The sequence below is a fragment of the Streptomyces sp. NRRL S-378 genome, from assembly GCF_000720645.1.
In the GTDB taxonomy this organism is placed as follows: domain Bacteria; phylum Actinomycetota; class Actinomycetes; order Streptomycetales; family Streptomycetaceae; genus Streptomyces.
In genome coordinates this window covers 1-109,351 of the sequence record NZ_JOBX01000028.1, presented here as the reverse complement: position 1 = coordinate 109,351, position 109,351 = coordinate 1, and the positions used below count along the sequence as shown (strand labels likewise).

Here is a 109,351-nt window from a genome sequence, read left to right as displayed (position 1 = left end):
GGGCGTCCACCCGGATCTTCTGCGTCAGGTCGCCCTGGGCCACGGCCGTGGTGACCTCGGCGATCGAACGCACCTGCGCGGTCAGGTTGTCGGCCATGACGTTGACCGATTCCGTCAGGTCCTTCCAGGTACCGGAGACGCCCTTGACGTCCGCCTGCCCGCCGAGCCGGCCCTCGGTACCGACCTCGCGGGCCACCCGGGTGACCTCACCGGCGAACCCCGAGAGCTGGTCGACCATCGTGTTGATGGTCTCCTTCAGCTCCAGGATCTCGCCGCGGGCGGTGACGGTGATCTTCTGCGAGAGATCGCCCTTGGCCACGGCCGTCGCGACCTGGGCGATGGAGCGTACCTGCGCGGTGAGGTTTCCGGCCATGAAATTGACCGAATCCGTGAGGTCCAACCAGGCGCCCCCGACCCCCGGCACGTCGGCCTGACCGCCCAGGGTCCCCTCGGTGCCGACCTCGCGGGCGACGCGCGTCACCTCGGAGGTGAACAGCGACAGCTGGTTGACCATCCCGTTGAAGACGGTGGCGATCTCCCCGAGCAGCCCGTCCGCCCCGTCGGGCAGCCGCGTACGGAAGTCCCCGTCCCGGACTGCGGTCAGCCCGGCCAGCAACTGGCGCAGCTCCGATTCACCGATCCCGCCGTCACCCGGCAACGCCGGTACGCCGCCCAGTGGATCCACGCCCACCCGCTCGGCCATCCGTCACCCTCACTCTCGATACCAACCGCGCCGACACGCGGACAGGACAGGCGCCCTGGAACCGGGCATGCCGGAGTGCCCGGCACCGCCGGGATCCGTCCCTGCCACGGCACCGGTCCGGTGAAGGCTAACGCCGCCGGAGGTGCGATGAAGCACGGTCGATCACTCCGGGACGCGGCGCCTCCGGAATCCGGGGAACGGGACCTGCCCGGAAGCCCGGCGGCGTCCGGCCCGAACTCACGTTCCCCGCGCGGTGCTTCGGAACTCCTCGGATGCCGGCGCCCACTCCGGGTAGACGAACCGACAGAGGACGGCACAAACACGGAAAAGGGGTGAGGACATTGGCGGTCAAGGCAGTGGGCTGGGCCCGTTCGTTCCCGATCTCGGACGGCGTCCGGGCCGCGCGGAAGTGGACGTCGGGGCACCTGGCGACCCTGCCGTGGAACGCCTCGGCGGCCGACACCGTGCACTCCGTGCTGCTCTGCGTCTCCGAACTGGTCACCAACGCCCACCTGCACGCCGCGGGCACCGCGCACCTGGTGCTGACCTGGGACGGCCGCTGCCTCCACGTCAGCGTCGCCGACGCCGATCCGCGGCTCCCCCGCGCCCGGACCCCCGAGGGCGACGCGACCGCGACCTCCGGCCGCGGGCTGGGCATCGTCACCGCGCTGGCCGACTCCCTGGACGTCCACGCGTGCCACGGCGGCAAGGCGATCACCGCCTGCTTCCGGCCCGCCGGCGGCCCGGACCCGCACAGGGCGGAACCGCACCAGGCCGACCCGCCCGAGGCCGGCCCGTGCACCGGCTGAGCCGTTCGCCGGCGCAGGCACGCCCTCCTCGGACCCCGGATCACGCCGCGAGGGCGTCCGCGACGCTCGCGTGCAGGGAGAGGACGGTATCGGCGCCCGTCACGGCGAAGAGCCGGCGCAGTTGCTCGCCCGGGGCGGCGATGCGCAGCCCGGTGAGGTGGTGCAGCCGCAGCAGCAGGTTCAGGAACGAGGAGTCCCCGAAGGTGATGGAGCCGGCGTCCAGGACCACCAGCGCGTACCGGCCGGCGGCCGCGGTGAGAGCCGCCTCCAGCGGGTCCAGCGTGTCCTGGTCCAACTCCCCGTAAGCCGCCACCACCCAGCCGTCGCCCGCCGGGTAGCCCTCCCCCACCACACCCGGCTGGTACGCGTCTCCGAATCCGCCCATGTCCGCCTCCACGGATCGCCGTCTGTTCGTCCTCGTCAAGGGAGTATGCCTGCTCACCGCGGTGGTACTGCGCCTCCGGGTCGGGCGGGCACCCCCAGCGGCCGCCCCCTGGGCGCCACGCGGAACGAGCCGTGGAACGGGCCGCGGAGCGAGCTGCGGAAAAAATGGATTCGTATTCGGGTGTGTGGAAACGGAAAGTCGGGGCATGAGCGCGTCGGCAGCCGCAGTCAATCGGGAGGGAGCGGCCAACCATGTCTCGCTCGGCCACCGTTGTAGGCCCCGTTCGTACCACCGACGCGCACGTCCCGGTCCGTGACCGGGAGGACCCGGGAGTACCGGCGAGGGACGAGGACCTTTCACGGGTGGAGAACGCCCGTGAAATGGCGCCCGGCGACGCGCGGGAGTTGTCGCGGCACTTCTTCCGGCGGCTGCAGGCTCTGGAGGAGGGCACGCGCGAGTACCAGTACACGCGCAACACCCTGATCGAGATGAACCTCTCCCTCGTGCAGTTCGCCGCACGGCGGTTCCGGGCCCGCGCGCTCGGCGGCGGCCTCGACATGGACGACATCATCCAGGTGGGGACCATCGGCCTCATCAAGGCGATCGACCGCTACGACCTCGACCGCGAGGTCGAGTTCTCCACGCTCGCCCTGCCGTACATCATCGGCGAGATCAAGCGGTACTTCCGTGACACCACCTGGGCCGTGCACGTACCGCGCCGGCTGCAGGAGCTCCGTACGGAACTCGCCAAGGCCCAGGAGGCGCTGACCGACGTCCTGGGCCGGGCGCCGACGGTCAAGGAGGTCGCCCGGCACCTGGAACTGTCCGAGGACGAGGTCATCGACGGGCTGGTGGCCGCGAACGGCTACACGAGCGGCTCCCTTGACGCGGCGAGCGCCGAGGACGATGCGCCGTCCACCTCGAACCGGACGTCCCGGCCGCTGGCGGAACGCCTGGGCGACGTGGACCCCGCCATGGAACTCTTCGAGGACTTCCACACCCTCGCTCCCCTGCTGGAGCAGCTCGACGAACGCGACCGGCGCATCCTCCAGATGCGCTTCGGGGAGGACCGGACGCAGGCCGAGATCGGCGCCGAGCTGGGCATCTCCCAGATGCAGGTGTCCCGCCTGCTGTCCCGGACCCTCGCACGGCTGCGCACCGGCATGCTGACGGTGTAGGCAGCACACCATGACGCCGAGTACGGGCGCGCCGGCGCCGCTGACCGCCCTGCCGCTGCCAGGCCGCCCCGGTGCGTGCCTGAGCGGCAGCTGCGACCTCGACACCCGGCAGGCCCTGTCCGCCGCCCTCGGCGTCGTGGCCGGAATCCCCGGCCCCGTGGTGCACCTCGATCTGTCCGCCGTCGTCTTCCTCGACCCGACCGCGGTCGCCGCCCTCGTGCAGGCGTCGGCGGACCTCGGCGGGCAGGGGCGGCGCCTGCTGCTCCATGACGCGCCATACTCGCTCCGGAAGGTAGTGGAGATGTTCCCGGACGAGTGCGCCGCGCTGGAGGTCGCAGCATGATCACTGTTCCTGCGCCCACCGGGCCGCGGGCCTTCGTCCACCCTGCCCTCTTCTACCGGGACCTCGCCGAGTACCTGTCGGGGGTGGGCGACTTCGTGCGCGGCGCCGTCGCGGCGGACGAGCCGGTGCTCGTCGCCGTGCCGGGAACTCGCCTGGAGGCCCTGCGCGAGAGCCTCGGTACGGGCGGTGGAACCGGGATCACCTGGACGGACATGACGGAGCTGGGCCGCAATCCCGGCCGGGTCCTGGCCGCCCTCCAGGAGTTCGCCGACCGGCACGCCGGTCGGGCGGCCCGGATCGTCGGCGAATCGATCTGGCCGGGCCGCTCCCCCGCCGAGGTGCTCGAGGCCACCCGCCACGAGGCCCTCGTCAATACCGCCTTCGCCGGCCGGTCCGCCACGGTCCTGTGCCCGTACGACGTGGTCGGTCTGGCGGCCGACGTGGTGAGCGACGCCCGGCGCACCCACCCCACTTCCATCGAGCGGGGTCAGGACCGGCCGAGCCCGGCCTACGCCGACGCCTCGGCGCTCGCGGCGGACCTGGACCGCCCCCTGCCCGAGCCCGTCGGCCCGGTGGCCCGCCTCGCCTACTCCCACGGAGGGCTGGCGGAGGTGCGCGCGTATGCCGAGGAGTGGGCCCGCGGCACCGCCCTGTCCCCGGCCCGGCGGGGCGACCTGATCATGGCGATCAGCGAGGCCGCGGCGAATTCCCTCGCCCACGGCGACGGGAAGGGCGCGCTGCGCCTGTGGACCGTCGGCGGGCCTGCGGCGGAGGACCCGGGGGACGCCGCGGGAGGCCCCGCAGGGGGCGCCGCGGGATGCGCTGCGGGGGCCGTCGCGGGAGTCGTCGCCGAGATCCACGACGGCGGACTCCTCGCCGACCCGCTGGCGGGGCGGCGCCGCCCCTCCCTCACGTCGGCCGACGGCGGCCGCGGGCTGTGGATGATCCACCAGCTCTGCGACCTGGTGGAGGTCCGCGCCACGGAGAGCGGCTTCACGCTGCGGCTGCACGTGGCCACGCGCTGAGAGCGGCCGTCGCCTACAATGTCACGCGCTTGCCAGGGCGGCCACGAGTCGTCGGCGGTGCGTGGGCGGTCCCGTACATCGATCGTGCCCGCGCCGGGCATACGCCTGTGACAGAGACCAGTGTCAACGCGGGGGTGAGAGAGCTCAGTGGAGACCGTCGGAACGGAAACGGGTGATCCTGTGAGTGTCGGCCTTCCCGCCGCGGGGCAGCGCCGCCGGCTCGCCCTGGCGGGCGTCCGCGGCGCCGTGGCCAAAGGCCGCGACTTCACGCGCCAGGCCCTGCGGGACTGGGGCTGGGACGGCACCGAGACCGCCGAGGACACCCTGCTCCTCGTGTCCGAGCTGCTGACCAACGCGTCACTGCACGCGGACGGCTGTCACGAGCTCGTGCTCACGGCCGGGAAGGTACTGCGCATCGAGGTGTGCGACGGCACGACGACGCTCCCCCGCCGCGATCCCGCCCCGCGGCGCGGCGTCCCGGGCGGCCACGGCCTCCACATAGTGGAGCGCCTCTCCGACCGCTGGGGCACGGACGTCCATGAGGACGGGAAGGCCGTCTGGGCCGAGATCGAGGTCGCCCGTCTGGTGTCCGGCCGCCCCACGGGACGGTAGCCGGCTCCGGCCCCGTCGCCGCCCGTAGTGGAGCCGCGTCCACGGGGTATCCGCGGTACATGGATTCCTCTTCGGAACGGCCAGGGCGCTCGCCGCGCCCGATGTGGGGACGGATCGCCGCCGGGCTGGTGGTGGTCGTGGTGCTGATCGTGCTCGTGGAGCGCTTCAGCCTGGGTCCGGGGTTCGGTGGGCTCTTCGGCGAGGACACCCGTGACCGTTCGGGTCCCGCGCTGCTCAAGTCGGTCCAGGACATGGACCGTTACGAGGCCGCCGTCGGCAACTTCCAGGTCGTCGTGGACCTTGAGAAGGACGCGGCCTTCCTGCCGGACGCGATCCGCGGAACCCGCACCCTGTACGTGGGCGCCGGGACGGTCGGCGGCTACGTCGACCTGGGCGGGCTGGACGAACGCAGCGTCACCGTGAACGAGGACCGTACGGAGGCCTCGCTCCGGCTGCCGCACGCGGTGCTCGGCCAGGCGGCCCTCGACCCGAACCGCTCGTACGCCGTGTCGAAGCAGCGGGGTCTCCTGGACCGGATCGGCGATCTCTTCTCCGACAACCCGGCCGGCGAGCAGGCCGTGCAGAAGCTCGCCGCGCAGCACATCGACGAGGCGGCCCGCACCAGCGGCCTCGCCGACCGCGCCGAGAAGAACACCACGTCGATGCTGGAGGGCCTGCTGCGCTCCCTGGGTTTCCGCAAGGTGACGATCACCTACGGCTGAGCGGCCGCGCGGCGCCCAGGTCCGCCACCGCCGCGGGCTGGGGTCCGGACCGGTCCGCTTCGGTCTCGGGACGGTCCGTCCCTGGAGCACCTCGGGCGTCAGCCGTCGGCGTCAGCCGTCGGCGTCAGCCGTCGGCGTCAGCCGTCGGCGTCAGCCGTCGGCGTCAGCCGTCGGCGTCAGCCGTCGGACGCTCGGGCCGCCGCGAGGACGAACGCGTGGCCCGCCGGGTCCGCGTAGCGGCGCAGGGTCGTGCGGTTGTCCGGGCGGGTGCCGTCCTCTTCTGCGGCCACCGGGCGCGCCCCGAGGGCGACGGCCTCGCGTTCGGCCTCGTCGAGGGCGTCCTCCGCCACCAGGATCCGCAGGTGGACCTGCTGGGAGCCCTCCGGCAGCGGCCAGCTCGGCGGTGTGTGCAGCGGATCGCGGCGGACGCCGAGCAGCGCGCCCGCGCTGCCGGTGACGAGGAACAGGTCGCCGTCGTCGGCGGCCGGGCCCGCCGTCGCGCCGAGCAGGTCCGCGTAGAAGCGGGCCAGGGGCTCGGGGTCGGCGCAGTCCAGGACGATCACGCTCGTCTTGAGTACGGTCATGCACCCGCGTGTGCCCTGCGTCGTCGGCCGTACACGCGCCGTGCGGGTAGCGCATGGCGCCCCCGGGGCCGGGTAGCCGCGCCTTGGGGACGTCCGGCCGGACGTCGCCGCCCGCAGCGACACGGAAGGGGTGCGCATGTCGCACGTCGAGGAGTACGTCGAGGTCAACGTTCCGGTACGGACGGCCTACAACCAGTGGACGCAGTTCGAGGAGTTCCCTGCCTTCATGGAGGGGGTGGAGCGCATCGACCAGCGCAGCGACACGCTCACGCACTGGGTGACGAACGTGAACGGGGTACGGCGCGAGTTCGACGCGCAGATCACCGAGCAGCTCCCGGACCGGCGCGTCGCGTGGATGACGGTCGACGGCGAGGCCCGTCAGGCCGGGATCGTGACCTTCCAGCCCATCGACGCGACCACCACCAAGGTGGTCCTGCACATGAACTGGGTGCCCGACGGCCTGGCCGAGGCCGCGGCCGACAAGCTCGGCTTCGTCAAACGGCAGGTCACGGGTGATCTCAAGCGGTTCAAGCTGTTCATCGAATCGCGCGGGGTCGAGACGGGCGCCTGGCGCGGCGAGGTCTGATCACGATGAGCGGCAGCGAGGCGGTGAGCAGAGGCACCCGGGCCGCGTCGCGCGGCGGCACCCTCCGGGAGGTCACGGCGCGCAGCGGGCTGGTGGCGCGCGGGGTGCTGTACGGACTGATCGGCGTGCTGGCCGTACGCGTCGCCTTCGGTGGCGACGGCGGCCGGGAGGCCGACCGGCAGGGTGCCCTCCAGGAGCTCGCGGACAAGCCCTTCGGCTCCGTCCTCATCTGGGCCGTCGGCATCGGCTTCGTGTGCCTGGTGCTGTGGCGGCTGTCGGAGGCCGTGTTCGGCGCGGCCGGACCGGACGGCGACAAGCCCACCAAGCGGCTGGCCTCCGCGGGCCGCTGCGTGTTCTACGCGGTGGCGGCCTTCTCCGTCCTCGTGTTCGCCTCGGGCGGCGGCGGCCGTTCCGGGGACGAGCAGTCCCGCGACATGACGGCGAAGGCCATGGATCTTCCCGCCGGCCAGTGGCTGGTGGGGGCCGTCGGGCTCGGGGTCGCCATCGCCGGCGTGGTCATCGCGGTGCAGGCGGCGCGGTGCCGCTTCCGTGAGCACCTCGCCATGGGCGGGGCCTCCCGGGGGACCCGCAAGGCGGTCGATTTCCTCGGGGTGAGCGGCGGACTGGCCCGCGGGGCGGTGTTCGCGGCGGTCGGCGGCTTCGTCGTGTACGCGGCGCTGCGCTACGACCCGGGGCAGGCCAAGGGGCTCGACGACACCTTGAGGTCGTTCGCCCTCACTCCGGCAGGACCGTGGCTGCTGCTGGCGGTGGCCTTCGGACTGGTGCTCTTCGGGGCGTTCTCCTGGGCGATGGCCCGGTGGCGCGAGGTGTGAGTCGTCCGCTCTTCAAGGGGGTTACCCGCCGAAGCGGAGCCGGCTCCCCGGGCATCTCGGCCAAGTTGTGCGCACGCCCCTGCACGCCCCCCGCAGTGACGTTCCATCTCCCCCGTACGGGGGCAGCCGCCTGGTGCTGTCGGTTCGTACTCCGAGGAGAGCTCACGATGACGAAGGTCCTGGTCCTGCACAACGTCAGCCTGGTCCGGTCCGCACTGGCCGCCCTGCTGAGATCGGAAGGGCCGTTCGAGGTCACGTCCGCGGGCTGGCGGTGCGCGGCACGCCGGGCGGAGTCCTTACGCCCGGACGTGACGGTCGTCGACCTGGACTGTCCGGGGACGACGGCCGTGCTGGCCGACGCCGGTCACGCCGCCGACCGGCAGGTGCTGGCGTCCCCCTCCCCCGTGCTGGTGCTCGCGTCGACCGGCGCACCCGGTTCGCTGCACCGGGCGTTCCGCGCGGAGGCCCGCGGCTACGTCGACAAGGACGGCTCGCCCGGGCGTCTCGTACGGGCGGTGCGGCGGGTGGCCGCGGGGGAACGTTTCATCGACGCCTCGCTGGCTTCCGCCTTCATGGAGGCGGACCCGGTACCGCTGAGCCCGCGGGAGCTCAGCGTGCTGGCCCGGGCCGCGGAGGGCGATTCCATCGCCGAGATCGCCCGGACCCTGCACCTGGCCAGCGGGACGGTGCGCAACTACATGGCCGCGGCGACCCGCAAGACGGGCGCGCGCAACCTCATCGACGCCATCCGGATATCCCGGCGGGAGGGCTGGGTCTGATCCCCGACGCCTCCCGCGGGCGGGGGGACGGGGCCGCGAACGTCCGGTCATCCGTCCGCGGTCCCGTCCCACCTCCCCACCAGGTCGCGGTACAGCGGCGACCTGGTGGGGAGTTCCGCATGGGCGCCGCAGACGGCGCGGGTCCCGTCCAGCACGAGGACCCGGTCGGCGCGGGCCGCGGACGTGACGCGGTGGGCCACGACGACGAGGGTGCCGGGCCGGGCCGCGAGGGCCCGCTCGGCACGCTCCTCGGTACGGGGGTCCATGTGGCAGGTGGCTTCGTCGAGGAGCAGGAGCGGGGCCGGGGAGAGGTAGGCGGCGGCCAGGGCGAGGTGCTGGCACTCACCGCGGGACAGCAGCCGGGGCCGCACCTCGCCGTCCAGGCCGCCCAGCCGCTCCACGAGGTCGTCCAGTCCCAGGGCGGTGACGGCGCGCCGGACCCGGGCGTCTCCGTGCCGGGGGTCGCCCGGGTCCGGGGAGAGGTGGGTGAGGTTCTCCCGCACGGTGCCGGTGAACACGTAGGCCTGCTGCGGCAGGAGGGTCCGGCGCGGGTCCGGTCCTCCGGCGTCCGGTTCCCGCCGGGCGGGGGCGCCCGCGACGAGCACCGTGCCGGCGTCGGGTACGAGCATTCCGGCGAGGAGGGCGGTGAGCGTGGACTTGCCGATGCCGCTCGGACCGACGACGGCGAGGTGTTCCCCCGGCCTCACGACCAGGTCGAGGGCGTCGAGCACGGGCGCCGCCCCGCGGCCGTAGGCGAAGGTGACGCCCCGCATTTCCGCCGCCGCGCCGGCGGGCGGGACGGGGTGCCCGGCAGGCCACGGCTTCGCCCCCGGGTCGCCCGCGACCGGTGGCGCGCGGTCGCAGAACCGCTCCAGGACCACGAGCAGACGGGTTCCTGCCGAACCGAGCGCGGTCATCAGTGAATCGAGGGCCGGCAGCAGGGCCTGCACGAGGTACGTGAGGCCGCCGGCCAGCGTTCCGGCGGTGACGCCGTGTGCGAGCAGCCAGGGCGCCGCGGCGAGCAGCACGACCACCGGCAGCCGGCCGGCCGTACCGAGCGCCAGGGTCCGCAGCGCCGCCCAGTGCGCGAGCCGGCGGGCGAACGTCTCCTGTGCGGCGATCAGCGGTTCGACCCGGCCCCGCGCCGCCGCCTGTCCGCCGCAGGCGACGACGTCGCGCAGCCCCTCCCCCAGCTCGCCCAGGCGGTCCGCGAGGGCCTCGTCGGTGTCCAGGGAGCCGCGCTGCACGGCCGCCATGGGGCGGAGGGTGGCCAGGAAGGCCGCCACGCCGAGCAGCAGGGGCGGCAGCACGAACAGCAGCAGGACCGGGGCCAGGGCCGCCATGCCCGCGAACGCACCCACGGCGGTGAAGACGAACGAACGCACCGTCAGGACCACTCCCGCGAAGGAGTCCCGGGCCATCTCCGTCTGCTGGGTCAGGCGGGACACCGCACCGGCGCCGGGAGCCCGCGCAGGGTCCTTGACCGCGCGGTCCAGCGCCTGGCGCACCGCCCGCCGGACCAGGCCGTCCCGCAGCGGCTCGACGAGGTCGGAGAGGCCGGTGAACACGCCCCGCAGCGCGAACCCGCCGAGGAGCGCTCCGGCCCCGGCGGCGGCCAGCCAGGCCAGGCCGGTGCCGGTACTCCCGGCGAGGAAGCCGTCGTCGAGGGCGCGGGCCACGCCGTAGCCGCCGAGGAAGGTGTGCGCGGACTCGAGGAGCGACCATCCCGCCAGGCGCGCCGACGCGTTCCTGTGGCCGCGCAGGAACCGCCGGCCCTCGGGAGCCACCCGGCGCCAGGCCTCCGCCTCGGTCCCGCCCCCGGTGCGCACATCGGTCCCGGTGCCCGTCATCGTCCTGCCTCCTGCTTCCGCACCGGCGCCCGGGGTTCGTCCGCCCCCGTCGCCCCGACGGCTCCGCCCGCGAACACCTCCCGGTAGTCGGGCTCGCGCCGCCACAGTTCGGCGTGCGTGCCGGCCGCCCGCATCCGCCCGCCCTCCAGCCATACGACGAGGTCGGCGCGGACGGCGGACGAGAGGCGGTGGGCGACCACGATCCGGGTGCCGGGCCGGACCTCCCGGGCGATCGCCCGCTCGACCTCGCGGGCCGTGACGGTGTCGAGGCTGGAGGTCGCGTCGTCGAGCACGAGGAGCCGGCCCGCCCGGCAGAACGCCCGTGCCAGTCCCAGGCGTTGGACCTCACCACCCGACAGCGGCGCCTCGGTGACGCGCGTTCCGTACCCGTCGGGCAGGCGCCGCACGAACGGGTCCGCGCCCGCGGCACGGGCCGCGGCCCGGACCTCCCGCGCCCCGGGACCGGGGGCCGCGCCGAAGCCGATCGCGTCGGCGACCGTGTCGCCGAGCAGGACGGGCCGGTCGAAGGCATGACCCACCTCGCGTCGCAGGGCCTCCGCGGTCAGCTCCCGCAGCGGTACGCCGTCCAGCAGCACCTGCCCGTCGTCGGGGTCGGTGAGCCGCCCGGCCACGGCGGCGAACAGCGTCTTGCCGGCGCCGGACCGGCCCACCACCGCCACCGTGCTCCCTCCCGGGACCACCAGGCTGACGTCCCGCAGGACGGCCGATCCGTCCCGGACGACCGTCACGTCGCGGAACTCCAGGGTGCCGGGGCCGCCTTCGGGCAGCTCGGTCCGGCCGTGGCCGAGCGGGGGCAGGTCCAGGAGGGCGCCGGTGCGCCGGGCCGCGGACCGGCCGCGGACCACGACCGCCAGTGCCCCGGTCACGGCACCGGCCCCGGCCGCGAGGCCCGCGTACCGCAGGACGGCGAGGAGCTCACCGACGCCGATGGCCCCGGCCGCCAGGCGGACGCCGCCGACGGCCAGGACCGCGTACAGGAGCAGCGGCATGAGGGCCGCGGAGCGGGCCGTCGTGCCGCCGTAGACCTGCCACATGCGCCGGCCCTCGGCGCCGAGCTCGGGCAACCGTGCGAGGATCCGGGCGCGTTCCCGGTCGGCGGTCCCGGCTGCGGCGATGGTGCGCGCCCCGGCCAGCGCCTCGACGAGACGTCCGGCGGTCGCGAGCTGCACCTGCTGGTAGCGGGCCACGCTGGTGAGGGTGTCGCGGGTGAAGGCCCGCAGCAGGAGCAGCAGCAACGGCACGCCCAGCAGGAAGGCGAGCGCCGTCCACAGGTCGATGAGGAAGAGCGCGGCCACCGCGCCGAGCGGCGGCAGCAGTGCGGCGACGGCGTGTGCGAGGGCCGCCGGGACCTTCCCCGCCTCGGCGGCGTGCGCGGTCAGCCGGGCGGCGGTCTCGCCGGGCGCGTGGCGGGCCGCGTGGTGCGGGGCGGTCCCGAGCAGCCGGGCCAGACCGAGCCTGCGCAGCCGGGCGGTGGAGCGGCCGTCGACCTCCCCGGTCAGCCGTACGGCGGCGGCGTCCAGAGCCACCTCGGCCGCGATGACCGCGGCGCACAGCCCCGTCCATGCGGGGCCGGACGGGTCCCGGCGCAGCAGCAGGTCCAGGGTGTGGCCGAGGACGGCCGGCTCGGCGAGCGCCGCCGCGGCGGCGGCCACCGTGCAGGCGAGGACCGCTGCGGTGCGCCCGCCACTGTGCCGGGCCGCTGCGACGAGCGCCCGGTCCGCGGCGCGCGCCGGAGCCGGCCCCTGTCCGTGCTCGGGCTCCTGCTCCGGGGCGGCGGGCGCGTCGGGAGGGCTCATCGGCGGATGCCTCCAGTGATGTGGGTCGGGCCCGGGCGGTGAACCGCCCGGGCCCGAGGTGACCTGGTCAGTTACAGGTCGTGATGCTCAGACTGCTGTCCCCGCAGAGGAGCAGGCTGGCCCGGCTGCCGCCGCCCGTCATCGCGACCTCGGCGGTCTCTTCCTTCGGGGTCTCCATCGACTGCAGGTCAAGAAGCGTCATGTCGGATCCTCTTCTCTCGGATGGTGCGGTGGGTCACGGTCCCGGGTGGGACCGGCTGGTGGGCCGCGGCGGCGTCGCGCAGCGGCGGGAGGAACGGCAGGTGGGCGCGCCCGCCGGGCGCGGCGCTGCCGAGGGCGAGGAGAGCGCCGGCCGTGCCCGTGGTGAGGTCCATGGACAGCCGCATCATCTGCTCGCCGGGGAAGGCCAGGTGCCCCTGATACGGCACGGCGTGCCGCGCCAGTGCGTCGATCTGGCGGGCGATGGCGCCGGGCCCGGTGCCGGGTCCGGGCGTGGTGGTCCGGGCCAGGTGGAGGATCATCCCGGCGGCGCCGCGCATCAGTCCGGGCTGGGCGTAGAAGGTGGCCTGCGCGGCCCGTACGATCTCCGGCCGGGCCCGTTCGAAGCGCTCGTCGGGGCCGTGCTCCAGCCAGTCGTCGAGGACCATGCCGATACCGACGCTCCCCTCGCCGAGGTACGGCATGGTGCGCCAGCCCTCGTTGACCTGGAGGGTGCCGTAGGCGCTGGTGGTGCAGCGGTCGAGGTCGCGGTGGAGGGCGTGGGCGGCCTGGATCAGCAGCTCCTTGTCCCCGGTTCGCTCGTAGAGGCGTACGAAGAGCAGGGCGGGCCCGGAGTTCCCGTACAGCAGTCCTGCGCGGGTCGGCCGCCGGTCCGGTTGCGCGAGGAGTTCGGCGCAGCGCAGGGCGGCGGTGTGCAGCTCGCTCCCGCCGCCGGCGGTGCCGAGCGCGTCGAGGGCGAGGCCGATGCCGGCGAGGCCGCCGTACAGGTCGGGGCCCGCGCTCTGCCAGGGCTGGTCGAGCAGCCGGTCGGTGAGGGCGAGGGCGCGCTCCCGGTGTCCGAGCCGGTCCAGGGTCCAGGCCGTGCCGGCGAGGCCGTCGTAGAAGCCGAGCGGGGTTCCGGAGGCCGGATCCGCGGCCCGGTCGAGCAGCCACTCCTCGGCCTCGGGCCAGGGTCCGGCGCCGGTTTCGGCGAGGGCGTGGAGCACCCCGGCGATCCCGTGCCCGAAGCCGATGCCTCCGTGGGCGGTCGCGAACTGGGCGATGTCGCCGGGGACGAAGCGGTCCTCGCGGTGCGGGGTGGCGCTCGCCCGCAGCGCGGCGGCCATCGACGTACGGGCGGCCGGCCATGCCCCGGGCTCGACGGGCAGGTACGGTCCGGCCGGTGCGGGCAGGCGGTGGCCCGGCCGGCCCTCCGGGACGCCGGACAGGATCTCCTCGACGGCCTCGTCGAGGAACCGGCGCGGTACGGGGAACTGCTCGGCGGCGACGGCGGCCAGGTGCGCGGCCTTGGTGCGGTCCATGACCAGCAGGCTGGTCAACGGGAGGAACAGGGCGAGCCGCAGGCAGGCGAGGGCGTAGCGGTCGACGGCGAAGCCGCGCCGCTCGGCCGGGGCGACGAAGGCCGGGTTGGCCACCGTCTGCCGCAGCCCCTCGTCGATGTGCGCGGCGGCCTCGAAGTCCAGCAGGGCGACGGAGGGTTCGCCGGTGTCGTCCTCGGCGACCATGATGTTGAAGAGGTGGAGGTCGTTGAAAACGACCCCGCGGGCGTGGACGGCGTCGACGGCTTCCGTGACCCGCTGGTGGATCTTCAGCGCCCACTCGGTGTAGGCGGCGAGCTCCGCCGGGGCGGGGTCCGCCTCGATCAACGGGTGGCGGCGGGCGAAGTAGGTGTTGAGCGGTTTGCCCTCGAGGTACTGCAGCGCCAGGAAGTGGTGGTCGCCGACGGTGAAGGTGCCGCGGACCGCTGGTACGCAGTCCAGTCCCGCCAGCCGTTCCAGCGCGGCCCGTTCGCGGTGCAGCCGGGTGACGGCGTCGGCTCCGTCGGCGGCCAGGCCGGCGTAGGGCCTGGCTTCCTTGAGGACGACGGGCTCGCCGCTGCGGCTGTCCTCGCCGAGGTAGACGCCGCCACCGTTGGAGAAGTGCAGGGCCCGTTCCACCGTGAAGGGGATGCCGGTCAGGGTGACGGCGGAGCGCGCCTGCAGGTGGGGCCCCAGGAAGGCGGGCGGTTCGAGCCACTCGGGCGGCTGGAACGCCGGTCCGCGCCGGTCCGGTTCGAGCCGGCCGTCGGGGGTCTCGATGGCCGGGACCAGTTCGCCGTTCCGGTCGTAGCAGTGCCGCAGGGTGAAGCTGCCGTAGCGCAGGTGGACCGGTCCGGCCCCCCAGCGGAGGTCGCTGAGGATGTACGGGCCGGGCGCCCCGGCGAGCGCGGTGTCGAGGTCCTGCGCGATGCGGTGGCACTGCCGCTCGTCGGCGGGGTACACGGTGATGAACTTGCCGCTCGCCGCGCGGTCGGCGTACTTGGCGTTGCGCAGGTGGAGCAGGTGGCGGCTCGGGATGAACTTGAAGGCGATGCTCCGCTCGGTGCAGTAGTCGTACACCGTGGTGAGCACGGACTCGGCGTTGTCGAGCGTGGCCGAGACGTGGATCTTCCAGCCCTGCGCGGGCAGTTCGGCGCCCGCGGGGCGCAGGGCGAGCCAGTCGCCGCTGCGGTGCGAGCGCCAGCCCTGCGGGACGGGGGCGAGGGCGGCCGGGTAGCTCTCGCCGGTCCGCCGGTACGGCGCGTCGTAGAACCAGCGGTCGGCGTCGCAGTAGGCGGCGTACCCCTTGTTCACACCTGCTCCCTCGGTCGGTGGCGGACACGACCGTGTCACGCCGGGCTGAGGGGGCGACAGTCACTGCTGTCACCGATGGGGTGTGCAGTACTCACGAGTCACGAAGGACGGCGGTGCCACCAGTGCCTGCGGCGGGGGTGGACTGCGCGGCCCAGCCGCAGGCCGATCAGGAGGTAACCGAGGAGCGCGCCGGTCGTGTTGAGAATGACGTCGTCGATGTCGAAGACGCGTCCGGTGACGAGGGCGCCCTGGATCAGTTCCACCAGGGTCATCAGGCACACGGTCACCGCGGCGACGCGCAGCAGTCCGCGGGCGGGGGGCAGCAGGACGGGCAGGAGCACGCCGAAGGGCACGCCGAGCAGCAGGTTCCCGCCCAGTTGGCGGGCTGCTTCGAGGGTCGACGCGTTCTCCAGGTAGGCCTCGATCGAGCGGCCGGGCTGAAGATTGCTGTGTACGAGGGCCGCCGAGGCGGCGGACGGCTCCAGTGTCAGCCGGGCCAGGACCACGCTGAACAGCACGGTGCCGGCGAAGGCGGCCAGCATGGCCAGGGCCCGCACGGCCGGGTGGGCGGGGTGGGCGGGGCGGGCCGGGTCGCTCGGGCGGGCCGGGCGGCTCTTGGTCCCGGCGGGCTGCCGCACGGCTTCCTGCGGCTCTTCGTCGCGTCGTCGCGCGTAACTCCACGTCATGCGGGCGCGTGTACCCGGCCGACGGACCGGTACGCGGGTGCCTCGCGGGCGCATGGGCGCATGGGCGCGGGCCCGGCAGGGCACGCGCTGGGGGTGACCGACATTCCCCGCACCGCATCATCTCGAGGCGGGCCGCCCGCCGCCGCCACCGCCGAAGACACCGCAGCCACGGCCACCGCCGTCTCCGGGGGGACGGCCCTCGCGGCGCGCACCCGCGCCGAGTTGCGGCGCACGGCCGTCCGCGTCTGGACGGACAACCTGGCCGACCACGCGGCCGCGCTCACCTACTACGCGCTCCTCGCGCTGCTGCCCGCGCTCGTCATCGCCGTGTCCGTCGTGGGGTTGCTGGGCGGCACCCGGCGGGACCGGCTCATCGCCGAGCTGACCGCCTACGCTCCCCCGCAGTCGGCCCAGGTGCTCCGCGAGGCGCTGGGCGGCCTGCCCGAGGGGCATTCGTCGATGTGGGCGCTGCTGCTCGGTGGGGTGGTGAGCGCGCTGTGGTCGGCGTGCAGCTATCTCGCGGTGTTCCGCCGCGCCCTGCACACGATGCACGGGGTGCCGGACACGCGGCGTCCGCTGCGTGCCGCGCACACGCTGGTCGTCCATGCGGGGCTGCTGCTGGTCCTGCTCGTGGTCGGTGCCATGGGGCTGGTCGTGTCCGGGCCGCCGGCCCGGTGGTTCGCCCGGGTCGTAGGTGGCGGCGGCCCGGAGGCCGTGGCGCTGCTGCGCTGGCCCGTGCTGCTGGTGGTCGTGACCCTGCTGGTGCTGGTCCTCTTCCGGACCGGCCCGGCCCAGAGCCGGGGCACGCGGCGGGGCCTGCCGGGCGGTGTACTGGCGGCCCTGCTGTGGCTGGCCGCCTCGGGACTCTTCACGCTGTACACGCAGCTGGACACCTATGGCCGGCTGTACGGGTCTCTGGCCGGGATCGTGGTCTTCGTCGTCTGGCTCTGGTTCGCCAACCTGGCGCTGGTCACCGGCGCCCAGTTCAATGCCGAGCGGGCGCGGGAGCCGGTGGCCGGGCCGCAGGCCTGAGGCCCTGCGGCCCGACCGCCCCGCAGCACTACTTCGTGCGCCGGGCCCGTCGGGCGCGGCGGGCGAGCACGGCCGCGGTCAGCACGCCGGCGGCCGTGGTCAGCGCGGTGCGGTTGGCCCGTGCCAGGGTCGCGGCCCGGCCGGCCCCGGCCCGCACGGAGTCGAACCTGCGGTGCCCGGCGAGCCGTCCGGCTCGGGCGGCGGTGTCCCGTACCCGGATCGCGGTGCGGAGCGCCCCGGCCAGGACGGGATCGGGTGTCTTGTCCTCCACCAGACGCCCGACGTGCACGGCGGTGTCCCGGAGCCGGCCGGTCGCGCGGGTGACGTGCTTGCGCAGCTCCGCCGGGGCGGGGACGGACTTGTCGTTCGCGTGGGGTATCAGCGTCATGGGGCTGCCCTCTCCTGAGAGTCGTAGGCGTCGGGGTGTCTGCTGCGCGGGTACCCGCCAACGGGCCGCTCAAGCGCGCGGCCCCCGGGGAGCCCGGGGACCGGCAGCGCGGGGAGACGGTCCGTCAGCCGGGCGTGCCCGGCAGGATCTCCTTGGCCTTGGCCAGGGCGAAGCCCCATGCCTGGCCGACGGTCGGCTTCGCGGGCACGGCGATCTCGTCGGGGTTGGTCAGGACGTCCAGCAGGACGGGGCCCGGTGTCGCGAACGCCTTGCGCACGCCGTCGTGCAGGCCGTCCGGGTCGGTGACGCGGATGCCCCTGAACCCGAGCGCGGTGGCGACGGCGGCGAAGTCGGGATTGTCGAGGCCGGTGCCGAACTCGGGCAGCCCGGCCTGTTCCTGTTCGAGTTCGACCATGCCCAGACGGCGGTTGTCGAAGACGACGATCTTCACGGGCAGCCGGTACGAGGCGATCGTCATGAGGTCGCCCAGCAGCATGCCCAGACCGCCGTCACCGCACAGGGCGACGACCTGCCGGTCGGGTGCCCACAGCTGCGCCCCGAGGGCCTGCGGCATCGCGTTGGCCATGGACCCGAGGTTGTAGGAGCCGATCAGGCGCCGGCCGCCGCTCATGGTGACGAAGCGGGAGAGCCAGACGGTGGCCATTCCGGTGTCGGAGGTGAAGACGGCGTCGTCGGCGGCGTACGTGTCGACGGCGGCGGCCAGGGCTTCGGGGCGGACGGCGTGGTCGCGGTTGTCCAGGGCCGCCCGCAGCCTGCCGGACGGGCGCCGGTCGTGCGCCGGGTCGGCCAGCCGCTGTTGTCCTTCCCGCCACTTCGCGAACCGGTCGCGGGCATCTACCAGATGGTCCCGGTCGGGCGCCTGGTCCAGCAGCGGCAGCAGGGCGCGCAGCGTCGCGCCCACGTCTCCGGCCAGGCCCACGTCCACGGGCACCCGCCGCCCCAGATGCTCCTCGCGGACGTCGATCTGGACGACCTTGCAGTCCTTCGGGTACCAGTCGCGGTAGGGGAAGTCGGTGCCCAGCATGAGCAGGGCGTCGCCGTGGTCGAGGGCGTGCGCGGCGGCGGGGTTGCCGATCAGGCCGGTCTGGCCGACCTCGTAGGCGTTGTCGCCCTCGAAGCCCTCCTTCGCCTTGAGGGTGAGCACCATGGGCGCGGCGAGCCGCTCCGCGGTGCGGAGCACGTCGCCGCGGGCGTCGCGGGCTCCGCGGCCGACCAGCAGGGTGACGCGCGAGGCGGCGTTCAGGAGCTCGGCGGCCGCTGCGAGGGCCGTGTCGTCCGGGCGGGTGACGGCCCGGCCCAGCGCGAACCGGGCGGGCCGGTCCTCGGCGAGCTCCCGGTCGCCGAGGTCCGCGGGCACGGTCAGCACCGCCACTCCGCCCCGGCCGACGGCCGCGCGGACGGCGGACTCCAGCATGCGGGGCATCTGGTCCGGGGAGGTGACGGTGGCCCGGTAGACGGCCACGTCACGGAAGAGGAGGTCGTTGTCGACTTCCTGGAAGTAGTCGCCCGCCATCTCGGCGAGGGGTACCTGCCCGCAGATCGCGAGCACCGGGGCACGGCTCTTGGCCGCGTCGTACAGCCCGTTGAGGAGGTGTACGGAGCCCGGCCCGACCGTGCCCGCGCACACCCCGAGGACGCCGGAGAGCTGGGACTGGGCGCCGGCGGCGAAGGCGGCGGCCTCCTCGTGCCGGCAGCCGACCCAGTCCAGGCCCTCGGTGGTGCGGATCGCGTCGGTGAGTGGGTTCAGTGCGTCTCCGACGACTCCGAAGACGTGCCGGACACCCAGGTCCTTCAGTGCCTCGACGATGACCTGGGCGACGGTGCGTGCCATGGGACGGTCCTCCGGTGGTGAGGGGGTCAGTGGGCGAAGCGGTCCGGGTCGGCCGCCTCCCAGTCGGATGCCCAGTCGGCGGGTGCGGATGCGAGCAGTTGTCCGGGGGTGAGCCAGGAGTGCAGTTCGGCGTAGGAGCGGACGGTGTGCGGGTCCACGCGCTGGAGCAGCATGTGGGGGCGCAGGCCCCGCGGATCGTCGACCCCCAGCGAGGCCATGATCTGCAGGGCGCTCTTGACCGTGGCCTCCTGGTAGCGCCGTACGCGCTGCGACTTGTCGGGGACGTCGACGGCGCGGGCGCGCCGCTCGTCCTGGGTGGCGACGCCGACGGGGCAGGTGTTGGTGTGGCAGCGCTGGGCCTGGATGCAGCCGACCGCGAACATCATGGCGCGGCCGGCGTTGGTGTAGTCGGCTCCCTGGAGGAGTCGTTTGACGAGGTCGCTGCCGGTGGCGACCTTGCCGCTGGCCCCGATCCGGATCCGGTCGCGCAGTCCCGCGCCCACGAGGGCGTTGTGCACGGTCATCAGTCCCTCGCCGAGCGGCAGGCCGACGTTGTCGACGAACTCCAGCGGTGCCGCGCCCGTACCGCCCTCCGCGCCGTCGACGACGATGAAGTCCGGGGTGCTGCCCTCCTCCAGCATGGCCTTGCAGACGGCGAGGAACTCGCGGCGCGAGCCGAGGCACAGTTTGAAGCCGACGGGTTTGCCGTCGGCGAGCTCGCGCATCCGCGCCAGGAAGCGCACCAGTTCGCGCGGGGTGGAGTACACGCGGTGGTAGGGCGGCGAGATGACGGTCTTCCCCTGCGGGACCCCGCGGACCCGGGCGATCTCCGCGTTGACCTTGGCGGCGGGCAGGACGCCGCCGATGCCCGGCTTCGCGCCCTGACTGATCTTCAGGGATACGCATTTCACCTGCTCGTAGGCGGCCTTTTCGGCGAACTGCCGCTCGTCGAAGTCGCCGTCGGCCGTCCTGCAGCCGAAGTACCCGGTGCCGATCTCCCATATGAGGTCCCCGCCCGGGTGAAGGTGGTACTGCGAGAGGCCGCCCTCGCCGGTGTCGTGGGCGAAGCCGCCGAGCCGGGCGCCCGTGTTGAGTGCGAGTACGGCCTGGGCCGAGAGCGAGCCGAAGCTCATCGCCGACACGTTCAGCAGGGCCATGTCGTAGGGCCGGGTGCAGTCGGGTCCGCCGACGCGGACGCGGGGCGGGGTGGTGCGGACCGGCCGGGGGGCCATGGACGGCGTCAGGTACTCGCTGCCCGGCTGGTACAGGTCGAGCTCGCTGCCGAAGGGCTCCTCCGAGTCGGTGCCCTTGGCGCGTTCGTAGACGAGGTCGCGGGTGTCACGGTCGAAGGGGCGGCCGTCGAAGTTCCGCTCGATGAAGTACTGCTGGAGTTCCGGCCGCAGTTTCTCCAGCGCGAAGCGGAGGTGTCCGAGGACCGGGTAGTTCCGCAGGACGGAGTGCCGCCGCTGGACGACGTCGTGGACCGCCGTCGCCGCGAGCACGAGCAGCGGGGCGGCGGGGGCCCACCACCAGGGGGAGACGAGGAGGGCGGCGGCGCCGGCGGCGGCCGCGAGCAGGCCGTGGACGGCCACCATGAGTAGTTTCAGCACATCGCGCGTGTGTCCCGGAGCCGGTCGGCCATGCGGCCGTACGGCGGTGCTCCCCCGGCCTCGGGGGACACGGCACGGCCGTGGGCCCGAACTCGGGGAGTTCGGGCCCACGGCCTGGAAGCGGTCGGACTCGGGCCGGTCAGAGCGGCGGGAGGCCGAGACGGGTGGTGGCGTAGTAAGTGCCCAGTTCCTGGTGGTAGTCCCGGTCACCGAGGTGCTTCTCCCGGTGGAACTCGGGGGCGTCCTTGATCTGGCCCTTGGTGCGGTCCACGTAGATGGTCCGCTCCTCCGGGTCGATGCTGACGACGGTGCTCGCCGGCAGCAGGACCTCCTTGCCGAAGATCCAGACCCCGGTGTCGACGACCAGGTAGGCGTCACCGACCTCGTCGGAGTGCTTGTCCACCTTGCCGATGCCGCCGTCGGTCGCCTCGACCTTGTAGCCGGTCAGATCGGTGCCGGCCAGGTGGCCCGAGGTCGACTTGTAACTCCACACATGCTCAGTCACGCGGAAACAACTCCTCCGGTGGACGGGGGACGGCGGGTGACCCGGCCGTCCGTCCTTCTTGGTGCGTCGTGCACGGGGTGTTCCGTTCTCCCCGTGAACTCCGCCTGCCCCGCCTCCGGCGCCTCATGCACGGACGGAATGTCTCGGTCCGCGGGCTCCGCCGCGGCCCGTCCGGCCCGGACCCTATGCTGCGGGAATGATCAAGCCGATTGAACTCGTCATATTCGACTGCGACGGCGTGCTCGTCGACACCGAACGCATCGCGACGCGCGTGCAGGTCGCCCTGGGGGCGGAGCTGGGGTGGCCGCTCACCGAGCGCGACGTGATCGACCTGTTCATCGGACGGTCCGACGCCTCCGTGCGGGAGCTGATCGCCGCCCGGCTGGGCGGGACGACGGCCGACGTCTGGGCGAAGCGGTTCGAGCAGCTCCACCGCGAGGCGGTGGACACCGGCCTGACCGCTGTCGAGGGACTCCCCGAGGCACTCGACGCGATCACCCTGCCGACCTGTGTCGCCTCCAGCGGCTCCCACGAGAAGATGCGCCACACCCTGGGCCGCACCGGGCTCCACGACCGCTTCGCAGGCCGCATCTTCAGCGCCACCGAAGTCGCCCGAGGCAAGCCGGCCCCGGACCTGTTCCTGTACGCGGCGCAGCGCATGGGCGTCGATCCGGCGGCCTGCGCGGTGGTCGAGGACAGTCGTCCGGGGGTGGAGGCGGCCCGCGCCGCCGGGATGCGGGCCTTCGGTTTCGGAGGCGGTATGACCCCGCCCGAGCGGCTCGAGGGTCCGGGAACTCATGTGTTCCACGCCATGCGGGATCTGCCCGCTCTGCTCGCGGCGGGGTGACGGCGTCGGGTCGGCCTCCGTCCGGCCACCACGGCCCTTGAGCAGGGCTTCGCGGCCTTTCCTCTAGAGTGCTTCCGGCCCCCTCTTCGCGCCCGCGGCCCGCCCCGCGGCGCGAGCCGAACTGTCCACGGGCCCGACCGAGGAGCAATCGTGACCGACCAGGCGTCCATATCGCTGCAGCAGGAGATCGCCCGGGACCTCCAGGTGAGCGCGTCCTTCGACGCCGGCCAGGAGATCGAGCGCCGCGTGGCCTTCCTCGCCGACCGGCTGCTCTCCACGGGCCTGCGCTCGCTGGTCCTCGGCATCAGCGGCGGTGTGGACTCCACCACCGCGGGCCGGCTGTGCCAGCTCGCGGTCGAGCGGGTGCGCTCGGCCGGGCAGCAGGCGACGTTCTTCGCGATGCGGCTGCCGTACGGCGTCCAGGCCGACGAGTCGGACGCCCAGCTGGCCTTGGAGTTCATCCGGCCCGACCAGGTCCTGACCGTCGACGTGAAGGCGTCGAGCGACGCCGCGCTGGAGGCGGTCCTGGCCGGCGGCACGGTCTTCCGTGACGCGCACCACCAGGACTTCGTGCACGGCAACATCAAGGCCCGCCAGCGCATGATCGCCCAGTACGCGGTGGCGGGCGCGCACGCGGGTCTCGTGGTGGGCACGGACCACGCCGCCGAGGCGGTGTCCGGGTTCTTCACGAAGTTCGGCGACGGTGCGGCCGACGTGGTCCCGCTGACGGGCCTGACCAAGCGCCGGGTCCGGGCCACGGCGGAGGCGCTGGGCGCGCCGTCCGCGCTGATCTGGAAGACCCCGACCGCGGACCTGGAGACGCTGAAGCCGGGTCTGGCCGACGAGGAGGCGCTCGGCGTCACCTACGACGACATCGACGACGTCCTGGAGGGCAAGCCGGTCGACCCGGCCGCGCTCGACATCATCGTCAACCGCTACCGGGCCACCGAGCACAAGCGGCAGCTCCCGATCGCGCCCTGACCGGCCCCCTCCCCGGGCGCCCGTGCCCGCGCCGGTCCGGACGGCGGCCGGAGTCCCGGCCCCGCGCGGGACGGCGGCCGACCGCCCCGCGTGCGCCGCTCAGGCGGAGGTGGACAGGATGGTGTCCTCCGGCCTGCGGGCCGTGGGCCGGGTGCTGCCGGCGACGATCAGCGCGAGTAAGACCGCGGCCGCCTCGCTCTGCAGGATCCGTGCCGCCTGCTTCAGCCGGCCCGGGTCGGGGACGGGGATGGACAGGGCCACGCATTCCGGATTGGGGCCGGCGGTGATCGGCACCGCCGCGCACACCGTGCCGAGGGCGTACTCCTGGAGGTCGAGCAGGGGCGTGTCGGGCGGGCGCTCGTCGAGTTGCCGGAAGAGCACCCGCCGACTGGTGAGGGTGTGCGGGGTGAAGGGCGTGAGCCGGTGGCGGGCCAGGTGGTCCCGCCGGTCGTCGTGGTCCAGCTGGGCCAGCAGTGCCTTGCCCACCGCGGAGGCGTGGGCGGCGACCCGGAAGTCGACCCATTCCTCGACCACGGGCGTGGCCGGACCGTCCGCGTACTGGGTGATGGCGACCTCGCCGTCGGTGTAGCGGGCGACGTAGACGGCGGCTCCGACCGCGTCCCGCACCCAGGCCAGTGTCTCGCGCAGGTGTCCGCGGCCGTCCGCGTCGTCCGTCTCGCCCAGCAGCAGGGCGTGGCCGGCGACGTAGGCGTCCGGTCCGACCGGCGTGGCCAGGCTCGCGCGGACCAGTTGCTCCACGGCCCGGGCCAGGACCAGTTGCGGCAGCTTCGTCTCACGGGCGATCTGTGTCAGGTTCACACCGCTCGAACAGCGATTGACGACCTCCAGGACGCGCAGCGCCTGGTGGACGGATTCCAGCGCCGCCGGGGCCGGGCGTCCCTCGGGGGACGTACGGGCCGCAGGGGTCGGCTGCGGCTGTTTCAGCGCTTCGAGTGACCACCCGTTCGCCTGTTCCGTGAGGTACAGGGGGTTGAGCCGGGCGTTCTGCGCGACGGCCACGGCGACCTGCGGGCCGGGGGTGAAGACCTCCCCGAGGTCGGGGTGCTCCTTGCGGGGGCGCGCCATGAGGGCCTGCCGCAGTCGTGCCGGGAGCCGCAGTGGCGGCCTGGCCTGGCCCGGTCCGCCGGTCAGGGAGGTGAGGTCCTGGGTGGTGATGGGCGGGGACGTCCAGATGACCGAGGCTCCGAGGGCCTCTTCGAGGTCGTGCGGGACCTGCGGCAGGGGCGGCAGGTGCTCATCGGGCGGCAGGGCGTTGGCCTGGCGTTTCCAGTACTGGGCGGTCGCGACCTCGGCGCGCGACAGGTGGTGGAGGTAGAGGCAGCGGGCAGCGGTCTGCGAGCCCGCCCCGGCCGCGTACTGGAACCAGAACTGCGCGCCCTCCGTCCGGTCGGCGAGGTGGAGCAGGCAGCCGAAGAGCAGCGCCGAGTCCACGCCGTGCGGCCAGGAGTCGACGGCCAGGGCGAGTTCGGCGAAGTCCCGGCTCTCCACGAGGCACCAGGTCAGGTCGTCCAGGCCGCGGGCGGCCCGCACGTGGCAGGCCGCGTCGAGCACCAGGTCGTCGGTCGTGGCCGGGTCGGCCGGTCCGCACGCGGGGGCGGCGGGTGCCCCGGAGGTGTCTCCGGGCGGCGCCGAGCGGGCGCGGTCATCGGCGATCCGGCGGGCGATGCGGCGCCGGGCCGCGCCCTCGTCGTATCCGGCGTACTCCTCCGCGAGCACCGTCGCGTCCGCCAGGGACGCGTCCAGTTCACACAGCGGCATGTCGTGGTGGCGTGGCATGTCGCTCACTGGTCCTTCTCCTCTCCGGGGATCCAGTCCACCCCGAGCTTGCGGGACAGGGTTCGGCGTGCGCCGCGGATGTGCGACCGGACGGTGGCGGGCGAGATCCCCATCATCCGGGCGACCGTGTCGCAGTCGTTTCCCAGCAGGAAGGCCAGCAGCACCACGTCGTACTGCCGCTCGGACAGGCCCGCGATCGCCGCGTACAGCCCGAGTTTCGACTCCAGCAGCTCCAGCCGTTCACGTGAGGAGCGGCGCAGCGCCGCGAACCAGGCCGTCTCCACCATGGCCACCTGCCTGCCCAGCACGGCCAGCCTCCGCTCCACGTGTTCGCGCAGCACCGCCCAGGCGAAGCCGTGCAGGCTCGCCTCCTTCAGAGCCTGCCGCCACACCTTGAGCAGGAAGGTGAACACGTCGTCGACGACCTCTTCGGCGTCTTTGGGGTTTCCCAACTGCAGGTGGGCGTAGCGCAGATAGGCTCGATGCTGCTGGGAATGGAAAGCGGTGAACTCCACCGGCAGCACACCGGCGAGCGCACTGGAGACCGCCCGGTCTCCTGATGGGTCGAATTCTCCTTCGTTCATACGCTCCCCCACAGCTGTTCCTCGCCGCCCGTCGGGATGGCGGTGAACCGGCGGGGGCGGGCGCCGGTGGCTGCGGAGCGTCGGCCAGCGGATGGCTCGCCGGCTTCTCTCTCCGACGACCCGGGGCCCGGCAGGCGCACACGCGCCCGGAACACATCGATGGCGACGACGCTCACCACGGTGGTGACCAACAGCGCAAGGGCGACCGTATCGACGGCATTCACGTCGGAGTGAACCTTCCCGGTGGATCGGATGCAGCCGGCTGCCTGCCCCCGCACCAGCAGCCGTGGAGCGACGGCGCTCCCACTCATCACCCCATCGGAAACCGGGCCCGATCGTGCAAGCCGGTCCTCGGAAATCCCGGGAACGAAGCGCATTCGCTTCCTCGCGCGCCCCTGGCCCCCCGCGCACGCCCCCGACCGGCGGGCCGCTCATCGCACCGGTCACGCCGCTGCGGAACTTCAGTAACGTGGTCGGCCCGGGACGGCCCGGCGCGGGGCGCGGGCGTCGTTCGACAGCAGGCGGTCAGGAGGCGGTTGTGCGGGGCGGAACGGTTGCGGTGATCGGCGGGAGCATCGCCGGCTGCGCGGTCGCCGCGGCGGTCGCGCGGGCGGGCGCCGGGCAGGTCGTGGTCCTGGAGCGGACGAACGGCCGGCTGGAGGACCGGGGCGTCGGGCTGTGCGTGCACGACGAGCGGGCCGTCGAACTCCGGGCGAGCGGCGCCCTGCCCGAGGGGATCGCCGCGCATCCGCTCCGGCGGCGCCGCTGGGTGGTCCGCGACGACGCCGAGGGCCCGGGCGGACGGCTGATCTGGCAACAGCCGTTCCCCTTCCACTCCTACCACTGGGGGCTGCTCTGGCGCGGACTGCGGGAGTCCGTGCCCGCCGCGGTGGTCTACCGGCAGGGCGAGGCGGTGACCGCCGTCGAGGCCGCCGGTACCGGTACCTCCGCCGCAGAGGGTGAGGGGGGTGAGCGTGCCCGGGTGCGGCTCACGGGCGGCTCCGTGGAGCGGTACGACCTGGTGGTGGGGGCGGACGGCTACCGCTCAGTGGTGCGCGCGGCGCTGTGCGCCGGCTCCCGGCCGCACTACGCGGGGTACGTGTGCTGGCGCGGGAACGTGGACGCGGCGCGCCTCGACGAACTCGGCGGCCCCGCCGACGCGTTCCCCGAGGCGGTGACCACGGTCTGTTTCCCGGGAGGCACCTGCGTCGTCTACCGCATCCCCGGGCCCGGCGGCCCCCGGGTGAACTGGGTGCTGTACGCCGCTCCGCCGCAGGACGGGCAACTGCGCCTCGACGACCCCACGAGCTTCCCCCCGGGTGCCCTGACTCCCGGGCTCGCGGAACACCTCGACGCATTGCTGGAGCGCGAGTTCCCGCCGTACTGGCGGCGGGCGCTCGCGCTGACGGATCCGGCGGACACCTTCGTCCAGCCCATCTACGACCTGGAGGCCGCCCGCACCGCCGGCGGGCGCCTGCTGCTCGCCGGGGACGCAGCCACCGTCGTGCGCCCGCACAACACGAGCGGAGCCGCCAAAGCCCTCCAGGACGCGACCGCCCTCGCGGACGGCTGGCGCCGCTCGGACTCCTTCGAGGAGCTGCTGGACGGCTACCACCGGGCCCGCGGGGCCGTCGGCCGGGAACTGGTCGCGCTGGCCCGTCGGCTGGGCCGGGCCCAGGTGGAGCGGACCCCGGCCTGGGCGGCCATGGACGGCGACGGGATGGCCGCCTGGTGGCGGGGCCAGCTCGACGGGGCCCCCGGGATCGGGGGCCGCGCGTTGGCCCCGTAGACGGTACCGGCGGTGTCGGCGGTGCCGGGGCTATCCGCCGAGGGTGGTGTTGCCGGTGACCGTGCCGTCCGTGCCGGACACCGTGACGGCGTGCCGGACACCGTCGGGGCCGAGGACCACGGCCAGCCAGGCGCCCCCGCCGCCGTCCTGGGCGACCGCGCGCAGGCTCTCCACCTTCCCGCCCTGCACGGCCGCGGCGGCCTTGTCGGCCGCGTCGCCGATGGACAGGGAGGGCAGCGGCGCGGGTGCCGGGGCGCCCTTGCCGGAACCGTCACGTCGCTCGGACCGGCCCGGGAGCCCGGGGGCGTCGGGGTGGCCGAACCGTTCCCGCACCGCGGGGCCGTCCTCGCCGCCGGGTCCCTTCCGGGCGCGCTCGCCGCCGGGCGCCCCGTGCGGCCCGCCCTCGTGGCCGGGCCCGAAGCGGAACGTGTGCGCACCCCGGTCGGCGCGCACGTGGTGGTCGTGGTGCTCGGCCACGGCGACCACCGTGACCCCGGCGCCCACGACCACCACGGCCGCGCCCGCCGCGACCCATCGGGCACGCCTGCTGCGGGGCACCAGCCGGGACAGCACCACACGCTCGCGCTTGCGGGCACCGGCCTCCGGCGCGTTCTCGGGCAGCTGCTCGGGCGGCGGAACGGATTCAGACATACGGCTACTCCTCCGGGCAGCCGGGCGCGGTGCCCGGCTCGTCCCAGAGCATGCTGAGGGGATGCTGAAGCCCAGCTGAAGCCACCTGAAGACCTCTTCAGCCGGGCGTCGGGTGAGCCTGCGATGCTGTGCGGCATGCGCGTACTGGTGGTGGAGGACGAACGACGGCTCGCCGTGGCCCTGCAACGGGGTCTGCAGTCGGAGGGGTTCTCGGTGGACGTGGCCCACGACGGGCCCCAGGGCCTGTGGATGGCCACCGAGCACGATTACGACCTGATCGTCCTCGACATCATGCTTCCCGGCCTGAACGGCTACCGGGTCTGCGCGAAGCTGCGCGCGGCCGGCAACGAGTCGGGGATCCTGATGCTCACGGCCAAGGACGGCGAGTACGACGAAGCGGAGGCCCTGGACACCGGGGCCGACGACTTCCTGTCCAAGCCGTTCTCCTATCTGGTGCTCGTCGCCCGGCTGCGCGCGCTCGGCCGGCGTACGGGTGGTGGCCGGCGCCCGCAGGTGATGCGGTTCGGCGACCTGCTGATCGATCCGGCCCGGCACACGTGCTCCCGCGGCGGTACGGAGATCCGGCTGACCGCCCGTGAGTTCGCGATACTCGAGTACCTGGGCCGCCGCTCCGGCGAGGTGGTCTCCAAGCGGGACATCCTGGAGCAGGTGTGGGACACCGCCTTCGACGGTGACCCCAACGTCGTCGAGGTCCACGTCAGCGCGGTCCGCCGCAAGGTCGACGCCCCGTTCGGCCGGGCCGCGCTGGAGACCGTACGGGGCGCCGGATACCGGCTGGCGGCCGACGGTGGCTGAATCCGCCGGGCCCTGCCGCCTCCCCGAGCGCGTGGGCGAGCTCCTGCGCAGGCTCCCGGGCGCCGCCCTCGACCGGTGGCCGCTGCTGCGCCGGCTCCGGCCCACCACGGTCCGGGCGCGGGCCACCGTGGGTGCGGGCCTGGTGGTGGCGGCGGCGCTGGCGCTCGCCTCGTTCACCCTGCTCGGACTGCTGGAGGCCAATCTGCTGCGCAACGCGGAGAACGACGCCCGTCGGCAGGCCGAGACCGTGGCGCAGCTCGCCGCCACCGGCAGGCTCGGCCGGGCCCGTCCGCCGGGCCGCGCCGTCGAGTTCGTACAGGTGGTGAGCGCGGACGGGCGGGTCCTGTTCTCCAGCCCGAACCTCATCGGGATGCCCGCCTTCCCGCCGGCCCCGCCCGAGACGCCCGGGACCCGGCTGCACACCTGGCGGGTCCGTCCGGTCGACGGCGATCACCGACAGCGGGTCGTCCAGGTGGTCACGCAGACGCCGGACGGCCCGGCCACCGTCTACGCCGGCGCCTCGCTGCGGGACGCGGACGCGGCCGACGACACCACCACCGCCGCGCTGGTGATCGGCATGCCGCTGCTCCTGGCCACCGTCGTCCTGGTGACCTGGCGGGTGACCGGGCACGCGCTCCGCCCGGTGGAGGCGATCCGCGCCGAGGTCGCCGAGATCTCCGACCGGGACCTGCACCGCCGGGTGCCGGTTCCCGCGACCCGGGACGAGGTCGCCCGGCTCGCCGAGACCATGAACGCCACGCTGGACCGGCTGGAGGCGTCCGGCATCCGCCAGCGGCAGTTCATCGCCGACGCCTCCCACGAACTGCGCAGCCCCATCACCGTCCTGCGCACGCAGTTGGAGGTGGCGCTGGCCGTGCGGGATCCGGAGCTCTGGCCCGAACTGATCGGTGGCGCCCTGGAGGACATCGAGCGGCTGCAGCGCCTCGCGGGGGATCTGCTGTTGCTCGCCCGGATCGACGCCGCCCAGCCCGTGGCGGCCGTGCCGCTGGACCTGGGCGCCCTGGTGCGCGAGGTGCTGGACGCACGGCTCGGCGACCGGGTGCCCGTACGGACGGACCTGGCCGCCGAGGTCGAGGTCACCGCCGGCGCGCTGTGGCTCGGCCGTGTCGTCACCAACCTGGTCGACAACGCCCAGCGGTACGCCCGGGGCGGCGTGGACGTCACGCTGCGGACCACGGGCGGCGGTGCGGCGGCGCGTACCGCCGTGCTGGAGGTCGTCGACGACGGGCCGGGGATCCCCGCGGCCGACCGTGAGCGGGTCTTCGAACGGTTCGCACGGCTCGACGACTCGCGCAGCCGCGACCACGGCGGGGCCGGCCTGGGCCTGGCCATCGCGCGTGACCTGAGTTCGCACCACGGGGGAACCCTGACGGCGGAGGACTGCGCGAGCGGTGCCCGGCTGGTGCTCAGGCTGCCGTTGACGCCACGGGCCTGACGCCACGACGGTCCGGGCCCGGCGGCCCGGGTCCGCGGGCAGGGCTGCACTCGGCGGGCGGTGTCGGCTCAGCGGGTCTGGCGGTGCCGGCCGTGCTTGTGCGGCTGACCGGTCGCCAGCAGTACGAGGGCCAGGCCGAGGGGCAGAAGGAACAGCAGGAGGAAAGTCATGTGGCGCTTGTGCCCGGCCTGCGGCCGCCGACACGGGTGACCACTCGTCCGGCGGCCCGGCGACCGGGCTGCGCTGTCGGGCGGCCGCAGCACGGCGGCGCGGCGCCGTTTTCGCGGGCCGGTTCCTGACCGGGGCCCCGTTCGGACCGCCTTCCAGGGACCCCTATAGTTAGGTAACCCTAACCGGGGTCTGTGAGTGCTCCGCACCCGTCGGGCCCCACCGAGCAGAAACCGGAACCCGTATGAGACCCGAGTCCACCGTCCTCGCCTCCTCGCGCGCCGACGTCCTCACCGAGACCGTCGAGGGATTCGGCACGGTCCGCTTCACGCGGGTCGATCCCGTCGCGGACTCCGCGGTGCTGCACTCGTGGGTCGTCGAGGAGCGCGCGCAGTTCTGGGGCATGAACGGTGCCAGCCGGGAACTGGTCCAGGAGATCTACGAGGACGTGGACCGCCGCGACACCCACCACGCGTTCATGGTGCGGCTGGACGACGAGCCGGTGGCGCTCTTCCAGACCTACCAGCCGTCCGAGGACCGGATCAGCGAGTGCTACACGGTGCAGGAGGGCGACATCGGCGTGCACCTGATGCTGGCTCCGGCGGCCGGCCGGCCCCGGCCCGGGTTCAGCCGGACCCTGATCGGGTCGCTCATCCGGTTCGCCTTCCGCGACCCGGCCGTCCTGCGCGCGGTGGCCGAGCCCGACGCCCGCAACGACAAGGCCGTCGCCCTGATGAACCGGCTCGGCTTCGTCCCGCAGGGGGAGATCACCCTCCCGGAGATCGACCTGCCCGAGGTGTACCTTCCCGCGAAGCGGGCCGTCCTCGCCTTCCTGGACCGCCCCGCCGTCCTCCCGGCCGCCGTGGCGGTCACCCCCTCGTAGGGATGCCGTGCCGATCGGGCCGCGCCGGCAGGTCCGTCCGGTCGGCGCCCGGCCGGGCTCCCGCCGGACGGCGGACCGCTACCCGGCGGGCCACTCTCCGGCGGCCACCACCTGGCCGGCCGTGACCTGAGGGGGGTTGGGGAGCAGGGACGCGAGGCGCTCCCGTACGAAGTCCGCAGCCCTCCTGACCGATTCGTCGGCCCCGGCCCGGTCCTCGTAGACGCTGGTGGACACCATCACGCCGTCCCCGGCGTCGACCCAGTAGTAGGCCACGAATCCCGGGACCCGGCGGAGGAGGGGCACGAACCCCTCGTCCACCAGGCGTCCCGCCTCGGCGGGGTCGGTCACCCCTTCGTAACGCCGGATCACCGCATACATCACTGGCCTCCGCTACTTGTCGAGGAACAGGATCTGGTCGGAGGGGCGGGGCATCCGCAGGATCTTGCCGTCCTCGCTGATCTCGATCAGCCTGTGCAGCCCCGTCTGGGTCTTGCCGTCCGGCAGGAAGCGGTATTCGTCGGCCGCGCCGGCGAGGTAGGCGGAGAAGCCCCCGAGCGAGGTGACGGCCGCGCCGGAGTCCAGGTAGTCCTTCAGCCGGCGGAACAGCTTGGGCAGGATCACCGCGCCCGTGGTGTCGTCCGTGATCGATCCGATGTCGGCGATCAACGCCCCTTCGACGGTCTTGTCCACGGCCCACAGCCCCTTGGGCGGCACCGAACCGCTCGCCCCCCGGGCGGCCTCCCTCAGGACGTCGCGCAGGTGTGCGGGCAGGCCCGGATAGAACATCGGATAGGCCAGACCGTCCTCGAGCAGGCGGTAGTTGACACTCCTCTTCAGCAGGGCCTTGTCGACCGAGATCTCGTAACCGCTGTACACGGGCGGGCGGACGCTGCCGTCGAAGGCGAGGGCGATGCAGCGGCCGTAGGCGTCGGCGCCGCTGGTGAGGATGAAACCCGGCACCTGGACGGGGACGGTGGTGACGGTCTCGTTCTCGTGCCGGTCGATGCTGGTGAATCCGAGGTGTCTCAACAGGGCGTCGGCGGCCTGGCGCCCGAACTTCCTCGGCTGGTGACGCTCATCGCCGTAGCCCGGCCTGCTGTAGTGCGTCTCCAGGGCGTCCACGCCCTCCAGCCGCACCGGGGCGCGGCCGTCCGCCTTGGGCACGACCGGGGCGCGACCACCCACGAGCTTCCAGTCCCCCACGTCGTCCGGGATGAAGGGAAGGGTGTCGCCGTCCGGTTCGGCACCGCCGTCCACCCGGAACGACCCTCTGATCAGCAGCATGGACATCACGACTCCCCGAAGACGATACAGACCGCTACTTTCCGTGGTCGTACATCACTCACAGTAACACGCGGTTGCGGGAAAATGCGGTGCCCCGGCCCCGTCCTCTCCCTAAACTCGCCGTACGCGCTGCCGACAGGGCACTGCGCGCCTCATGCCGAGTCAGAAGAGAAGGGGAGCAGCGCCATGTGCACGTACCGCACCGCCGCCTTCGCTCCCCCGTCCCGGTACGACGTGATCCCGGTGTCTCGTGACGCCCGGTGCCGGCTGCGCGGCCGTCACCGCATGCCCGTGACGCACTTCTAGGTCCCGTCCCCCTCCCCCGCCTCCCGTGGGCCACCGCCTGCCCGGACCCGGTCCGGGCGGGACGGCCTGCCACGGCTGCCGGTCGCGGGCCACGGGGCCCGTCAGGGAATTCGCGCCGCCCTCTTCATCTCTTCACTCGAAAGGCCTCGGGCCATGCGCGCCAACGGACGCCCCCTCACCACCACTTCCCCTTCCCTCACCGCGGTCCGCAACCTGGGCATCCTCGCCCACGTCGACGCCGGCAAGACCACGATCACCGAACGGATCCTGTTCGCGACCGGTGCCATCCACAAGCGCGGCGAGGTGCACCACGGCACGACCGTCACCGACTACGACCCGCAGGAACGCGACCGCGGCATCACCATCTTCGCCGCGGCCGTCAGCTGCGCCTGGGGCGGGCACCACGTGAACCTGATCGACACCCCCGGGCACGTCGACTTCTCCGACGAGGTGGAACGCTCCCTGCGGGTGCTCGACGGAGCCGTCGCCGTCTTCGACGCCGTCGCCGGGGTCGAACCGCAGAGCGAGACGGTGTGGCGGCAGGCCGACCGGCACGGTGTGCCGCGGATCGCGTTCGTCAACAAGCTTGACCGGGCGGGCGCCGACCTCGACACCGCCGTCGCGTCGATCCGCCGGCGCCTGGACGTCATACCCCTGGTGGTCCAGCTGCCCATCGGTCAGGAGGACGACTTCACCGGGGTCGTCGACCTGGTGACCATGCGTGCACTGCGCTGGCGGACCGGCTCCGCCGACTTCGAGTCGGGGCCGGTGCCGGAGCCGCTGCGCGAGGAAGCCGGCCGGCGGCGCCGGCTGCTGGAGGAGGCGGTGGCGGAGCTCCACGCCGAGGCCCTGGAGGAGTTCTGCGCGGATTCGGCGCTGAGCGACGGGACGTTGGCCCGGGCCCTGCGCGAGCTGACGCTGCGTGGGGACGGCGTCGTGGTGCTGTGCGGCTCGGCGTACCGCAACCGCGGGATCGAGCCGCTCCTGGACGCGGTCGTCGCGTACCTGCCGGCGCCCGCCGACATGCCGCCGGTGCGCGGTACGGCCGACGGCGCGGAACAGGAACGCGCCCCCGACCCGGCTGAGCCGTTCACGGCCCTCGCCTTCAAGGTGACGGCCACGGCGACGGGGCGGCTCACGTACCTGCGGGTCTACGCGGGCACCCTGCGCAAGGGCGCGACGGTACTGGACGCGGCCACGGGCCGTACGGAGCGGGTGGGCCGGATCCTGCGGGTCCAGGCCGACCGGCACGAGGACAGGGAGGAAGCGGTGGCCGGTGACATCGTCGCCGTGATCGGGCTCAAGTCCGCCCGGGCGGGCACGACCCTGTGCGCTCCCGGCGCGCCCCTGGTGCTCGAACCGCCCACGGTGGCCGAGCCGGTGGTGTCGGTGACGGTGGAGGCGCGCAGCAACGCCGACACCGGCCGGCTGGCGACGGCGCTCGCGCGGCTGGCTGAGGAGGACCCCTCACTGGTGGTGCGGTCCGACCCGGAGTCGGGTCAGACCGTGCTGTCGGGGCTGGGCGAGCTGCACCTGGAGGTGGCGGTGGAGAAGATCCGCCGCGGCCACGGGGTGGAGGTCGTCGTGGGCCGCCCGCAGGTCTCGTACCGGGAGACCGTCGTGCGCGGGGTGACCGGTCTGGTTCACCGGCACGTCAAACAGGACGGTGGCGCGGGCCAGTTCGCGCACGTCGTGCTGGACGTCGAGCCGCTGGAGGAGCCGGTCTTCGAGTTCCGCTCGACGGTCGTCGGCGGCCGGGTGCCGCAGGAGTACGCGCGCGCCGTGGAGGCCGGATGCCGGGACGCGCTCGTCGCGGGCCCGCTGGGCGGGTACCCGGTGACGGGGCTGCGCGTCACGCTCACCGACGGGGCGACCCACTCCAAGGACTCCTCGGAGATGGCGTTCCGGGCGGCGGGCCGGTTCGGGCTGCGCGAAGCACTGCGGCTCAGCACGGTGGAGCTGCTGGAGCCGGTCGTGGAGGTCACGGTGAACGTCCCGGAGGACGGCGTCGGCGGCGTACTGGGTGATCTCGCGGCCCGCCGCGGCCGGGTCTCGGGCCAGGCCGCCGAGGCCGGTGGCGCGGTGATCACGGCGACCGTGCCGCTGGCCGAGCTGTTCGGGTACGCGTCCCGGCTGCGGGGCCGGACCCAGGGCCGGGGCGTCTTCACCACCAGGCCGGCCGGTCTGGCCCCGGTTCCGGCCTCGGTGGCCGGTGGCCTGCCGGCCCGGTGACCGATGCCCCGCCCCGCCTCCCGGGTCCGGGAGGCGGGGCGCGGGCGCGGGCGGGTCGTGGCGGGCGTGCCGCGTGCACGCCCCGGTGCACCGCCTATGCTGCTGCGGGTGAACAGCTTCGAGCCGGTGCAGGACAATCCGTACCCCGACAGCCACGTCCTCGGCGAGGGTCCGGATCCGCATCCGCTGCTCCTGCCCGTGCTGCCGCTGCTGGGTCGCTGGCACGGCCGCGGCCGGGGCGAGTACCCGACGCTGGAGCAGGACTTCCGCTACGAGCAGGAAGTGACCTTCAGCCATGACGGCCGCCCCTTCCTGCGCTACGAGGCCAGGGCGTGGCTGATCGACGGGACAGGGGCCCCGGTCCGCCCGGCGGCACGCGAGGCGGGGTGGTGGCGGGTGACCCCCGACGCCGCGCTGGAGGTCGTACTCGCCCACCCCACCGGCATCGTGGAGACCTATGTGGGGCGGGTGTCCGGCTCGGAGTTCGAGATCGAGACCAAGGACGTGTCGCTGACCCCGCTGGCGAAGGAGGTCACCGGTACGCGCCGCCGCTACACGGTCACCCCGGAGGGGCAGATGACGGTCGTTCACGACATGGCCGCGGTCGGCCAGCCCCTCCATCACCACCTGACGACGCACCTTCGCCGACGCGCCTGAGGCGGTTCACCCGGCTGCGCGGCACGGGATGCACCCGCTCCGGCACGCGCCGACGCATAGTCGGGGCAGGGCCGGCCCGTGCCGACGTGCCGTGCCGGAGGGAGCGATCGTGGTGGACGTGGGACGGCGCGCCGCGCTGGCGGCGCTGCTCGCCGCAGGACTCGTACCGTGCTCCGGCGCCCGGGCCGCGAACGGCGCTCCCCCGTCCGGTCCGCGCCCGCCGGCGTCGCTGCTCGGCGGTGAGATCCGCCGGCTGCCCACCTCCCGCAGGGTCGTGGCGCTCACCTTCAACGCCGCCTGGGACGAGGCCGGGATCGACACGGTCCTGGCGGAACTGCGGCGGCGGGGGCTCCCCGCCACCTTCTTCCCGACCGGCGCCTTCGCCGACGCGCACCCGGCGGCGGTACGGGCCATCGGCGCCGCGCACGGCCTGGGCAACCACTCGTACGGGCACCCCTACTTCGACGGGCTCAGCACGGCGCAGCGGACGGAGGAGGTACGGCGCGCCGACACGGCGATCCGGACGGCCTCGGGCGCCGTGCCCCTGCCGTTCTTCCGCTTCCCCTACAGCTCCACCACCCGGGACTCCGTGGCCGACGTCAACGACCTGGGTTACGCGGCGATCGAGTTCACCGCGGACACCAACGGCTACCTCGGCCCGCAGGGCGGCATGAGCGCGGAGGCCGCCGCCGAGCGGGCCATCGACGCCCTGATCCCCGGAGCGATCATCCAGATGCACGTCGGCAGCAACGGCGACGGCGTCGTCCTCGACGCCGAAGCCCTCCCCCTGATCGTCGACGCGGCCGAAGCCGAGGGCTACACGATCGTCGACCTCCGCGATTTCCTCGTGCCCCCCAAGGAATGACGACGCGTGGGGCGGCCTGCACTGGCACTGCTGCGGCAACCCCTTGCAAGCCGGTGCCCCGCTCAAGACCGTGATGCAGGCCCTGTCGCCCCCCAGTGCTCGCCCACTCCATCAGGTCGTCCACCGGTTCGATGCCGTACGGCACCAAGGCCGATCACTGCACGATCCGCACCGTGGTCCGACCTCGCAGGGCGAGAAGGGGCTTGACCTCAAGTGCGATTCAGGTTGGAGGCTTCTGTGCATGCCGGCGGCCGTACGGCGGCGCGGTACTTCACACGTTGGGGGAAGTCTCATGTCGAGCAGTGCAGTTCCGGACTCCGGTTCTTCCGTCCAGGCCGCGTCCTCGGCCCGTGGTTCCGGGTTCGGCTGGTGGAAGGTGCTGGTCACCGGCGCGGTCGGCGCGGCCGTGGTCAATCTCATCGTTTTCGCCGTCGCCCGGCAGGCCGGTGCCTCGCTGGTCGTCGTCGACGGCGGTGCGGAGCACCCGATCACGGTCGGGGGTGTCATCGGCTCCTCGGTCGTCCCGTTGGTCGTCGGGCTGGGCGCCGCCCTCCTGTCGGCCTTGTGGAAGCCGGTCTTCCTGCGGATCGCGCAGTACGTGGGCAGCGGGCTGGCGCTGCTGTCGGTCGCCGGGCCGCTGTCGGCGGCCGCCGACGGCGGTACCGTCGCGGCCCTGTCCCTGATGCACATCACCCTGGGTGTGGCGGTCTTCACCACCCTGGAGCTCCACCGCCGCCGCCGGCGTTGAGCGCACCCCGGCCGCGGACCCGCACGACCGTCCGCGGCCGGACGCCGACGGCAGGTCCCGGGAAAACCCGGTGCGCGGTGGGGCGCGGGAGCGCGTAAGGTCTCCCTGTCGATCAGGGGGAAAGGGTGTTCATGCAGGTCAGAAGTAGACGCGGGTTCCTGGGTGCGGCCGCGGCCATCGTCGTGGCGTCGTCCGTCAGTGCCTGCACCGAGCGGGGCCCGCAGGGGGACCACCCGCTCGACGTCTCGGCGGGCGCGGACCTGCCCGCCGCACCGGAGTCGCTGGCACCGGACGGCACCACCATCGTGATCGGCAACCCCTCCGCTCCCCTCTCGGTCCGGATCTACGAGGACCTGAGCTGCCCTGCCTGCGCCGAGTTCGAGCTGGACGGCAACGGGCCCTACCTGAAGCAGGCGGCCCGCAACGGCGCGCTGCAGCTCCAGTTCACCCTGGGGTCCTTCCTCGGCCCGGGGTCGAAGTTCGCCGCGAACGCGCTGCGCGCCGCCGTGGACCACGGCAGGTTCACCGAATACCACGAGCTGCTCTACCGCCACCAGGCGAAGGTGCGCAGGTCGGGCGGCTTCACGCGGGACCGGCTGTTGACCCTGGCGGGGAAGGTCCCGGGCCTGCGCGGCCCGGAGTTCGACGCGGCCGTGCTGGAGACGAAGCACCGGGAGTTCGTGGAGGCCGCAGACGAGGCGCTCGACAAGTCCGAGGTCGAGGGCACCCCGACCATGGCGATCAACGGCGCTCTGGTCCGGACGGACAGCCGTGGCCTCTACGACGACCGCGACCGCCTCTACCGCCGCCTCCGGAAGGCGGCCGCCACGGCGTAGGCCGTCGCGCCGACCACGCGGCGCGCACTGTCCGTTGGGGTCGGTTGCCGTCCGGCTCCGGACCGGATTTCTGACACGGGGATGTGACGGGTGAGCGGGACGGATGTGCTGGCGCGGCGGTTCGAGGAACACCGGCCCCATCTGCGGGCGGTGGCCTACCGGATGCTGGGTTCGCTCAGCGAGGCGGAGGACGCGGTACAGGAGGCGTGGCTCCGGCTGAGCCGTTCCGACGCCGACGCGGTGGAGAACCTGGGCGGCTGGCTGACCACCGTCGTCGGCCGGGTGTGCCTGGACATGCTGCGTTCGCGCACGAGCCGTCGGGAGGATCCGCTGCACGACCAGGACGGGCAGGTCCGGCTGCCCGACCCGATCGTCAGCGGGGCGGACGGCCTCGATCCGGAGCAGGCGTTCCTCCTGGCCGACTCGGTCGGCATCGCCCTGATGGTGGTCCTGGAGACGCTCGCACCCGCCGAGCGCCTCGCTTTCGTCCTGCACGACCTGTTCGCCGTGCCCTTCGACGAGATCGCCCCGGTGCTCGGGCGCAGCACGGCCGCGACGCGGCAGCTCGCGAGCCGTGGCCGCCGCAGGGTTCAGGGCGCCGTCCCCGCTCCGGATCCGGACCGGGCCCGGCTGCGCGCCGTCGCCGACGCGTTCCTCGCCGCCGCGCGCGGCGGGGACTTCGACGCGCTCGTCGCGGTCCTCGACCCCGAGGTCGTGGCACGCTCGGACGGAGGAGCGCTGCGTCCCTCCCTGGTGCGTCGCGGCGCGGCCGAGGTCGCCTCGCAGGCGATCGCCTTCGCCCGCTTCGCCGAGGTCGCGCGTCCTGCGCTGGTCAACGGGCTGCCGGGCGTGGTCGCGCTGGCGGAGGGACGGGCGTTGTCGGTCATGGCCTTCACCGTCCGGGACGACAGGATCGTCGCGCTCGACATCCTCACCGACCCCGAGCGCCTCGCGCGCATCGATCTCAGCGCCGTCGAGGCCTGACCACCCGGCCCCGCCCCGCCGCCCCGTCGGTCCCGCGTGCGGGGCGGCTCCGGCCCGGTCCGGCCTCCGCACCCACACCCCTCGGGGCTCTCGGCGTCGGCCGGTACCCACCAGGTCCTCTGCGCTGCCCGGTGGGCCGTAGGAGTCTCCGCCACGCGACCAGGCGTGCGGTCATCCCCTCGTGCCACCGCGGCACTTGAGGCGGCGCAAACCGGCGGGTTTCGGCAACTGGCGGTCCCCGTGGGGGAGCCGGTGGACAGCGGGGCCCGTTTCTCGGGCGCGGGTCCTCACCCGTCGTAACGAAGGGAATTCAGCAGGTAGTAATTAGGTGAATTCCTGACTGAATTCCCGTCAATAAGCTTCCGCATCATATCTCGATTTGATAACAACCCGCCCGGAAAGGACTGGACCTTTCCCGCGCAACGCGCGTAACTGCCTTGTTCTTATTGCAAGTTGAGTGTTCGTCAAATTATGCCGACAGGTAACGGAATGATTTCTCGATCCGCGCCCCCGTTTGTCCGAATTCTCCGCGGCATTCGTCTGGCAGGCTTCCGCGCACCCCACTAGTACGACAACGATTTGAGGTGCCCATGACAGGACGTCGCAGACGCGCTGCCACCCCCCACCGCCGCAAACCCCGGCGGTTGATACTCGCCACCGCCGCCGTGGCAGCGGGTGCGGTGATCGCCGCGGGCATCGCCTACTCCGGGCTCGGCGACGGTGCCCAGGCCGCCGGATCCGTCGAGGCCGCGGCCTCCGCTCCGGCCGCCGCCCCCGCCCGGGACCAGGAGCCGGAACCCCTTTCCGCCGCGCCGGCCAACGAGAACGCCCGCGGCATGATCTACGACGGCCTGCAGCCCGCCCCCAAGGGCGACCGCTGCGTCGGCGTCTACCGCACCGGGGACGGGCACTGCACCCACGGTCCCGACGCCCCGCCCAAGGGCGTCGACATCACCAAGGACATCCCGCCGGCCGTCAAGGAGACGGCCCCGGCGGCCGATCCGGCCAAGCCCTCCACCGACGACCCGGCCAGCAAGGAAGGCGGCGGGCGTCCTCAGGACGCGCCCGCGGCCGACGCCGCGGGCACCAAGGACGCCGCGCCCCAGCCTGCCGCAGCGGAGGGCGGCCAGGCCGTCGCCGCGGGCCCCGCGGGCCAGACGGTCCAGTGCGACGGTGACGGCAGTACCGGCAACCGCGTTCAGGTCGTGTACGTCCACGCCCCCGGCAAGGACCGTTACTCCGAGTACGTCGCCTCGTTCCGCAAGTGGGCGGCCGACGCCGACCTCATCTACTCGGCGAGCGCCAAGGAGACCGGCGGCGTCCGGCACATCCGCTACGTCACCGCCGCGGACTGCACCCCCACCGTGCTCAACATCGAGCTCCCGGCCAACGCCCTGGCCGAGTTCAGCGCGACCAACAACGCGCTGGCCGCCAAGGGCCTCGACCGCCGCGACCGCAAGTACATGATCTTCGCCGACAGCCAGGTCTACTGCGGCATCGGCACCTTCGCGGGCGACGAGCGTCCCGGCCAGGCGAACCAGAGCAACTTCGGCCCGTCCTACGGGCGCACGGACTCGGGCTGCTGGGGCGGACACACCGCCGCGCACGAGCTCGGCCACAACCTGGGCGCGGTCAACAACAGCGCCCCGAACACCAGCCGCGGCGCGCACTGCACCGACGAGTACGACGTCATGTGCTACTCGGACACCCCGTACTACCCGCAGATGCGCAACATCTGCACCAACCAGGCGTCCGAGAACATCCTGGACTGCAACCACGACGACTACTTCCACACCAGTCCCAAGCCGGGCAGCTACCTGGCCACGCACTGGAACATCGCCGACAACCAGTTCCTGATGAAGACCAAGGGCGGTGGCGGCGGCACGGACCCCGGTCCCAACCCGAATCCGACGCCCACGAAGAAGCCCAGCCCGACGCCGACGAAGCAGCCCACGGGCGGACCGACCGCGACCGCGGCCCAGATCCAGTCCGACTCGGTCGTCGTGAGCTGGCCCAAGGTCGAGGGCACCGCCTGGTACCAGGTGATGCTGAACGGCAAGCACCTGGCCTGGGTCCAGTCGCAGGTGCTGCGCATCTACAACCTCCAGCCCAACACCTCGTACTCGGTGACCGTCTCGGCCCGTGACGCCTCCGGCCGCGACAGCGGGCCCGGCAAGGCCGCGACCTTCCGTACGACCGGCGCGGGCGGCGGGGCCACCACCCCGGGCAGCCGCTACACGCTCGGCAACGGCAGCACCGGCATGGCCGCGGAGGTCTGGGGCGGGCGCACCGCCGACGGCACCGTGCTCGTCGGTGGCCGCGCCAACGGCTACGCCCAGCAGCAGTGGTACTTCGACGACGCCGGCAACGGACAGGTCCGCATCAAGTCCGCGGTCTCCGGCAAGTGCCTCCAGCCGGGCGGCTCCCCCGCCCCGGGCATGTGGGTCTCCCAGCAGCCCTGCGACAAGAACAACGGCGCGCAGGCCTGGAAGCTGACGTCCCGCGGCAGCGCGGTCACCGTCACGGACCCGAGTGGCGGCTTCGCCCTCACCGTCAGCAACCGCCCGTACTACGGGAACTGGCTGCTGGACCTCCAGCGCGCGGACGGCCGCGCGGCGCAGGCCTGGACCCTCCAGAAGTCCGGCTGAGCACTGCCGCCACGCCCGGCGCCCGGGCGCAACCCACGCCCGGGCGCCGGGACCACCCCGTGACGCCGTGATCCCGCCCCGGCGGACGGCCGCCCCGTGCGGCCGTCCGCCGGTTTCCCCTCATCTCGACCGGAGCACCCCGACGATGCGCATAAGAACCGCTCTCTCCGCCACCCTGGCCGCACTCGGTCTCATGTTCCTGCTCCCCGCTGCGGCCCATGCCCACGGAGACACTCTGAAGGTGGTGGTGACCGGACAACGCGCCGGCCACGTCACCACCGACATCACCTGGGAGAACGACGGGGACGCCGTCGACGAGACCGTCGCCGCCACCGTGAACGCGGTCAGCGTCGACGGCTCCCGCACGATGGGCCCCTGGCGCCTGGTCCGCGACCCGGCAGCCGCACCCGCCGGCTGGACCACCGCCGAGGTCCTGCCGCCCGGTACGTGGAAGGTCAGCGTCGAGGTGGGGTTCCCCGCGCTCGGGAAGGGTGAACTCGAAGTCGGTGTACCCGTGGTGGACCCGGCTCCGACCACCGGCGGGGGGACCACCGGCGGTGGCGCCACCTCCACCACCGGCGGCACTCCGGCCGTCTCCGCCCCGACTCCCGACTCCGCCTCCGGTTCCGGTGCCGCCGCGGCGACGGCCGCGGACGCGTCGTCCCCCGCTCCGGCTCCTTCCGGGACGCAGGCGGTGTCCGGCTCCGAGGGCGACGCCGTCTGGTGGACCACGGCGGGTGTCGCGGTGACCGCGCTGGCCGGAGCGGGTGTGGGCCTGCTGCTGCGCCGGCGACGGATGCGCGGCGCGTGCCGCACGTCGTAGCCGGTCGGCAGCGGGTCGGGCCGGGCTGCGCGAGCCCGGCCCGACCGGTGTGCGGCTACCGGGCGGTGGCCCCGCGGCCCGCCGCCGCCACGGTCAGGGCGAGCCGGTCCGCTGCGTGCGGGGCGCGTCCGAGGAAGAGGCTCGGCCCGATGAGATAACTGTTCCAGCGCACCACCGGTGCGGGATTCCACAGCCGGGTCGCGCGGGCCGTGGCCTCGGCCCAGGCGAGGAACTCGTCCAGCCGTCCGATGTAGTCCCAGGTCGAGCGGATGACGGCCAGGTCGAAGCCGCCCCACTGCACGGGGTCGGCGTCCCAGGTCACCGGCTCCGCGGACAGGCCCGCCGCGCCAAGGGCCTCCAGCAGCAGCGGCAGATCGGTGTCCTCGTCGAGTCCGGTGCCGCTCGTCACGACCGCGACCCTTGCCGCACCCAGGTGGTTCTTCCCCGTCCCCTCACCCCCGGCCGCCTCCGGTGCCCGTGCGGGAACCCCGGCGGCGGATCACGCGTCGTAGCGGGCGACGTCGTGCTCATGGTGCGGGACGGGAAGGGTCCGGAACGGATGGGCGGGGCATTGGCGAGGCGGACGGGCGGCGGGACGGCCCGCGGTGGGGCCGGGGGCGGGCTCGGCGGTGCGGGCGGCGGGGTCACCGGCACCGTGCGGCGCGCGGGCCGGTGGCGCGCGGCGACCGGGGCCGGGCGCGGGCGCGTCCTCGCCCCTCTCGCGCTGCTGACCGCCGCCGTGCTGGCGTTCCACTCCGCCGTGCCCAACGCGGTGGGCCGCCTCGGAAGCCTGCTGGAGGCGTTCCTGCCCTGGCTCGGCCTTGCGGTCCCGGTGCTGTTCGTGGCGGCGCTGGCACGCAGGTCGGCCGTCACGCTGGTGTCCCTGCTGCTGCCCCTGGTCACCTGGGTGTGGCTCTTCGGCGGCCTGCTCCTTCCCGCGGAGGGCGGTCCCCACCACCTCACGGTGGTCCAGCACAACGTCAGCGACGAGAACCCGGATCCGGCGGGCACCGCGGCCGCTCTGGCGGCTGCCGCGCCGGAGCTCATCGCCCTGGAGGAGCTGACGCCCCCGGCGCTGCCCGTCTATGCGGCGGCCCTGGCTCCGCGGTATCCGTACTACGCGGTCGAGGGCACGGTCGGTCTCTGGTCGACGTACCCGCTGACGGGCGTACGGCGGCTGGACATCAAGCCCGCGGGCATCGGGGAGGGCTGGAGCCGCGGCCTGCGGGCCGGGGTGACCACGCCGCAGGGCGAGATCGCCGTGTACGTCGCCCACCTGCCCTCGGTGCGCATCCGGCCGTCCGGGTTCGCCTCGCAGCTGCGGGACGAGAGCGCGCTGCTGCTGGGCGCGGCCGTCGCCGCCGAGCCGGTGGACCGGGTGGTCCTGCTCGGAGACCTCAACGGCACCGTGGACGACCGCGGGCTCGCTCCCCTGACCTCGCGGATGGGGGCTCCCCGGCGGGGGTTCGCCCTCAGCTGGCCCGCGTCCTTCCCGGTCTCCCGGATCGACCAGGTCCTGGTGCGTTCGGCGGGCGTCGCCGGGATCCGCACGCTGCCCGCCACCGGCAGCGACCACCTGCCGGTGGTCGCCCGCATCACCTGGGATCCCGCGGCCGGCTCATAGCCGGATCGCGATCTTCCCGCGTACCCGGCCGCTCCTCAGGTGCCGGATGGCGTCGGGCACTTCGGCCAGCGGGTAGGTCCGGTCCACGACCGGGGTGACGGAGCCGGCCTCGATGAGTTCCGTGAGGGCCCGCAGGTCGCTGTGGTGCTGTTCCATGACGGCGAGCGGACGCAGTCGCTGACCGACGAACGGCGACAGCAAGAGGGCGCCCAGCTGGCGTTCGTTGCCGCCGATCCACCGGCCGCCGCCCTCGCCGCCGACGATGACGAGGGTCCCGCGGGCGGTGAGGGCGCGGCGCAGCCGGGACAGCGGCCGGTTGCCCGCGATGTCGAGGACGAGGTCGTAACGGCGGCTGCCGTCGACCGGGTCCTCGCGCGTGTAGTCGACGACCTCGTCGGCTCCGATGGACCGGACCAGGTCGGTCTTGGTGCCGCTGCAGACTCCGGTGACGTGGGCCCCGAAGGCCTTGGCCACCTGCACGGCGTACGTGCCGACGCCGCCGGAGGCGCCCAGTACCAGGACGCTCTGCCCGGCCCGGACCCGGCCGGCGTCGCGCAGGGCCTTGAGGGCGGTGACGGCGGACACGGGCACGGTGGCGGCCTCTTCGAAGCCGAGGTTCGCCGGCTTCGGCGCGAGGGCGTCCTCCTTGGCGCAGGCGTACTCGGCGAACGACCCCTGGCAGCCGCCGTACACCTCGTCGCCGGGCCTGACCCGGGTGACCCCGGGCCCGACGGCCTCCACCTGTCCCGCCAGGTCCATGCCGGGTACCCGCACGCGGGGTGCCCGGAGCCCGAACACGGGGCGCAGGGCGTACGGAAGTCCGGACATGAGGTGCCAGACGCCCTGGTCGACGGCGCCGGCACGGACCCGTACGAGCACCTCGCCGGGGCCCGGGACCGGCCGTTCCAGCTCGTCGAGCCGCAGCACTTCCGGGGGGCCGTAGCGGTCCTGGACGATCGCCTTCATGCGTCTTCTCCCTCGGTGGCGCAGTACTGGAACACGGAATCGAGCGGAACGGCGAACACCCGGGCGATCTCGAAGGCCTTCTCCAGGGAGGGCGAGTAGCGGCCCTGTTCGATGGCGATGACGGTCTGCCGGGTGACGCCGATCCTGCGGGCGAGTTCGGCCTGGGTCATCTCGCCGTTGGCGAAGCGCAGGGTCCGGATCCGGTTGGTGACCCTCGTCGGCCTCACCACGGCTGGAAGCCCGTCCGGTAGGCGAAGATCTTCGCCGTGGAGGCGAGCAGCGCCGAGAGGACGAACGCCAGGTAGACGGCGTTGGCGATCCAGAACCGGTCCGCCCCGGCCATGGCGAGGACGAGTGCGGCCACGGCGCCGACGACGACGAACGACTGGCCGATGTGGTCGCCGAAGTGGTGGATCTCGCGGTCGCGCTGGTCCTTGGTCCTGCCCTCCTCCGGCGAGAGGAGCGCGACGGTGATGTGCAGCAGGACGGAGGCCGCGATGGCCGAGCCGACCGTCCACAGCAGTGCGGCCACGTACGGCTGCCGGGCGATCGGGCCGTCCCCGGACCGCCCGAAGACGACGGCCAGGTACGCCGCGTACGACACGACCGTGACCACGATCATGATCCAGGCGCGTTTCTCCTCGACTGCCACGACCACTCCCCATGTAAAGAAAACCTGACACCCGAAGTGTCAAGCAAGCCGTACACGGTGTCAATGATTCTTTACTCGCCCGTCGATCCGGGGTCTGCGGGATGCGCCGGATCCGCAGGGCCCCCGGGGTCGTCCAGGAGCTCGGGCCCGTTGTTGCGCACGTTGTTGACCGCCGTCGACACGGGGCGCACGTCGAGGCGGCCGCCGCCGGGCGCGGCGAGCAGGGCACGCAGTTCGTCCGCGTCCTGGTGGGACGGGTCGAGCCAGGCCTCGTAGTCGGCGGGGGCGAGCGCCAGCGGCATCCGTGGATGGACGCGGCCGGCCGCGTCGGTCGCCTCGGTGGTGATGATCGTGCAGGTCGCCCACCACGCGGCCGGGTCGTCGCCGTCGGCGACACCGGGGTCGCGCCAGAACTCGTAGAGCCCGGCCATCGCCATCACGGCGCCGTCCTCGGGGCGGATGAAGTACGGCTGCTTGTACGCCTTCGCCCCGGCCGAGGCGGGAACGGCCTGCCACTCGTAGAACCCGTCCGCCGGCAGCAGGCAGCGGCGCTTGGCGAAAGCACGCCGGTACGCGGGCTTCTCGTGCACCGTCTCCACCCGCGCATTGATCATCTTTGCGCCGCCGGACGGGCTCTTCGACCACGACGGCACCAGGCCCCACCGCAGGGGGCGGAGCCGGCGCTCCAGCAGCCCGCTCTCCCGGTCGGCGCGCTCCAGCACCGCCCAGACCGCGTCGGTGGGGGCTACGTTCCAGCTGGGTTCCAGCGCGTCCCCCGGGTCCGGGGGCGCGGCCTGGAAGAGGCCGGAGAGGTCTTCGGGACCGCGGGTGGAGACATATCGGCCGCACATGCCTTCCACCCTGCCATCTGTGGCGCCCTGCCGTCGGCTGCGGCGCGAACCGCGCCGCGCGGGTGGTGGCTACGCCCTACGCGGGCGGCGGACCGGCATCGTCCGGCCGCTGCACCCGGTGGACACGCAGGGCGAGTTGGAGCTCCAGGGCCCGTTCCGGTCGCTGCCAGTCACGGCCCAGCAGGCGGCCTATCCGGTCCAGACGCTGCACCACGGTGTTGACGTGCACGTGGAGGGCCTCGGCGGCCCTGGCCTGGCTCGCGCCCTCGTCGAAGTAGGTCCGGAGGGTGTGGAGGAGTTCGGTGCCGCGCTTCGCGTCGTAGTCGAGCACGGGCCCCAGGTTCCCGCGCACGTAGCCGCCGAGGTCCGTCCGGTCGCCGAGCAGCACACCGAGGAAGCCCAGGTCACCCAGGGCGGCGCCGGATCCCTCCCGGCCCAGCGCGCGCAGGGCGGTCCGGCAGCGCAGGGCTTCGGCGTGGGCCCCGGGGTACCGTCCCGGCGCCGTGACCGGGCCCGCGGAGCCGACCGTGACGGGGCGGGCGAGCGCCTGGCCCAGCTCGCCCGCGAGGCTCGCGGCGCCGGGTCCGGGGTGCTCGGTGGGCAGGACGAGGACCACGTCGTCGTGGTGCAGCCCGGCGAGGCCCTTGCGGGCGTGCGCGATCCGGGCGGCGGCGGACAGGAGCCGCTGCCGGGAAGCGGTGCCGCAGTGCAGGACGAACACCCCGTGCGGGTGGTCCGGGTCCACGCCGGCCCGGCGGGCCCGGGCCGGCAGGCTCGCCGGGTCGGCGGCGCCGGTGAGGAGGTCGCCGAGGAGTTCGCCCCGCACCCGGTCCTCCGTCTCGGCGACCGAGCGGCTCTGGAGCAGCAGCAGGGCCGTGACGACCGCGGCCCGCTCGAAGAGGCGGCGGTCGGCGTCGCCGAGGTCGGGGCGGCCGGTCAGGGCGATGCTGCCGAGCAGTTCGGGGCCCGCGAGGACGGCGCACACCCACATGCCGTCGGCGGGCACGGCGCGTCCTCCCGCCCGGGACGCGGTGACGGCCCGGGCGGGCGGCCGCCCGGAATCGGTGCCGGACCGGGCGAGTTCGGTGCCGTCGGCATCGTGGATCAGGGTGCCGCCCTGCAGGACGGTGCCGATGGCGGTGGCGACGTCGCCGATGCCGGCGCCGCGCAGCACCAGGTCGGTCAGCCGGTCGTGGGCGTCCTCGGCCCGCCGCATGGCGTCGCTGTGCGCCTCGATGGTCCGCGAGGCCTCGTTGAGGTCGACGAGCGCGCTGCGGGTCTCGTCGAGCAGGCGGGCGCTGTCGATGGCGATGGCGGCGTGGTCGGCGAGGGAGGACAGGAGGGCCACCTCGTCGGGGGTGAAGGTGCGGGCGGTGCGGTCCGCCGCGTACAGGACGCCGATCACCCGGTTGCCCAGGCGGAGCGGGACGCCCAGGATGGCCCGTAGCCCCTCCTCCGCGACGGCGCCGTCGATCGTCGCGGTGTGCCGGAAGCGCCGGTCGTCGCGGTAGTCGCCGGTGGAGTAGGGGCGGGCCGTCTTGGCGACCAGACCGCCGAGGCCCTCCCCCATGCCGAGGCGGACCTGCTGGAAGGCGGCGGAGACCGAGCCGTCGGTCACCCGCATGTAGGTGTCGCCCGCGTCGTCGTCGTTGAGGGACAGGTACGTCACGTCCGTGCCGAGGAGCAGCTTGGCGCGGTGGACGATGGCCTTCAGCACGGCGTCCAGGTCCCTGAGCCGGGCCAGGTCCCCGGCGGTGTCGAAGAGCGCGGCCAGTTCGGCCTCGCGGCGGCGGTGCTGGCCGAGCGTGCGGCGGATGCGGAGCGCGACCCGGGTGGCCTCGGCGACCACGGCCGCCTCGGCGTCTTCGAGGTGGGAGCCGCTGGCCGGCGCGGCGGGCGGTGCGAACTGCTCGGCCGGCGCGCCCCGGTCGAGCAGGTCCAGCAGGTGGTGCAGGTGCCGCAGCGCGGTCCAGGACTGCCCGGTGCCGGTGCCGGTTCGAGGGCCCGTTCCGGTGCCGGTGCCGGTACTCGCGGTGTTTCCGGTGGTGGGCATCGGGCGCTCTCCGTCGTGGTGGTGGACTCGGTGGGGCCGGGCCGGGCAGGGCGGCGGGCACTGCCGGGCGCCGGGCCAGGCAGCGCCCACGGTGTCGGCGCCCGGTGTTCCAGTGCCCGGTGCCCGTCTGCGGTTCAGTTGTCGGCCGGCACCGCTTCGTACCCGGTCCCGCGCGGGGTGGGGACCGTGCCGCCTGCCGGGGCGTGTTCGCGGGCCAGGCTACGCCCGCGGGTCTCCTTGGCGACCAGCACGGTCAGCGTGGTGACCGCTGCCGCGGCACCCAGGTAGACCGAGACCGGTATGGAGGAGTCGTAGTCCTTGAGCAGGGCCACGGCGACGATCGGGGCGAGCGCGCCGCCGACGACGGAGGCGAGCTGGGATCCCATCGAGGCACCCGAGTAGCGGACCTCGGTGGCGAACATCTCCGAGATGAAGGCGGCCTGCGGCCCGTACATCGCGCCGTGCAGGAGGAGCCCGACGGTCACGGCGGCCACGATCACCGGGAAGGACCGGGAGTCGAGCAGGGCGAAGAAGGCGAACGCCCAGCCGATCATGCCGACGGAGCCGATGAGGGTGACGGGGCGGCGGCCGATCCGGTCGGAGAGGGCGCCCCACGCCGGGATGGCCGCGAAGTGGACGGCTGAGCCGATCAGGACGGCGTTCAGGCCGTCGCTCTTGGGGAGCCCGAGGTGGCTGGTGACGTAGACGAGGAGGAAGGCGGTGATGACGTAGTACGAGATGTTCTCGCCGAGGCGGGTGCCGATCGCGGTCAGGACGCCGCGCCAGTTCGTACGGAACACCTCCGTCACGGGCGGTTTCGCCCCGACACCGGCGGCGGCCCGCTGCGCGGCCTTGGCCTGCGCCTCCAGGAAGACCGGGGACTCCGACACGGATATCCGGATCCACAGGCCGATCATCACGAGCACGCCCGAGAGCAGGAAGGGGATGCGCCAGCCCCAGGCGAGGAAGGCCTCGTCGGACTGGACGGCGGCGAGGAGCGCCAGTACGCCGGTGGCCAGCAGGTTGCCGCCGGGCGCCCCCGCCTGCGGCCAGGAGGCCCAGAAGCCGCGGTTCCTGTCGTCACCGTGCTCGGAGACGAGCAGCACCGCGCCGCCCCACTCCCCGCCGAGCGCGAACCCCTGGATCAGGCGCAGGAGCGTGAGGAGGACGGGGGCGCCGACGCCGATGCTCGCGTGGGTGGGCAGCAGGCCCATGGCGAAGGTCGCGCCGCCCATGAGGAGGAGGCTGAGGACGAGGAGCCGCTTGCGGCCGATCTTGTCGCCGTAGTGGCCGAAGACGAGACCGCCGAGGGGGCGGGCCGCGAAGCCGATCGCGTAGGTGAGGAAGGCGAGGAGGGTGCCGACCAGCGGTTCGCTCTCGGGAAAGAACAGCTCGTTGAAGACCAGCGCGGCGGCCGAGCCGTAGAGGAAGAAGTCGTACCACTCGATGGTGGTGCCGATCAGGCTCGCTGCGACGATTCTCCGGATGCCGGACGGGGCCGGTGCGGCGGCCGATACGGGGGAGGTCATGTGCACCACTTCCGGGGTCTGCGGGGACGTTCCGTGTGGCCACACCGTAGAAGCCCGCAGGTCGGCGGCGTATGTGGCGGGCACTCACATTCGGGTACCGGCCGGTGTGGGAGTCCACCACGCTCCCGCCGCCGACGCCGGAGGGGTCATGGGCACGGCGTGGCGAGGGCGGAGCACTCCCGGGCTGGGTCATGATCGGCTGCGTGAGGACCTCCGGACGTCTGACCGCCTTCGCCCTCGCGGGCCTGCTCGCCGCACTTCCCGCATGCTCGCAGTCCAGCGGCCGCGGCAGCAGCGGGGCGGGGGCACCGAGGGCCAAGGACAGCGCTCGGACGGAGGCGTCCGGCACGGTGTTCCGGGGCGGGCGTCCCGGTGCCGCAGGCGCCGGTGACCCGTACTTCCCCCAGCTCGGCAACGGCGGCTACGACGTCACCCACTACGCCCTGACCCTGGACTACGACCCCGGCAACGGCCGTCTCAAGGGCACTGCGGAGATCACCGCGAAAGCCACCGCGGACCTGAGCGCCTTCAATCTCGACCTCCTCGGCATGGAGGTGCTGGGTGCCACGGTCGACGGCGGCACGGCGCAGGTCCGCCAGGACGGGCCGGAGCTGACCCTGCAGCCGCGCCATCACCTCAGGAAGGGCGCCGCCTTCCGCAGCGTCGTGCACTACGCGGGCACGCCGGAGTCGATCACCCACGACCACGGGTGGCGCGAGGGCTGGTTGAGGACGGCCAAGGGAGCGGTCGCGTTCGGTGAACCGACGGGCTCGATGTCCTGGTTCCCCGGCAGTCATCACCCCTCGGACAAGGCCTCCTACGACATCACCATCACCGTCCCCAAGGGGGTGCAGGCGATCTCCAACGGGCAGCTTCGCGTCCGGCGCACCAGCGGCGACCGCACCACCTTCCACTGGCACCAGGCCGAGCCCATGGCCAGCCATGTGGCGACGGTGGCCATCGGCAGCTACGACATCAGGACCTCCCGCACCCGATCGGGCGTACCGGTCGTGTCGGCGATGGACACGACCGCGGACATGGACGAGGAGGACGGAGCGGTCCTCGGCCGGTTCCCCGAGATCATGGAATGGGCCGAGAGGAGGTTCGGTCCCTACCCCTTCGCCGCCGCCGGGCTGATCGTCGATCAGGCGGCCGACGTGCCCTACGCCCTGGAGACGCAGACCAGGCCGACCATTCCGGCCGGCATCTTCCACACCACCAACGTGGTGCACGAACTGGCCCACCAGTGGTTCGGCAACTCCGTGACCCCGCGGACCTGGCGGGACATGTGGCTCAACGAGGGTTTCGCGACCTACGCGGAATGGCTTTGGACCGAGGACCACGAGGGGGCCAGCGCCCAGGACCACTTCGACCGGAACCACGCCAAGGCCGCGGACGACGACGAGTGGGATTTCCCGCCCGCCGATCCGCCGAGCGCCTCGGACATCTCCGGCCAGCCGGTGTACGTGCGCGGCGCGATGGTGATCCACAAGATCCGCCAGGCCCTGGGCGACGAGGGCTTCCGCACCCTGGTGCGGGGCTGGACCCTGCGCCACCGGCACGGCCACGCCTCGACGGACGACTTCACCGCGTACGTGGAAGCCGCGGCCGGCCGTGACCTCGACTCGATCTGGGACTCGTGGCTCCACGGCCACGGCAAGCCCGCGTGACGGGGGCGACGCGGTGTCAGGTCCTGATGCGCCGGCGCGCGGTCCCGACGAGGTTCATGTACTTGTCCCAGTCCCAGACGGTCCCGGGGTCGTCGTGCGTGGACAGCGGGACCTCGACGTGGCCCAGGATGTGGTCCCGGTCGACGGGCACGTCGTACTTCGCGCAGATCGTGGCCGTGAGGACGGCGGACGCCTCGTACATCCCGTCGGTGTACACGGGCTGATCGGTCCATCCTTCGTGCTCGATGCCGATGCTCCGGTAGTTGTACCAGACGCTGCCCGAGTGCCAGGCCACGTCGCGCTCGCGCACGCACTGGGCGATGCGGGTGCCGGTTGCGCTGATCATGTAGTGCGCGGACACCCTCTCGGTGTCGTCCCGGAACTTGGCGAACATGACCGGCAGGGTGTCCGTCGTCAGGTGGATGACGACGTATTCGATGGGGTACGCCTCGGGGCGGTCGGAGGCCGTGTAGTTCGACTCGGATGCTTCGACCCAGACGGCGGGGGCGTAGTCCACCGACCGGTCCGGTCGAGGCGCCGCAGGCGGCCCAGCGGCGACGGGGGCCTTGCGTCCGGGGCGCGGCAGTGCAGGTTTCGCCTCCTCCTCGGGTCTCATCAGCTGGGGCAGCCCGACGGCGGCCAGAGCCGTACCCGCCGTGCCGGCGGCACCCCACAACAGCCGTCGACGACTCAGCGGGCTGTCTTCCATGGCCACTCCTCATGAAGTCGAGCAGGCAGGCAGAGGACGACGCGCCGCGCATCCCGCAATCACGATGCGGGGGCGGCACGTCCCGTAATCTGATGCTTCACCAGTGCCCACACCGCGGCAACCGGTCCTCCACCACTCGGCGCACGCCCTCGCGCTGACCAGCCCCGTCCTCGCCGGAGCGCGCTACTCCACGCGCTCGGCGCGTATGAGTCGTTCGAGCTCGCCGACTCGACCGGGTGGTCATGCGATCGCGACGGCGACATCGGCGGTGACATCTCAGGTCGGCCCTCCCTCCCCGGCGCCCCCGGAAACACGTGCCGAGAAATTGACGCAGCAACCACTGCGCACCTCCTCTCAGTCGACTGGGCGCGGCGCGCATGCCCTGTGCCCATACTGAAATGAGGGGAGGAACGGGGAGGGACCGACATCTGACGACGAAGGCTGCCGCCGAGGAGGCGAGCCGCAATGACAGTGGAGCAGTTGTCACACGCTGACAAGGGTTTCCTGGAGCAGATGGAGGATGCCAGTCGGCGCTACGCGAGCCGTACCGGAGAACGCGGCGGCCGCATGGCGGCGCTCGAGCAGCAGGGCATCCTCTACGCCGACACCCCGGAACGGGTCAGCAGCAGGCTGAACCGTCTGGGCGTCGACTGGGCGATGGCCACCGCGATCGAGCGGACACCGGCGGCCGCCACGACCGGGACCAGCCTGGATCTGGACCGCGAGCTGGTCGGCACCGACCTGTTGATGCTTGAACGGTTCATGGGCCGCAACGATCTCATCGGAATCGACTACCTCGAAGGCGGCTTCCTCGCCGCCCGCTCGATCGGCCGGATAACCGTCCGCAGTCCTGGTTCGTCCCACCACGGAACCGGTTTCCTGGTGTCCCCCTCACTGCTGATGACGAACAATCACGTGCTGGGCTCCGCCGAGGAGGCGGCCGCCGGAGTGATCGAGTTCAACTTCCAGGCGGGCCTGGACGGGCAGCCGCTCGTTCCGGTCGTCTTCGCGCTCGATCCGCACCGCTTCTTCGTCACCCACCGTGACCTCGATTTCACCGTGGTGGCCGTCTCAGACCGCTCCCAGGACGGTCAGCCGCTGACGGCTTTCGGGAGACTGCCGCTCAAGGAAGCTCAGGGCAAGGCCGTCATCGGGGAACTCGTCAACATCATCCAGCACCCCAACGGCGAGCCCAAGCAGCTCGCCCTCCGGGACAACCAGATCGTGGACGTGCTGGAGGACTTCGTGCACTACTCGGCCGACACGGCGCGCGGCTCCTCGGGTGCTCCGGTGTTCAACGACCAGTGGGAGGTCGTGGCACTGCACCACGCCGGTGCTCCCCGCAGGGACCACGACGGCAACGTGCTGGCCGTCGACGGAACCCGCTGGCATCCGAGCATGGGAGAACACCGGGTGGACTGGATGGCCAATGAGGGCGTGCGGGTCAGTCGCATCCTCGGCACGATCCAGCAGTTCCCTCTGTCCGGCACCGCCGCCGCGCTCCGCGCGGAGCTGTTCGCGTCCGGCTCCTCCCTGCATCCCGTGGAAGTCTCGCCGCCGACGGTCCCGGCGTTCCTGACGGGTCGGACGAACGGCGCCGCGCCCAGGAACGTGACGGTGGACGGCAGCGGCGGGCACCACGCCACGACAGGATCGGTCAGCTGGAGCGTCCCCCTGCGCATCAGCGTCAGCCTCGACGAGAACACCGGCACCGGCACCGGCACCGGCACCGACGGTCTGCAGCCCCGGGCCGCATCGCCTGCCGTGGTCACGGCGCCGGCCGGGATCGGACGTATCGACGGTCAGTCGCCCGCCGAGCGGGACCTGGCGGCCGCCATGGTCAACCTCGCGGCCTTCAGTGACCGCCCCTACTACGACGAGGCCTCGGACCTGGCCGCACGCGACGCCTACTACGCGGGCATCCATGTCGGGAACCCCACGAGCCTGCGCCTCGCGCTGGCCGAGCACCTGGAGTCCACGCACCAGCGCCGGCCCGCGTACAAACCGATGCGCCTGCTCTACCCATGGGTGGACCTGCACCCCGACGAGAAGCTGCACGGAATCTATTCGGGCAAGGGCTTCACTCCGGAGGAGCTCATGGAGGCCGACGCGGCGGTGGAGGCCGCCCGAATAGGGCGCTGGCAGGAGTTCATGCTCCACGAGAGCGCACCCGGTCCGGAAGCCGTCGAAGCCGAGCTCGACCGCCTGGAGGCGTCGCTGCCCTTCAACTGCGAACACGTCGTGCCCCAGTCATGGTTCGCGAAGAAGGAGCCCATGCGCGGAGACCTGCACCATCTCTTCGCCTGCGAGTCGACGTGCAACAGCTTCCGCGGGAACATCCCCTACTTCGACTTCCCGGACTTCGACGAGGCCGTTCGGCACGACTGCGGGCGCCGGGATCCGGGGAGGTTCGAACCCTCGGAGGGCAAGGGGCCGGTCGCCAGGGCGACGCTCTACTTCCTGCTCCGCTACCCCGGCAGGATCGGCGACGAGGCGCGCGAACTCCAGCGGGCCGGCCTCGAAATGCTGCTGAACTGGCACAGGGACCACCCGGTGGAGGTCTACGAGCAGCACCGCAACGCGGCGATAGCCGAGATGCAGGGCAACCGCAATCCGCTGATAGACCATCCGGAGTGGGCCGAGGAGATCGACTTCGCTGGTGCGTGGACCTGAACGGAGGCGTGGTCTCGGCAGGTGGAAGAACGAGGTGTCCATGGGGGAGGTTGCAGGCGCGCCGGGTATCGTCGCCCCGACGAGGGGGAGACGAGACCGATGACTTCAGGTACGCCCGCCCAGGACGGGCCGGCCCGCACCTTCTCCGTCGGGGGTGAATTCCCGGTGTCCCGGATCGGGTTCGGCGCCATGCGCCTGCCGACCTGGCCCCCTACCGCCAGGGACGAAGCGATCGCGGTGGCCCGGCGCGCCGTCGCCCTGGGGGTCGGTCTGATCGACACCGCGCACCTCTACGGATGGGGTGCGAACGAGGAACTCCTCGCCGAGGCCCTGCACCCGTACCCGGACGGCCTGCTGGTCACCACCAAGGCCGGCGTCGTCCGCACCGGGGGCCCCGAGGGGTGGGCCTATGACGCCGACCCGGCCAGTCTGCGCGTACAGGTCGAGCACGGACTGCGCCGCCTCCGTACGGAACGGATCGGCCTGCTGCAACTGCACCGCATCGACCCGAAGGTGCCCCTCGCCGAGCAGGTGGGCGCGCTCCACGAGCTCCGGCTGGCAGGGAAGATCGGGCACATCGGGCTGTCGGAGGTCAGCGTCGAACAGCTCGCCGAGGCCCGGCGGACGGCCGAGATCGCGAGCGTGCAGAACCGCTACAACCTCATGGACCGGCAGTACGAGCCCGTCCTCGAGGCCTGCGAGGCCGCGGGGATCGCCTTCCTGCCCTGGCGTCCCGTCGCCGCGGCAGCGCCCGGCAGGGCCGTGGAACTCGCCGCTGTCGCCGCCGAACTCGGGGCCACGACACCGCAGCTCCTCCTCGCCTGGCTGCTCACCCGCTCGCCCGTCATGGTGCCGATCCCCGGCACGGCCTCGCTCGCCCACCTCGCGGAGAACGTCGCCGCGACCGGTTTCCGGCTGAGCCGGGCGCAGCTCGACCGTCTCGAAGCCCTGGCCGCGCCCACGGTGGCGTGAGCCTCCCGCCCCCGGCGTGTCGATAGTCTGACCGGGGGCCGGCCTTCGGGCGGTCGGCTCAGGGGAAGAAGCGAGTGGGTGTGGGGGATCAGTTGACGCAGGTGCCGAGGATGCGGCTGGACGAGCTGCTGGACGAGCTCCAGGTACGCATCGACGAGGTGCGCGGCACCCGGGACCGGGTGCACAGCCTGCTGGAGGCCGTCGTGTCGGTGGGGCGGGAACTGGATCTCGCCCAGGTGCTCCGGCGCATCGTGGAGGCGGCCGCTCTGCTGGTGGACGCCGAGTACGGCGCCCTGGGCGTGATCGGCCCCGACGGGCGGACCCTCGCACAGTTCCTGACCGTGGGGCTCAGCGATGAGGAGATCGCGGCCATCGGCCCGCTGCCGGCCGGCCACGGCCTGCTCGGCGAGGTCATCCACCATCCGGAGCCCCTGCGCCTGACCGATCTCGGGGCGCACCCGTCCTCCCACGGTTTTCCGGCCCATCACCCGCCCATGCGCACGTTCCTCGGGGTGCCGATCCGGGTCCGCGACGAGGTGTTCGGCAACCTCTACCTGACCGACAAGCGGGGCGGGGTCGACTTCGACACCGAGGACGAGACGGTGATCTCCACCCTCTCGGTGGCGGCGGGCGTGGCGATCGACAACGCGCGGCTCTACGAGGGGGCGCAGCGTCAGCAGCGATGGCTGCGGGCCAATGCGGAGATCACCGGGAGTCTGCTGTCCGGGAGTTCACGCCCGGAGGTGCTGGAACTCATCGCCCGCCGCGCCCAGGAGATCACCGCGGCACGGCTCGCACACATCGCCGTCCCGGTGGACGGCGTCGACGGTCTGGTCGTGGAGTACGTGGCGGGCACGGACGGAGCCGCGTGCCAGGGCCTCGTCGTCCCCTTCGAGGGGACGCTCTCCGGAGCCGCGCACCGGGCGGGGAGGCCCGTGACGGCATTGCAGGTCTCGGACGACGGGCGCTTCGCGACCGTGGATCCGTCGCAGGGACGGGACGGAGCCGGACGGGACGGAGCCGGACGGAACGGAGCGGGACGGGACGGAGCGGGACGGGACGGAACCGGACCGGCCGTGGCGGTTCCGCTGGGCACCTCGGGCGGGGAGGGCCGGGGCGTACTGCTGCTCTCGCGCTCCGCGGGGGAGCCGGCGTTCGGCGAGGGCGAACTGGAGCCGCTCGTCGCTTTCGCGGGCCAGGCCGCGATCGCTCTGGAACTGGCGGAGCGGCGTCGGGACGCCGAGCAGATAGCGCTGCTGGAGGAACGTGACAGGATCGCCCGCGACCTGCACGATCTGGCCATCCAGCGGCTCTTCGCCACCGGCATGACCCTGCAGAGCGCCGCCCGGCTCGTGGAGCACGAGGGCGCCGCCGAACGGGTCGGCCGGGCGGTCGACGACCTGGACGAGACGATCAAGATCATCCGGTCGACGATCTTCGGGCTCCGCACCAAGGACCGCGAGAGCGGGCCCGGGCTGCGGGCCCGTGCCGCCCGGGCCGTCGGCTACGCCGCCACCTCCCTGGGCCATCCGCCGCGGCTGACCATGGAAGGGCTCCTGGACACCGATGTCCCTCCGCAGATCGCCGACCACGTGGTCGCGGTGCTCGGGGAGCTCCTCAGCAACGCCGCCCGCCACGCGCGGGCGACCCGCGTCGACGTGAACCTCAGGGCCGCGGGGGGCGAGGTCGCGCTGGCCGTGTCGGACAACGGCACGGGCATCCCCGCGGAGGGGCGCAGGAGCGGTCTGCGCAACCTCGACGAGCGGGCACAGGTCGTGGGCGGGAGCTTCACCGTCGAGACTCCCGAGGAGGGCGGCAGCCGGCTCGTGTGGCGGGCACCGCTCCCCCGGAGCGGCTGAGGAAGCCGGTGAGGCGGCGCACTGCGCTGAACGGCACCGTGGCGGCACTGCGCCGAACGGCGCGGCGCGAGCGGCGCGGCGCTGCAGCCGGGCGGCTACGGTGCCGCCTCCAGCCGGAAACCCGTGACGAGATCCGGGCGGATCCGCAGGGTACCGGTCATCGGCTGTCCCACCCAGGGGCGCAGCAGGTCCGCGTACCGGTCGGTCTCCTCGGCGTCGAGCACTGATCGGGCGTAGCCGGTGACGACGACGCTCCACCCGAGGTGGGTGTCCGGGTCGATGGCATCCGCTTCGTACGCCACCACCACGCCCGGGACGTCGGCGGGTGCCGCCAGGGAAGCCAGTGCTCCGCCCTCGTGGATCCGGATGATGATGTCCTCGCCCTCGACGAGGTGGTTCACCGGCCGTACGGCAGGCAGCGCGTGCTGGGTGAAGACGATGCGTCCCAGCGACACGGTGGCGAGGAGCCTCAGGGCCTCGGCCCTGTCGACCTCCCGCATGCGGCGGGCGGACATCGCTCCACCGGTCCGGCCGGCGGGTCGCCGTTCGCCTTCCTGATCCATGATCCGTACCTTCATCCGGCCCCGCTCGGTCCTACGGCATCCGACGTTCCAGCCTCCCTCTCGCTCCACCGGTGGGAACAGGGCCGAACGGACCCCTTCCGTACCCCGTTTCCGGAAGCCCCCGCGATCACGAGACGACGAACTTCAGCTCCCGGTCGGCAGCGAGCACTCGCATCGGTTTGATCACACGGGGCGGTACGTCGCACAGGAGGAGCCGAGTGCCGGCCGCACGACAGTGCCGGTCGAAGCAGGTGAGGAGGTCGACGCCCGCACTGTCGCAGAAGGAGAGCCCGCACAGGTCCAGGACGATGGTGCGGTGGCCGGACCGGGCGCGTTCGCGCAGGCGCGGCCCCACCTGTTCGGCCGTGTGGAAGTCGAGCTCTCCGGCCAGGGCGATTCTCAGACCGTGGTCGTCCCGTGCCACGGTCCTCAGGTCGATCAAGGCGCTCTGCATGACGTCCTCCGCGCTGCGTGCGGCTCTGTGGAGTCGCGCCGTCCCCGTCCTCCCTCAGTTCATCCGCTGCCGCGGCCGCCGGGGAAGGCCCGGCAGTCCTTCCGGACAGGGCCGAAGGTCCCCTTCGCAGGGACCGGTCGGTACCTGCCGCACGGAGCCTCCCCGTCCGATGAGGGCCGATCGGCCCTGTCCGTTCGCCCTGTCCGGCGGGCAGGATGCCGTTGTTCGTGCGTCAAGGGACGAACCCAGGCGAAGGAGTTGCGTCATGACCGGCAGTAGTGCCCCCTCCCCCGCGGCGGAGCCCATCCGGGTCTTCCTTCTCGACGACCACGAGGTCGTGCGCCGGGGCGTGCACGACCTGTTGGACGCCGAGCCCGATCTGACCGTGATCGGAGAGGCGGGCACGGCGGAACAGGCACTGATCCGCATTCCGGCGCTGCGTCCCCAGGTCGCGGTCCTGGACGTACGGCTCCAGGACGGCGACGGAGTGAGCGTGTGCCGTGAGCTGCGCTCCCGGATGCCCGAACTGGCCTGCCTCATGCTCACGTCGTTCGACGACGAGGAAGCCCTCCTGGACGCCGTGATGGCGGGGGCCTCCGGCTACGTCCTGAAACAGATCACCGGCACCGACCTGGTGACCGCCGTGCGGACCGTGGCCTCGGGCCAGTCGATGCTCGACGCCGGGGCGACCAGCCGGCTGATGGCCCGCATGCGGGGGGAGGTGCCCCAGGAGGAGCAGGTCCCGGGGCTTCCCGGCTTCACGGAGCGGGAGAAGGAGATCCTCCTCATGGTCAGCGAGGGGCTCACCAACCGGGAGATCGGCAAGCGGCTCTACCTGGCGGAGAAGACCGTCAAGAACATCATCTCGCGGTTGTTCGTCAAGCTCGGGGTGGAGCGGCGGGTCCAGGCCGCCGTGATCGCCAGCCACGCCCTGACCCCGCCCGGGGGCCGTCACCCCGCTCCCTCCCCGGCCTCGTCCCGGGAATAGGGGCCACCCGGAGGTCGTCGGCGCGTCAGTGGTGCGGGACGACGGCGACGGGGCAGGTCGAGTGGTGCAGGACCGCGTGGGCCACCGATCCGGTACGCGGTCCCAGTGCCGACTCCCGGATCCGGCGGCCGACGACGAGCAGTCGGGCGTCCGACGCGGCGGACAGCAGCACGTGCCCGGCGCTGCCCTGCTGCACCTGCGCGACTACCTCCACCTCGGGATACTTCGCCTTCCACGGCTCCAGTGCCTGCTCCAGCGCGGCCTTCTCGAACGGTTCCAGCCCGCCGAACTGCTCGGCGACCCACATCGACCCGGGGCTGTAGGCGTAGACCGGGGGCAGGCTCCAGGCGCGAACCGCGCGCAGTGGCGCTCTGCGTGCCGCGGCCGCCTCGAAGGCGAAGCGCAGTACGTCGGCGGATTCCTCGGCGCCACCCTGCTGGCCGACGACCACCTCGCCCCCGGCGGCCCCCTCGTCTCCGGCGGCCCCGGGCGTGGCGATGCCGTCCCGGGCGCGCACGGAGACGACGGGGCACTCGGCGGAGGCGATCAGCTGCTGTCCGTAGGAGCCCAGCAGGAAGCCGGCGAGAGCGCTGTGCCCACGCGTGCCGAGCACCAGCATCTCCGCGACCTTGGCGGCGCGCAGCAGGGCCGGCACGGGGACGTCCGGCACCACTTCCGCGGTGAGGGAGAGCCGCGGGTGGCGTCGGGTGAGCTCCGCCCGCGTCCCGTCCACGATCTCCTGGGCACGGCGGGCCTCGACGCCGCGGTCCTGGACGACCGGGACGGCCAGCGGCTGCCACAGCCAGGCGTGGACCACGTGCACGTGCAGGTCGCGGCGTACGGCTTCCTCGGCGGCCCAGCCGGCCGCGGCCCGGCTCTCGGGGGAGCCGTCCACGCCGACGACGAGGGTGCGCTTCATGGTGCTGTCCTCCGTACTGATGCGCGAGGCATCGGGGTCGATGGCCGGAACGGGTGGCGCGGGCCGGGGGAAGGACCGGGCGCCACCGGGATTCACCTTCCCCGGGCCGGGCAGGTGCGCGAAAGGGCCGACGGTCCCTCCCCCAGGGCCGGTCCTCCCCTCCCGGGTCCACCCGGGCGGCGCGCAGGGTGTCGGCATCGGCCCGGTCGCCGGAAGTCCCTCGCCCTCGGCCCCGCCTGCACCCTCGGCCTCACCCTCACCCTCACCCTCAGGAGCGGACATGACCGCGTTGACCACGCATTCCGTCGCGGAGCTGGACGCCCACTGGCGCGCCGCCAACTACCTGGCGGTGGGCCAGATCTACCTCATGGCCAATCCCCTGCTGACCGAACCGCTCAGGCCGGAGCACATCAAACCGCGGCTGCTCGGCCACTGGGGCACCTCCCCGGGCCTGAACCTGGTGCACACCCACCTCAACCGCGTGATCAAGGAGCGTCCGCTGGAGGCCCTGTGCGTCTGGGGTCCGGGGCACGGCGGCCCCGCCGTGCTGGCCAACTCCTGGCTTGAGGGGACGTACAGCGAGTGCTACCCGGACGTTCCGCGCGACGCGGGCGGCATGGCAGCGCTGTTCCGGCAGTTCTCCTTCCCCGGCGGCGTACCCAGCCATGTGGCCCCGGAGACGCCCGGGTCCATCCACGAGGGCGGGGAGCTCGGATATGCCCTCGCCCACGCCTATGGAGCCGCGTTCGACCGGCCCGGCCTGCTGGTCGCCTGCGTCATCGGCGACGGCGAGGCGGAGACCGGGCCGCTGGCCGCGTCCTGGCATGCGAACAAGTTCCTCGACCCGGTCCACGACGGCGCGGTCCTGCCGATCCTGCACCTCAACGGATACAAGATCGCCAACCCGACGGTGCTGGCCCGGATCCCCGAGGCCGAGCTCGATGCGCTGCTGCGCGGCTACGGCCACGAGCCCCTGTACGTCACCGGCAGCGACCCCGCCCAGGTGCACCAGGCCATGGCGCGCGCGATGGACCACGCCCTGGACCGCATCGCCGCCATCCAGCGCGGGGCGCGGGCGGCCGGCACCGGCGCCGGCCGGGAGTACCCCCGCTGGCCGATGATCGTGCTGCGCACCCCGAAGGGCTGGACGGGGCCCGCGAGCGTCGACGGCGACCCGGTCGAAGGCACATGGCGTTCCCACCAGGTCCCGCTCGCCGGGGTGCGCGAGAATCCCGCGCACCTGAAGCAGCTGGAGGACTGGCTGCGCTCGTACCGGCCGGAGGAACTCTTCGACGCCGAGGGCCGCCCGGTGGCCCAGGTCCTGGCCTGTGTCCCGGCGGGCGACCGTCGCCTGGGCGCCGTACCGTACGCGAACGGGGGCCGGCTGGTGCGGCCGCTCCCCCTGCCCGAGCTCGACGCGCACGCCGTCCCGGTCGACAAGCCGGGGCGCACGCTGCACGAACCGACCCGCGTCCTCGGGCACTTCCTCACGCAGGTCATGCGGGACACGGCCGGCCGGAGGGACTTCCGGGTCGTCGGACCGGACGAGACCGCCTCCAACCGGCTGGACGACCTGTACGAGGCCACCGGCAAGGCCTGGCAGGGCATCACGGAGGCCACCGACCGGAACCTCTCGCGCGACGGCCGGGTCATGGAGATCCTCTCCGAACACGTCTGCCAGGGCTGGCTGGAGGGCTACCTCCTCACCGGCCGCCACGGCCTGTTCTCCACGTACGAGGCCTTCGCGCACATCGTCGGCTCCATGGTCGGCCAGCACATCAAGTGGCTGAAGACCTCGCGCGAACTGTCCTGGCGGGCGCCGATCGCCTCCCTCAACTACCTGCTCACCTCACACGTCTGGCGCCAGGACAACAACGGCTTCTCACACCAGGACCCGGGCTTCGTCGACCACGTGCTCAACAAGAGCCCCGAGGTCGTCCGGGTCTATCTGCCGCCGGACGCCAACACCCTCCTCGCGGTGGCCGACCACGCCCTGCGCAGCCGCGACCAGGTGAACGTGGTCGTCGCCGGCAAGCAGCCCTGCTTCGACTGGCTCGGGATCGACGAGGCGCGTACGCACGTGGCGCGCGGCGCCGGCACATGGCAATGGGCCGGCACCGACGACGGCTCCCGCGAGCCCGATGTCGTCCTCGCCTGCGCCGGCGACGTCCCCACCATGGAAGTGCTGGCCGCCGCGGCCCTGCTCCGCGAGCACCTCCCCTCGCTGGCCGTCCGCGTCGTCAACGTCGTCGACATCGCCCGCCTGATGCCCCACGGGGAACACCCGCACGGCATGACGGACCCCGAGTACGACGCCCTGTTCACGACGGACCGGCCGGTGATCTTCGCCTACCACGGCTACCCGTGGCTCGTGCACCGCCTCGCCTACCGACGCAGCGGCCACCCCCGGCTGCACGTGCGCGGGTACAAGGAGTCCGGCACGACCACGACCCCGTTCGACATGGTGGTGCGCAACGACATGGACCGCTACCGACTGGTCATGGACGTCATCGACCGCGTCCCCGGCCTCACGGGCCGCGCCGACTGGCTGCGCCGGTCCATGGCCGACCGGCGCGTCCGCCACCACGCCTGGATCCGCGAACACGGCACGGACCTTCCGGAGGTCGTGAACTGGTCCTGGCCGTACTGATCAGGGCCGTTCAGCGCACGTGGCAGGGGGAGCGGAGTCCGCTCGGCAGGACGGACAGCGCTGTCACAGGTGCTCGAAGCAGCGGGTCCACGACGTCGCCCGGCCCGCGTGCGGGCGCTTCCGACAGCGGTGCCAGGAGCGGCTGTTGTGTCGCGAAGTACTCGCCGATCGTATGGTTCCGGGAGCGGATGCGTCGGTTGTCGTCCTCCTGGTCCCACCGGTCGATCACGGCGTTGAGCTCGGTGAGCGTGACGACGTCGGGAACGCGGTCCAGCGTTCGGCCTCCGCCCGGCGGCGTGAGAGACCCGGCACCTGGGCAACGGCAGCCCTGAGGTTGTCGTAGCGGACCTTCCCGGTCGGCACCCCGACCAGCGCGTTGAGAGCGTGGACGTGGCCCTCGAAGAACGCGCGCTGCCCCGCCGAGGCGAAGACACCAGCGGGACCTGGACGGCCGGATGTCCAAGTCCTGGCGCAAGAAGATCATCGAGGCCAACGTCTGCATGCCGCTCGGATGGCGCGGCTGCGCCCTCGCCTCGGCGATTTCGGGAATGCTGCTCGCGACCTTCCGGAGCGGCGCGAAGAACAACGCGATCCGGCACTTCATGTGGCAGGCGAGCCTGACCTTCTACTTCGGTGCACGAGCGGCCAAGGGCGCAGAAACGCGCATGAATGGTGCCAGACCGGACGCGACACCCACATCGACCAGCACAACAACTCCGTCGCCCGCATCTTTGCCGTGCGGAACTGGTGGGCCATGCTGAGCTGGTACACCTGGGGCGTGGTCTGGGTGAGCCTCTACTTCTTCGCACGCGTCTACTACTACGCCAACGGCGTGCTGCGGAGAAATCAGGAAGGGAACCTTTGATCACCACACAATCCCCGCGCCGCGGACCGTTCGTGGTCCTGGCCGTCATCGTCGGCTGCGTCACCGGGCTCGCTCTGCCGGCCTGCTCGGCGTATCTGCTCTTCTACGGGTCGGAGGGCTCGTGCCAGGAGAGCAAGGCGGTCGAGCGCATGGCCCGGGTCTCTGCCGCGGTGCCAGCCGTCGCAGCCGGCGCCACGCCCGTCGCGGATCGAACCCACGTGGAGTGCATGGACGACAGCGGCGATCCCTGGGTGATGGCGAACAGCGCCTACACCCACGACATGGACGCCAAGTCGCTGGTCGCCCACTACTGGGACACCGCGCGCAAGGAAGGATGGAAAGCGGTCGGCACCCGGGAGCAGGCCCCGGCCCGGTTCCGCAGCGGCTCCGGCATGTGCTTCCACAAGGAGGTGGACGGCGCCCCGGCGCTGCTCCGGGTGGGGGCCGACGGGCCGACGGAGTTCGCCGTGACCATGGAGTCCGCTCTGGACGGATCCACGATCACCTGCTGAACCGCTGAGAGCGCACAGAGGCGCCCGCCTGCGCGGTGCGTGCGCGTGCGGGTGGCGGGGCGCTGCCGAGTCCCCGCTCGACCGGACCCTTTGCCCGATCGTTCCCGCCCACCGCTGCGGGGCAGTCCGGATTCCCAGCGGCCCCGGCCGCACAGCTCCAGGGCCACTGCCGTACGCCCTCGGCGGTCTTCCAGGCCTGCGCCAGGTCTCGAAGCGGAGCCGTGGCGGCCAGGTCGCGCAGATGGTCGCGGGCATCCTGCACGGGGCCGAGGGCCAGCTGGTGTCGTCGGTGAGGACCGCGTCGGCGAACTCGGGGACGTCGCGGATCCCCGACTCCAGCCGAACGATCTCCGCAGGCAAACACCCACCAGACCTGCCGCATCCTGGCCGATACCACGCGCCCCGTCGCGGGGACCGGCCGCGGAAGCCACTGCGCGCCGATGGCCTGGGTACCGTCGCCCTCGCGGATGTTCTGCATGCGGGCGGCCAGCAGCGGCCACTGCCGGGAGCCGACCAGGAGGCCCGCTGCCGTCGTGGCCGAGCTGCTGGGCATGAGTGACGGTGTGCGTCTGGTACCTCCGCAGTGCACGCTGTCGGTACGAGCAGCTAGGGTCGCCCCTGGCCGCCGGGCGTTCGGCCCACCGGCGACGACAGGGGGTACGGACGATGCGTGCGGGCACGCTGCGGTTCCATGACCGTGCGGCAGAACTCGCCGGGCTGGACCTGGAGATATCCAAGGAGGCCGAGGCGGTACTGGACCGCTTCGAGTCAGTGCACGGCCACGCTGTGCCCGCTTCGGTGCGCGAGTGGTTCGCACTGACACAGGGCGCCGCCGTGCTGAGGAAGTTCAGCAACAACGACATGGTGTACGACGCCGAGCAGCTGGGCCGGACAGAGGTCTACTACTGGCCCGAGGACAACGGCGACTGGCCCGACGACGTGGAAGAACAGGAAGAACGGCCCTTCGACCCGGTCGGCTCTCTGGGTCTGCTTCCGTTCATGGTCGAGAACCAGGGCGTGTGGGTGATGGCCGTCCGCCTCGACGGCTCCGAGGACCCACCAGTGGTGATCTCCTTCGACGACGTGACGCCGTCCGCCGTGTGGCAGCCACAGGCCGAGCGTCTTTCGGACCTCGTCCGAGCCCGGATCTGGGACGCGCCGGTCCACCGTCGCGGCAAGCAGCTCACTCTGGCCGGCGGGGGGAAGCCGTCGGCTCTGTTGGAGGTGCTCCGGCAGGACTTCACCCCCGGGCCGCCTACGGTCGACGGCACCCAGCGCCATTCCCGGGACGGCGACCGCCAGCGGGTGCTGCTGGAACGGTGGCGCGGCCAATGGCACGCCACCGTGTGGGCGGCCGACGAGGCCGGGCTGGCCGCGCTGACGGCAGCCGTTGGTCCCACAACGGACTGAGACCGAGTACGTGGGACCGCACGGCTGGCCGGGGTCGGCGCTACGCCCGCATGGCCCCGCCGCACGCGGACCCGGTCGCACCACGAAGCGGAGCTTGCCCAGGCCCCGGATGTCGGGCTGACCCTTGCGGGAGATGACTGGCAAGATCCCGCGTCGGCGTAGCTCTTGGCGGTCGGGGTTGCTGTCGTAGCCCTTGTCGCCCAGGAGTGCGTCGGGGCGTTTGCGGGGTGGCCGACTCGGCCGGCGACCGGTGGGATGCCGTCGACCAGGGCGAGGGTCTGGGTGACGTCGTTGACGTTGGCCGCGGTGGCGATGACATCGAGCGGGATGCCGCGAGGCGGAGGCGGGGAGAACCGAACCCACAATCGTCCGCAACGGAACTATCTGCTACGGTCTCTACTGTCGGCTCGCCCGACCCGCTGAGCGAACTCCCCGCTCCACCCCATTCCAACCAGACCAGCAGAGGTTGATCCCCATGAGCGAGCACACCACCCCGAACGCCGGCCCGGCTCCCCGAGCCCTCACGGACCAGGAGCTCTCCGAGCTGTTGAGCCGGCAGCAGTTCGGCGTACTGGCGAGCGTCAGGAGCACCGGCCACCCGCACCTGTCCACCGTCCTGTACGACTGGAACGCCGAGGAACGCGTACTGCGGGTCTCCTCCACCGCCGACCGCCTCAAGGTCCGCCAGATGCGCCGCGATCCGCATGCCTCACTGCACGTCAGCGGGCCGGACGTCTGGTCGTTCGCCGCCGCCGAGGGCGAGGCGGAGATAGTGGACCCGGCCGATGGCGCGGCCCCCGGCGAGCAGCCGCTGCCCGACCGGCGCGTGACCATCCTGCTCCGCGTCTCTCGCCTCTACGGGACCGCCCTGGACATGCCCGCCCAGGCGTGACGGCCTCGCGCCGGTACCCGGGAGGACAACCCACGGACGCTGGGCTGACAGGCCGTCGGCTCCACCCGGACGTCGCGGAGAAACCGTCCTGCGTCCTGACCCACTGGGTGACGGGTGAGCCTCCGTTGAGCGTCCAGGCCGGGCCGCAACGGAGACCCTCACGGGCGACACCGCGCCTCTGGGGCAGCGCCTCTCCTCCCGGGGGTGCCCGGTGCCGGTGCCTGGTGCCTGGTGCCTGGCGTCCGGGGTGTGCCGGGATACTTCCGGGGTGCTGATGACATGGATCGCCGAGATGGCGGACGGACCGCTGGTGCTGGAGCCGACTGGTCGGCGAGTGGAGTGGGAGACCAACACCTGGTGGTTGGGTGCGACGGACGAGGACAGGCGCGCCTTGTCCGTGTGGGAGGTGGTCGCCGCCTTCGAGCGGACTGTCGAAGGCATCCGGCTCCGCGTCCGCGAGACGGGCTTCGGAGGGGTGGCGACGTTCTACGTCTGGCACGACGAACAGGCCGGGCAGCTCCGGTGTTCAACCGGATCGGTCGCCGCGGACGAGTTGCCCTTCGGTGGGGCGTACGTGCCTACCGACGATCTCGGTGCTGTCATCGAGGGCTTCCTTCGTGACCAGGAACCCGGCTCGGTTGCCTGGTCGGACCTTGAGGCCCAGGACGAACAGTCAGAGCAGACCGCTCCCGAGACGGAGGCCGCGCCTTTCCCTGTATGGGTCCGCAGCGTCGGACCGGTCTCGCACTGACCGGACCCGCCCGCCGACGCGGCCCGGACGCCAGATCCCGCATCGGGGTGCGCATGCCCCGGTCAGGCGGGCTCGCGGCGCTCGGACGCCTTGCGCGTCTTCACTCCGCCGGCGACGAGGGCCAGCCCCAGGACGACGATCCCGAGGTAGGCGGCGGACGGGAGGTCGACGACCTTGTGCAGCCAGCCCCACTCCGTGCCGAAGAAGGTCTGTGACGCGAAGCTGACGACCCCCTGGGCTGCTACGACGTAGCCGATGCTTTCGACGGTGTATCCGATGATGGTTCGCACACCCCAACCCTCTCGTGGCGGCGCCGCGAGATCCTCCTCCGCAGGTCCGAAAACCCCGTAGGCCGAAGGATGCAGTCCGCCCTCCGAGACGACGTGGAATGATCGTCAGATGTCGGGGACCACGGCTTCGCGTCCCTTACCGCCGACGAGCACGTCACGGCCTTCCGTGTCCTCGTCTCGGTGTTCTCCGTCGCCGACACGCGGCGCAGGCTGACGTGCCGCAAGGGCACCTGCGTACACCCGTGGCACAACCTGCCCACGTCGGTCGGCGTACAGCCGCCGTAGCGGCTGTACGCCGACCCGGGTGAGGAAGGCCTGCTCGTCCCGCGCAGTCACTGCTGGCAGCGCCCGAAGGTCACGACGTAGGTTCCGGCCTGGCTCGCGCCGGCCCCGGCGCGGTCGGCCGCACCCGGCTGGGCCCAGGCACCGATCTCCCGCATCGACGGGTCGAGGATCCTCTGGCGGTGGCCCCACGTGCTCACGTTCATCCACCAGTTGACCGCGGCGTTCGGGGTTCCGGAGCCGCCCCAGCCGGTGTACGTGATTTCGGCGAAGCCCCAAGACCTGGGGTTCGGGCAGTAGCCCGCGGCCTTGATCCGGCTCTCCGGCGTCGAACCGGTCTGCGGATTGCGGTGCGAATCCTGGTTCGGTCCCCACCACTTCAGCTGGACGGCGGCGGCCGAGTGCTGCTGCGCCGCCGTCGTCAGCGCCTGGTTCACGGTGAGGGCGGGCAGCCCCCGCTGCGTGCGCTGGGCGTTGATGAGGCAGACCAGCGCGTTCCGGACCGCAGTGTCGTTACTGCTGCTCGGGGCCCGGGCAGCGGCCGCCGTGTCGCAGGCGACGGCCGTCGCCGGTGCTGCCGATACGGGAACCAGCGTGGCCGACAGGACTGCGGCCGCCGCGAGGCTCCGTGCAATTCTGGTGTGTGAAGCGTGCCTGCTCAAGGAGGTCCACCTCCTGCGAACATGAACGGTGGTTTCCAGCGGTTGAGGTGGCGTGTCGCGCACACGTGGTGGAGCGTGGCACAGGCCTCGCTGGGGTCTCCCCTCCAGGCTGCCAGCCGTCGTACCGACCCGCCATCCGGCCCCTGGCCGGCAGGGCCGGGCAGGCGCACGGGCTGACGGACGTACGGCCGCCGCGCCGGTCGGGTGCGGCGGCCCGCATCGCCCTCGGGGGCCGGACCGAGCGGTGGGTGCCGCGGCGTCAGAACGCGTACACGGGGCTGGCGTTCAGGTTCGCGGCCATCACGCACGTGTTGGAGAAGGTGTGCTTCCATGCCACGCGCCGGCCGTGCAGTACGCCGTCCGCGGTGACCGTCACGGGGTCGAAGTACATCGGGCAGGCCAGCGACGGGTCGGGGGCCGACAGCAGGCGGTTGAGTTCACCGTTGGTGGCGTTGAGGGCGTCGCACGCTTCCCGCGGGGCGGGGTGGGTGCCTTCGGCCGTGTAGGCGCAGCTCAGGGTGGCGGCACGCAGGACGGTGTCCGTGGGCGCGCCGGAACCCTGCATGACGGTGAAGACCATCGCGGACGGGCCGTGTGCGCTGGCGGGTTGAGCCTCCGCGAGACCGGTGCTGCCTGCGAGACAGAGCAGGCTGAGGGCGGATACGGCGATGACGTGGTGACGCATGACAGATTTCGCCTTCGATTCAAGGGTTGATTGAGGTTCATGGCTGCGATCTTGCGCTCAACTGAGGTTCAGCCTGGCAGGTCCAAAGGAGCGCCGCCAATGGGCGGTCGATTTACGGACACATCATTCGCATACCGAACCGCCGCCGCCTGACGGTCACGCATTCGCGCAGCTCGTACGGCACATCGCGGGCCCCCGCGCAGCACGAGAGGCGGGGTGTCGGAGCCCTCCGAGGCCCGTACCTCCCTGGTGACGGAGGTGCACGGTGCACCGATGGGCCGTACAGGGTGACGGGATGACTGCGGTCAGGCGGACTTACGGACCTGCGGACCTACAGAGGGGGCGGAGCGGCGTGAAGCCCCGAGGTTGCGGGGCATGACCCCTCGTCGGGCTGCCGGGCCAAATGGAGACAGGGCCCGGCACGGGCCCCCGGACGACCCGGACACCCGAAGGGACGGCGCCTGCCGTCCCCGCCCCGAGGAGACCTCCCATGACCCGTACGCACCTGACCCAGCGCCTCGCCCTTCTCGGCGCCTGCGGAGCCATCGCCGCCGGCGGGGCGCTGCTCCCCTCCACCACCCTCGCCGCACCCGCAACCCCGCAGGTCACGACCGCGCAGACGATCCAGGAGCACCCGGCACACGAAGCGCGACCGAAGGAGGTGGTGAAGACCAGCATCACGATCACTCAGCGCACCCTGAGGGACGGGCGGGTCAAGGTCGTCACGGTCAAGACGATCACCAGGATCACCAAGGACCATCACGGCAAGGTCATCAAGAAGTCGGTCAAGACCATCACAACCGTGAAGATCCGTCCGGCCCCTGACGACGAGTAGGCCGTCGGACCGGAATCGGACAGGCGGTGTTGCCCGGAGCGCACCGCCTGTCCTCCTGCCCTGCCACCGAAAGGCTGCCGGGATGTGCAGGCGTTCGACTCGGCGTGGTGCACCCGGCATTCCCACAGCTCGCGGGACGCGAGCTCGGCGGGCACGGGGGTGTCGGGGTCGTCCGGCGCGTGCACATGGACCACCGCGTGGCACCGGGACCGCACGGTGGCTTCGGCGGCGGACCGGACTCCCGCACCTTGAACGTGTTCAATTCTTCTGGCATGGTGATCACCGGTGGACCGGCGGGGACGACGGGCACGGGATCCGTCTGCCCTTGTGACCGGCTTCCACGAAGAGGGGAAGGGCGCAGTGACGTGATCATCGCCTTGTTCGTGTTCCTGTTCGTCGGTGCGGTCCTGGCCGCCACCCCGGGCGCGGTCCTGGGCTACGCGTTCGTCGCGGTGAGCGGCAGGCTGTCGCGCGGGATCAGGATCGTCCTGCTGCTGCTCCTGGCAGCGGCGTCGGCCTCGACGTGGCTCACCGTGCTGGAGGCCGGCACCGTGTGGCGGCCCGCCGTGGTGATGCTGTCGTTCATCGCGACGCTCGTCTCGGGTGCGACGTTCCTCGAACGTGAGGCCGGCAGGCTGCGCGCGGCCCGGTTCCACACCCGGCCGTGGCCCCACTGGCAGTCACCGGCCGACCCCCACGGCGGTCGGTGAGGGTGAGCTGTCGCGACCCGTGCACCACCTGACGGCGGAGAACCGGGCGGGCTACTGGACGCTCCAGCGCGGCGGGTGGGCCGGATCGGCCGGACAGCCGAAGACGTTCAGTTCGCCCCAGCGCCCGACGGTCACGTTCGTCGGTGTGCCCTCCTTGCGTTCCCTGGCGGACGGCCCGTCCTCGAGCGGGATCCAGCTGCACGTGCCGCCGTCCCACTCGGAGCTGTCCACGGTGAGGACGAGCTTCATGGCCCGGCCGCACGTGGCGCAGTCCATCGGGTACGGGTCGGTCAGGTGCCAGGACGCGAAGCCGCCGATCCGCCAGCCCGGCGGGATGGAGAGGTCGTACTGGTAGCAGGGACGGGCGCCGCGCCGGGGCCCCGGCAGAAGCTCCCAGGCCGTGATGGCGGCCTCCAGTTCCGCGGGGAGCAGGCCCCCGTACTGGTAGGTGGTCACCTGTTCGGGGTGGAGTACGCAGGGCGCGGGCACGTACCCCTCGTAGCCGACCACTTCCGGTTCGGGCTGCTCGGTCAGCGGATCCGTCACCACGTCCGAGCGCTGCCAGCGCAGTTCCACGTGCATGGCCCGGCCGGTCTCACCGTGACGGTCGAAGGGGCACCAGAACAGCTGGAGGAGGTCGCAGCCGTCCGGCCCGGCCGGGAGATCGGGGACGTCCCTGCGATGGAACTGGGCCACGCCGAGGAGGGGGATCGGATCGGTGTCCTCCAACCCCGGCACCTCGTATTCGTCGCGGAGCGCCCTCAGCAGTTCCTGCTTCTCCTCGCCGGCCGGACGGCCGCCCCCGCTCACCCACGACTCGGCGAGGAAGCGCTCCAGCCGGATGTCCTGCGGGCGCCGGCCCCGGTCGCGGGGGTGGGGTTGCGTGCACACGGGCCACGGTGCGTCCGCGGGCCAGAGCAGGGGCCCGCCCACGTGGCTGTCCGTCACGGCCGGGGTGCCCGGCCGCGGATGGAGCCGGGTGGTCGTACCCCTGTGAGCGGCGAGGGCCGGGAAGAGGGCTTCCGGGTCGAACGGACGCGGTGGTGTGGTGCGGGCCATGGCCACGACCCTACGGGCCGGCCGCCGAAGCCCGGCCGAAGCCGGTCCGGAGCCGAACGGCGCGGGCAGCCGACCGCCACCGGTTCGGGCGGCGCCTCGACGAACGCCGGTTCGAGCCGTACGGAGCGGGGCCACCAACGGCCGAAGGTGGTCAACAGGTGCCGACAAAAGATCATGGAGCAGTACCGGACCCTGTACGGGCCGGCCACGCGGAATGGTCCGGCGCGGGGAGGCGTTCTCCAGGACGTACGCGTGTACGCCCCTTTCCGCCCTGGTAGGAGGAGGATGTCGTGGCACTGTCCCGGACCGAGCGTGAGCAGTTCCTCGCCGAACCCCATATCGCCGCCCTCTCCGTGAGCGCTGGCGATGACCGCGCGCCGTTGACGGTACCGATCTGGTACGAGTACTCCCCCGGCGGCGACATCTGGATCATGACCGGCCGGGACTCCCGCAAGGCCGAACTGATCGCTGCCGCCGGGCGGTTCAGCCTGATGGTCGACCGTGTGGAGCCGACGATCCGGTACGTATCGGTCGAGGGCCCGGTGGTCTCGGTCGCGCCGGCCGTGCGCGAGCAACTGGAGTCGATCTCCGCGCGGTACCTGCCGGCCGAGAAGGTGGACGGCTACGTCGAGGACGCGTGGAAGAACCACGGCGAGCAGGTCGTCTTCCACATGCGTCCGACGCGGTGGGTGAGTTCGGACCTCGGGCAGGTGTGATCGGCGATCTCCCACACCATGCTGGCGAGCGATCCTCCCGAGCACACCCGCCAACGGCGGGTGGTGACAACCCTGTGGGCTCCCGGACGCGTCCGGGAGCTGCGCCCCTACCTCGCCCGGGTCGTCGACGACCTCATGGCCGGGTGGCGACCGGTGACACCGGTCGACCTGGTGGCGGACCTGGCCGTACCGCTGCCGGTCACGGTCGTCAGCGAGCTGCTGGGGGTGCCGGAGTCCGACCGCGCCGTGCTCGCCGCCCGGTCCCACGAACTCTTCGAGGCGACCGGCACCGACCGCGTCGACTCCGCGTCACACCGGATCGGTGACTACCTGACCCGCCTGGTCGACACGGCCGGCGACGGGCGGGAGACGGCCCGCTCCGCTCCCTGCTGCGCGACTGCGAGGGGCGCCCTCGACCGGCCCTCCTGACCCCCGGTGGGAGGGGGTGGCGTGCGGCGCCGTCCGGTGGGCCGCGTACCGTCACCGTATGCACGATGATGTGTCCGTCGGCGTCGCCGGCGGTGCGGCGGGGTCCGGAGCCATGGTCTTCGTGTGCGCGGCGTGCGGGGTCGCCCTGACCGGGCCCCTCGAACGGCTGCCCGCGGTTCCCGAGCCTCCGTACTTCCCCTGGTGGGAATCCGACGAGCGGGGCCCCTCGCCGGCGACCGTGCCGTCGGGCCGGTACGCGATCGAGACGGAGCACTACGGTGCGCCCCTGGTCGTCACGGACGTGCCCGGGCCCGCCATGCCGCGCCGCGGGACGATGAGCGACGGGCACGGGCGGTGGCTGGTGTCGCGGGGACCGCGGGGCAACATCGTGATCGATCCGGACGACGCACGCGGGCTGGAACTGCGGCACGCCTCCGCGGCTTGCTGCGGAGCGACTCCGGACGGCGGCATGAACCAGGCGTGCGCCTGCGGAACGCTCGTCGCGACGCTCTGCTCCGACTGCTGTCTGCCCTACGAACTGCACCTCTCGGCCGCCCACGTCCGCGCCGTCCCCGCCGTCCGCCCCGGAGCCGGGGAGGCCGGCCCCGGACCGGCCGGTCAGTAGCGGAACAGCACCCCGCGCCAGGTCCATCCAGCGCCGAGGACCGTGGTGCGCAGGGGATCCCTCACGTCCCGCGTGTCGAAGCGCGGCGTCTCGACCTTGTGCCGGCGGCCGTCGGCACCGCGCCGGAACTCCCACTGCCGGTACACCTTGGAGCCCCCGCGGCCGTACTGCCGACCGGATTCGGGCGAGGGCTCCCACCGCTCCTCCAGGACGAGCACCTCACGCTTGGCGGGCACCAGACGCATGCGGGGCTTGAGCGTCAGCTTTCACCTGCGGGGCCCAGAGTCCGCGACCAGGTCGGCCTTCTCCTTGGGGCGGCCGTGGCGCACATTGAACGGCATGTTCCGGTTGTTCAGCGCGAGGAGCGCCTCGCGGAGTTCCGTCGTGGGCAGGGGTATGACACCGACGCGGGGGTATTCGGTGCCGGTCCACCTGTCCCAGATGCGGCCCATGTCAGACCTCCTCCGTGTCCGTGGACCCGCCCGGGACCAAAGGCCGGCAGCCACTCCGGTTTCCCTTCGATCATGCACAGATCATAGGGCGCACGCAGTCGACGACTTCGAGGCTGGACTCCCCCCCTTCCTCCGCTGTCGGTGGGGCGTGCCAGGATCGGATCATGAACCTCGTCGTGCCGCTCCCGTCGGACCCCAGCCGCTCCGAGGCCTATGCGGACTGGGCCCGTTCGCACGGGCCGGCCGCGCAGGACGCCGCGCGCGGTGTGCTCGCCGACGTCCGTGAACGGATCTCCCTGGCGTACCCGAAGGCCGGCCGCGCCCTGGACCGGTTGACCGGACTCGCCCACCGGCTCCCTGCGGCCCATCTGCCCTGGTACTGGGACACCGTGGCCCACCGGTTCATGTCCTGGGACACGCGTTCCGCCGCACGGGCCTACACGCTCGCCCGCGCGGCGGAACGGGAGCACGACCTGCCCGTGGACACGGCCTGGCGGCGGCAGAACGTCCTGCTCCTCGCCGGGTCCGGCGCCCTCCCGGTCAAGGAGCTGAGCGGACACCAGGCCTGGCTGGCCACCGTGTTGGACCCGGCCGCCGCGCACGAGGAGTACGTACGGGTCCTGGCGGCATGGGCGGCGTCGCCCGGCGAGCTGCCCGCCGACCTGGCCCGCCGCGTCCGCGCCTCGGCGCGCGCCGCGGGCCTCGGCGGCCCGGAAGAGGCCCGGGTGCTGGCCCGTACGCTCGGCGCCGCGCGCGGGAAGGCCCTGCCGGACACCCTGCTCGACGCGGTCGCCGCGCTGCTCGCCGAGCACCCGCAGGACGACGACGTCCTCGCCGCCCTCCTGGACGTCTTCCCCGAGTCGAAGAACGACGCGGCCGCCTGGCTGCGCGTCCTGCTGCGCTCCGGCGCCGCCGGAGCGGTCACCTCCGGCCGGATCACCCCGGAGGGGGGCCTCGCCGCCTGGCTCGGCCACTACACCCGGTCCTACTCGCACTACCGGGTGCCGTACGGAGGCGTGGCCCGGCAGCCCATGCCGGCGGAACTGTTCGACCTGGTGACCCGGTTCGCGCCCCGGCTGCGTGCCGCCGAGACCCCGGTCACGCTGCACGAGGACCGCTGGCGCTGGCCCGGCCTCGACGCGGACCTCCTCGACCTCTGCCTCGCCGAGGGGCTCGCCGTCGTCGATCCGGGGGAGAACATCCGGCTGACTTTCTGGGGCGACGGCTCGCGCCGCGACCTCAAGGCCCTCGCCGCGGACCCGGTGTTCGGGCCGCGGCTGGAGGGCACCGTGCACGCCGGGCTGCGCGGAGGCGGCACCGCCATCACCCGGCTCCCGGAGAATCCGGGCATCGCCGCCGAGGTGCACACCCGCGTCGAGCGGCTGCTCGGGGCCCTGACCGACGGCGGCCTCGCCGCCGCCGACGAGGCCGTGGAGGAACTGGCCGAGCTGCTGGACCGGCCCACGGCCACCGCCCTGGACGGCATCGACGAGGCCCTCGCAGCCCTCGACGTGACCGGACCGCTCGCCCGGGCGCTGCGCGCCGGCCTCCCCGAGGAACTGGGCTGGCCGGCCCTGGAGGAGGCCCTCGCGGCACTTGCGCCCGAGGACGTCGCCGGGGTCACGTGCACCTGGCCGGTCCTGACGGTCTACGGCAGCTCGAAGGCCGTGGCCGTCGCACCCGGCGCCGTCCGCGCCTCCACCGGCTTCACCCTTCCCGAAGACGCGGCCCACCACTGCGTCCATTACGTGGGCGGGCAGTTCCTGGTCAGCTGGTCCACCGACCCCGACCACGCCTTCGCCGGGTCGGCCTTCTGGTCCGACCGCCCCGAGGAGGTCTTCGTACCGGCGCAGAGCTACGGTCTGCGCCCGTACGGCGGCAGCATCCAGGGCGGCCTCGGCTACCAGTTCGAGACCCGGGACGGCGGCGGCCGCCACGACGGGGAGCGCGTCCTGCGCCCCGGCGGCCGTGAGGGCATCGACCACTACGACTTCCAGATGGGCGACGGCACCCACGTGTGGAGCTCCAAGGTCTTCGCGGGCCGCAAGGGCTGGGCCCGGGTGGATCCGGTGACGGGCGAGCGCGCCGCCGAACACACGCTGCCGGCGTTCCACGACGCGGCCGATCTGCCCGAGGGCACGGCCTTCTTCGGTGACCAGCTGACGCTCGCCGCGCTCCCGGCGGACGCCCCGCCGTCTCCCCTGGGCCAGGACGGCGCCCTCACCGGCTGCCGGGTGCTGCACCGCACCCCGTACGCGGGCCCCTCACCGACCGAATTCGTGCTCGAAGGCATCGACGGCCGCCGCGCCCGCTACCGCAGCCGGCGCCCGGGCCGCCGGCCCTGGGGCATCATCCGCCTGCCGCAGGGTGGCGAGGACGCCGTGCTGGCGGGCGAGACGGCCATCCGCTGCCATGCCGCCGAGGACAACTCGCTGCTCTGGGAGGTCCACGGCTTCCCCGCTCCGGACGCGTCGCGGCGGGCCAGGCCGTCGGGCCACAGCGTGGGCCCGTACCCGCCCCCCGCCTTCTGGCACTTCCTCGCACCGCGCGACCCGGCCGCCTCCGAGACGCTGCGCGCGCTCGGGGACGAGACCGTGCGCGCCCTCCTCGACGCGGCCGTGCGGAGGTCCGACCACGGCTCCCTGCGCGACCGTGTCGCCCGGCTGCTGCCCGGGGTGTCCGATGCGAAGGTGGTGGACGGTGTCGTGCGGGCCGCACAGCTCGCGGCCGACGTGCTGCGGCGCCGTGAGGAGCTCTCCCGCCGTGTCGGCATCATGCGGGCGGGCCCCGCGGTCGAACTCCGCTCCCCCGTCCCCGACACGGCGCTCGCCCCTGCGCTGAACGGGCTGCTGCCGCATGTCCGCCCGTACGGGGCCTACGTACCCGGAGCGCACCCCGCGACCCTGACGGCCGTCGCCGCCGAGGGCCGCCATCTGCGCGGCGAGATCGACGACGAGGCGAGACTGCTGGCCCTGCCGGCGACCCCGGCGCCCTGGACCGCGCTGCTGGGCTCCATCGACGCCGTGGCGTGGCGCGCCACCGTCCGCACCACCTCCGAGGAGGACCGCACGGCCCTCGCGGCACTGCTGGAGACGTGGGCGGACCAGCCGTTCGCCGCGCGCGGCGGACGCTGGCGCACGGGCGCCGGGACCGACGGGAACGGCCGTTACGCGGGCGCCCCCTCCGTACGGCCTGCCGCCGACGGGTCTGCGGACGGCGCGGCCGACGGGCGAGCCGACGGCGCGGTCCGCACCGTCGACCGGGACGACGCGGGGCGGCTGCCCGTACTGCTGGCCCTGGTGGCGGAGCGCGGCCCCCTCGCGCTGTCGCCGGAGGCGGTCGAGGTGTTCGTCCGGCGTACGGGTGTGCGGCGGGCGATCGCCACGCTGGTGCTGGGCGGACTGCCGCAGCATGACGACCGCGACGCGCACCTCAAGGCGCTCAGGACTGCGCCGTACAAGGCGAACAAGGCGATGGCCCAGGAGTACGACCGGCTGTGTCAGCGTCTCGGCGACAGCGGCTGCCGGGCCGTGCTCGCCGCGGGTGTCCCGCAGGATCCCGCCGAGTTGTGGGAGCCGGGCGGCATGACCGCGGCCGCCGGGCGGATGGCCGACGCGTGGGCGGGGCTGCTGGGCGCCACCGAGTACATCGACGAGGACCTCATCGCCGCCCTGGAGGCGGATCTGGGGCTGGGGGCCGGCTGGGCCCTCGCCCTGACCGGGGGCCCGGAGGCCGCCGGCCGGTACGTGCCCGGCGCCGCGGGCGTGCTGGTCGGCGCCAACAACGGCGGGCTGGCCCTGCACCACGCCGAGGCCGACGGCAGCGCCGGCCGTCCTGTCTTCGTACAGCATCCGGTGCACGCGGCCCCGGCATCGGCCGTGGCCTGGGCGCTGACCGAACTCCCGGTCGGCGATCCGGCCGCCGTCGGCGCCGCCGCGGTGCACGCCGCGCTGCGGGCCCGGATGGACGACCCGCGCACCTTGATCCCACTCGGCTGGCACTTCGCGCTGGGCCGGGCCGTGCCCGAGGATCCCGCCTTCGGCCCGTACGAGGGCGTCGTGCTGCCCTGTCCGGAGCCCCTGTACCGGGAGGACACCGTGCCTTCCACCGCCCACGACGACGGGGTGTTCGTGGTGTCGGTGCCCGGCAGGGACGTGTTCCTGCGGCCCGCCGCGCTCGCCGACCCGGCCGGGGTCGAGCGGGCCGAACGGCTGTGCGCGGAGCTGGGTCTGTCCGGGTTGCTGGCCGCGGTCCGCCGGATCCAGGTGGTCCGCGGCGAGGGCCCGGACCGGATGCTCGCCCGCGCCGCCGACACTCCGGTCCCGCCGGGCGGATACGAGCTGAACCCGGCCCTGAGCGTCCCGGAGCTGGTGGCCGAGGCGGGGTCGACCCTCGGCGTGGGTGCCGACGCAGCCGCGTTCTACCTGCAGTTGCTGGCGCTGGCCCGGCCCACCGACCAGAACGTGCGCCGCTGGAACGGCTGGAGCCCCGCCCGGCACAAGGCGGCTCAGGCGGAGCTGGTGGCGGCGGGTGCGGTGGAGACCGGACGGCGGGCGCGGGCGGGCCGGACGGCGTTCGTTCCGGGCCCGTGGACCGAGCTCAAGGCGCCGCACCTGCCGCTCGAAACCGCCAAGCTCGCCCCGTACGCGGTCTGCCTCGGCCGGTCGGAGCCGGAGATGCCGTTCCTGCGGCTGCTGTCCCCGGTCCCGCCGCACGAACTGTTCGCGGAGGCCTGGCGCGCGGCCCGCTAGCGGGACCGATGCCCGCCCCCCGGGGGGGCGGGCATCGGTCCCGTTCACGATCCGGGGATCAGCTCCACTTCTGGTAGCTGCCGGAGTTCGACGGACGCGTGTACACGTTCTGGGCGGCGTTGCTGTCCAGGTAGTAGCCGGTCGCGACGTTCTTCAGCCGGTAGACACCGCCGCTGTTGGAGATGACCCACTTCTGGTAGCTGCCACCGTTGCAGGCGTGCGTGTAGACGCTCTGGGCGGCGTTGCTGTCCAGACAGAAGCCCGTTGCCTGGTTCTTGAGGGTGTAGCCGCCGCTGACCGCGGTCACGGTCCACTTCTGGTAGGCACCGGAGTTGCAGCCGTGCGTGTAGACGCTGCGGGCGGCATTGCTGTCCAGGCAGAAGCCGGTGGCGACGTTCTTGAACTGCTCGGTCCCGGGCACGGCCGCCTGCGCCGGCGAAGAGAGGGCCATGACCCCGGCACCGGCGACGACCACGGACGACAAGACGGTGGCAAGAGACTTACGGGTGAACACGTCGGTTCCTTTCGTCTGATGATCGGCAGGCCGTCCCGCCCCGTGTGGTGCGTCGGTGCGGGTGACGGCCTGCACTCAGCATCGCCTTGGGTGCAGATGACAGCTATCCGCTATCGGCGGAGGCGCGAGCACGTTTCCGGATAGCGCGGACCGCGAGGATGGATCAGTCGGATCCGCGTACGGTGCGCAGGGTCTGCGAGGGCGTCTCCCCGTAGGCGGCCCGGTAGTGGCCGGTGAACCTGCCGAGGTGGGTGAAGCCCCACCGCAGCGCCACATCGGTGACGTTGTGCGCCGCCCGGCCGTCGTCCGCGGCCAGCAGGTCGCGCCGTACGAGGCCCAGCCGGACGCCGCGCAGGTACGCCGACGGGGTGGTGTCCAGGTACCGCCGGAACCCTTCTCGCAGACTCCGCACGCTGACACCGGCCGCGCGCGCCATGTCGGCCGCCGATATCGGCTCGTCGGCGTGCTCGGAACAGAAGTCCCTGGCGCGGCGGACCGCACGCGGCACGGCGGCGGTTCCCCGGCCGGCCACCGCCTCGCTCAACGTGTGGGGCTGGACGTCCAGCAGCCCGTTCACCAGCAGTTGCTCGAAGTGGCCCGTGGCCAGGGGCGAACGGGCCGCCAGGCCCGAGTCGGCGAAGTCGGCGAGCTGCCCCACCAACTCCAGCCACCCCTGCACCGGGGCCGCCGTATGGTCCAGGACGGGCTCGAAGGACAACGGCTCGTGCGGCGGCTCGCCCAGCCGGACGGTGAGGGCGTCGTCGACCGCTGCCCTCGGGATGATCAGGATGCGGTTGACCCTGCCCCGGTTCCGGCCCGTCGAGCCCCTCTGCTCCGGTCCCACGGCGCCGAGAGCGGAGAAGAGTCCCTTTCGGTTCATGGCGACGGCACCGGCACCGGCGATCGGGATGTGCACGTCGTAGAAGTCCAGCGGCTCGGCCGACGTGACGGCGGTCTCCGCCCCGTGACCCCGTTCGTACAGCACCACCGATCCTTGATGTACGCAGCGGAAGCGGCCCCCCTTGGCCCCTTGCTTCCGCGCGCCAACCCACGTGTTCTCAACAGAATGTGACATGGTCTCCGGTCCCCCGTCCGATGGCCTGCCGCCCCATCCTGGCATGCGTTCGACGGGGATCCCGGCCGCCGCGGTCCGGCTGGCCGGTAGGCCCCGCACCGCTACCACCGGGGCCGTCAGAGGACGCCTGAGGTGCTCCGGCGGTCGGGGGCCCTGTCGGGCTCCCGTCCGGTTGCGTTCCGGATCGGCGCGAGGCGCGGCAGCGGGGAACGCCGCGAGGACGGCCGGGGCGGACTACGGGGTCGGGCCTCGCCGATGCCGCGTACCCCGCATGGCGCGTGGGGCTCGGCCAGTTCGAGTGGTCGACGGGGATGGCCCGGGCGTCGAGGATCGTGGGGAGCAGGTGGTCCGTGAAGGAGGGGTTGCGCACCCTCGCGGTCCGCTGCCGCCCGGTGCACGGCGAAGGCCCAGCGGACGTGGCCGTTGCCCTGACCGGTGACCCGTTCGAAGGGCTCGGTGGACAAGTACCACCATTCCGCTTCGACTTCCACGACCTCGTCTCCCCGTGCGTCCACGATGGTGGACAGGGCCTCGCCGTCGGCGGTGACGACCTTGCGGCCCTGCAGGAAAAGTCCGGCGGACGCCCGCGCCGGCTGCCGACCGCCGAAGCGGCGCCGGCCGATCCCGCCCGGGTGTCGGCCGGGTGGATGGGTGCGGGCGTTCTGCGCGAGATGGCGACAGCCGCGTAGCCGAGGCCGCGGAGGAAGCCGTCGCCGTGCGGGGGTGTTCGACAGGCCGCCGGGCAGCGCACGCAGGTCGGCCGCACCGCCGGACGGTCTCCCACCGGCGCCGCGGCAGCAGCGGGCGGGCCGTGACCGCGCGGAGGAGTTCGGCGCGGGGTGCGACCCGCGACGGCGCGTTGGGCCACTCCCTGCGCTGCGTGATCAGGTCACGCTCATACCCCGCTCGGGCCACACACCCCGTTCAGTGTGCAGTGCGTTGAGCTTCCGCGAGGTCTTCAGAAACGTGTAGTCGACCTGTTCGTCCTGGACCGTCGAGGTGCAGGACGCCTTGTCCATGGTCAGTCGTCGCTCGACGTGGTCGGGGTCATCACCGAACTCGTATTCCACGCGCTCTTCGGTCTCCGAGATCTTCCGGAAATACACGATCGCGGCCATGCGCCATTCCCTTTCGGAGCCTTCGCGCTTGTCCGGTGGTCCGGAGTGCCCCATGCCAGGCGGTCCCGCCAAACGTCTTCCCGTCATAGCGTCAACGCCCGCCACAGCGCCCACGTTCCCCGGCCCACCCGTTCCGCTCCTTGAGAAGTGCCTGGTTCGGCTGCGGCTTTCACCGTCGTTGCCGCGGCAGCAGCGAGGGGCGCAGCTTGCCGTTATCACGGCACGGGATCCGAGTGGCGGTGCATGCAGAAGCGGCGCAGGTCGGTCCTGGGCGCATCAGTCCGGGCTGCACCCGCTGCTGCCCGGTCTCGGTCCGGGCGGCCTCCCCTTCCCGCCCGCGCCGTCTGACAGGATGCGGAACATGAGCTACTGGGACCCCCTGCCGTCCGTTCGGGCCGCGGAGAGCGGGCCGCTGCCCGCGCCGGACGGCGGCACGTGGCTGCCCTCCCCGAAGTTCCGCGGCCGCTGGCGGAACCCCCGACCCGAGCGCTGGGCGGAGCGCGACTGGCGCAACGTGCCGGGGCCGTTCTACGGGGCCGGAACCGACAACTGCTGGATGGGCCGGCTGATCGCCCCTGCGCACGTGCTCTACGACGACGAGCGGGGCGCCGAGTTCGTCTACCGGCAGCCCCGTGACGCGGCGCAGTCGCTGGCACTGCTGGGCGCGGTCGCGCAGGACCCGATGGTCGGGTACGCCTGCGACGGTGACGACCACTGGACCCCGGAACTCGTTCGCGACTGGTGGAGGGACCGCGGCCGGGTACGGGAGTGGGCCGCGGCCCTGGACCGTACGTGGTCGGTCTCGGACCGGCAGGTGGAACGCGAGGCGGCCGGCGGGGCCCGGGAGTACGTCACGTACATCGACGGAGGCCTCGCGCAGGACCTCCGCCACTACCTCTTCTGGCTGTCCGAAGGCCGCCCGGCCGGCCCCGGCGAATCCCTCCCGGCCCTCACCCCGCCCGGGGCCTGACAAAGGAGCCAGGCCGCAGGGCGCAGGGCAGCGCCGTGGCGTCCCGGGGCACAGGGTCCACCGGTCGTGTCGCAGCGCTCAGCCGGCACACCTGCAGCTGCGGACGGCGTCCGCTGCGATCGCCGCCAGTGCGATCGAGACGGTCGCCCACGTGACGTCGCCCTGCGTGTTACCGGTCGCGATCCATGCGCCGAGGCCCGCGCCGGTGACCGTGCCCAGCCTCGACGTGAGGTGGCTGTCCTTCACCAGCTTGCTCACCGGTGGAACGGGAAGAGTCACCCGCCGCCAGCGAGGAGCGGACTCAGGGGCGTTGGGCGCGGGGACGTCGAGCTGATCGTCGAAGGACATGAGGGTTCCTCTTTCCGCTGGTCGGTGACGGCGCAGGGCCACTGAAGGGGCGCCTGCTGCAACTCCACCAAACTGCGGAACCAGGACCGGTATTCTTGGCCTAAGCGGGACAACCAGGGATTACTGGGGGGTAGTCAATGCCTCGTTCGCGTCCGTTGGATCCATCCAAACCGCTGGAGGCGTTCGCCGCCGACCTGCGCCGACTGCGGGACTCCGCTCCACCGCGGGAGTACAGAACAGGCGTTCCTGAGCCCGGCGAGGGCAGGAAGCCCGAGAGCTTTCAGATGCCCGCGCCCTTCGGTGTCGACCAAGTGGTTGCGAAGTACGGTGTGGGCCGGTCGAGTGTCTACGCCGCGCTCAGTGCCAGGCGTCTTCCGTCCGTCACTGTTCTGCGGGCCATGGTTCTGGCGTGGTCACCCGTGGGTGAGGCGGCGATGTCCGACTGGATGAACAGGCGGCGCGAAGTCGAAGTGGCCCTGGCTACACCATCCTCCTCGCCTGCGGCCGAGACGTCACCTGCTCGAAGCTCGGATGAGGAGGGCGCGCAGCGCGCACGACCGACCGTGCTTCGCCCCCCTCCGGAGACCGCAGCACTGCCCTCACCGGATCCGACGTCGTCCGCGGTCGCCCCAGCCGCCATCACGAACGAGGTCAGAGAGCTCCACCGGGCAGCCGGCAGCCCCTCTGTGCGGGCCATCAGTGCGGCCATTCTCGCCGACCCGCGCAGCGTCGACATCAGTCCGGAGACGGTACGGCGAGTCGTCGCGGGTACGAGTGCGAGACCCGCCAGCGTCTTGTCGGTCGTCAGGGCACTCGCGGACATCGGAGGTCATGACGCTGCTGCGGCCGAGGAGAAGGCGAAGCAGCTCCAGGACCTCGAGGAGCCGTCGGGTGACCAAGGTTCCTCGCAGCGCCCCGCCGTGACGGGAGCGAACGGTGTGGATCTGAGGGGTACCGTCATCTACGGGCTGCAGCTGGCCGGCGGCGACGGGCAGACCATCGATCTGCGCCATGCGGTTCTGCACGACACGGTTGTGTACGCCCGGGACCAGCAGCCAGCAGACGCTCCACATGACCGACAGCCCCGTACAACACGCATCCGTCCACACCAGAGACCAGCAGACGCTCCACATGACCGACAGCCCCGTGGTGGAATTCGATGACCGGACCCGGATGCTCCCTGACGGCCCACGCGCGGAGATCCCCAGGTGACAGAATCCAGGCCCGGCATCGTGGCCGCCTGAACCCGGGGCGACACCACGGTCCGGCGGAGCGGCCCCGCCGGAAAGGTTCAGAAGGGCAGGTCGCACTCCTCGCGCAGCCACCCCTTCACCGACTCCGCCGTCCAGGACCGGTGTCGGCGGGTTGCCCCAGCCCCAGAAGCCCGCGCGGTGGCCCCAGGAGCTGTACGCGGCCGGGGTCGGCGATGGCGTCCGCCGGTACTCCCGTTCACCCGGTTCCGGATCTCGCTGCCGTTGCGGTACCACTTCTGGCGGAGACCGCCGTGGCAGTCCCACATCGCCACCGAACAGGGCGGCGGGGAACTCGGCGAAGACGGCTACGTCTACCTCTACTCGACCGGCTACGGGCGGGGCAACCCGCTCCTGCTGCTGCACCGCAGTGCCTCGACATCCTGGCGGGGCGGCCCGAGATCGGCCAGCTCCTGGTGAGCTGGAGCTGTAACGGCGCGCGGAGCCAGAGCTGGGACTTCTGAACGCTGCCCTGTCCGGTCCGGCACGGCGCATCGGGCGCCGGCCGGGCCGGGCGGCCACCAGACCAGACCTTGCCCGACCTATCGAATTTCGATAGATTTCCATCGCGACTCGATGGGAGGACAGGTCATGGGAAAGCTGGCGGTGCGCGCCCTGTGCGTCGTGCTCGCGGTGGTGTTCGTCGGCACCGTGTTCGTGCAGGCGGCCATGGTGTGGGCGCTGGTCACGCACGAGGTGGAGGGGACGCTCCCACTGACGCCGATGCGCGTGATCGTGATCCTGGGCATGGTGTCGGCGCAGGTGGCGCTGGTGTGCGTAGGGCGGCTGACGGCGATGGTGCGGCGCGGAACCGTGTTCTCCCACGCCGCTTTCCGGTACGTGGACGGCGTGATCGGCTCGATCGTGGCGGCCGCCCTGCTGTGGTTCTCGGTCACGGCCGTCAATGCGCCGGGTCAGCGGGAGGACCCGGGCGTTACGGTGATCATGGGAGGGATCGGCGTCGCCATCCTGGGGGTCGCGCTCATCGTGCTCGTGCTGCGGATGCTGCTCGCCCAGGCCGTCGCTCGCGACGGTGAAGCGGCGCAGATGAGGGCCGAGCTGGACGAGGTGATCTGATGCCCATCGCCGTCGACATCGACGTGATGCTGGCCAGGCGGAAAATGTCCGTGGGTGAGCTCGCGGAACGGGTGGGCATCACGCCCGCCAACCTGGCGGTGCTGAAGAACGGCCGCGCCAAGGCGGTGCGCTTCGCTACGCTCGCGGCGCTCTGCGAGGTCCTCGAATGCCAGCCGGGCGACCTGCTGCGCTGGGAGGCCGAGCACGCCGAGGCGGCCGACCTCTCGGAGCTCTGAGCGCACCGGCGTCGGCGCCTGAGCCCCGGCTGCACACCCGCCGGCTGCGCGCCCGTCGGGTCCGCGCCCGGCCTGCCGCCGCCGGTTTCACCGGCGATGCCGGTTCGGTCGCGCCCGTGAAGGCGCTGCGCCGGGCGGAGCCGGAGGTGAGCCCGCCGGCGGCGGTGGAGCCGCAGAAGGACGCGGTGGACCGTGATGCTTCCCCGGCGGTGCGGCTGGATCGCGTATTCCATCTCGCCTCGCGGTACCCGCGGCCAGCGCCCATGCTGGGAAGCAGGGCACCTTCGGCCTGAGGGCTGTCCTCCCACCGGGCCGAGAGGGCGCCCGAGAGGAGGAAGCCATGCGCATCCGCAGAACGCTGGGCCTCGTCCTGGCCGCAGCGACCCTGGCCGGTGCGGGAGCAGCCGTCGGTACCGCCGGCGCCCAGGCGGCCGCGTCCCCCACCATCACCAGGCAGGAATGCACGGACGCTGGTGGGCAGATCAGGTCCATCCCCTACGGCGGAGACATCTGCACCCTGCCCGACGGAACGAAACAGGAGATCACGTGACGGGGCCCTGCGCCTCGGCGTGACCGCGGTCGCCCGCCGGACACGGCGGCGGCCGCGGGGCCGGCGCGGGGAACGCCGCCCACGGCTCCCCGGCGAGCCGCCACCGACGGGCGACACACCATCAATTTCCGCCACAGCAAGGGGAATCGGCCCTTCACGGGGCTGCGTGAAAGAGGCGCTAGAAACCACCGCCCTCCGAAGTACGCTGACCTGCATGACCGATACCAGCACGAACGACGAACAGGCGTACGTCGATCTGCGTACCCTGACGGACCAGTACATGCAGGCGGTCCGTGCGCGCCTCGCCGAGATCGACTCCCCGCTCACCCGTGAACGCGGCGCCCGGCTGGTCACCGATGAAATGCTCACCGGCGCCAAGGAGGCCAAGCTCATACGCAGTGCCGCCATGGGCGAGTTGAGGCAGGGCCGCACCCTGAAGGAGGTTGCGGAACTGACCGGGCTCTCCGTGCCGCGGGTCGACCAGTTGCTCAGGGCGAAGTGAGCGCGGCCGCGACGGCCTCAGCCGACCGCCCTGCCGACGCCGACGCCCCCGCGGCGGCGTCGGTGAGTAGCGTGCAGGGCGACCGCGGCCATGGCGGTGGCAGTGGCCACGGCGACGGGTCCCGCCGTCTTGAAGCCGTCGCGTGAGCGCCAGGACAGCACCGACCAGCAGGACCGTGCGGACAACAGCGAGCCCAGGCTGAGCCAGGACCCTGCGGAGAGCGCTGAGAGACTGGAGCCGATGGACGCTGCGGAGAGGGCGGAGCCGACCGATCCGACGGACAGCACCGAGCCGACCGATCCGACCGAAAGGACCGATCCGACGGACCCGATGGACAGGATCGAGTCCTTGGAGCAGAGCGAGAGGTAGGACCTGCCGCCGTCCCGGCACCACTGGCTCGCCGCCGCATGCGATGTGGTCACGGCACCCATTCTGTCACGCGGGCCGTCGTCCGCACCGGCTACTCGTCCGCACCGGCTACTCGCCCGAAGGCAGGAGGTCCTGCGCCCTGCGTTCCATCAGCACGGGCAGGTAGGCGCGCACGCGGGCGTACCTGAGCTCCTCGTACGCGGTCTGCACCGAGCTCTGCACCAGGCCGACGTCCACCTGCGGGTGCGACTGCATCAGCCGCTCGGCGACAGCGCGGATGGTCAGTGCGTCCTCTGAATCCGCCAGCACGCGCCTCAGCCTCCCGGTCGCTCACCCTCTCCCCATGTTCGCGGCGAGGCCTTCGGCGGGGAAGTCGATCCTTCCCCCACGGCAGCCCCCTACCGGGGCCCTCCAGCGGCCCTTCCGGGACCGCTCACCGCCCCGTGTCCGGCGAGTCCGCCGTGGCCGCCGCATCCGTTCGGCGGCGAGCGGCCTCGATGTGGCCGAGGTGGCGGTGGGTCCAGTCGCACAGCGCGTCGATCGTCACCCGCAGGGCCTGGCTCGGCTCGGTGAGGGCGTACTCCACCCGTGGCGGCACCACCGGGTACACCGTCCGCTCGATCAGACCGTTGCGCTCCAGCATGCGCAGGTTCTGCGTGAGCATCTTGTGGCTGATGCCCTCGACCTCGTCACGCAGCTCGCTGAAGCGCAGGACCCGCTCCCCCAGGGCCTCGATGATCAGCAGCGCCCATTTGTTGGCGACGTCCGAGAAGATCTCTCGCGCCAGGGAGTCGGCGCGCCGCAGATCCGCGTCGTCCGGCGAGCCGGGGAACTGCTTGGTAACCATTGGGTGCCCCAGTCACTGAAAAGTGCGTTCTTCCACGTCAGCGCTCACTCTCCTACGGTTTCTGAGTAACCGCAAGAGACTCAAGGAGCCACAGCCATGGCCGTCACCCTGATCAACCCCACCGGACTGCCCGAGATCGATGCATACCGGCAGGTCGCCGTTGCGACCGGATCCAAGCTCGTCTTCATCGCCGGACAGGTGTCCTGGGACGCCGAGGGCGTCACGGTCGGCGCGGGCGACCTCGCCGCGCAGGTCGAACAGTGCTACCTGAACGTCGGCATCGCCCTGGCCGGGGCCGGCGCCACCTTCGACGACGTGGCGAAACTGACCGTCCACGTCGTCGACTGGACCCCCGACAAGATGCCCCGGCTCCTGGAGGGGATCGACCGGGCGGCGGCGAAGCTGGGGGTCGGCCCGGTCCCGCCGGCAACGCTGCTGGGCGTGGCGGCCCTGGACGTGCCCGAGCACCTGGTGGAGGTCGAAGCCACTGCGGTCATCGACTGACCGGGGCGCCCGGGCGGCGCGCGGCCGGCCGCCCGGCGCTCCGGCCCGTGGTCCGTGGTCCGGCCCTGGTCAGTCCCCCAGCCGGTGGAGCCAGCCGGCGAGCAACGCTTCGAGCGCCGCGCCTGGCCCTTGGTGGCCGAACGGCCCGGCTTCGCCCACCTGGCGGGCGCGCTGGTCGGGCTGGGCGGGGTGTGTCTCATGCTCCTGGGCGGCACGGACGACATCGGCATGCCCGGCGTCCTGGCGTCGGCCGGGGCGGTGCTGGTGTCGTCGTTCGGTCACATCCTGGCCAAGCGGTGGAACACCACCGGCGCGGCGGCCGACCTCGGTGACGGCGTACTCGCGTCGACCGCCTGGCAGCTCACCGCGGGCGGCCTGCTTCTGCTGCCGGTCGCCGTGGCGGTGGAGGGCGCCCCGCCGCCGGTGTCCCCGTCGGCGTTGCTGGCGTACGGCTACGTGGGCCTGGTCGCCACCGCACTGGCCTTCACGGCCTGGTTCGCCGGGCTCCGCCGCCTGCCCGCCGGCACGGTGGGTCTGATCGGGCTGCTGAATCCGGTCACGGGCGTGCTGCTCGGAACGGTGGTCGCGGGCGAGGTACTGACGGGCCGGCAACTGGGCGGGCTGGCACCCGTACTGGCCGGGGTCGCCTTGGGGCGCCCCGGGCGCACGTCCGGCCCGGGCCACCGGCGTCCGGTCGGTCCGACGCTCCCCGACGAACGGCCGGAGGCGCCGGAGGTACCGGACGATCCGCGCGACCCGGCCGGACCTCCGACGGGTTCACCCGGGGGGTGTTCCGCCGGAGGGCCGCCCCGCGTCAGCTCCGCCGGGTGACCGGATCCGGTACGGCGGCCACGGCGGCCACTGCCGCCTTGCGGGCGTGCAGCACATGCGCGTCCAGCGGCAGGGGGCTGTGGCCGACGAGTTCGAGGCCGGCGTCGGTGAGCAGGCGTGCGTAGTGGTCGGCGCGGCGTTCGCGGCCCCCGACGTTGCAGAGCATGTGCAGGTCCCAGGCGGTGGCCAGCGAGGGGGAACCGTCGGCGGGCAGGAGACGTTCCACCACGAGCAGGTCCGCGTGGGCGGGCATCGCGCGGGCGCAGTGGCGAAGGATCTCGCGGCAGCGGTCGTCGTCCCAGTCGTGCAGGACGCGCGAGAGGACGTAGACGTCGCCGCCGGACGGCACGTCGGCGAAGTCGCCGGCCCGGTAGTCGCAGCGCGCGCCGCAGCCCGCGGCGTCGAGCCGGCGACGGGCGGCTGCGACGGCGTGCGGGCGTTCGAGCAGCGTGCCGCGCAGGCGCGGGTGTGCGGTGAGGATCCGGCCGAGGAGTTCTCCGTTCCCCCCGGCGACGTCGACGACGGTCGCCGGGGCGTGCGCCCGGGCGGCGGCGGTGATGACCGGATGGCCGGGGAGCGGGTGGAACATCCGTGAACTCGCGGCCATGGACTGGTCGAAGAGCGGGCCGAGTTCGGGGTCGCGGGCGAAGTGGTCGAAGTGGCTCTCGCCGAAGAGGTGGTCGAAGGCCGGCTGTCCGGTGCGCACGGCGTGGTCGAGGGCGCCGAAGGAGCGGTAGAAGGGGCCGCCGTACATCAGGGCCAGCGACCGCATCGAACCGGGTGCGTCCGCGCGCAGCAGAGCACCGAGCTCCGTCAGGCGGAATCGTTCCTGCTTGCGGTCCGGCTCCTGGTCCGGCTCCGGGGCCGCCTCCTGATCGGGCTCCGGATCCGGCTCCTGGGCGACGGCGCCGAGCATGGTGAGGTAGCGCAGGAGCGTGGCCAGGCTCCGGGGGTCGGTGCCGGTCAGCCGGGAGAGGTCCTCGGTCCGGTACGCGGTACGCGTGTCCATGACGTCGGGCAGGCCCAGCCGGGCGGAGGCGGCGAGTGCCTGCGTCGTCCAGGCGCCGGTGAGGAGGTGGAGGAGCGTTTCGGCCGGCTGTCGCCCGCCGCGGCGGATCCGGTCGTACGGGTCCTCTGCGCGACCGGGGTGACCGGGGTGGCCCGGGTGGCCCGGGTGGCCCGGGTGGTCGAGATGGGCGGCGAGGGTGTCCCGGTGGTCGCCGCGTGCGTAGAGTTCCAGCCGCCCGTAGTCGCAGGCCGCGTCGGCGGGAAGGGTGAAGTAGAGGACCGTGCCGTCCTCGTGGGGGTTGTAGCCGCCGCCGTCGGGCCTCGCTCCGTGACGGACGAGGATCGCGCACAGGCCGCGCAGGGCCAGCGGCTCCGGGTCCTCGATCTCGAAGGCGAGGTGCGCCTCGTGCTGGTGGGTGCGTTCGTGGGCGGCGATCGGTTCCAGGACCGAGTGCGATGGCACGGTCAGGGCGAACACCTCGACCGCGCGCCGCTGCCCGTGACGGCCGTGCACCTGCGGGCGCAGGATCCGGACGTCGAGCTCCGCGGGGTCGCGCCCGTGGCGCCGGGCGAGGCGTTCCCGGACCACCACGCTGGGGTGGGAGGGGGTGTCGACGGCCAGTCCGCAGAAGGCGAGTTGGGCCCGGAGGCTGTCCGCGTCCGGCGGGAAGAGCAGCAACCCCGCGTGGGCGAACCGGCAGTGCCCGGCCAGCGCCTGCAGGTCCGGGCCACCGAGTCCGGGCAGGAGGAGAGGGAGCAGGGCGGCGCTGTCGTGCTCTCGGACGAACCGCGCCGCCGCGCGCAGGCTGGCGGTGTCGTCAGGAAGCAACGTTTTGTCGGGGAAGGTCGTCGTCATCGTGGGGGGTCCTAGGGCTGGTACGGGGCAGGGCAGGGCGTGTCAGGGCCCAGGCATGGCAGGGCGGAGGGTAGGACGAACAAGGGGTGCTGCGGGGGGGGGCGGTCACACGCCGACGTAGTTCTCGGCGAACCACTCCTGGTGGATGCGCGAGGTGCGCAGCGAATTGAGCCGCGAACGCTGCAGCGCGGCGAGGAAGAACGATCCGGCACCGTGGTCGCGGTCGGATGTCGCGTGCAGCAGGCCGGTCATCCACCCGGTGAACTCCTGCGCACGCCAGATGTGCGCCAGGCATCGGTCCGAGTAGGTGTCGAGTCCCGTGGTGTCCCCCCGGGCGAGGGCGCCGGTCAGGGCTTCCGCCAGGATCTCGGCCTCCAGCACGGCGAGGTTGGCGCCCTTCGCGGCGGCCGGGGCGAGCAGGCTCGCCGCGTCGCCCGCCAGGAAGAGCGAGCCGTGACGCAGCGGTTCGACGACGTCGCAGGTCAGGTCGAAGACCGCGCGTTCCAGGAGTCCGCCCCGGCGCAGCGGCCCGTGGTCCTCGGCACGCATGCGGACGTCGAGTTCGTCCCAGATCCGTTGCTCGGACCAGTGGTCGGCGGGCGTGCCGCGCTGCCACTGCAGGTAGTAGCGGGTGACGTCCCTGGTGCGGGCCATGTGTCCGGCGAAGCCTCGGGCATGGATGGCGTATCCGACGGCGTCGAGGCTCGGCGGGGCTTCGGCGAGCAGGCCGAGCCAGGTCACGCCGTGGTCGTGATGGTGGTGGCGGACGGTGCCCGGTGGCAGTGAGCGGCGGGCCGCCCCGTGCCTGCCGTCACAGCCGGCGACGTAGCGGGCGCTCCACCGGGCGGGGCGGCCGTCGGGCTCGCGCGTCGTGACGTACGGCTGCGCGCCGTCCGCGTCCCGCACGACGACCGCCTCGGCGTGGAAGCGGATGCGGCCGCCGATGTCGAGGTAGTGGGTCAGGAGGTCCGTGACGAGGTTCTGCTGCGGGTAGACGTGGTGGTGTCCGCCGTCGCCGAGGGCCCCGTAGTCGAGGCGGAACCGGCCGTCCTCCGTGCGGAATTCGCACGTGCCGTGGCGGCTGCCCCTGCTGTGCAGGCCCTCGGCGAGGCCGTGACGGTCCAGGATCCGCACGGTGTTCGGGGCGAGGAACCCGGCTCGGGTCCGGGTCTGCACATGGGTGCGGGAGGCACGTTCCAGGATGACGCAGTCGATTCCGGCGGTGTGCAACAGGACGCCGAGGACGAGCCCGGCGGGGCCTGCACCGAGGACGACCACATCGGCCGACTCACGTAACGTGTGAGCGTCGTTACTTTCCGTCATAGCGGGTGAAGCATAAGCACGCCAAGATCCACGAACCTACCCGAGCCATCCGAAGGCGGGAATAGAGTGACAATCCGCGTGGGCTCCGCTGCCCGCTGACGACGGGGCCGGGACCTGGTGCCGACACCCCTCCCGTGGTGCGCTCCAGGCGTACGGGGGCACGCGCGCTCTCCCCTCACGCCCCAGCGTGTGCCCGTCCGTTCGGCCTACGAGGGCACACGGCCCGCAGGACGGCCACCGAGCAGCCGGACATCACGCCCGAAGCCGCCTGCCGGTCGACCTCGCCGTCGTCGGCCCGATGGCGCGCACCGCCCGCCACCTCACGCTCCTGCTCGACGTCACGGCCGGGCCGGACCCGCTGGCGCTCGGCGTGGCGCACGACCTGCGGCTGCCGGCCGCACGTCACCGGCAGCTGAGCGTTTTCCGGGTCCTGGTCCTCGACGGGCATCCGCTCCTTCCGACCGGGTCCGCCGGGCGGCCCGGCGTGCACCGGGTGGCCGACGCACTGGCCGACGGCGGCGCCCGCGTCGAACGGCACACCACGCTGCTGCCCGACCTGGCCGAAGCCGCCACGCCCTCCCCGCAGTTGCTGCTCCGGGGTACCGCTGCGCGGCTTCCCGTCGACGCCTACGAGCAGATACGGGCCCTCGCCGCCGGGCTGGGCGCGGACGACCGGAGCCGCGGCGCGGCGCGGCTGCACGGGATGGTGTTCAGCCACAGCTACTGGATCGTGGCGAACGACCGTCGCGAGCTCCACCGTCACGGCTGGCGGCAGCCCTTCGCCGAGTTCGACGCCGTGGGGTGCCCGGTCACGCCGACCCCGGCGTTCCCGCACGACCACAACCCGGATCTGCCGGAACGCCGGATCGACATCGACGGCGTCGCGTATCCGTACCTCGACCATCTGGTCTGGGCCGGTCCGGCCACCATGCCCGGCCTGTCCGCCACCGCCGTACCGGCGGGCCGGTCCCCCGACGGCCTGCCGGTGGGAGTGCAACTCACCGGCCCGGTGTTCGAGGACCGCACCCCGCTGCGGCTGGCCGAACTGCTCGAACCGAGGATCGGCGGCTGCCAGGCCCCGCAACAGGTCGCACCACCAACCTGGATCCACACCAGGGGCCCCCTGGCCCGGTCTCCTTGACTTCACGCACGTGCGGTCCGGTCAAGGGGCCGACACCCGTCGAGGGGAGCGCTAGGCCTGCGGCAGCAGGAGGCTTCGGGGGTCGGCCGGGCGGGGGACGTAGACCGGGGAGTCCGACTGGTAGAAGAGGTCGATGTCGGCCTCCTCTCCCCCGACGATCAGCGTGTCCCAGGCGCCGCTCTCCCGCAGGGTGCGGAGGGTTGCGGGGGCGATCCTGGCCAGGTGGGCGCGGAGTTCCCCGTCCGTGGGCAGGCCGGGCAGCCGCGGCGCCAGGCGGTCGCGGATCTCTGCCATGCGGTCGAGCAGCACGTCCAGGTCGCTCCCGTCCGCGGTACCGGCCGTGCCGCCGGGCTCCGCGCTGCGCGCGATGATGTCCCTGACGGCGCGGGTGACGCCCTGGTCGTCGGTGGTGACCATGGCGTTCCATGCCCGGCTCTTGTGCCGGTACTGGAGCATGGACATGGCTGCCTCGTGACGGATGAAGTCGGCGTCCCGCAGCGGTCTTCCCCGCCAGGCCCGACTGAGCGTACGGGCCAGCGAAGTGGCCGAGGCGAGGCCGCTGTTAAGGCCCCGGCCGGGCCAGAAGTGGATGGCGTTGGCCGCGTCGCCGAGCAGGAAGCCGTAGGTGCCGGGAGTGGTCGCCGTCGGCCGGTGGAGCTGCGCGGTGAACCGCGGGCGCTGCACCATGTCGAGGCGGAACGACGTGATCGCCGTCAGGTCCTCCTCGGCCACGCCGAACAGGCTGAGGCCTTGACGGATCTCCTTCCAGAGCGGGGAACTGCGCAGCAGGGCGGGGAGGAAGAGGGTGCCGTGAGTGGGGCAGCGGAACTCGCCTTCCTCCTCCTGCCGGCTCATCAGGCAGGGTCGGGACGCGATGCACTCCTCGAAGACGTGGCGGACCGGGTCGATGCCGATGACGTTCCGGGCCTCCTCCCGGGTCAGTCTCATGTTCAGGAAGCCCTCGCCGCGCAGCGAGTTCAGCAGGAAGCGGTTCTGCGACACCGTGAGCAGCACGCTCATCGGGTCCGGAAGGCTCGAGCTGACCCGAAGTCCCAGCACGACGTCCTGGAGGTGCTCGCCGTCAAGGGAGTAGATGGAGGCGTCGGCCGCGCCGAAGCGGTCGGCGTAGTGCTCGCGGGTGCGGGAGCGGCCGCCTTCGCAGACGACCAGGACGTGCTCCTGGGTGATCCGGTTCTGCTGCTCCGCGGCGTCGAACCGCCGGGGGACGAGCCGGATCGCCGGTCTCCGGTTCGCGAGGTCCAGGAGCCGGTCCTCGATGTGGGCGATCCGGATGTTGCGGGGCGGGTGGCCGTCGACGGAGTCCGGACCGACGGGCCACATCTCGCTGTAGGCGCCTGCATCGTCGAACAACGCGGCGTTGACCTCCTCGGAGAGGGCGAGGTACTGCCGGCTCTGGACGGTCACCACCTGCATGCGACGGACGTTGCCCTGGGTCTCGTCCTTCCAGACGACAGCGCTGCCCCTCCTGGTCCAGCGCCCGTCGTAGACGGTGATGGCGGTCCGGCCGGGCAGCATCTCGTCGAGCGCCAGGGCGAAGGCGAGGCCCACCGGGCCTCCGCCGGTGACGGTGACCCGCAGGGTGCCGGGGTCGGCGGTGCCGGCCCGGGGGAGGTCCACGAGGGAGAGGTCCATGACCGTCTCCATGGAGTCCTGCCCCTCATAGAGGAACGTTTCATCACCGATCCGGATGCAGTCGTTCGGCCGCAGGACGTGCCGGGTGACGCGCTGGTCGTTGACGTACGTGCCGTTGCGGCTGCCCCGGTCGTGGAGCACGAAACCGGCGTCCTCCGCGAGGATCTCGGCGTGCAGCCGGGAGGCGCTCGGGCTGACGATCACGACGCCGCTGTCGCTCTTGCGCCCGAAACTGAGGGGCTCGCCGCCCAGGACCACGCTCTGCCCGGCGAACGGACCCGTGCGCCCAACGATGACCGAAGGCACTTCACACCCCTTGAAAACGATGACGCCGATTGCTCGTACGCCGTCAACACGCCATCGAGAACGTGTTCGGTTCAACCGTTTTCGAGAATCTTTGAGTCCCCCTGAACCGGCTCCTGAGGCCGTACGTGATGTTCGCGTCGGCCGGCGATACGAGGGAGACCGCCCCCATGCACAACGAAGAGTCCGAGACCCTGGCGGAGACCGCCTTCGCGGCGACCACCGCGACGTCCGGCGCGGGCACCGCCGCGGCACCCGCGGGGACGGCAGCGGGGGCGGCCGGCGCGGACGTGCTGATCGCGGGCCGCTACCGGCTGCTGTCGCGGCTCGGCGAGGGCGGCATGGGCACCGTGTGGCGGGCTCATGACGAGATCCTGCACCGGGAGGTCGCCGTCAAGGAGGTACGGGCCCCGGCCGGTCTGGGGTCCGACGACGTCACACGGATGTACGGCAGGCTGGAGCGGGAGGCGTGGGCGGCGGCCCGGATACACGACCGCAGCGTGATCACGGTCCACGACGTGGTCGTGGCGGACGACCGGCCGTGGATCGTGATGGAACTGATCCGCGGCCAGTCGCTGGCCGACCTGCTGCGGGCCGGAGGCCCCCTCCCCCCGCGGCAGGCCGCGCGCATCGGCGCGGAGGTGCTGGGCGCGCTGCGTGCCGCGCACGCCGCCGGGGTGGAACACCGGGACGTGAAACCGGCGAACGTGCTGCTCTCCGACGACGGACGGGTGGTGCTGAGCGACTTCGGGATCGCGATGGTGGAGGGCAGCACCGCCCTGACCATGACGGGCGAGGTGGTCGGCTCCCCCGAGTACCTGCCGCCGGAACGGGCGCTGGGCCGCTCCTCGGGTCCCGAGTCGGACCTGTGGTCCCTCGGCGTGCTGCTGTACGCGGCCGTGGAGGGGATCTCCCCGTTCCGGCACGACACTGCGCTGAGCACCCTGCGGGCCGTGGTGGAACAGGAACCGCCGACACCGACCCGCGCCGGCCCGCTCAGCCCGGTCATCTCCGGACTGCTCCGCAAGGAGCCTGCGGAGCGGACCCCCGCCGCCGAAGTCGCAGCAGCTCTGGGGGACATCGCTGGCGGCACGGACGTCACCGCCGCGGACTCCCGCCAGCCGACCGGCGAGGAGAGCGGCCCTGCTGTGGGGCTCCGGCCCGAGGGCGCGAGCACCGCTACGGCTGCGTCCCCGGCCGGGCGGCCCGCAGGGCGCCGCGCTGCCCCCGCCCCGCCGCGCAGGCAGCGGGCGGCGGCGTTCGTCGCGGTCGGCGCGGCCGCCTGCCTGTTGATCGCCGGCGGGCTCGCCTACGCCTTCGCCGGCAACGGCGACGACGGCGCGGGCAGCCCGGGCGGTACGGGTGGTTCGGGCGTACGGGTGTCGGTGGCGGGGACGAACACGGCCTACACCGGCAGTTGCCCGATCCCGGAGGGCCGGGCCCCGGCGTTCACGGCGACCTTCACCGCCACCGAGCCGACGCTGATCTCCTACCGCTGGGTGTCCGGCGACGGCTCGGTGGTCGACCCCCGATGGCGCACCCTGTCGATCGGGGACAAGGCCAACCCCACCGGCCGCGACACCATCCGGCTGACGGCGTACGCGAAGACGGGCACCCTGACCACCGGGATGGCCGTGGAACTCCAGAGCCCGAGCCGCGCCCTCTCCCATCCCGTCCCCTTCTCGATCACCTGTACCGGCTGACGCCCGCTCCCTCGGCTCCCCCCGGGCGGCGCAGCTCGCGCAGCTCGTGCAGGACCTCACGGGCCGCCCGCGCGCCGGAGGCCAGCGCACCCTGGACGGAACCGGTGGCACGGTGGTCGCCGCACACGTACCGGCCCGGCGCCACCCGCGTGGTACGGGTCAGCGGATGCGGTGGCGGCATGGCGGGCAGCGCGTCCTCGATGGTGCGCACGGTGAGCAGGTCCCAGCCGTCCGTGCCGGTCCCGTACGCCTCGCCGAGCGCGGCCCGGAGCTCGCGCTCCCGGCCCTGCCCGTCCCGGCCGAGCACCGAGGTGGCGACGAGGGTGTGGCCGGGCGGGGCGTAGGCGGGCACGACGTCGCTGAGGACACAGGTGTTGAGGAAGCGGCGGCGGGTGTCCACCAGCAGGGTCGGCTCGCCGAGGGGCGATCGCGGAGCGACGTGGTAGTACGTCGTCACGATCCGGTAGGCGGGCAGGGTGACCTCGGGCAGCAGCATCGAGACGGGCCCCGGTCCGGTGGCGACCACGACGGCGCGCGCGGGGATCTCCACTCCCGCTGCCGTCAGCACGCCGTCGTCCGTGAGCCCGGTCACCGGAGTCTCCAGCCGTACGGCACCTTCGGGCAGGCCGGCCGCGAGGGCCCGCGGGACCGCCCCGATGCCCTCGGTCGGCAGGCAGATGGTTCCGCGCAGCATGCTCCGCCAGACCATGTGGAACACCCGGGCGGAAGTCTCCAGTTCGTCCTCCAGGAAGACCCCTGACACGAAGGGCCGGAAGAACCTCTCGACGAACTCTTCGGAGATCCCCGCGTCGGCGAAGGCGGTGCGGGCGGTGGTGTCGGGGCGCCGTTTGAGCCGGCCGGGGGGCAGCAGCATGTCGCGGGCGGACAGCAGGCCGAGGGCGGCCACGTCACGCGGGCCGGCAAGGCGGCCCGAAAGCAGTTCGGGCAGCGCGCGCGGTCGGCGGGTGGGATCGCTGAAGCTGAGTCTGCCGGTGGGAGTGTGGACGAGGAAGCCCGGCGTGAAGGGCCTCAGCCGAAGTTCTTTCAGGTCGAACCTGCGCCGGACCTGGGGGTAGGCCGTGTTGAACACCTGGAACCCGCGGTCCACGACGAAGCCCCCGGTCCGGTCCGAACGCATCCGGCCGCCGACCGCGTCGCCCGCCTCCACCACCCGTACGCTCACGCCGGCCGCGGCGAGATCCCGGGCACACGCCAGCCCGGCGACACCCGCCCCGACGACCAGCACGTCGGTCCCGTCCGTCACGTCCGAGGATGCGGACATACGACCACCTCTCACCTGTCCGTGCGGCGTGTGCCGCCCGTCCACTGTGTTCCGCGTATCCCCCCGACGCGGATGCGACACCACCCCGACGGCCCGACCGCCGCCCGTCCGGACCCGCGCCGAGACGGTTCGGGCACCCCCGCGAGGGGGTGCCCGAACCTTTCGTACGGCGGGTCCGGCGCGCGGCGGGTCAGCCGGTGGGGGCCATGGCGGCGGTCATCTCCGCCAGTACGGTCCGCCGGTCCTCGCCCGGGCGGGGCCGCAGGGGGCGGGCCAGGCGGCGGCTGTCGTAGTGCCAGCGGTGGTCCAGGTCCCGGGGGACCGTTCCCGTCTCCCGGAAGTCCGCTTCGGTGCCCAGGAGTTCCGTGAGGTCCTGGGCGAGGTCGCGCCAGGACACGTGGCCGCTGCACGCGTTGGCGACGCCGTGAACGGGCCGGTCCAGGCACTCGGCCACGGCACGGGCCAGGGCGGCCGCGTGCACCCAGGCAGCTCCGTACCAGGCGTGTCCCCCGGTTCCGGGACGTGGCAGTTCGATCGGCCGGCCCTCGCGTGCGGCCCGGTAGAGCGTGCCGATGGCACCCCAGCGCAGTTGTTCGCGCAGCCGGTCGTGCGCACCCCAGACGATCGGTGACCGCACGGCGCTCGCGCCCCCGCGTCCCCCGGTGCCCGCGGCGCGCAGCACCATGGCCTCGCAGTCGAGCTTGGCCTTCCCGTAGGGGCTGACCGGCTCGTGCGGCGCCGACTCCTCGGCGACCCGGTCCGTACCGGGGTGGCCGTAGGCGTCGACGCTGCTGACGAAGACGAACGGTCCGCGCCGCCAGGCGTCGACCATGGCCCGCGTCGCCGCCAGGTCCACGTCGTGCCGGGTGAAGGTGCAGGCGGCGTGCACGACCGCGTCCGCCTGCGCGACGGCGTCCCGGAGCCCGTCCGGGTCGGAGAGGTCGCCCTCGATGACGTCGACGCCCTCGACGGCGATCAGATGGGCGGACTCGGGCCGGGCCAGCGCCAGTACGGGACGCCCCTGTGCGGCGAGTTCACGTACGACGAAGGCCCCGACGCCCCCCGTCGCACCGGTGACCAGCACCGTGCCCGGGCGGACGTCCCGGGAGCGGGGGGCCGGCCTGCTCGCGGCCTTCGCGGCGCTCTGCCGTGCCGCCCGTTCGCCGAGGAGGGCGGTCAGTGCCCGCGGTGTGCGGGCCTGGAGCACGTCGAGTCCCGTGAGCGGCAGCCCGAGGTCCGTGCGCAGCCGTTCGGCGAGCTGAACCGCCTTGAGGGAGTGGCCGCCGAGGGCGAAGAAGTCGTCGTCCGGCATCGGGAGGAGGCCGAGCACGGCGGTGAAGGCCTCCGTGACCGCTGCGGCCCGGGGGTCGGCAGGAGTGCTCGGCGCGGACGGCGCGGACGGCCCGGGCAGCCGCGCGGGATCGAGCCGGCCGGCGGCCGTACGCGGCAGGGCGTCGAGCACCGTGACGGCGGCGGGTACGGCCTCGGGCGCGAGCGACCGGCGCAGCAGCCCCAGCAGTTCCTGACCGGACGGGCCGACGCTGTCGCGCAGCACGGCGTAGGCGACGGCCGGCCCCTGCCCGGGCCGGACCACCTCGGCGTCGACGACCTCCGGATGGGCGCGCAGGGCCTGCGCGGCCGGGTGGCCGCCGTCTTCCGGTGCGGAGCCGCCCCGGGGGGCGGCGTCGTGCTCCGGGCCGGGGAGGGGCAGCTCGCCCAGGGCCAGTTCCGGGTCGGCCGCCACCGCCTGGAGCAGCGCCGCGTAGTCGCGTACGGCCGCCTCCGCGACGGTGTCGTCCAGTGTGTTCGCGTCGTACTGGACGAGTGCGCGCGGCTGCTCGGCGTCGTCCAGTGCCAGACCGTACGACAGGGTGAACTTCGCGCCGTCCGAGGGCACGTCGACGTACTCGGCCGACGTGCCGGGGAGCCGGAGCACCGTCGGCTCGCCGAGGACGTCGGAGGTGACGCGGACCAGCGCGGTGCCGTCGGCGCCGCGTGCGCCGGCGCCGAGGCGTTCGAGGACCAGGTCGAAGGGGACGTGCCGGTGGCGCTGGGCTTCCAGGAGGGCCTCGTTCACGCGTCGCAGCAGCGCCGCGAAGGTCGGGGAACCGGAGACGTCCACGCGTACCGGCAGGGTGTTGACGCACAGGCCGACCAGAGCGCGCATGGCGGTTCCGCTGCGGTGGGTGCCGGCCACGCCGATGACGAGGTCCTCGTCGCCGGTGAGGCGGTGCAGTGCGACGAAGGCCGCGGTGAGGGTCACCGCGAAGAGCGTGGCGTGCCGCTGCGCGCCGAACGCCCGCAGGGCGTCGGGCACGGCCGGTGCGAGCGGCACGGTGTGCACGGCCGCGGGCCGCACTGCCGTCTGCGGCGCGTCCGCAGCCCGGCGGGGCAGGCGTGGCGGGGCGGCGTCGGCCAGCAGGTCGCTCCAGCGCTTCAGGTCCGTCTCGAAGCCCGGCAGGCCGTCGTGCTCGCGGCGCGCGTGGTCGGCGTACTGCGGGGCCTCGGCGAGGGCCGGCGGGGTCGCCGCGCCGGTGGCGGACGCGTAGAGCACGGCCAGTTCGGCGGCCACCGTCTCCAGGGACGCGCCGTCCATGGCGATGTGGTGGAACGTCAGCAGCAGGGTGTGGTCCTGCGGCCCGTGCCGCAGGACGAGGGCCCGTACGGCGTCTCCGGCCGCGAGGTCGAACGGCCGGGCGCTCTCGCGCCGCAGCAGTGCGGGGGCCTGCGCCGGGTCGGAGTCGACGACGTGCACGGGGACCGTCCGCGGCGTCGGGAGCACTTCCTGGTAGGGCTCGCCCTCGTGCTCCGCGTAGCGGGTGCGGAGGATGGAGTGGCGGGCCACCAGGGACGTGAGGGCGGTGGCGAGAGCGGCCACGTCGAACGGGCCGCGCAGCCGGGTGGCGAACGGTACGTGGTACGAGTCGCCCGCGCCGCCGAGCCGTTCCATCAGCCACATGCGGCGCTGGGCGCGGGACAGCGGGACCCTTCCTGCCTCCGGCCCGGTTCCTGCCTCCGGCCCGCTTCCTGCCTCGGGGACGCTTCCCGCCTCGGCGGCGGTGGCGCTCTCCGGGGCGGCGGCGGGCCCGGCCGCCGTGCGCCGGGCCGTTCCGGCGCGGGCCCGGCGCAGCAGTTCCCGCTGGAGTTGCTGACGGTCCTCGTGGGCCGCGGAGTCGGCGTCAGTGGGCATCGCTGTGCTCCGGTGTCTCGGGGTGGAGGTCTCGGTGGGCGTCGAGGAGGGCGCGTTCGACCAGCGCGGCCTGGGCGGCCACGGTCGGCGCGGCGAAGAAGTCGGCGAGGGCGATCTCCACGCCGAGTTCCTCGCGCAGGTCCTCGGTGACGACGAGGGCGAGCAGGGAATGGCCGCCGAGGAGGAGGAACTCGGAGTCGGCGCGGGTCACCTCGGTGCCCAGTGCCCGGCTCCACACCTCGGCCACGGCCTGCTCCAGGGGAGTCATCTCCATCGGCTCGTCGGCGGGGCCGCTCTCGGCGGTGCGTACGCGTCCGGTGAGAGCACGCCGGTCGACCTTGCCTGCCGGGGTGAGGGGAAGCCGTTCCAGCACGGTGACCGCGTCGGGCACCAGGTGGGCGGGCAGGACCGCGGCCAGCCGCTCGCGCAGCGCCGCTCCGGTGGGCACCGGGCCGGGCGCGGCGACGACGAACGCGACGAGGCGTGCCTCGGGGGTACCGGCGCCGTCGACGGTCACGGCGGCGTCGTCCACGTCCGGCTGCTCACGGAGGGCGTGTTCGACCTCGGCGGGTTCGATGCGGAAGCCGCGCACCTTCACCTGGTCGTCGTTGCGCCCGTGGAACTGCAGGATGCCGTCGGCGCGGAGGGAGACGATGTCGCCCGTACGATAGAGCCGCCCGCCGACGGCGGGATGCTCGACGAACCGTTCGGCGGTGAGTTCGGGCAGGCCCGTGTACCCGTGGGCGAGCCTGCTGCCGCCGATCCACAGCTCGCCGCGCCCGCCCTCGGCGACCGGACGGCCGGCGGCGTCGAGGACGTGCGCCGTGGCCCCGGCGATGGGCCGGCCGATCGGTACCGGCCCTTCGCAGTCCTGCACCGTGACCCGGTGGGCGGTCGCGAAGGTGGTCGTCTCGGTCGGTCCGTAGCCGTTGACGAGCTCCAGCCAGGGGAAGGCGGTGAGCACCTCGCGGGCCTGTGCGGCGGCCATCGCCTCGCCGCCCACGACGACCGAGCGGAGCTGGGCGAAGACACGGGAGCGGCGCGCGGCGAGCTGGTGGAAGAGGGCGGTGGTGAAGAACGCCACCGTCACGCCGTGCCGTTCGACGTGCCGGGCGAGGTCCTCCAGGGAGGGCCGCTGCTCGGTGCAGACGACGACCGCGGCACCGCCCGCGAGCGCGACCCAGACCTCGAACGTCGAGGCGTCGAAGGTCATGGGCGAGTGGAACAGGACCCGGTCGCGGGCCGTGAGGGTGACGTAGTCGGGCGCGGTGACCAGCTCGGCGATGGCGCCGTGCGGCACGAGGACACCCTTGGGGCGGCCCGTGGAGCCGGAGGTGAACATGATGAACGCCGGGCTGTCCGGGTCGGACTCGTCGACCGGACGGCCGCTCGTGAGCGGCTCCTCGGGCAGGGTGAGCACGGGGCCGGGGAGAGTGGCGGCGTCCAGCAGCTTCGCGTCGCCGAGGGTGAGCGTCACGCCCGCGTCGGCGATCATCGCCTCGGTGCGCGGCCTGGGTTGGGCCGGATCGAGGGGCACGCACACGGCGCCGGCCAGCCACAGCCCGAGCTGCGCCACGACGGTCCGGTACGAGCGCGCCGTCAGCAGCGCCACCCGGTCGCCGCGGACGACCTCGTGTTCGCGCAGGCGGGCGGCGAGGGCGTGGCCGGCCTGGATGAGCCGGCCGTAGGTGAGGGTCGTGTCGCCGTCGACGACGGCGAGGGCGTCGGGGGTGAGCTCGGCCTGCCGGGCGACGAGCGCCGGCAGGGTGGTCGCCCTGCCGGGGGTCGTGCCGGGCGCGGTCGCGACGGGCGCGGTCATGTGCGGCACGGTCGTGTCCGGCGCGGTCGTGTCCGGCGCGGTCATGTGGGGCGCGGTCATGTCAGGCTCCTTCCGGGCGCGGGGTCCGGCGCTGTTCGACGAGGGCGGCGAAGGTGCGCAGGTCGGGGCTGCGCAGCAGCTCGGGGGCGCGCAGGCGTACACCGGTCTCCGCTTCGACGGCGGCCAGCAGCCGGGCGGCGATGATGGAAGTGCCGCCGGCGTCGGTGAAGTTGTCGCCCAGTCCGGTGCCGGGCCGGCCGAGGAGGTCTCGCACGGTCGTCAGCACGAGCCGCTCGGTGGGCGTGGCGCCGGCGTCGGTGCCGGCCGGGGCACCCGCGGTGCCGGGCCGGTGCGTCTCCGGGTCCTCGGACCGGGCCAGGGCCGCGAGGGCCGGCCGGTCCACCTTGCCGTTGGCGTCGAGCGGGAAGCCGTCGACGATCCGTATTCCGGCGGGGACGGCCTGCTCGGGGAGCCAGGCGCGGACCGCGTCGAGGAGTTCGCCGGGCGCCGGGTCGGCGCCGTCGGCGGCCCGTACGTGTGCGACCAGGCGGCCGTGGCCGGAGCTGTCGCGCAGCACGGTGACGACGGCGGTGCGCACGCGCGGGTCCTGCTCGAAGGCGGCTTCCACCTCGACCGGTTCGATCCGCACTCCGCTGATCTTCACCTGGTCGTCGAGGCGGCCGAGGAAGTCGAGGCTGTCGTCCGCGTTCATCCGTACCCGGTCACCGGTGCGGTACAGGCGGTCGACCGCGGGGAGTTCCGCTTCCTGCGGGGGCGCCGTGAATCGGCGGGCGGTGAGTTCCGGGTCGAGGTAGCCGAGCGCCAGGCAGTGGCCGCCGACGCGCAGTTCGCCTTCCTGTCCCCGGGCGACGGGGCGGCCTTCCTCGTCCGTGACGACGAGGGTGACACCGGGCAGCGCGGTGCCGATGGGGGGCGGGGCCTGGTCGCCGGCCTCCGGGTCGGTGCCGCGCATGGTGTGGGCGGTGGCGAGGACGGTGGCCTCGGCAGGGCCGTAGGCGTTGTGGACGGTGGCGGTGACGTCGGCGCCGGGCCGGCGGCGCATGCGGTCGCCGCCGACGACGAGGTGACGCAGCTCCAGGCCCTGCGGCCACGGCCGGTCCAGGAGCGGTTCGACGGTGGGAGTGGCCGCCACGGCGTGTGTGAGGGCGGTGTTACGCCACCAGTCGGTGAGGACGCGCGAGTCCCAGCGGGTGTCGTCCGGAGCGGGGACGAGGGCGGCTCCCGAGGTCAGGGCGGCCCACAGTTCCAGCAGGTGCGGGTCGAACGCGACGCCGATGAGCAGCGACTGCCGGTCGCCGGGGGCGAGGCCGGTCTCGGCCCGGTACCAGTCCAGGGCGACGGAGAGCGAGGGCTCGGCCACGGCCACGGCCTTGGGGCGGCCGGTGGAGCCGGAGGTGAGGACGGCGTACAGGGAGCCCTCGGGCGCGCGCCGGGTGCCGCGGGCGGCGTCGGTGAAGGCCGCTACCGCGGTGGCGGGGGCGTTGACGCCCTCGGTGGGCAGCGGCAGCGGGGCGTGCTCCCCGCCGCGGTGTGCCCCGGGCAGGACACCGGGGTCGCCGATGAGGCAGGCAACGTCGAGGTCCTCGGTGACGGCCTGGGTGCGGCGCTCGCCGGGGCGGGGGCCGAGCGGCAGGTAGACGGCGCCGATCCGGGCGAGGGCTACGGCGGTCACCACCAGGGCGGCGGAGCGGTCGAGACAGACGCCGACGAGGTCGCCGGGCCGGACGCGGTCGCCGAGGGCGGCCGCGACCCGCACGGCCGCCGCGTCGAGGTCCTGGTACGTCCAGGTCCGGGTGGAGTCGATCACCGCCGGGGCCTGCGGGGCTCGCCGGGCCCAGTCCTCGAAGCGGGCGAGCACCCGGGTCGGTTCGGCGGAGGGGCCGTGCGCGATGCTCGGCGCGGCAGCACTGTCGAGGGGCATGGTGGGAAGGACCACTTCGGTCGGGGACTGGATCATCACGACTCCGTGGAGGGCGAGGCGGCGGCGAGGGCAGTGGTGGTGGCGGCGAGGGCGTCGGCCTGGTCGGCGAGCACCGGGTTGCGGAAGAGCACCTTCAGCGGCGGGCGCGTGCCCAGCCGGGGCTCCAGCCAGGCGGCCAGTTCGGCGGCCAGCAGGGAGTGGCCCCCGCTGTGGAAGAAGTGGGAGCGGGCGTCGAACCGGCTGTGGCCGAGGACCTTGCGCCAGCCTTCGGTGAGGAGGGCCGTCATCGGATCGACGGGCGCGGCGGCGGGCGTCGGCTCGTGCTCGGTGCCGGTGTCTGCGCGGGACGCGGCTCCGGAGCGGGACGCGGCCTCGTGCCCGGACGCGGACCCGGGCGTCGCGGTGTCCTCGGGGTCCAGTGCCGCCGCTCGGCGGGACAGCGCCACACGGTCGGGCTTTCCGCCGGCGAGGGTCGGCATGCTGTCCAGGGGTGCCCACCGGGCGGGCACGAGGGGGGCGGGCAGGCGGCGGCTCAGCTCGGCGTGGAGTGCCTTCTCGTCGAAGGCCGGGCCGTCGGCTCCGTCCTCGGCGCATTCGAGGAAGCCGACGAGCCGGGGCCCGCCCGCGCTCTGCCGGTCCAGGACGACCGCGCAGGAGCGGCCGCCCAGCGCCGCGGACGCCGCCGCCTCGATCTCCTCCAGTTCGATGCGGTGACCGCGCAGCTTGATCTGGTTGTCGCGCCGCCCGAGGAAGTAGAGCAGCCCGTCGAGCCCGCGGTATCCGAGGTCGCCGGTGAGGTAGACGCGCTCTCCGTCGAGCGCGTCGACGGTGACGAACCGGGCGGCGGTCGCGTCCGCGTTGCCGGGGTAGCCCTCGGCGAGGCCGGGCCCCGCGACGGCGAGTTCACCGACCGCCCCGGTCGGCAGCGGGCGGTGGTGGTCGTCCAGTACGTGGACCCGCTCGCCCGGGAGCTCGGTGCCCAGGGGAATCTCGGCGCCCTCCGCGAGGTCGTCGCGGGAGATCTCGTGGACGGTGGAGCTGATGGCCGCCTCCGTGACGCCGTACACGTTGAGCACGGTGGCGTCGGTGTCGGCGAGGACGCCGCTCAGCGCCTCCGCGGGAAGGCGTTCACCGCCGAGGACCAGGAGCCTGGGCGTCCAGCTCTCATCGCGCAGTGCGGGGCGCAGGTCCTCGCGGGTGGCGAGGAAGTAGCTGGTGGGCAGGTTGGCGACGGTCACCCGGGCGGCTGCGAGCAGCTCGGCGAGTTCCGCGCCCGTGGGCACCTCGTGCTCGGGCAGGACCAGGCACGCACCGGCGTGCAGGGTCGGCAGCACCTCCTCCAGCGCCACGTCGAAGGACGGCTGGGCGAACATCAGCACCCGGTCGGAGGTGGTGAGGCCGAACCGGTCGGCGGTCGCCGTCATGTGGTGCACCAGGGCGGCGGGGCCGACGGCGACCGGCTTGGGCGTGCCGGTGGAGCCGGAGGTGTGGATGACGTACGCGGTGCCGGGCAGTACGGCGCCGTCGCGCGCGGGGGGCAGTACCGGGGCGTCGATCCGGGCGGTCGGCAGTCCTTCCGGCAGGTCCGGGGTGCCGTCACCGGTCAGGACCAGCGCCGGGGCGAGCCGCTCCAGCAGCAGGCCGAGCCGGGCCGGCGGGTCGGACGGGGACAGCGGGCAGTGGACGGCGCCGGTCCGCAGGCACGCGAGCAGGGCGACGACCGAGTCGGTGCCCCGGGGCAGGACCGTGGCCACCGGCCGGCCGGCCGTCACGCCTGCGGCCTTGAGCCGCGCGGCGAGCGCGCCGACGCGCTCGTCGAGTTCGCCGTAGGTGAGGCGGCGGGCGCCGCACAGCAGGGCGGGCAGCGACGGGTGGTGCGCGGCCACCGGGTCCAGCGGATCGCGGTCGGCCGGGACGGGCGGGGCCTCGGCGGCCGGCTCGACGGCGGTCGGGGCGAGGTCGGCCAGTGGCGTGACGGGGCTGTCGAGATAGGCGCGCAGCAGGTCGAGGAAGCGGCCGGCGACGAGGCGGGCCACGTCCTCGCCGAAGAGGTCCGTGTCGTAGTCCCAGACCAGCGTCATGCCGGGCGCGCCGTGGCGCGTGGTGACGCCGCGCCGGTCGTCCGGGAGCAGGACCACGTCGAGGTCGAAGCGGGTGGTGCCGGTGTTGAAGCCTTCGAAGAGGGTGATGTCGAGGCCGGGAACGTCGATCTCGGGCAGCGGTGCGTCGTGGGCGCTGAACATGACCGAGAAGAGCGGGTTGTCGGCGCCGGAGGTGTGCATGCCCAGGGCCCGGGTCAGCTCCTGGACGGGCACGTCCTGGTGCGGCAGGGCCCGGATGAGGGTGTCGGTGACCTCGTCCATGGTGTCCTGGGCGGGGGCGGCGGCGTCCAGGGCGAGCGGCAGCGGGATGGTGTTGACGAACATGCCCACGGCGTCCTCGTATCCGAGGGGGCGGTTGCCGACGGCGGTGCCGATGACCATGCGGGAGCGGCCGCTGTGGCGGCGCAGGAGCTCGGCGAAGAGCCCGAGGAGCGTGGCGAAGGGCGTGAGGCCGCGCGTACGGGCGTGCCCGCGCAGGCGTTCGGCGAGATCGGCACCGATCGTCTGGCGCAGCTGTCCGCCGTGGTGCCTGCGGCGGGCACCGGGGCGGGTCAGGCCCGGGAGCGGCAGGTCGTGCTGCTGGTCGCGGAGTTCGGCCCGCCAGAAGTCGAGCGACTCGGGGGCGTACGCGGCTGCGGCCCGCTCCCGGACGTGGTCCGCGTAGGACGAGGCGGGCGGGAGCTCCAGGGTCTCGCCGAGGACGTGGGCGCGGTAGACGCGGAAGACGTCGTCGAGCAGGATCGCGAAGGAGTGTCCGTCGTGGATCAGGTGGTGCTCGACGTGGACGAGCCGGTGGTGGCGCTCGGCCAGTCGCACGAGGGTCCAGCGGATGAGCGGTGCCTCGAAGGTGTCGAGCGGGGTCTCGGCCTCGGTGCGCAGGAGAAGCGCGAAGGCGGCCTCCGGGTCCTCTTCCGTGCTGAGGTCGACGGTGTGCAGCCTCGGTGCGCACTGCGGTGCGACCCGCTGCGCCGGTACGGATCCGCTGGTGGCGACGAGTTCGAGGCGCAGGCCGGGGTGGCGTGCCAAGGTGGCGGCGAGGCCCCGGTGCAGTGCCTCGGTGTCGAGCGTGCCCCACAGGTCGAGTGATGCGGTGAAGTTGTAGGCGCGACTGCCGGGCTGCATCTGCTCGTGCAGCCAGACGATCTCCTGCGAGGAGGAGAGGGGAAACATGGGCGATCCCTGAGGTTGTCGGGTCGGTCTCCGGTGCCGGTCACGGTCGTGTCCGGGGGTGGTGCGGGCGGCCCCGCGGGTCGCGCGGTGCCGTTTTCTGCGTGGGGGGATTGCCGTGGGGGGGC

Annotated in this window: 101 protein-coding genes and 3 pseudogenes; 53 read left to right on the top strand and 51 right to left on the bottom strand. The window is 73.1% G+C overall.

What is annotated here, in order from left to right:
• A partial coding sequence (locus IH80_RS0120770; RefSeq protein WP_030962376.1) for a HAMP domain-containing protein occupies window positions 1–703 on the bottom strand: 703 nt, incomplete at its 3' end.
• 341 nt (window positions 704–1,044) lie between these two features.
• Here IH80_RS0120770 and IH80_RS0120765 point away from each other — a divergent pair.
• Window positions 1,045–1,512, top strand: a complete 468-nt coding sequence (locus tag IH80_RS0120765) for an ATP-binding protein (protein WP_051809625.1) — start codon at window positions 1,045–1,047, stop codon at window positions 1,510–1,512.
• Between the two features lie 40 nt (window positions 1,513–1,552).
• Here IH80_RS0120765 and IH80_RS0120760 read toward each other — a convergent pair whose 3' ends face one another.
• Window positions 1,553–1,897 carry an STAS domain-containing protein gene (locus IH80_RS0120760; RefSeq protein ID WP_030962373.1) on the bottom strand — a complete coding sequence of 115 codons (345 nt, stop codon included), beginning with the start codon at window positions 1,895–1,897 and terminating at the stop codon, window positions 1,553–1,555.
• A gap of 251 nt (window positions 1,898–2,148) precedes the next feature.
• Here IH80_RS0120760 and IH80_RS0120755 point away from each other — a divergent pair, with 251 nt between their 5' ends.
• The 5 genes from IH80_RS0120755 to IH80_RS0120735 all read left to right on the top strand — a co-directional run bounded on the left by IH80_RS0120755 (window position 2,149) and on the right by IH80_RS0120735 (window position 5,777).
• Window positions 2,149–3,075 (top strand): SigB/SigF/SigG family RNA polymerase sigma factor, encoded by a 927-nt coding sequence (locus IH80_RS0120755; RefSeq protein ID WP_030962372.1) that lies wholly within the window; start codon window positions 2,149–2,151, stop codon window positions 3,073–3,075.
• A 10-nt stretch (window positions 3,076–3,085) separates the two neighbouring features.
• Window positions 3,086–3,418: an STAS domain-containing protein gene (locus IH80_RS0120750; RefSeq protein ID WP_051809623.1), complete on the top strand. Its 333-nt coding sequence runs from the start codon at window positions 3,086–3,088 to the stop codon at window positions 3,416–3,418.
• On the top strand, window positions 3,415–4,443 hold the full coding sequence (locus IH80_RS0120745) for a sensor histidine kinase (RefSeq protein WP_037880587.1): 1,029 nt from the start codon (window positions 3,415–3,417) through the stop codon (window positions 4,441–4,443). Before IH80_RS0120750 ends, IH80_RS0120745 begins: the two co-directional genes overlap by 4 nt.
• Window positions 4,444–4,623: 180 nt before the next feature.
• Window positions 4,624–5,055, top strand: a complete 432-nt coding sequence (locus IH80_RS0120740; RefSeq protein WP_030962367.1) for an ATP-binding protein — start codon at window positions 4,624–4,626, stop codon at window positions 5,053–5,055.
• 59 nt (window positions 5,056–5,114) lie between these two features.
• Window positions 5,115–5,777 carry a DUF4230 domain-containing protein gene (locus IH80_RS0120735; protein ID WP_030962366.1) on the top strand — a complete coding sequence of 221 codons (663 nt, stop codon included), beginning with the start codon at window positions 5,115–5,117 and terminating at the stop codon, window positions 5,775–5,777.
• Between the two features lie 176 nt (window positions 5,778–5,953).
• Here the strand turns inward: IH80_RS0120735 and IH80_RS0120730 are convergent, their stop codons facing one another.
• On the bottom strand, window positions 5,954–6,361 hold the full coding sequence (locus IH80_RS0120730; protein WP_030962365.1) for a VOC family protein: 408 nt from the start codon (window positions 6,359–6,361) through the stop codon (window positions 5,954–5,956).
• A gap of 136 nt (window positions 6,362–6,497) precedes the next feature.
• Between IH80_RS0120730 and IH80_RS0120725 the strand changes: the two genes are divergently transcribed.
• The 3 genes from IH80_RS0120725 to IH80_RS0120715 all read left to right on the top strand — a co-directional run bounded on the left by IH80_RS0120725 (window position 6,498) and on the right by IH80_RS0120715 (window position 8,559).
• Entirely contained in the window at window positions 6,498–6,947 is a 450-nt protein-coding gene (locus IH80_RS0120725; protein WP_030962363.1) for an SRPBCC family protein, read from the top strand.
• Window positions 6,948–6,952: 5 nt separating this feature from the next.
• Window positions 6,953–7,780 carry a DUF1206 domain-containing protein gene (locus IH80_RS0120720; RefSeq protein WP_030962361.1) on the top strand — a complete coding sequence of 276 codons (828 nt, stop codon included), beginning with the start codon at window positions 6,953–6,955 and terminating at the stop codon, window positions 7,778–7,780.
• 167 nt (window positions 7,781–7,947) lie between these two features.
• Complete coding sequence (locus IH80_RS0120715) at window positions 7,948–8,559, top strand: LuxR C-terminal-related transcriptional regulator (protein WP_030962360.1); 612 nt, start codon at window positions 7,948–7,950, stop codon at window positions 8,557–8,559.
• Window positions 8,560–8,606: 47 nt separating this feature from the next.
• Here IH80_RS0120715 and IH80_RS0120710 read toward each other — a convergent pair whose 3' ends face one another.
• The 5 genes from IH80_RS0120710 to IH80_RS0120690 form a co-directional block, all read right to left on the bottom strand.
• Window positions 8,607–10,409: an ATP-binding cassette domain-containing protein gene (locus tag IH80_RS0120710; protein WP_078906652.1), complete on the bottom strand. Its 1,803-nt coding sequence runs from the start codon at window positions 10,407–10,409 to the stop codon at window positions 8,607–8,609.
• Window positions 10,406–12,226: an ABC transporter ATP-binding protein gene (locus tag IH80_RS0120705; protein WP_037880585.1), complete on the bottom strand. Its 1,821-nt coding sequence runs from the start codon at window positions 12,224–12,226 to the stop codon at window positions 10,406–10,408. Before IH80_RS0120705 ends, IH80_RS0120710 begins: the two co-directional genes overlap by 4 nt.
• A 67-nt stretch (window positions 12,227–12,293) precedes the next feature.
• Complete coding sequence (locus IH80_RS0120700; RefSeq protein ID WP_030962357.1) at window positions 12,294–12,428, bottom strand: SapB/AmfS family lanthipeptide; 135 nt, start codon at window positions 12,426–12,428, stop codon at window positions 12,294–12,296.
• Window positions 12,415–15,057: a class III lanthionine synthetase LanKC gene (gene lanKC / locus IH80_RS0120695; RefSeq protein WP_051809622.1), complete on the bottom strand. Its 2,643-nt coding sequence runs from the start codon at window positions 15,055–15,057 to the stop codon at window positions 12,415–12,417. The genes IH80_RS0120700 and lanKC overlap by 14 nt, the downstream gene beginning before the upstream one ends.
• Before the next feature lie 98 nt (window positions 15,058–15,155).
• Entirely contained in the window at window positions 15,156–15,743 is a 588-nt protein-coding gene (locus tag IH80_RS0120690; protein WP_234432318.1) for a VanZ family protein, read from the bottom strand.
• 93 nt (window positions 15,744–15,836) lie between these two features.
• On the opposite strand from IH80_RS0120690, the gene IH80_RS0120685 reads away from it, so the two are divergent.
• Window positions 15,837–16,775, top strand: coding sequence for a YihY/virulence factor BrkB family protein (locus IH80_RS0120685; protein ID WP_234432317.1), 939 nt, complete (start codon window positions 15,837–15,839; stop codon window positions 16,773–16,775).
• Window positions 16,776–16,803: 28 nt separating this feature from the next.
• On the opposite strand, the gene IH80_RS0120680 is transcribed toward IH80_RS0120685, so the two are convergent.
• The 4 genes from IH80_RS0120680 to IH80_RS0120665 all read right to left on the bottom strand — a co-directional run bounded on the left by IH80_RS0120680 (window position 16,804) and on the right by IH80_RS0120665 (window position 21,130).
• On the bottom strand, window positions 16,804–17,163 hold the full coding sequence (locus IH80_RS0120680; RefSeq protein WP_051809620.1) for a hypothetical protein: 360 nt from the start codon (window positions 17,161–17,163) through the stop codon (window positions 16,804–16,806).
• Between the two features lie 124 nt (window positions 17,164–17,287).
• Window positions 17,288–19,015, bottom strand: coding sequence for a thiamine pyrophosphate-dependent enzyme (locus tag IH80_RS0120675; protein ID WP_030962349.1), 1,728 nt, complete (start codon window positions 19,013–19,015; stop codon window positions 17,288–17,290).
• A gap of 26 nt (window positions 19,016–19,041) precedes the next feature.
• Window positions 19,042–20,610 (bottom strand): FMN-binding glutamate synthase family protein, encoded by a 1,569-nt coding sequence (locus IH80_RS0120670; protein WP_199819287.1) that lies wholly within the window; start codon window positions 20,608–20,610, stop codon window positions 19,042–19,044.
• A 154-nt stretch (window positions 20,611–20,764) separates the two neighbouring features.
• Window positions 20,765–21,130, bottom strand: a complete 366-nt coding sequence (locus tag IH80_RS0120665) for a PRC-barrel domain-containing protein (protein ID WP_030962347.1) — start codon at window positions 21,128–21,130, stop codon at window positions 20,765–20,767.
• A gap of 196 nt (window positions 21,131–21,326) precedes the next feature.
• Here IH80_RS0120665 and IH80_RS0120660 point away from each other — a divergent pair, with 196 nt between their 5' ends.
• Together IH80_RS0120660 and nadE are read left to right on the top strand one after the other, a co-directional pair.
• Entirely contained in the window at window positions 21,327–21,977 is a 651-nt protein-coding gene (locus IH80_RS0120660) for an HAD family hydrolase (protein WP_030962346.1), read from the top strand.
• Window positions 21,978–22,127: 150 nt separating this feature from the next.
• Complete coding sequence (gene nadE, locus IH80_RS0120655; protein ID WP_030962344.1) at window positions 22,128–22,958, top strand: ammonia-dependent NAD(+) synthetase; 831 nt, start codon at window positions 22,128–22,130, stop codon at window positions 22,956–22,958.
• A 99-nt stretch (window positions 22,959–23,057) separates the two neighbouring features.
• Here the strand turns inward: nadE and IH80_RS0120650 are convergent, their stop codons facing one another.
• The 3 genes from IH80_RS0120650 to IH80_RS0120640 all read right to left on the bottom strand — a co-directional run bounded on the left by IH80_RS0120650 (window position 23,058) and on the right by IH80_RS0120640 (window position 25,716).
• Window positions 23,058–23,903, bottom strand: coding sequence for an IclR family transcriptional regulator (locus tag IH80_RS0120650; protein WP_051809645.1), 846 nt, complete (start codon window positions 23,901–23,903; stop codon window positions 23,058–23,060).
• Between the two features lie 857 nt (window positions 23,904–24,760).
• On the bottom strand, window positions 24,761–25,339 hold the full coding sequence (locus tag IH80_RS0120645; protein ID WP_234432316.1) for an RNA polymerase sigma factor: 579 nt from the start codon (window positions 25,337–25,339) through the stop codon (window positions 24,761–24,763).
• The gene (locus IH80_RS0120640; RefSeq protein ID WP_030962341.1) at window positions 25,336–25,716 is read right to left on the bottom strand and encodes a hypothetical protein; all 381 of its coding nucleotides are present in this window, start codon (window positions 25,714–25,716) and stop codon (window positions 25,336–25,338) included. Before IH80_RS0120640 ends, IH80_RS0120645 begins: the two co-directional genes overlap by 4 nt.
• Window positions 25,717–25,877: 161 nt before the next feature.
• Between IH80_RS0120640 and IH80_RS0120635 the strand changes: the two genes are divergently transcribed.
• A complete protein-coding gene (locus IH80_RS0120635) occupies window positions 25,878–27,128 on the top strand; it encodes an FAD-dependent monooxygenase (protein ID WP_030962339.1) in 1,251 nt (416 codons plus the stop codon).
• Window positions 27,129–27,158: 30 nt separating this feature from the next.
• On the opposite strand, the gene IH80_RS44815 is transcribed toward IH80_RS0120635, so the two are convergent.
• Window positions 27,159–27,779: a hypothetical protein gene (locus tag IH80_RS44815; RefSeq protein WP_030962338.1), complete on the bottom strand. Its 621-nt coding sequence runs from the start codon at window positions 27,777–27,779 to the stop codon at window positions 27,159–27,161.
• Window positions 27,780–27,914: 135 nt separating this feature from the next.
• Between IH80_RS44815 and IH80_RS0120625 the strand changes: the two genes are divergently transcribed.
• From IH80_RS0120625 to IH80_RS0120610, 3 genes are all read left to right on the top strand, one after another.
• Complete coding sequence (locus tag IH80_RS0120625; protein WP_030962337.1) at window positions 27,915–28,595, top strand: response regulator transcription factor; 681 nt, start codon at window positions 27,915–27,917, stop codon at window positions 28,593–28,595.
• Between the two features lie 85 nt (window positions 28,596–28,680).
• Window positions 28,681–30,051 (top strand): sensor histidine kinase, encoded by a 1,371-nt coding sequence (locus IH80_RS0120620; protein WP_030962335.1) that lies wholly within the window; start codon window positions 28,681–28,683, stop codon window positions 30,049–30,051.
• A 412-nt stretch (window positions 30,052–30,463) separates the two neighbouring features.
• Window positions 30,464–31,102 (top strand): GNAT family N-acetyltransferase, encoded by a 639-nt coding sequence (locus tag IH80_RS0120610; protein ID WP_030962334.1) that lies wholly within the window; start codon window positions 30,464–30,466, stop codon window positions 31,100–31,102.
• Between the two features lie 78 nt (window positions 31,103–31,180).
• Here the strand turns inward: IH80_RS0120610 and IH80_RS0120605 are convergent, their stop codons facing one another.
• Together IH80_RS0120605 and IH80_RS0120600 are read right to left on the bottom strand one after the other, a co-directional pair.
• The gene (locus IH80_RS0120605) at window positions 31,181–31,480 is read right to left on the bottom strand and encodes a hypothetical protein (protein ID WP_030962333.1); all 300 of its coding nucleotides are present in this window, start codon (window positions 31,478–31,480) and stop codon (window positions 31,181–31,183) included.
• 12 nt (window positions 31,481–31,492) lie between these two features.
• Window positions 31,493–32,392, bottom strand: a complete 900-nt coding sequence (locus tag IH80_RS0120600) for a thermonuclease family protein (RefSeq protein WP_030962332.1) — start codon at window positions 32,390–32,392, stop codon at window positions 31,493–31,495.
• Between the two features lie 453 nt (window positions 32,393–32,845).
• Between IH80_RS0120600 and fusA the strand changes: the two genes are divergently transcribed.
• The 8 genes from fusA (at window position 32,846) to IH80_RS43900 (ending at window position 42,485) form a co-directional block, all read left to right on the top strand.
• Entirely contained in the window at window positions 32,846–34,924 is a 2,079-nt protein-coding gene (gene fusA, locus IH80_RS0120590) for an elongation factor G (protein ID WP_030962330.1), read from the top strand.
• A gap of 108 nt (window positions 34,925–35,032) precedes the next feature.
• Entirely contained in the window at window positions 35,033–35,581 is a 549-nt protein-coding gene (locus IH80_RS0120585; RefSeq protein WP_234432314.1) for an FABP family protein, read from the top strand.
• Between the two features lie 109 nt (window positions 35,582–35,690).
• On the top strand, window positions 35,691–36,446 hold the full coding sequence (locus IH80_RS0120580; protein ID WP_037880581.1) for a polysaccharide deacetylase family protein: 756 nt from the start codon (window positions 35,691–35,693) through the stop codon (window positions 36,444–36,446).
• 292 nt (window positions 36,447–36,738) lie between these two features.
• Window positions 36,739–37,194 carry a DUF6069 family protein gene (locus IH80_RS0120575; RefSeq protein WP_158943534.1) on the top strand — a complete coding sequence of 152 codons (456 nt, stop codon included), beginning with the start codon at window positions 36,739–36,741 and terminating at the stop codon, window positions 37,192–37,194.
• Window positions 37,195–37,325: 131 nt separating this feature from the next.
• On the top strand, window positions 37,326–38,030 hold the full coding sequence (locus IH80_RS0120570; RefSeq protein ID WP_030962325.1) for a thioredoxin domain-containing protein: 705 nt from the start codon (window positions 37,326–37,328) through the stop codon (window positions 38,028–38,030).
• 90 nt (window positions 38,031–38,120) lie between these two features.
• On the top strand, window positions 38,121–39,014 hold the full coding sequence (locus IH80_RS0120565; RefSeq protein ID WP_030962323.1) for a sigma-70 family RNA polymerase sigma factor: 894 nt from the start codon (window positions 38,121–38,123) through the stop codon (window positions 39,012–39,014).
• Window positions 39,015–39,658: 644 nt separating this feature from the next.
• Complete coding sequence (locus tag IH80_RS0120560) at window positions 39,659–41,662, top strand: RICIN domain-containing protein (protein WP_234432313.1); 2,004 nt, start codon at window positions 39,659–39,661, stop codon at window positions 41,660–41,662.
• Window positions 41,663–41,807: 145 nt separating this feature from the next.
• The gene (locus IH80_RS43900) at window positions 41,808–42,485 is read left to right on the top strand and encodes a hypothetical protein (protein WP_030962321.1); all 678 of its coding nucleotides are present in this window, start codon (window positions 41,808–41,810) and stop codon (window positions 42,483–42,485) included.
• A 55-nt stretch (window positions 42,486–42,540) separates the two neighbouring features.
• Here IH80_RS43900 and IH80_RS43895 read toward each other — a convergent pair whose 3' ends face one another.
• A complete protein-coding gene (locus IH80_RS43895) occupies window positions 42,541–42,894 on the bottom strand; it encodes a hypothetical protein (protein ID WP_030962320.1) in 354 nt (117 codons plus the stop codon).
• A 162-nt stretch (window positions 42,895–43,056) separates the two neighbouring features.
• On the opposite strand from IH80_RS43895, the gene IH80_RS0120545 reads away from it, so the two are divergent.
• Complete coding sequence (locus tag IH80_RS0120545; protein ID WP_386390976.1) at window positions 43,057–44,109, top strand: endonuclease/exonuclease/phosphatase family protein; 1,053 nt, start codon at window positions 43,057–43,059, stop codon at window positions 44,107–44,109.
• On the opposite strand, the gene IH80_RS0120540 is transcribed toward IH80_RS0120545, so the two are convergent.
• From IH80_RS0120540 to IH80_RS0120515, 6 genes are all read right to left on the bottom strand, one after another.
• Window positions 44,104–45,075, bottom strand: coding sequence for an NAD(P)-dependent alcohol dehydrogenase (locus IH80_RS0120540; RefSeq protein WP_030962318.1), 972 nt, complete (start codon window positions 45,073–45,075; stop codon window positions 44,104–44,106). The genes IH80_RS0120545 and IH80_RS0120540 overlap by 6 nt on opposite strands.
• Complete coding sequence (locus IH80_RS0120535) at window positions 45,072–45,305, bottom strand: helix-turn-helix transcriptional regulator (protein WP_030962317.1); 234 nt, start codon at window positions 45,303–45,305, stop codon at window positions 45,072–45,074. Before IH80_RS0120535 ends, IH80_RS0120540 begins: the two co-directional genes overlap by 4 nt.
• Window positions 45,299–45,727 (bottom strand): hypothetical protein, encoded by a 429-nt coding sequence (locus tag IH80_RS0120530; RefSeq protein WP_030962316.1) that lies wholly within the window; start codon window positions 45,725–45,727, stop codon window positions 45,299–45,301. The genes IH80_RS0120535 and IH80_RS0120530 overlap by 7 nt, the downstream gene beginning before the upstream one ends.
• A 71-nt stretch (window positions 45,728–45,798) precedes the next feature.
• On the bottom strand, window positions 45,799–46,578 hold the full coding sequence (locus IH80_RS0120525; RefSeq protein WP_051809614.1) for an SOS response-associated peptidase: 780 nt from the start codon (window positions 46,576–46,578) through the stop codon (window positions 45,799–45,801).
• A 76-nt stretch (window positions 46,579–46,654) separates the two neighbouring features.
• The gene (locus IH80_RS0120520; protein ID WP_078906649.1) at window positions 46,655–48,631 is read right to left on the bottom strand and encodes a helix-turn-helix domain-containing protein; all 1,977 of its coding nucleotides are present in this window, start codon (window positions 48,629–48,631) and stop codon (window positions 46,655–46,657) included.
• A 134-nt stretch (window positions 48,632–48,765) separates the two neighbouring features.
• Window positions 48,766–50,160, bottom strand: coding sequence for an MFS transporter (locus IH80_RS0120515; protein ID WP_030962312.1), 1,395 nt, complete (start codon window positions 50,158–50,160; stop codon window positions 48,766–48,768).
• 191 nt (window positions 50,161–50,351) lie between these two features.
• Here IH80_RS0120515 and IH80_RS0120510 point away from each other — a divergent pair, with 191 nt between their 5' ends.
• Window positions 50,352–51,830: a M1 family metallopeptidase gene (locus IH80_RS0120510; protein WP_051809612.1), complete on the top strand. Its 1,479-nt coding sequence runs from the start codon at window positions 50,352–50,354 to the stop codon at window positions 51,828–51,830.
• Window positions 51,831–51,846: 16 nt separating this feature from the next.
• Here IH80_RS0120510 and IH80_RS0120505 read toward each other — a convergent pair whose 3' ends face one another.
• The gene (locus tag IH80_RS0120505; protein ID WP_078906648.1) at window positions 51,847–52,539 is read right to left on the bottom strand and encodes an N-acetylmuramoyl-L-alanine amidase; all 693 of its coding nucleotides are present in this window, start codon (window positions 52,537–52,539) and stop codon (window positions 51,847–51,849) included.
• A 465-nt stretch (window positions 52,540–53,004) separates the two neighbouring features.
• Between IH80_RS0120505 and IH80_RS0120500 the strand changes: the two genes are divergently transcribed.
• The 3 genes from IH80_RS0120500 (at window position 53,005) to IH80_RS0120490 (ending at window position 58,043) form a co-directional block, all read left to right on the top strand.
• Complete coding sequence (locus IH80_RS0120500) at window positions 53,005–55,212, top strand: endonuclease (protein WP_051809610.1); 2,208 nt, start codon at window positions 53,005–53,007, stop codon at window positions 55,210–55,212.
• Window positions 55,213–55,311: 99 nt separating this feature from the next.
• Window positions 55,312–56,184 (top strand): aldo/keto reductase, encoded by an 873-nt coding sequence (locus tag IH80_RS0120495; RefSeq protein WP_037880572.1) that lies wholly within the window; start codon window positions 55,312–55,314, stop codon window positions 56,182–56,184.
• A gap of 110 nt (window positions 56,185–56,294) precedes the next feature.
• The gene (locus tag IH80_RS0120490) at window positions 56,295–58,043 is read left to right on the top strand and encodes a GAF domain-containing protein (RefSeq protein WP_030962305.1); all 1,749 of its coding nucleotides are present in this window, start codon (window positions 56,295–56,297) and stop codon (window positions 58,041–58,043) included.
• A 95-nt stretch (window positions 58,044–58,138) separates the two neighbouring features.
• Here IH80_RS0120490 and IH80_RS0120485 read toward each other — a convergent pair whose 3' ends face one another.
• Both IH80_RS0120485 and IH80_RS39515 read right to left on the bottom strand, forming a co-directional pair.
• Window positions 58,139–58,606, bottom strand: coding sequence for a pyridoxamine 5'-phosphate oxidase family protein (locus IH80_RS0120485; protein WP_030962303.1), 468 nt, complete (start codon window positions 58,604–58,606; stop codon window positions 58,139–58,141).
• Between the two features lie 127 nt (window positions 58,607–58,733).
• Entirely contained in the window at window positions 58,734–59,060 is a 327-nt protein-coding gene (locus IH80_RS39515; protein WP_051809609.1) for an STAS domain-containing protein, read from the bottom strand.
• Window positions 59,061–59,325: 265 nt separating this feature from the next.
• Here IH80_RS39515 and IH80_RS0120475 point away from each other — a divergent pair, with 265 nt between their 5' ends.
• A complete protein-coding gene (locus IH80_RS0120475; protein ID WP_030962299.1) occupies window positions 59,326–60,048 on the top strand; it encodes a response regulator in 723 nt (240 codons plus the stop codon).
• Between the two features lie 25 nt (window positions 60,049–60,073).
• Here the strand turns inward: IH80_RS0120475 and IH80_RS0120470 are convergent, their stop codons facing one another.
• Entirely contained in the window at window positions 60,074–60,967 is an 894-nt protein-coding gene (locus IH80_RS0120470) for a universal stress protein (protein ID WP_030962298.1), read from the bottom strand.
• A gap of 280 nt (window positions 60,968–61,247) precedes the next feature.
• Here IH80_RS0120470 and IH80_RS0120465 point away from each other — a divergent pair, with 280 nt between their 5' ends.
• The 6 genes from IH80_RS0120465 (at window position 61,248) to IH80_RS0120435 (ending at window position 68,047) form a co-directional block, all read left to right on the top strand.
• Window positions 61,248–63,617, top strand: coding sequence for a phosphoketolase (locus tag IH80_RS0120465; RefSeq protein WP_030962297.1), 2,370 nt, complete (start codon window positions 61,248–61,250; stop codon window positions 63,615–63,617).
• 455 nt (window positions 63,618–64,072) lie between these two features.
• A complete protein-coding gene (locus IH80_RS44810) occupies window positions 64,073–64,378 on the top strand; it encodes a hypothetical protein (RefSeq protein ID WP_158943530.1) in 306 nt (101 codons plus the stop codon).
• A 100-nt stretch (window positions 64,379–64,478) separates the two neighbouring features.
• A complete protein-coding gene (locus tag IH80_RS0120450; RefSeq protein WP_030962295.1) occupies window positions 64,479–64,994 on the top strand; it encodes a hypothetical protein in 516 nt (171 codons plus the stop codon).
• 666 nt (window positions 64,995–65,660) lie between these two features.
• A complete protein-coding gene (locus IH80_RS0120445) occupies window positions 65,661–66,404 on the top strand; it encodes an SMI1/KNR4 family protein (protein ID WP_030962293.1) in 744 nt (247 codons plus the stop codon).
• A gap of 475 nt (window positions 66,405–66,879) precedes the next feature.
• Window positions 66,880–67,296, top strand: coding sequence for a pyridoxamine 5'-phosphate oxidase family protein (locus IH80_RS0120440; RefSeq protein ID WP_030962291.1), 417 nt, complete (start codon window positions 66,880–66,882; stop codon window positions 67,294–67,296).
• A gap of 274 nt (window positions 67,297–67,570) precedes the next feature.
• Window positions 67,571–68,047, top strand: coding sequence for a hypothetical protein (locus tag IH80_RS0120435; protein ID WP_234432320.1), 477 nt, complete (start codon window positions 67,571–67,573; stop codon window positions 68,045–68,047).
• A gap of 62 nt (window positions 68,048–68,109) precedes the next feature.
• Here the strand turns inward: IH80_RS0120435 and IH80_RS0120430 are convergent, their stop codons facing one another.
• The gene (locus IH80_RS0120430) at window positions 68,110–68,337 is read right to left on the bottom strand and encodes a hypothetical protein (RefSeq protein ID WP_030962289.1); all 228 of its coding nucleotides are present in this window, start codon (window positions 68,335–68,337) and stop codon (window positions 68,110–68,112) included.
• 141 nt (window positions 68,338–68,478) lie between these two features.
• Between IH80_RS0120430 and IH80_RS46120 the strand changes: the two are divergent.
• A pseudogene (locus IH80_RS46120) lies at window positions 68,479–68,622 on the top strand (DUF5958 family protein); the annotation flags it as partial.
• Between the two features lie 47 nt (window positions 68,623–68,669).
• Here the strand turns inward: IH80_RS46120 and IH80_RS0120420 are convergent.
• Window positions 68,670–69,281 carry a CAP domain-containing protein gene (locus IH80_RS0120420; protein WP_078906647.1) on the bottom strand — a complete coding sequence of 204 codons (612 nt, stop codon included), beginning with the start codon at window positions 69,279–69,281 and terminating at the stop codon, window positions 68,670–68,672.
• Window positions 69,282–69,540: 259 nt separating this feature from the next.
• Entirely contained in the window at window positions 69,541–69,966 is a 426-nt protein-coding gene (locus tag IH80_RS0120415) for a subtilase-type protease inhibitor (RefSeq protein WP_030962286.1), read from the bottom strand.
• Between the two features lie 490 nt (window positions 69,967–70,456).
• Here IH80_RS0120415 and IH80_RS0120410 point away from each other — a divergent pair, with 490 nt between their 5' ends.
• Together IH80_RS0120410 and IH80_RS0120405 are read left to right on the top strand one after the other, a co-directional pair.
• Window positions 70,457–70,801, top strand: a complete 345-nt coding sequence (locus tag IH80_RS0120410) for a hypothetical protein (protein WP_030962284.1) — start codon at window positions 70,457–70,459, stop codon at window positions 70,799–70,801.
• A gap of 365 nt (window positions 70,802–71,166) precedes the next feature.
• The gene (locus IH80_RS0120405; RefSeq protein WP_030962280.1) at window positions 71,167–71,511 is read left to right on the top strand and encodes a hypothetical protein; all 345 of its coding nucleotides are present in this window, start codon (window positions 71,167–71,169) and stop codon (window positions 71,509–71,511) included.
• Window positions 71,512–71,562: 51 nt separating this feature from the next.
• Here the strand turns inward: IH80_RS0120405 and IH80_RS0120400 are convergent, their stop codons facing one another.
• Window positions 71,563–72,570 carry a hypothetical protein gene (locus IH80_RS0120400; RefSeq protein WP_030962278.1) on the bottom strand — a complete coding sequence of 336 codons (1,008 nt, stop codon included), beginning with the start codon at window positions 72,568–72,570 and terminating at the stop codon, window positions 71,563–71,565.
• A gap of 290 nt (window positions 72,571–72,860) precedes the next feature.
• On the opposite strand from IH80_RS0120400, the gene IH80_RS0120395 reads away from it, so the two are divergent.
• The 3 genes from IH80_RS0120395 to IH80_RS0120385 are packed head-to-tail and all read left to right on the top strand — an operon-like array spanning window position 72,861 to window position 74,340.
• The gene (locus IH80_RS0120395) at window positions 72,861–73,286 is read left to right on the top strand and encodes a pyridoxamine 5'-phosphate oxidase family protein (RefSeq protein WP_030962277.1); all 426 of its coding nucleotides are present in this window, start codon (window positions 72,861–72,863) and stop codon (window positions 73,284–73,286) included.
• Between the two features lie 18 nt (window positions 73,287–73,304).
• Complete coding sequence (locus IH80_RS0120390) at window positions 73,305–73,715, top strand: cytochrome P450 (RefSeq protein ID WP_030962276.1); 411 nt, start codon at window positions 73,305–73,307, stop codon at window positions 73,713–73,715.
• A 58-nt stretch (window positions 73,716–73,773) separates the two neighbouring features.
• Window positions 73,774–74,340 (top strand): hypothetical protein, encoded by a 567-nt coding sequence (locus IH80_RS0120385; RefSeq protein ID WP_158943528.1) that lies wholly within the window; start codon window positions 73,774–73,776, stop codon window positions 74,338–74,340.
• Here the strand turns inward: IH80_RS0120385 and IH80_RS46115 are convergent.
• Together IH80_RS46115 and IH80_RS46110 are read right to left on the bottom strand one after the other, a co-directional pair.
• Window positions 74,334–74,585 (bottom strand): hypothetical protein, encoded by a 252-nt coding sequence (locus IH80_RS46115; RefSeq protein WP_234432310.1) that lies wholly within the window; start codon window positions 74,583–74,585, stop codon window positions 74,334–74,336. The two genes, IH80_RS0120385 and IH80_RS46115, sit on opposite strands and share 7 nt — an antisense overlap.
• 21 nt (window positions 74,586–74,606) lie before the next feature.
• Entirely contained in the window at window positions 74,607–74,792 is a 186-nt protein-coding gene (locus tag IH80_RS46110) for a hypothetical protein (RefSeq protein ID WP_234432309.1), read from the bottom strand.
• A 164-nt stretch (window positions 74,793–74,956) separates the two neighbouring features.
• Between IH80_RS46110 and IH80_RS0120375 the strand changes: the two genes are divergently transcribed.
• Window positions 74,957–79,543, top strand: a complete 4,587-nt coding sequence (locus IH80_RS0120375; protein WP_030962272.1) for a hypothetical protein — start codon at window positions 74,957–74,959, stop codon at window positions 79,541–79,543.
• A 58-nt stretch (window positions 79,544–79,601) separates the two neighbouring features.
• Here IH80_RS0120375 and IH80_RS0120370 read toward each other — a convergent pair whose 3' ends face one another.
• The 4 genes and pseudogenes from IH80_RS0120370 to IH80_RS0120355 form a co-directional block, all read right to left on the bottom strand.
• Window positions 79,602–80,057 carry an RICIN domain-containing protein gene (locus tag IH80_RS0120370; protein WP_030962270.1) on the bottom strand — a complete coding sequence of 152 codons (456 nt, stop codon included), beginning with the start codon at window positions 80,055–80,057 and terminating at the stop codon, window positions 79,602–79,604.
• Window positions 80,058–80,220: 163 nt separating this feature from the next.
• Window positions 80,221–81,132 (bottom strand): AraC family transcriptional regulator, encoded by a 912-nt coding sequence (locus IH80_RS39505; RefSeq protein ID WP_267883521.1) that lies wholly within the window; start codon window positions 81,130–81,132, stop codon window positions 80,221–80,223.
• Window positions 81,133–81,248: 116 nt separating this feature from the next.
• A pseudogene (locus tag IH80_RS46105) lies at window positions 81,249–81,975 on the bottom strand (xanthine dehydrogenase subunit D); the annotation flags it as partial.
• Between the two features lie 41 nt (window positions 81,976–82,016).
• Window positions 82,017–82,250, bottom strand: a complete 234-nt coding sequence (locus IH80_RS0120355) for a hypothetical protein (protein WP_030962266.1) — start codon at window positions 82,248–82,250, stop codon at window positions 82,017–82,019.
• Between the two features lie 361 nt (window positions 82,251–82,611).
• On the opposite strand from IH80_RS0120355, the gene IH80_RS39500 reads away from it, so the two are divergent.
• Complete coding sequence (locus tag IH80_RS39500) at window positions 82,612–83,220, top strand: ferredoxin (RefSeq protein ID WP_234432308.1); 609 nt, start codon at window positions 82,612–82,614, stop codon at window positions 83,218–83,220.
• A gap of 78 nt (window positions 83,221–83,298) precedes the next feature.
• Here IH80_RS39500 and IH80_RS0120345 read toward each other — a convergent pair whose 3' ends face one another.
• Entirely contained in the window at window positions 83,299–83,568 is a 270-nt protein-coding gene (locus tag IH80_RS0120345) for a hypothetical protein (RefSeq protein ID WP_030962263.1), read from the bottom strand.
• 1,475 nt (window positions 83,569–85,043) lie between these two features.
• Between IH80_RS0120345 and IH80_RS44800 the strand changes: the two genes are divergently transcribed.
• The 5 genes from IH80_RS44800 to IH80_RS0120315 all read left to right on the top strand — a co-directional run bounded on the left by IH80_RS44800 (window position 85,044) and on the right by IH80_RS0120315 (window position 87,183).
• A complete protein-coding gene (locus tag IH80_RS44800; RefSeq protein ID WP_030962261.1) occupies window positions 85,044–85,238 on the top strand; it encodes a hypothetical protein in 195 nt (64 codons plus the stop codon).
• A 171-nt stretch (window positions 85,239–85,409) separates the two neighbouring features.
• Entirely contained in the window at window positions 85,410–85,895 is a 486-nt protein-coding gene (locus IH80_RS0120330; protein WP_030962259.1) for a DUF2975 domain-containing protein, read from the top strand.
• Entirely contained in the window at window positions 85,895–86,131 is a 237-nt protein-coding gene (locus IH80_RS0120325) for a helix-turn-helix domain-containing protein (RefSeq protein ID WP_030962257.1), read from the top strand. Before IH80_RS0120330 ends, IH80_RS0120325 begins: the two co-directional genes overlap by 1 nt.
• A 340-nt stretch (window positions 86,132–86,471) precedes the next feature.
• Window positions 86,472–86,681, top strand: coding sequence for a hypothetical protein (locus tag IH80_RS0120320; protein WP_030962256.1), 210 nt, complete (start codon window positions 86,472–86,474; stop codon window positions 86,679–86,681).
• 214 nt (window positions 86,682–86,895) lie between these two features.
• A complete protein-coding gene (locus tag IH80_RS0120315; RefSeq protein WP_030962254.1) occupies window positions 86,896–87,183 on the top strand; it encodes a hypothetical protein in 288 nt (95 codons plus the stop codon).
• A 17-nt stretch (window positions 87,184–87,200) separates the two neighbouring features.
• Here IH80_RS0120315 and IH80_RS46100 read toward each other — a convergent pair whose 3' ends face one another.
• From IH80_RS46100 to IH80_RS0120300, 3 genes are all read right to left on the bottom strand, one after another.
• Complete coding sequence (locus tag IH80_RS46100) at window positions 87,201–87,605, bottom strand: hypothetical protein (RefSeq protein WP_234432307.1); 405 nt, start codon at window positions 87,603–87,605, stop codon at window positions 87,201–87,203.
• Between the two features lie 55 nt (window positions 87,606–87,660).
• On the bottom strand, window positions 87,661–87,861 hold the full coding sequence (locus IH80_RS0120305) for a three-helix bundle dimerization domain-containing protein (protein ID WP_051809602.1): 201 nt from the start codon (window positions 87,859–87,861) through the stop codon (window positions 87,661–87,663).
• Between the two features lie 124 nt (window positions 87,862–87,985).
• Window positions 87,986–88,399, bottom strand: coding sequence for a winged helix-turn-helix transcriptional regulator (locus IH80_RS0120300; RefSeq protein ID WP_030962251.1), 414 nt, complete (start codon window positions 88,397–88,399; stop codon window positions 87,986–87,988).
• Between the two features lie 96 nt (window positions 88,400–88,495).
• Here IH80_RS0120300 and IH80_RS0120295 point away from each other — a divergent pair, with 96 nt between their 5' ends.
• Together IH80_RS0120295 and IH80_RS0120290 are read left to right on the top strand one after the other, a co-directional pair.
• Window positions 88,496–88,903, top strand: coding sequence for a RidA family protein (locus tag IH80_RS0120295; protein WP_030962249.1), 408 nt, complete (start codon window positions 88,496–88,498; stop codon window positions 88,901–88,903).
• Window positions 88,904–88,987: 84 nt separating this feature from the next.
• Window positions 88,988–89,734 carry a DMT family transporter gene (locus IH80_RS0120290; protein WP_420708817.1) on the top strand — a complete coding sequence of 249 codons (747 nt, stop codon included), beginning with the start codon at window positions 88,988–88,990 and terminating at the stop codon, window positions 89,732–89,734.
• On the opposite strand, the gene IH80_RS0120285 is transcribed toward IH80_RS0120290, so the two are convergent.
• The gene (locus IH80_RS0120285) at window positions 89,718–91,598 is read right to left on the bottom strand and encodes a methyltransferase (protein ID WP_037880565.1); all 1,881 of its coding nucleotides are present in this window, start codon (window positions 91,596–91,598) and stop codon (window positions 89,718–89,720) included. The two genes, IH80_RS0120290 and IH80_RS0120285, sit on opposite strands and share 17 nt — an antisense overlap.
• Before the next feature lie 105 nt (window positions 91,599–91,703).
• On the bottom strand, window positions 91,704–92,921 hold the full coding sequence (locus tag IH80_RS0120280) for a 4-hydroxybenzoate 3-monooxygenase (RefSeq protein ID WP_199819284.1): 1,218 nt from the start codon (window positions 92,919–92,921) through the stop codon (window positions 91,704–91,706).
• Between the two features lie 214 nt (window positions 92,922–93,135).
• Between IH80_RS0120280 and IH80_RS0120275 the strand changes: the two are divergent.
• Window positions 93,136–94,062, top strand: a pseudogene (locus tag IH80_RS0120275) (amidase family protein); the annotation flags it as partial.
• A 51-nt stretch (window positions 94,063–94,113) separates the two neighbouring features.
• Here the strand turns inward: IH80_RS0120275 and IH80_RS0120270 are convergent.
• Window positions 94,114–96,021, bottom strand: a complete 1,908-nt coding sequence (locus IH80_RS0120270) for an FHA domain-containing protein (protein ID WP_030962242.1) — start codon at window positions 96,019–96,021, stop codon at window positions 94,114–94,116.
• Window positions 96,022–96,188: 167 nt separating this feature from the next.
• Here IH80_RS0120270 and IH80_RS0120265 point away from each other — a divergent pair, with 167 nt between their 5' ends.
• Window positions 96,189–97,721 (top strand): serine/threonine-protein kinase, encoded by a 1,533-nt coding sequence (locus tag IH80_RS0120265; protein ID WP_078906655.1) that lies wholly within the window; start codon window positions 96,189–96,191, stop codon window positions 97,719–97,721.
• Here IH80_RS0120265 and IH80_RS0120260 read toward each other — a convergent pair.
• From IH80_RS0120260 to IH80_RS0120240, 5 genes are all read right to left on the bottom strand, one after another.
• Window positions 97,705–99,003: an NAD(P)/FAD-dependent oxidoreductase gene (locus tag IH80_RS0120260; protein WP_051809600.1), complete on the bottom strand. Its 1,299-nt coding sequence runs from the start codon at window positions 99,001–99,003 to the stop codon at window positions 97,705–97,707. The two genes, IH80_RS0120265 and IH80_RS0120260, sit on opposite strands and share 17 nt — an antisense overlap.
• A 190-nt stretch (window positions 99,004–99,193) precedes the next feature.
• Window positions 99,194–102,193 carry a condensation domain-containing protein gene (locus tag IH80_RS0120255; protein WP_030962238.1) on the bottom strand — a complete coding sequence of 1,000 codons (3,000 nt, stop codon included), beginning with the start codon at window positions 102,191–102,193 and terminating at the stop codon, window positions 99,194–99,196.
• Window positions 102,183–104,072, bottom strand: a complete 1,890-nt coding sequence (locus IH80_RS0120250; protein ID WP_234432305.1) for a non-ribosomal peptide synthetase — start codon at window positions 104,070–104,072, stop codon at window positions 102,183–102,185. Before IH80_RS0120250 ends, IH80_RS0120255 begins: the two co-directional genes overlap by 11 nt.
• Window position 104,073: 1 nt before the next feature.
• Window positions 104,074–105,990, bottom strand: coding sequence for a non-ribosomal peptide synthetase (locus IH80_RS0120245; protein WP_234432304.1), 1,917 nt, complete (start codon window positions 105,988–105,990; stop codon window positions 104,074–104,076).
• Window positions 105,990–109,226, bottom strand: a complete 3,237-nt coding sequence (locus IH80_RS0120240; RefSeq protein ID WP_030962235.1) for a non-ribosomal peptide synthetase — start codon at window positions 109,224–109,226, stop codon at window positions 105,990–105,992. The genes IH80_RS0120245 and IH80_RS0120240 overlap by 1 nt, the downstream gene beginning before the upstream one ends.
• Window positions 109,227–109,351: the final 125 nt, after the last annotated feature.

Excerpts from the sequence above, each read along its gene's own strand:
- IH80_RS0120760 (WP_030962373.1), bottom strand. The coding sequence starts at position 1,897 with ATGGGCGGATTCGGAGACGCGTACCAGCCGGGTGTGGTGGGGGAGGGC.
- IH80_RS0120755 (WP_030962372.1), top strand. The coding sequence starts at position 2,149 with ATGTCTCGCTCGGCCACCGTTGTAGGCCCCGTTCGTACCACCGACGCG.
- IH80_RS0120750 (WP_051809623.1), top strand. The coding sequence starts at position 3,086 with ATGACGCCGAGTACGGGCGCGCCGGCGCCGCTGACCGCCCTGCCGCTG.
- IH80_RS0120745 (WP_037880587.1), top strand. The coding sequence starts at position 3,415 with ATGATCACTGTTCCTGCGCCCACCGGGCCGCGGGCCTTCGTCCACCCT.
- IH80_RS0120735 (WP_030962366.1), top strand. The coding sequence starts at position 5,115 with ATGGATTCCTCTTCGGAACGGCCAGGGCGCTCGCCGCGCCCGATGTGG.
- IH80_RS0120730 (WP_030962365.1), bottom strand. The coding sequence starts at position 6,361 with ATGACCGTACTCAAGACGAGCGTGATCGTCCTGGACTGCGCCGACCCC.
- IH80_RS0120725 (WP_030962363.1), top strand. The coding sequence starts at position 6,498 with ATGTCGCACGTCGAGGAGTACGTCGAGGTCAACGTTCCGGTACGGACG.
- IH80_RS0120720 (WP_030962361.1), top strand. The coding sequence starts at position 6,953 with ATGAGCGGCAGCGAGGCGGTGAGCAGAGGCACCCGGGCCGCGTCGCGC.
- IH80_RS0120715 (WP_030962360.1), top strand. The coding sequence starts at position 7,948 with ATGACGAAGGTCCTGGTCCTGCACAACGTCAGCCTGGTCCGGTCCGCA.
- IH80_RS0120710 (WP_078906652.1), bottom strand. The coding sequence starts at position 10,409 with ATGACGGGCACCGGGACCGATGTGCGCACCGGGGGCGGGACCGAGGCG.
- IH80_RS0120705 (WP_037880585.1), bottom strand. The coding sequence starts at position 12,226 with ATGAGCCCTCCCGACGCGCCCGCCGCCCCGGAGCAGGAGCCCGAGCAC.
- IH80_RS0120700 (WP_030962357.1), bottom strand. The coding sequence starts at position 12,428 with ATGACGCTTCTTGACCTGCAGTCGATGGAGACCCCGAAGGAAGAGACC.
- IH80_RS0120690 (WP_234432318.1), bottom strand. The coding sequence starts at position 15,743 with ATGACGTGGAGTTACGCGCGACGACGCGACGAAGAGCCGCAGGAAGCC.
- IH80_RS0120680 (WP_051809620.1), bottom strand. The coding sequence starts at position 17,163 with ATGACGCTGATACCCCACGCGAACGACAAGTCCGTCCCCGCCCCGGCG.
- IH80_RS0120675 (WP_030962349.1), bottom strand. The coding sequence starts at position 19,015 with ATGGCACGCACCGTCGCCCAGGTCATCGTCGAGGCACTGAAGGACCTG.
- IH80_RS0120670 (WP_199819287.1), bottom strand. The coding sequence starts at position 20,610 with ATGGTGGCCGTCCACGGCCTGCTCGCGGCCGCCGCCGGCGCCGCCGCC.
- IH80_RS0120660 (WP_030962346.1), top strand. The coding sequence starts at position 21,327 with ATGATCAAGCCGATTGAACTCGTCATATTCGACTGCGACGGCGTGCTC.
- IH80_RS0120645 (WP_234432316.1), bottom strand. The coding sequence starts at position 25,339 with ATGAACGAAGGAGAATTCGACCCATCAGGAGACCGGGCGGTCTCCAGT.
- IH80_RS0120640 (WP_030962341.1), bottom strand. The coding sequence starts at position 25,716 with ATGCGCTTCGTTCCCGGGATTTCCGAGGACCGGCTTGCACGATCGGGC.
- IH80_RS44815 (WP_030962338.1), bottom strand. The coding sequence starts at position 27,779 with ATGTCTGAATCCGTTCCGCCGCCCGAGCAGCTGCCCGAGAACGCGCCG.
- IH80_RS0120625 (WP_030962337.1), top strand. The coding sequence starts at position 27,915 with ATGCGCGTACTGGTGGTGGAGGACGAACGACGGCTCGCCGTGGCCCTG.
- IH80_RS0120610 (WP_030962334.1), top strand. The coding sequence starts at position 30,464 with ATGAGACCCGAGTCCACCGTCCTCGCCTCCTCGCGCGCCGACGTCCTC.
- IH80_RS0120605 (WP_030962333.1), bottom strand. The coding sequence starts at position 31,480 with ATGTATGCGGTGATCCGGCGTTACGAAGGGGTGACCGACCCCGCCGAG.
- IH80_RS0120600 (WP_030962332.1), bottom strand. The coding sequence starts at position 32,392 with ATGTCCATGCTGCTGATCAGAGGGTCGTTCCGGGTGGACGGCGGTGCC.
- fusA (WP_030962330.1), top strand. The coding sequence starts at position 32,846 with ATGCGCGCCAACGGACGCCCCCTCACCACCACTTCCCCTTCCCTCACC.
- IH80_RS0120575 (WP_158943534.1), top strand. The coding sequence starts at position 36,739 with ATGTCGAGCAGTGCAGTTCCGGACTCCGGTTCTTCCGTCCAGGCCGCG.
- IH80_RS0120570 (WP_030962325.1), top strand. The coding sequence starts at position 37,326 with ATGCAGGTCAGAAGTAGACGCGGGTTCCTGGGTGCGGCCGCGGCCATC.
- IH80_RS43900 (WP_030962321.1), top strand. The coding sequence starts at position 41,808 with ATGCGCATAAGAACCGCTCTCTCCGCCACCCTGGCCGCACTCGGTCTC.
- IH80_RS0120540 (WP_030962318.1), bottom strand. The coding sequence starts at position 45,075 with ATGAAGGCGATCGTCCAGGACCGCTACGGCCCCCCGGAAGTGCTGCGG.
- IH80_RS0120525 (WP_051809614.1), bottom strand. The coding sequence starts at position 46,578 with ATGTGCGGCCGATATGTCTCCACCCGCGGTCCCGAAGACCTCTCCGGC.
- IH80_RS0120520 (WP_078906649.1), bottom strand. The coding sequence starts at position 48,631 with ATGCCCACCACCGGAAACACCGCGAGTACCGGCACCGGCACCGGAACG.
- IH80_RS0120515 (WP_030962312.1), bottom strand. The coding sequence starts at position 50,160 with ATGACCTCCCCCGTATCGGCCGCCGCACCGGCCCCGTCCGGCATCCGG.
- IH80_RS0120510 (WP_051809612.1), top strand. The coding sequence starts at position 50,352 with ATGATCGGCTGCGTGAGGACCTCCGGACGTCTGACCGCCTTCGCCCTC.
- IH80_RS0120505 (WP_078906648.1), bottom strand. The coding sequence starts at position 52,539 with ATGGAAGACAGCCCGCTGAGTCGTCGACGGCTGTTGTGGGGTGCCGCC.
- IH80_RS0120500 (WP_051809610.1), top strand. The coding sequence starts at position 53,005 with ATGACAGTGGAGCAGTTGTCACACGCTGACAAGGGTTTCCTGGAGCAG.
- IH80_RS0120495 (WP_037880572.1), top strand. The coding sequence starts at position 55,312 with ATGACTTCAGGTACGCCCGCCCAGGACGGGCCGGCCCGCACCTTCTCC.
- IH80_RS0120490 (WP_030962305.1), top strand. The coding sequence starts at position 56,295 with ATGCGGCTGGACGAGCTGCTGGACGAGCTCCAGGTACGCATCGACGAG.
- IH80_RS0120485 (WP_030962303.1), bottom strand. The coding sequence starts at position 58,606 with ATGGATCAGGAAGGCGAACGGCGACCCGCCGGCCGGACCGGTGGAGCG.
- IH80_RS39515 (WP_051809609.1), bottom strand. The coding sequence starts at position 59,060 with ATGCAGAGCGCCTTGATCGACCTGAGGACCGTGGCACGGGACGACCAC.
- IH80_RS0120475 (WP_030962299.1), top strand. The coding sequence starts at position 59,326 with ATGACCGGCAGTAGTGCCCCCTCCCCCGCGGCGGAGCCCATCCGGGTC.
- IH80_RS0120470 (WP_030962298.1), bottom strand. The coding sequence starts at position 60,967 with ATGAAGCGCACCCTCGTCGTCGGCGTGGACGGCTCCCCCGAGAGCCGG.
- IH80_RS0120465 (WP_030962297.1), top strand. The coding sequence starts at position 61,248 with ATGACCGCGTTGACCACGCATTCCGTCGCGGAGCTGGACGCCCACTGG.
- IH80_RS44810 (WP_158943530.1), top strand. The coding sequence starts at position 64,073 with ATGTCCAAGTCCTGGCGCAAGAAGATCATCGAGGCCAACGTCTGCATG.
- IH80_RS0120445 (WP_030962293.1), top strand. The coding sequence starts at position 65,661 with ATGCGTGCGGGCACGCTGCGGTTCCATGACCGTGCGGCAGAACTCGCC.
- IH80_RS0120440 (WP_030962291.1), top strand. The coding sequence starts at position 66,880 with ATGAGCGAGCACACCACCCCGAACGCCGGCCCGGCTCCCCGAGCCCTC.
- IH80_RS0120435 (WP_234432320.1), top strand. The coding sequence starts at position 67,571 with ATGACATGGATCGCCGAGATGGCGGACGGACCGCTGGTGCTGGAGCCG.
- IH80_RS0120415 (WP_030962286.1), bottom strand. The coding sequence starts at position 69,966 with ATGCGTCACCACGTCATCGCCGTATCCGCCCTCAGCCTGCTCTGTCTC.
- IH80_RS0120410 (WP_030962284.1), top strand. The coding sequence starts at position 70,457 with ATGACCCGTACGCACCTGACCCAGCGCCTCGCCCTTCTCGGCGCCTGC.
- IH80_RS0120400 (WP_030962278.1), bottom strand. The coding sequence starts at position 72,570 with ATGGCCCGCACCACACCACCGCGTCCGTTCGACCCGGAAGCCCTCTTC.
- IH80_RS0120390 (WP_030962276.1), top strand. The coding sequence starts at position 73,305 with ATGCTGGCGAGCGATCCTCCCGAGCACACCCGCCAACGGCGGGTGGTG.
- IH80_RS0120385 (WP_158943528.1), top strand. The coding sequence starts at position 73,774 with ATGCACGATGATGTGTCCGTCGGCGTCGCCGGCGGTGCGGCGGGGTCC.
- IH80_RS46115 (WP_234432310.1), bottom strand. The coding sequence starts at position 74,585 with ATGCGTCTGGTGCCCGCCAAGCGTGAGGTGCTCGTCCTGGAGGAGCGG.
- IH80_RS46110 (WP_234432309.1), bottom strand. The coding sequence starts at position 74,792 with ATGGGCCGCATCTGGGACAGGTGGACCGGCACCGAATACCCCCGCGTC.
- IH80_RS0120375 (WP_030962272.1), top strand. The coding sequence starts at position 74,957 with ATGAACCTCGTCGTGCCGCTCCCGTCGGACCCCAGCCGCTCCGAGGCC.
- IH80_RS39505 (WP_267883521.1), bottom strand. The coding sequence starts at position 81,132 with ATGTCACATTCTGTTGAGAACACGTGGGTTGGCGCGCGGAAGCAAGGG.
- IH80_RS0120355 (WP_030962266.1), bottom strand. The coding sequence starts at position 82,250 with ATGGCCGCGATCGTGTATTTCCGGAAGATCTCGGAGACCGAAGAGCGC.
- IH80_RS39500 (WP_234432308.1), top strand. The coding sequence starts at position 82,612 with ATGAGCTACTGGGACCCCCTGCCGTCCGTTCGGGCCGCGGAGAGCGGG.
- IH80_RS0120345 (WP_030962263.1), bottom strand. The coding sequence starts at position 83,568 with ATGTCCTTCGACGATCAGCTCGACGTCCCCGCGCCCAACGCCCCTGAG.
- IH80_RS0120330 (WP_030962259.1), top strand. The coding sequence starts at position 85,410 with ATGGGAAAGCTGGCGGTGCGCGCCCTGTGCGTCGTGCTCGCGGTGGTG.
- IH80_RS0120325 (WP_030962257.1), top strand. The coding sequence starts at position 85,895 with ATGCCCATCGCCGTCGACATCGACGTGATGCTGGCCAGGCGGAAAATG.
- IH80_RS0120320 (WP_030962256.1), top strand. The coding sequence starts at position 86,472 with ATGCGCATCCGCAGAACGCTGGGCCTCGTCCTGGCCGCAGCGACCCTG.
- IH80_RS0120315 (WP_030962254.1), top strand. The coding sequence starts at position 86,896 with ATGACCGATACCAGCACGAACGACGAACAGGCGTACGTCGATCTGCGT.
- IH80_RS0120300 (WP_030962251.1), bottom strand. The coding sequence starts at position 88,399 with ATGGTTACCAAGCAGTTCCCCGGCTCGCCGGACGACGCGGATCTGCGG.
- IH80_RS0120295 (WP_030962249.1), top strand. The coding sequence starts at position 88,496 with ATGGCCGTCACCCTGATCAACCCCACCGGACTGCCCGAGATCGATGCA.
- IH80_RS0120285 (WP_037880565.1), bottom strand. The coding sequence starts at position 91,598 with ATGACGACGACCTTCCCCGACAAAACGTTGCTTCCTGACGACACCGCC.
- IH80_RS0120280 (WP_199819284.1), bottom strand. The coding sequence starts at position 92,921 with ATGACGGAAAGTAACGACGCTCACACGTTACGTGAGTCGGCCGATGTG.
- IH80_RS0120265 (WP_078906655.1), top strand. The coding sequence starts at position 96,189 with ATGCACAACGAAGAGTCCGAGACCCTGGCGGAGACCGCCTTCGCGGCG.
- IH80_RS0120260 (WP_051809600.1), bottom strand. The coding sequence starts at position 99,003 with ATGTCCGCATCCTCGGACGTGACGGACGGGACCGACGTGCTGGTCGTC.
- IH80_RS0120255 (WP_030962238.1), bottom strand. The coding sequence starts at position 102,193 with ATGCCCACTGACGCCGACTCCGCGGCCCACGAGGACCGTCAGCAACTC.
- IH80_RS0120250 (WP_234432305.1), bottom strand. The coding sequence starts at position 104,072 with ATGACCGCGCCCCACATGACCGCGCCGGACACGACCGCGCCGGACACG.
- IH80_RS0120245 (WP_234432304.1), bottom strand. The coding sequence starts at position 105,990 with ATGATCCAGTCCCCGACCGAAGTGGTCCTTCCCACCATGCCCCTCGAC.
- IH80_RS0120240 (WP_030962235.1), bottom strand. The coding sequence starts at position 109,226 with ATGTTTCCCCTCTCCTCCTCGCAGGAGATCGTCTGGCTGCACGAGCAG.